Below are 115,343 nucleotides of genomic sequence, written 5' to 3' on the forward strand. Positions count from 1 at the left end.
TCCCGAGAGCAGCGCCGCCAGCGGCAGGTTGCCGTTCAGGTCAATGACGAGCGTCGAGTAACGCTCCATCCATCCGTAGAATACGGTGAATGCTCCGGCCGACAGCACGGTGCTTCCGACGAATCCTTTTCCCTTAAGCGCCATGGCAATCAACAATACCGGCAGGTCCAGAAGCAACGTGCTGAGGGACGGAGACAGCCCGAAGATATATTTGCCGAGCAGAGAAAGACCGACAAATCCGCCTTCCGTCAAATGATTCCTGTAGTTGATGTGAAAATACGTAAAGGCCAACAAAAATGTTCCGAACAAAATAACCGTTAACCGAAGCGGATGCCATCCGCTGTGTTGCTTTCTCATACATACTCCCCTTGTCGTGAATGCGGCTGAACGTCAGCAGCTTCTACGGCGCCGGGAAGAACGTCTAATTATGCGCCTTCGCATGTTGTTCCCTTCCTTTGCCGTGGCCGCTGACGTCTGTAGACGGTACGCACCTTCAGGCAAGGAAGCTAAGTATAAGAGAGATCATAACGTTTCCAAATCGTCCTTGGGGATTTTGTCCTTCGGGGACACATGGTATCCTGATCCTTTCCTGGTTGGGATTTGCTTCTCTTCTCATTATACCACGGCGAAGCCGGCGGCTAAACACCCGGGTCAGGCTTTCCAGCAAAATAATCACGGGCCCGCATCTACGTGACGCCGTGCCCCCGGAGCAGCCGGTTGACCGTCTCGCGCCGGACGCCGATCAGCTGGCCGATCTCTTCCTGCGTCAGCAGCTCGGTAATGGCTACGCCGTGCGAATAATCATTGAGCCACTTGCTCAAAAGCTCCAGCCGTTCGGCGGGAGAGCCAACGGTGAGATGATCCAGCCGGGTCTGCATGAACCGCACCTTCTCCTGCAGCAGCAGCGCAATCTCCATCGCCTTGCCCGGCTCTTCGTTGACTTCGCGGTACCAGTCGGCTGCCGCCACCGGCTCCACCTCGCTCCGCATCAGCGCCACGGCTGTACCATGCGCTTCCTTGGGCGTGATCAGCGAATGGTGGGGGACGGTCTCTCCCGGATAGAGAATGTTGAACAGCACGGCATTGCCGTTCTCATGAATACGGGTAACCTTGAACAGACCGCTCCGAATGTGGAACAACTGGCTGCATTCATCTCCCTGGCGGAACAGGATCTCGCCTTTATGCAGTATCACGGGCTTTTGCCCCCTTTGTTCAAAAATAAGTTCGTTCGCCTAATTCCTGCGGCCGGAACCGGCATAAATTGAATCATAGCCTTCTGGAAGTACGGCCCTATAGCCATATCCTGAAATGCAAAGCGGGTGGGAGAACGGTGCCTAAGAATAACGGGAACAACGGCAATCAGAAAGGACGGTCCTCAGAAGAACTGACCCCCGAGGAGTATGCCATCATCGCAGCCGCGCTTACCGCGCTTGCCGACTTCTTCGCCTTCCTCTCTCTGATCAAGGCAAGGGAGAATACCAGCAACGATAATGCCACTTCCTCAACGTCGCAGATCACCGGTTCAAGCGGCGGACGGAGGCGCTGACTGCCCCTTCCGGCCGCAAGGGACCTCCTCTAGACTGCATGGAGCGGTATAGCTTCATGCCGGTCCAGAATTTCACGCACGCCCTTCTCGTCCGATTCCGCTTCTTCGCCCTGCAGAAGGACGAGCACCAGAATGCGCTTCAGGTCTACATGCCGCTCGTACAACTCCGCGTCCTCTGCCGGTATGCCCATGCTCATCAGTGAGACGACCAGCCCGTCTTCGCCGGGATCGTCTCCGAACTCGGCCCCCGCCGCCTTTGCCGCCGCCCCGGACGCTACTGCCGTATCGGGCAGCAGATCAAGCCCGATGGCCAGGTTTCTGGCCGTGCCGAACAGCCCTTCGCTTCCGGGTCCCTCCTGCGGCTTGCGAAGGCCCGTATCCTGGCTGATGATGTCGGCCTCCTGCTTCTCCCTGGCAATCATCGAGATCCTGGCGGACTTGACTCCCTGTTCTCCCAGTTCTTCTATGGCAAGCGACGCGTCGCTCCGATGCCCGAATATGCCGATAATCAGTTTCGTCATCGCGCTTAGGCCCTCCTTCAAAGTGGTTTCCTCTCATTACCCTTTGCGGGAAATGATTGAACCCCGCGATACACCGGGTCGGCCGGGGCCTTTTGTGGTTATATAAGCTTGTACATAGCCCAGCTAATAACCGGAGGTGCCGTCATTGCTCCAACATAAATATTACCGCACATGCATTGCCATCATTCTGTTCCTGCTGATCGTCTACCTCGGCTCCAAGGTATCCTTCCTGCTGGCGCCCGTCGGCGCCATTATCAGCCTGCTGCTCGTTCCCATGATGTTGTCGGGCTTCATGTACTATCTGCTCCGCCCGCTCGTCAATTATCTGGAACGGCGGAAGATCAAACGGCCGCTGGCCATTCTGCTGATCTATCTGGTCTTCATCGGACTGTTCGCCATCTTCTGGGTCGCCGTCTGGCCGACGCTGCAGGACCAGGGCAACAATTTTATCAAGAACGCCCCGAATCTGGTCCAGGATCTGCAGAACCAGTTCAACCAGCTGCGCGAGAATCCGACCACGGCCCGCTTCTTCAAGGGAGAATCGGATCTGACTACCCGGCTGTATGAATACCTGAACAACGGCGTGACCTGGGTGACCGACTCCATGAGCAACCTGATCGGCATTGTCTCCAGCATTGTCGTAGTCATCGCTACGCTGCCGATCCTTCTGTATTACATGCTGAAGGACAGCCACAAGCTGCCGGGCATCCTGCTAAGCCTGCTGCCGCGCAAATACCGCAAGGAAGGCCAGGAGACGCTCAACGACATTGACTCCGCGCTCAGCAGCTTCATTGTAACGCGGGTCATTCTGAATGTGATTCTCGGCATCATGTTCTATGTCGGCTTTCTGTTCATCGGACTGCCTTACTCGCTGCTGCTCGCGATCGTGTCCATCCCGCTGAACTTCATTCCGTATGTCGGAGCCATTCTCTCCGCGGTTCCCGTCCTGATTGTCGGGTTCATCGACTCCCCGATGACCGCGGTCTGGTCGCTGGTCATCATCATAGTCGCCCAGCAGATTCAGGACAATCTGCTCACTCCGATTATCTACGGCAAATCGCTCGACATCCATCCGCTGACGACCGTTGTGCTGGTGCTGGTCGGCGGAGATTTCAACGGCATAATCGGCGTCCTGATCGCCCTCCCGCTGTACATGGTCGCCAAAATTGTCTTCCTGCGCGTCTATGGGATCATCCTTGCGGGACGCAGCGAGGACAGGCCCGCTTCGGAAGAGATCAAGTAGACGGACACATTGCCCGCAAGAGCAGAGCCAGGAAATGGAACCGGGCAGACGAACAAAGGGGACTTGCAGCTTAGCCGGATAACCGGCGGCGCAAATCCCTGTCTTGTGTAGCCCTCTTCCCGGCGCTTATCCCGGTTATCCGCGGAGCGACCGGACTACGAATTGATGGTTGCCCTTGATCAGCGTTCGCCCGTCTTCCAGCGTAACCGAGCCCTTCGTGTGGGAGGCCAGCGTCGTATTCAGGGCGATCAGGCGATCTCCCTTCCAGACGGTTACCGCCGACTTGAAATAGACGGCGTTGTCGAACTGCTGGCGCTCGCGCATGCAGTAGCCGACCGGGTTCAGAGCAGGCGGAAGCGCCCGCTCCTTGGGCGCCAGAGCCTTAATCATGACGATCTCCCGCAGGGGAACGCCCGTCTCCTGATGACCGACGACGATGCGGCCCGCCGCGGCGTCCCATTTACGCAGCACGCCCCGGAAGGTGACATACGGCGGTTCGCCGCAGTAGAGAATGACCGGCTTGCCGATCCATTGCCTCATGTCCGCTTCCTCCTTTCTTCCCATCCGTCAGTTGTGTCTCTGCGATTACTGCGGCTGTTGATCCGGTATGCTCCAGTCAATCGGCCTAAGGCCGTGTTCCTTCAGAAAAGCATTGGCCCGCGAGAAGGGCCGGCTCCCCAGAAAGCCCCGGTGCGCCGAGAACGGGCTCGGATGCGGGGACTGGATCACCAGATGGCGGCTCTTGTCGATGAACGAGCCCTTCTGCTGGGCATGACTGCCCCAGAGAATGAAGACCATCGGGTCAGGCCTGTCATTCAGCTTGTCCATTATGGCATCGGTGAACCGCTCCCAGCCCAGTCCTTTATGCGAGTTCGGCTGCCCCTCCCGAACGGTCAGGACGGCATTCAGCAGAAGCACGCCTTCCTTCGCCCAAGAGGCGAGCGAGCCGTGGTTCGGTACCGGAACACCCAGGTCATCGTGCAGCTCCGTATAGATATTGCGCAGCGACGGAGGGACCCGTACCCCAGGCTTCACCGAGAAGCTGAGCCCTTCCGCCTGCCCGGGTCCATGATAAGGGTCCTGCCCCAGAATGACGGCCCGCGTCTCTGCGTAAGGCGTCAGCCGCAGCGCCGTGAACAACAGCTCTTTGGGCGGATACACCTGATACTGCTTGTATTCCCGCGCCAGCGTATAGCGCAGTTCCTGAAAGTAAGGCTGCTGCGTCTCCTCGCGCAGCACCTCGTCCCAGTCGTTCCCGAACATGCTTCTTCCCCCTTCGGAGCGCTTACTTGCGCCCGTAATCCGCCTTGATCTCTCCCCATTCCCGGGTCTGCCATTTCAGTACCCGGTTCGGATAATCATGCGTGCGCAGCCAGTGCTCCGCGCGGTCGACCAGATTCCAGATTTCTTCGGTGGTTCGGTCCCGGGGCAGCGTGGTCGCCACCTTCTTCTGCTTGACCCATTTGATCGCGTTAAGGGAATCGCTGTAGACCGTCTTGGAGCTGCCCTCCCGGTGCAGCAGCGCCAGCGCATGGACGATGGCCAGGAACTCGCCAAGATTATTGGTTCCCTTCGAGATCGGCCCGCAGGCAAAAATCACGTCGCCCGTTCCGGTATCGACGCCCTTGTATTCCACCGGCCCCGGGTTCCCCCGGGTGCCGACATCGACCGAGATGCTGTCGTAGTCGATGCGCTCCGCCGGTTCTCCTCCGGCGGCTCCCGCCCGAGCCGTGCGCCCCGTCCGGGATTTGGCGGCCGCGCCCGAGCCGGACGAGCCCTGGCCCCAGCGGCCTTTCCACCCGCCCCGGTAAGCTTCCTCGGCTTCCTGGCGGGACTCATAGGATTTGTATTTTGCCCCTGTAAATTGATCCGTCTGCCGCCGGCATTCCGCCCACGAACCGTAGATACCCGGTTCCCGGCCCACCCAAACGACGTAGTATTTGGTCTTGGCCATCCTTGTCCACTCCTTGTTTCTGCGGCAAATCCTCATAAACTTCTGATTATGGTTCATACTAACCGACACAACCGCAACTTACAACCGTCAACCGCCGCTCCATACGGCTTCCACCAACCAAGGAGGGTTCCTGAATGATGAACAAATATGCCTTGACCGCCGGTCTGCTCGGCCTCGTCCTGCTGGCAGGCTGCGGCAACAACAACAATGACAATGGCAATGGCAATAATAGCGCCGGGTCGCCGGCTCCATCCGGTTCTCCTGCGGCGAGCGCATCGCCCAGTCCGAGCGCCGGCGCAGGCGCTTCCGCTTCTCCCGCCGCTTCGGCCGACGCAGTCACCTCCGCCTCTGTCGTAGACAATGAAGAAGCCTTCAAGCACGCTATCGGCAAGGAGGGCACCTGGATCGCCGCTACCCTGAAAGACCTGACCTTCACCGAGGATCTGGTGCTGGAAGGGAAGTTCGTCCATAAAGACGAGACGATCCGCAAAATCGCCCTCTACACCCAGGACGCGGATCACAACATTACGAATTCGTTCCGCCTGACCGCTCCGAAGCTGACCATCCGCAGCGAGAACGCCCGCATTCAGGGCGGCACTTTTGTCGGGGATGTCTATGTGGAAGCCAACGGCTTCAGCCTGGTCAATGCCACGGTTGAAGGCAATGTGCATTTTGCCAAAGAGGAGTATAAGAAGAGCTTCAGCACAGCCGACCAGGGCAAGGTTACCGGCCAGACCGAAGTCATGGCCCATTAGAATTGCTCGGCTTCCGGCGGGAGAACCCGGATTCGCCCTCACGCTCTTGGGATATAACTCGCATCTTCCCTCTGCCCTGTTTCAACACAACGGAGCAGAGGGTTATTTATAGATGCAGGACGTTATAGACCAAGAGGAGGAACCATCATGAGCCCAATGACCCCATCCGCCAAAGCGGACAAAATAGAACGTCTATCCCGTGATATTCAAGATATGCAGGAGGAAGCCCGGCGCATTTCCTACGAACTCTCCGCCGTCCGCAACCGTACCGAGAACGGCTGGGAGTGGGAAGTGACTTTCTATGGCAAGAAGGTCCACATCCGCACAGACGACTTTCTCCGGTTGGCGCAAGTCAAAGAGAACGCCAGCTCCAGAGAGCTGTTCAAAGAACTGGTCGCCTGGAAGATCCGTTCCCTGTCCATTTAATTCAACCCCCATTGCCCGCGAGAGGAGAATTCCCATGGAAGAACCGCGCAAGGATTTGCTCGACGAGAAACGAGGCAGCGGCGTTGATCCGATTCCGGAGCCCGACAGCCGGAAAGCCGATGCGGAAGGCTCCACCGCCGCTGTCGACGATGCTGTAAGCGGAATGATGGACAAGCTGGAGGAGAGTTTCTTCGGCAAGCCGGAAGAACGCAGCGATTCCGGCCGGAAAACGAAATAAACGGGGCTAATGACGCCCCGCGGATTGACGCTTCTCCTATACCCTCCTATAATACGAAGAAAACTAATGAAACTAACGATCCTTGGAGGAGCCGTCTATGCCGCAAACGTTGGAAAAGAATGTTGATTTTCTGGTAGCCGCTCTGTCCCAGACGTTCATCACTGCTCTGAAACTCGGAGAAGACGGGATGTATGAACGCGTCGGCTTCGGACGGGTAGAGAAATACTCCGGCGATCTGGTCCGTCTCCGCGGAATCGACGGTACTGTGAATCATTTCGAGCGCGGAGCCGTCCGGTTCCAGCGCCGGTAATTCCGCCAGAAATCGGCCGCGTCCTAGACGCGGCCGATTTCGATTGGAACGGTGAAGCGGAAGACGGAACCGCTCTGCTCGGCCGACGAGGCCGAAATCGTTCCGCCCATCAATTCCACTAACATTTTGCAGATTGACAGTCCGAGTCCGGTGCCGCCTGTGTGAGAACGGCTGCCCGCTCCAAGCTGAGTGAACGGCTGGAACAAGAGGCTCTGCTGTTCCTCGGAAATACCGATGCCGGTATCTTCCACGATGCAACGCAGGTCCATCCATTCCCCCCGCTGCGCCGCCTTCTCCATCCTGACAACGACCCCGCCCCGTTCGGTGAACTTGACGGCGTTGCCGATCAGATTTGCCAGAACCTGCCGCAGCCGGTTGGGATCCCCCAGCAGCAGCGCGGGAACGCCCGGATCGAACTCCAGATTCAATCCGATTCCTTTCTCCCTGGCCATCTCCCGGAACAGATCGGCCGTCTCGCCAACGGTCGCGTGCAGATCGAACAGCACACGGTCCAACTCCATTCTGCCGGCTTCCATCTTGGTGAAATCCAGAATGTCGTTGACGACCGACAGCAGCGCCTGTCCGCTTGTATGGATAATGTTCGCGAGGCGCTCCTCTTCTTCTCCCAGCTTGCCGGTTCGGAGCTGCTCGGACATCGCCAGAATTCCGTTCAGCGGGGTCCGGACTTCATGGCTCATCATAGCAAGAAAGCCGCTCTTGACGCGCAGCGCCGCTTCGGCCTTCTCTTTGAGCTGCTCCAGCACCCGGTTGGTCTCTTCCAGTTCCTCGGTCTTGAGCTGCAGCTCCTTGCGAACCTGATACAGCCGGACGAAGCCCTCGATCTTGCTCTTGAGAATGTCCGGCTGAAACGGCTTCGAGATATAATCAATCGCTCCCGCCGAATAGGCCAGCCGGTTATTCTCCAGCTCCGAAGTCAGCGAAGTCAGGAAGATGATCGGAACATCTTGCGATTTCCGGCGCATCTTAATTCGTCTGGCCGTCTCAAAACCATCCATTTCCGGCATCATGACATCCATAATAATCAAGGCGTACTCTTCTTCCAGCAGGTACCGCAGCGCCTCCATGCCGGAGGCCGCACCCACCAGCTCATACGGCGTATCCGTGAGCAGCGCCTCTATCGAGGTATATTCATCCGGGCGGTCATCCACCAATAAAATGCGAATAGGATACTCCATAAATCCCCCTCTATCGAATCAGCCAGGCTTTCAGCACGGTTACAAGCTGCGTGGTATTGATCGGCTTGGAAATATAGTCGGAGGCTCCGGCCTTCAGACACTTGAGCCGGTCTTCCTCCATAGCTCTCGCCGTCAGCGCAATCATGACGAGACCGTCGTATTCCGACATCTGCCGGATTCGCTGCATGGTCTCATAACCGTCCATCTCCGGCATCATAATATCCATGAACATCAGCTCTACCGGCCCCTCGCTCTCCAGCAGCGCCAGCGCTTCCTTCCCGTTCTGGGCGAAGCGAATGTCCATATTGTAGCCCTCCAGCACACTGGAGAGAGCAAAAATATTGCGCATATCGTCATCGACGAGCATAATCCGCTTCCCGGCAAACGCCGCTTCGGGATTATGCAGCTTCTCGATCAGCTGCTGCTTGTCCGGCGGCAGATCGCGCAGTCTGCGGTGCAGATAGAGCGCCGTCTCGTCATAGAGACGCTCAATCGACTTGACGTTCTTGATGACAATGTTCTCCGCATAGTGGCGGATCCGCTGCTCATCCGTCTTGGTCAGTTCCTTGCCGGTATAGATAATGACAGGCAGCGTCTGCAGCTTGCGGTTGGTCTTGATCTGTTCCAGCAGATCAAAGCCCGAGATATCGGCCAGTCCGAGATCCAGCACCATGCAGTCAAAATGCAGCGCTCCGAGCCGCTCCAGCGCTTCCCGGCCGGTACCGGCCGCAATCACGCGCACATCGGGACTCTCGATGAATTCGACCAGGCTTTTGCGCAGATCGGCATTGTCTTCAACAATTAGCAGATTCTTCACCCGCCGGCGGATATAGGTCTCAATCTGGAGGAAGGCGGCCTCCAGCTCGTTCTGATCCCCCGGTTTCTTCCAGAATCCGAGGGCGCCCATGGCCAGACTCTGCTGATTCTCATCCGTGGTCGAGATGACATGGACCGGAATATGCCGCAGATCCGGCCGGCTCTTCAGCCGGCTGATGATGGACCAGCCGTCAAGAACCGGCAGATGAAGGTCCAGCACAATCGAGTCCGGCTTATAGGCATGGGCCAGAGCCAGCCCCTGGTCGCCCTGGAACGCCACAATGGCCTTGAAGCCGCGTTGTCGGGCCAGCCGGAGCAGAATCCCGGCGAACTCCGAATCATCTTCGATAATCAGCAGCACATGATCCCCCGGCTCCAGGTCGTTCCGATCATCGTCCAGATCGGAGTATTGCAGTAGCTTCGGATTGGCGATGGAGATATCCGGCACGAACGACTCCCGGAAGCCGGGATTTGCGCGTTCGTCTGCCGGCCCGGCTTCGGGCAGCGGCGGCAGCTCCGAAGCTGCGGCCACCAGGGAGACGCCTTCCGGCGGCTCGGCCGCAGGCAGATGCAGCGAGAAGGTGCTTCCCTTGCCCTCTGCCGTCTCCACTTCGATGCGTCCGCCAAGCAGCGAAGCCAGCTCGCGGCAGATCGTCAGGCCAAGACCCGTTCCGCCGTATCGGCGGCTGGTCGTGCCGTCCGCCTGCTGGAACGCTTCAAAGATATGGCCCAGCTTGTCCGCCGGGATGCCGATGCCGGTATCGCTGACGGCGAAGATCACTTCTTCTCCGCTCAGACGAACGGAGAGCGTAACGGCCCCCTGCTCGGTGAACTTCAGCGCATTGGTCAGCAGATTGTTCAGAATCTGCTGAAGCCGGTGGCCGTCGGTCATGAGCCATTCGGGCAGACGGCTGTCGCTCTGCGCCTCGAAGCGCAGGCCCTTCTTCTTGGCCTGCTGTTCAAAGTGCCGGAGCATCTGCAGGCGCACATCGGACAGGCGGACCGGCTCCAGGACCGCTGCCATTTTGCCGACCTCCAGCTTGGCCAGGTCCAGAATCTCGTCGATCAGCTGCAGCAAGTCTTTGCCTGCCGAGAATATGGTATGCACATATTCCAACTGCTTGGTTCCCAGGTTCCCTTCGCGGTTCTCTGCCAGAATCTGCGAGAGAATCAGCAGACTGTTCAGCGGCGTCCGAAGTTCATGGGATACATTCGCCAGAAACTCGGATTTGTACTGGGCGGCCATCCGGATCTCTTCCGCCTGGGCCTGAATCTCCAGCTTCTGCGCCTCGGTATGCTCCTTCTCATGCTTCAGCTTCCGGTTCGATTCCAGCAGCTCCTCGGATTGGGCCCTAAGCTCCTCGGTCTGTGCGGCCAGTTCATCGGCCTGGGCGGCAATCTCGAACTTCTGCGCTTCCGTCTGTTCCTTCTCGCGCTTGAGCCCCTCATTGGATTCCAGCAGCTTCTCCGCCTGCAATTTCAATTCTTCCGCCTGAACCCGCAGTTCCTCCGCTTGCGTCTCGATCTCCCGCTTCTGCGCTTCCGTCCGCTCCTGCTCGCGCTTAAGCTCCAGATTCGATTCGAGCAATTCCTCCGTCTGTGCTCTCAGCTCTTCGGCCTGGGCTTCAATCTCTTCCTTCTGCGCTTCCAGCTCTTCCGTCTGCGCCCGAAGCTCTTGCGTCTGGGCCTGGAGTTCCTCCGTCTGGGCTTCAAGCTCCTCCTTCTGAAGAGACGTCTCCTTCAGCAGCGAATCGATCCGGGCGACATCGGACAGCGTATTGATCAACGTTCCCATATTGGCGCCCGCCCGTTCGGCGAACCGGCGCTCCCTCTCGCGCAGCGAGCCGGTCAGCGCCAGCTCGGCCACCGCCATGATCCGGTCCTCATGCCGAATCGGCATCAGAAGCAGCGCCTTCGGCAGCGTCTCTCCGAGGCCGGAACGAATTCTGAAATAGTCGGAGGGGAGCCCCTCCAGATAGACCGGCTGGCCATCCAGCGCGCATTGGCCGACCAGGCCGGATCCGAGTCTGAAAGCCTGGCCGGAGAGAGCCTCTTCATCATACGCGTAGCCCGCGCTGAACCGGGCCGCTCCGCCTTCCAGCACGTACAGCGCGCCGAAGCTTGCCCCGACCGCCGAAGCCAGACCGGCCACGAACAGCCGGGAGGCTTCCTGCAAATGCACCGTTCCCTGCATCCGGAGGGCCAGCTCCGATACCCGGTCGTTGATCCAGGCCTGCTCCTCCGCCTTCAGCCGAAGCAGCCTCTCTTCCTCGGTCTTATGGTATAAATCGGCGGCAATGGACTGAAAGGACCGCGCCAGGCCGGCGAATTCTCCCCGGCCTCCATTCAGGCCGTCCAGGCCGTCCGCCGGAGAGAGCGACCCTTCGGCCACATCCCGGGCGATTCCGCCGAGCCGTGTTATTCCCGCTTGAATCGACCCGGCCAGCTTCCCGAGCAGCAGGACTCCCGCCGCGGTCCCGCAGGCCCCGGCAATGACTGCGGCCACCCGCGGCCCCCCCGTTAGATAGAAGATCGAAACGGCAATCAGAACAGCGCCCAAAGCCATGAAAACGGCCGTCGCCAGCCGAATTTGAATTTTAAGATTCATTATGCCCATCCTTGTTGGTCGATTGTACAGAACACTTCCAATTATACTGTTCCCGCCTCGACAATGATAGCCAGCAGCCGGGAAGAAATTGAGGGGGCTCTTGCCTCTCCGGAATTCTGTCTGTGTCGCCTAAGCTTCTTGGCCGCATAAAAAAACCGGCGCTCGTTCAAGCGCCGGCCTGCCGGTCCTCCGCTGCTTCCGCTCTGCGTGCGGCCTTGCTTGCGGCCAGCAGCTTCTCCATGCAAAGACTGGATGGACAATCCACATATTCTCCGTAGCGGTCAATAGGCAAGTATCCATGCTTCCGGTAGAAGCCCACTGCCTCCGTCTGAGGCTCCCCGGTCTCGAGGCGCATCACGGAGCAGCCGCTCCCCAGCGCCGCCTGCTCCAGACGCTCCAGCAGCGCCCGGGCGATCCCCTGATTCCGGTGCCCCGGCTCCACATAGAAGCGTTTCAGTTCACCGCAGCCGTCGTCCAGACGCTTGAACGCGCCGCAGCCGACCGGTTCATTCCCCAGATAGGCGACCAGAAAGAACATCCGCTGCACGGACGGATTCTGAAAATCGACGGCAAATATCTCCTCCGGCGGATACAGACCGGACAAGTAGACATCCAGCCGGGCAATAAGCCGTGATAAATCCGGATGTTCCGGCGGCACCGGCTCCAGCCGCAGCGTTCGTTCCATGTTCCGGCTCCCCCTTGTCAGCAATTTCAGGTTATTGTACAACCGATGCAGCGGTTCGTCCAGAGGGAGCGGCACAGCTTCGGCTGCGCAGAGCCCCCTCACTCCGCCTTATTCGTTGCAAGCCCCGGCGCGCAGGGAGCGGACGTACTCCGTGGGCGTCATATGCTTGATCCGGCGGAATACCCGGCCAAAATAGGTCAGGCTGGAATAGCCCACCTGCAGGGCAACCTCCTGCACGGTCATCCGGCGAAGCCGCAGCAGCCGGCTGGCTTCATGAATCCGAAGCATATTGATATATTCCACCATGGTGCTGCCGGTGGCGCGTTTGAACAAATTGCACAGATAATTCGGCGTCACACAGCAGATGCGGGCCGCTTGAGCAATGCTGATCGGCTCGCGGTAATGCTCGCTGAGATAGACCAGCAGCGGCTGAACGGCCCCTTCCGGCCGCTCAGGCTGCCGGGGTCGTCTTCGGCCGGCCTGCTGGCTGGCCAGTCCGAGCGAAGAGAGCAGATTCCCTCTTACCAGCTTCTCGTAGCCGGCAGGCCGGCTCTGGCAGCTCTGGATGATCCGGTCCAGACATTCCCGGACCTGGCGCGTCGCTTCCTGCCCCTCCTCGTAGAAGACCGGCAGCTCCGCTTCACTGTCTGGCAGCAGACGCAGCCGAAGCTCCTGCGCTTCAACTGCGCCCGCCGCCGTCCCGCTTCCCAGCAATTCCTTGCCGAAGACTACCGCGTAGAGCTCGCTGTCCTCTTCTTCAGGCAGAGCGGCGTGCAGCTGGCCGGAGGGCACGAACGCCGCTTCCCCCGCCCCAAGCTCGCGGGAAGACGCGCCGATCTGCACGCGGAAACGCCCTTTGGCAACGGCGATCCATTCCATCTGCTCCTCCCTCTGGTGGGGCATCAGCACAGGTTCGGGAGGATGGACATGAATCAGCCGGATCGGGAAGACCCGCTCCGAAGTCCCGGCGCGTTCTGCCCCGCAGAGACAGCAGCCGCCATTCTTAGAGTGTTCCATGTGAATTCTCCTTCCAAATATCGTAAAATCGTTCGAGTTCATGGATAGCGAGAGGGCCGCCAGGCAGCCATAAGGCTGACCGCAGCGGCCCTGCTTATTAAGGTGCAGGTTCACGGACAAGGGAGACGTATTTATCGGGCAGCGAAGCAGCCGGCCGGCCCTGCCGGAGCCGGGCAGGGCCGGCTAATGCGCAGCTCAAGACCCCGCAGATACATTCCCGGACGGCACCCGGACGCGCCAGGCGCCGCCGCCGGGCAGCGGGCAGGCCCTCTCCTTCAGCCAGGCGACCACAGGAATGATGCAGCCGCAGGCCCGGCAGGTGACGCCGTTCTCCAGCTTGGGACAGGCCGAGCAGATCTGCAGCCGTTCCCGGTATTCCTCCTCTGCGACCCGCTTGTCGGGTGCGAACATGGAGGTCTTCAGCAGCCGCTCCATCTGGGCATCCGTTACCCGGTAATCTTCGCGGCAGGCCTTGCAGCTCGTATCCGCCATTTTCTATGCCCGTGCCAGCTCCAGCGCAGCGATGGACATGGCCGGCAGCGTTACGGTCAGCCCGCCGCCTTCAAGCCGGAACGACTCGAAGGTCTTCGGAACTACGCGGTCCGGCTGGTCGAACGTGTTATGCGCGTCAATCGCATCCCCGGCCAGCACCGTGCCGCGAACCGTCAAGCCTTCGGTCTTCAGTCCCCGCAGGTCAATGGCCACCTCCGCTTCCGAGCCGTGCTGCAGATTGCAGAGGCTCAGGTGAATCCGGCCTTCCCGGTCGCGGGAAGCGGTGCCGCTTACGGCCGGAATTTCGGTCTTGCCGTCCAGCGTGTAGACGCCCGCTTCCAGATCAAGCGGCAGCCGCTCGGCGTCCTGGTGAACTTTGTAGAGATCGAACGCATGGTAAGTCGGAGTCAACAGCAGCTTCTCGCCTTCGGTCAGAATGACGGCCTGGAGAACGTTCACCGTCTGGGCAATGTTCGCCATCCGGACCCGCTCGCTGTGTTTATGGAAGATGTTGAACGTAAGCCCCGCGACCAGCGCGTCGCGGATGCTGTTCTGCTGGTACAGGAATCCGGGGTTCGTGCCGGGTTCGACATTGTACCAGGTTCCCCATTCGTCCACGATAAGACCCACCCGGCGCTCCGGATCATACTTATCCATAATGGTGCTGTGCCGTGCGATCAATTCATCCATATGAAGCGCCCGCCGAAGCGTATGGAACCAGGCCTCTTCGCCGAAGCCCGTCGCATCTCCTTTATCGGCCCACTCGCCGGTCGGCAGCGTATAGTAATGAAGCGTGATGGAATCCATGAAGCGTCCGGCCTCGCGCATCAGCACTTCCATCCAGTTGTAATCGTCCGCATTGGGGCCGCATGCGATCCGGTGAATAACGTTGCCGTCATAGTTGCGGACATAGGTCTGATAGCGCCGGTAGAGGTCGGCGTAGTATTCGGGACGCATGTTGCCGCCGCAGCCCCAGTTCTCGTTGCCCACGCCGAAGTAGCTCACCTTCCACGCTTCATCCTGCCCGTTCCCGCGGCGCAGTTCCGCCATTGGCGAGACGCCTCCGAAGGTCAGGTATTCCACCCATTCGGACATCTCCTGGACGGTTCCGCTGCCGACATTGCCGTTGATGTACGGCTCGCATTCCAGCTGGCGGCACAGCTCCATGAATTCATGTGTCCCGAAATGATTGTTCTCTACCACTCCGCCCCAGTGGGTGTTGACCATCCGCTTGCGGGTCTCCCGCGGACCGATGCCGTCCTTCCAGTGATATTCATCGGCAAAACAGCCTCCCGGCCAGCGAAGCACCGGAACCCGGATTTGGCGAAGCGCTTTCACAACGTCGCTGCGGATGCCGTTCGTATGAGGAATCTCCGAATCCTCTCCGACCCAGATCCCTTCATAGATACAACGGCCAAGATGTTCGGAGAAATGTCCGTACAGGTTGCGGTTAAGGATTCCTCCGGGAAGATCCGCATTGAGTACGCCACGATAAGCCATGCGTTAATCACTCCTTAATTAATATATATATTAATTATTTCGCATTTGTATTAACAGTATAGTTCAATATGCGCGCCATCGTCAATTCATTCGCTCTTATTTCTTCTCATACAAGCCGAAAATGCCGCTTCGCGAGAAAACGGCTTGTCAAAGGGAGGGGATTTAGATAATATAAACATTAATCAAATGCAAAGAGGCGAACGATAATGAAGCTGGACCTGACGGAACACTCCCTTCCCGTATATGAAGCGCTGGCAAGCCCCGTTCGGCTGCGGGTACTGCGCCTGCTGGCCGAACGGCCGATGAATATCAAGGAGCTGGCGGGTGCGGTCGGCCTCTCCAGCGCCATTATGACCATGCACGTGCGCAAGCTTGCCGAGGCCGGATTGATCGCTACCCAGATGGCGCCCGGGAAGAGCGGGCTGCAGAAGATCTGCTCCCTTGCCGTCTCCCAGGCGGAGATTCGTCTCTCCGGCAGTTCCCCCGGCCGCAAGAGCCACCGGGTGGAGATCCCTGTCGGGCACTATTCCGACTTCCGGATTGAGCCGACCTGCGGGCTGGCTACGCCCGACAAGATTATCGGCAACTTCGACGATCCCCGCTACTTCTGGGAACCGGAGCGCATCAATGCCGGAGTGCTCTGGCTCGGCAAAGGCTTCATCGAATACAAAGCCCCGAATTACCTATTGTCCAGCCAGCAGCCGCGCGAACTGGTGCTGACCATGGAGATTGCTTCGGAGGCGCCGGCTACGAACAACAACTATCCGTCCGACATCACGTTTACCTTCAATGGGGTTGTGGTGGGCGTCTGGACCAGTCCCGGCGATTACGGCGACCGCAAAGGCAAATATACACCGGAGTGGTGGCCGGCCTATACGAACCAGTACGGTCTGCTGAAGCAGCTGCGGATTACGGACGAAGGCACCTTTATGGACGGCCAGAAGCTGTCGGATATCGCGCTGGGCGATGTGGATATCCGGCGCAAGCAGTGGACTTTCCGTCTGTCCGTTGAAGAAGAGGCGCGCCATCAGGGCGGTCTGACCCTGTTCGGCAAAGGCTTCGGCAATTACAACGAGCACCTCTCGGCCGAGCTGTTCTACGACGAGGCGCACTGACCGACGGTCAGACGCCCGGCTGCTCTTCCTTATCCGAAGAGCAGCCAGAAACGGCAGCAAGGCAGCTCCTTCGGGTCGGACGCCGATCCCCGGGGAGCTGCCTTGCTGCCTGCTTTTATCCAAGAGTGCGTGTTATGTTCCCTATATTCCCCTGACGGACCGCTACTCTTCCTTCATGCGGTGATATCCCCGCTCTCCGTAAGGCTGAAGCTTCTCCAGCCAGGCCTTCTCCATCTGCTTGACTTCCCATTTGATGTCCTGGACCCCTTCCGTATCCTTCTGCTCCAGCACTTCATAGGTAAAGCCCTCCGCCCCGGTCAGCTTCCAGTCCGCCTGGAGGCCGGCATTCGGATGCCGCCCGTCGTTCAGATGCATTTGCAGTGTATGCCAGCGATTCTTCAGATTGGGAAAACCGGTCAGGAATCTCTTGCCATTGGCCTTGTTGGTTAGGCATATGACTCCCATATACGTCTTGATCTCTTTGAATTCATCGACCAGATGCTTGCGGCGCTGCTTATCCATTCTTCTTCCTCCCCGCCGGATTTCGGTCCTTCGTTTAGTAATTTACTAAATTACTGAAAAAGCTACCATGCCTCCGTTCCGAAGTCAAGGACTCTGGATAAATCAGACCGCCGCACATCGCTTACCTAGGCGCTTATTACTTAGACTCTCCCCGCATTCGCTTCATCAGTTCGTCCACGTAGCGTCCGAACCGGACCCCGATCTGGGCCCGCGTCTCTTCTCGCGTAATGTCGAAGCTTCCTGTATAGCCTCTGCATTTATACATATATTTGATGACGATGTCATCCTGCTCCCCGCTTCCCACCCGAATGCTTCGCCTGCTTAGCTCACGCCGCAGTTCATACAGATCTTGGCTGATCCGCTGGGCGACATATTCTCCCGCTGCCGTGTAGAAGTCTCTCAGCACCCCTTTGTAGAATCTGAGATCATCCAGGTTCTTCTGGATGATCGTGAGCATATGCGGCAGGAGCGTATAATCCCGCATGAGAATCAGCTCCTCCACGGCAGGCTGTCCGGCGGCGGGCGGATCATTTCTTCTTCCGTACTCTTCAGCGTGCTCCTTCAGCACAAAACGCGTCGCCCAAGGGTCGCTCTTGGCCTGATGACTCATATCCAGTGCCCCCCAATCTGTCCGGCCCGCTCCCTCGCCACTCCGGCTTCCAGCAGCGAAGAGGCCCGGAGAATGGCGTCGCTGCCGAACCGGTCCTTGATCCCGTCCAGCGTCCGTTCCATGGAGTAGGCCCGGGGCCGATCCTCAAACAGCGTGAGCTGATACGTCTCATCCGAAGTCAACTGATCGAGCGAGATATGAAGCCGGGCCACCGGCAGCCCGCTCCAATGCTTGCGGAACAGCCGCCCGGCCGCCTCCGCCACCTCATGGGTAAGCGATGTCGGCTGAGACAGCGTGACCTGACGGCCGAAGCTTCTGGATTTCTCCCCGTCCGTCTCGGCTGCGCTCACACTGATCACCTGCCCCATGACTCCGTAGGAGCGGGCCCGCCGGCATACCTCAATGACCAGCTCCAGCAGCACGACCTCGATATCCTCCAGACTGCGGTACAGACTGGCGCGGAGCGTCTTGCCGTGGCTGATGGATTGCTGCGGCTTCATCCGGATGCCGGGCTTGATCGCGCTGGGGTCAATACCCCGCGCCACCTGCCAGTAGTATTCGGCCTTCAGGTCGCTCTGCTTGCCCATCTCCCGGCGCATCTTCTGTTTGAAGTCGCCCAGCTCCAGCCGGGCCACGTCCCCGATGGTCGGAAGCCCCATCCGCATAAAGTGATCGGTCATTCGGCCTGCGACCATATACATCTTGCTCACCGGCAACGGCCACAGCTCTTGCTCGATATTGCTGTAATTCAGCTTGAAAATGCCGTCGGGCCGCTGCTTCGCAAAGTTGTCGGTGGCCGTCTTCGCCAGAATCTTGCTTGGGCCCACTCCCACCCGGGTCCAGATTCCCGTGGAGAGCTGCACCCGGGTCTGAATATTCCGCGCCAGTTCTTCTACGGAACCGTAATGACGGAGGCTGCCGGTGACATCGAGAAATTGCTCGTCTATGGAGAAAGGCTCCACCTGATCCGTATACGACTCATAAATCTTCGTAATCAGCAGGGATATCCGAATGTACATCCGCATCCGCGGACGAATGACCACGAGATCCGGGCATTTGACCCGCGCTTCGTTGATCCGCTGCGCAGTGGTCACTCCATAGGCTTTGGCCAACGGGCAGGCGGCCAGAATAATGCCCGCAGGGCGCTCCGGATCTCCGATGGCCACCGGCCGGTTCTTGAGCTCCGGACGGGCCGCTTTTTCGACAGAGGCATAGAACGACTGGCAGTCGATTAAAAACAGGGTCCGTTCTTTCATTCTCCCACCTCTAAGCGAACGTATATTCTCATCGTTACTCTATTATATGCACGAACACCTGTTTGTATGCAAGGATCAAAAACTGGATTTCCGGCTAGGGAAATCCTAAAAAGGGCGCTCGCAGTCGTCTTTCGCCGTTAATATTGCCGAATATTACTTGCAACATGCAAGTTATTGAGGTATAACTGGTGGCAGGAGGTGAGAGGAATGGAAAATGCGCGCGAACTCTTTCAGATTCTGACCCGGCGCTTCGGCCTGCTGAACCGGAACTGCTGCACGATTGAAGGAAAGAGCATCACGCCGGTACAGAGCCACATTCTGTATGAAGTTGAACGCCGGCATCAGCCTTCCATGCAGCAAATCGCCGAGACGCTGGGAACCGACATTACTACGTTCAGCCGCCAGGTGCAGTCGCTGGTGCGCATGGAGTTGCTCCGCAAGACACCCGATCCCTCGGACCGCCGGATTTCCATTCTTGCGCTTACGGCAAAGGGGCAGGAAGCCGCAACGGCCATTGACCTGCAAATGAACAGCTACCTGGAGGAAGTCTTCTCTTATATGAGCGAGTCCGATCGGGAAATGGTCATCCGTTCCGTTCAATTGATGAACGAGGCTATGGCCAGGTCGAACCGCTGCTGCCGTCCGGTCCAAATCGATTAATCTATCAGCCTAAAACAGGAGTGAATCTTATGAACGAGACCCATCCGGATCAAATCCGCCGCACGGTTCGCAGCCGATACCAGCCAATTGCAGCGGCAGCTATTCAAGCGTCAGGGCCCGCCAAGAACGTCGGCTCCTGCTGCGGAGCCCCCACGGACTTCAACGAGATATCGGCCCGTCTCGGATACGCGAGCGATGAACTGCAGGCCGTGCCCGAAGGAGCGAATTTGGGACTCGGCTGCGGAAATCCACAGGCCATTGCCGGGCTGCAGCCAGGCGAATGCGTGCTGGATCTGGGAAGAGCAATCGGGCGCTTTTCTCAAAGACTGGGTACCGGCAAGAAACATTGAAGACTATATCGTCTCGGCCGTCATTCAGGCCGTCAAGCCTTAAGCCAGAGGAGCTGGAGAGCATGGAGGAACTTGCAGTCCGGCGGGCAGCAGCCGGGGATATCGAAGATCTGTTGCACATTTATAATCAGGGGATTGAAGACCGGATTGCCACGCTGGAAGAAGAGATCAAAGATCTGGCCTATATGAAGCGGTGGATGGAAGAACATCAGGGCAGACATGCGGTGCTGGTTGCGGAGAGGAACGGCCTCCCGGTCGGCTGGGCATCGCTGAACCCTTACTCCCACCGCTGCGCGTACCGCGGCGTAGCCGATCTGTCGGTCTACATCCGCAGGGAGTACCGCGGACAGGGCGTCGGATCCCTCCTGCTACAGGCGCTGGAAGAAGAGGCAAGGTTGAGCGGGTTCCGCAAAATCATCCTGTTCACTTTCCCCTTCAATAACCAGGGCCAGGGCCTGTACCGGAAAATGAAATACCGCGAGGTCGGCATCTTCGAGAACCAGGGCCTTCTGGACGGAGCGCCGATCGATGTAATGATTATGGAGAAACTGCTGTAGTCTCGGCGAACTGCCGGATACGAACGCCGATCTCATCCCGTACCCGCTGGAACACGGCCCATTTCTCCTCGTCGTTGCCTTCCGCTCTGGCCGGATCGTCAAATCCCCAATGCTCGCGTCTTACGCCCGGAGGAGTCACCGGGCACTTGTCCGCCGCGTCGGCGCAGAGCGTCACGACGAGCGTGGCCCGGTTCAGCAGATCCGGATCAATCAGATCCGAGGTGTGGCCGGAGATATCGATGCCGACTTCGTTCATCGCCTTCACCGCATTCGGATTGAGCCCATGCGTCTCGATGCCTGCGCTGTACACCTCCCATTCTTTCGGGAGCCACTTCTTGGCCCAGCCTTCGGCCATCTGGCTGCGGCAGGAGTTCCCGGTGCAGAGAAAATAAATCATAGGGTTGGACATTGAAATTCCTCCTTGGATACAAAAAACACCACATCCTCAAAATAAAAGATGCGGTGTTCTACAATAATGCCGAAGACCGGACTCGAACCGGTACGGGGTTGCCCCCGACAGATTTTAAGTCTGTTGTGTCTGCCATTCCACCACTCCGGCACAAAGAAAAGCAACAAAAATTATGATAGCACGCTTCCCCGGGAGGCGCAATATTTCTTTTGTAAAATAGAAGAGCCTCCCGCCCCCGCGCAAAGCGGAAGCAAGAGGCCCATCCGTGAGGCAGGCGGCGCCTAGCGGCGCTGCTCTCCGCTGTTGCGGCTGCGCATGCCGGCCAGGCCGAGAAGCCCGATCAGCCCCAGCCAACCCCAGTTGGAGTTGTTGTTGTCGTTGTTGCCTGTGCTTGCCGCGCGGTAACGGCCGCGTTCGTTGTTCGTGTTCAGCGGCGTAATGCTGTCGCGCGTTCCTGTTCCCATGCCCCGGTATGTGCCGGTGCCGGTTCCGGTCCCCATTCCGTTGCCGGTCCGGTCCGAACTCATCGGGGTAATCCGTCCGCCGGAGTTGTTCCCGCTGGTTCCGTGATAATTGCCGTTCAGGTCGGTGACACCCTGACCGCGCATATGCGTGTCCTTGTGCGGCATTTCACTCATCAAAGGCGCGATGCCTCTGTCGGCGGTCACCGTGGCATCGGAAGCGAATGCCGCGCCGGTAAGGCTCATCGACAACGCAACGCTGCCGACCACACTTGCCATCAGCTTGTTCAAAAGCCATTCCTCCTTGGCTGGATTTGAATTTCGCCGATAGCATCCCCGGAGGCGGGCAGGTCTATTCGGCGGCTCGCGCGGCCGGACTAAACCTGATTTTGCCGGAATGAATAAGGCCGCTCCGAAGCAACCTAGGAAGCAGACCAGCTATAAGGAGGACAAATTCCATGGATATTCACAGCGATTCCTACCAGGTAGCCGCTCTGGACCGCGGGGAAGCCGCCGTCCTGCTCATCCGGGAAGCGGAGCAGGAAGTATCCCGGCTTGCCGGCCGTCCCGTCACCTTGATTGCCTACGAGCCGGCGCCCGGAGAACCGGCGGCCCCCGAAGAGCTGAACCCTGCACCGCAGCGTTCTACTTCATAAGTCCGACGGCCTGGCGGGCCTCATTCAGCTTGGAAATGCCGTACAGCATCGTAATATCGGCGTTCTTGTTCAATTGGTCGAACTGTTCGGCCGTGACGTCGCTGGACGCGGCGCTTTTGGAAGCTTCCTCTTTCATGGAATAGGCTTCTTCAAAAGACGTCTTCGATTCTTTCAGCAGATTGGCGACAGCGTCCGGCAGGCCCTTGGGGACCCGGACCTTATGAACGTCTTCCGCAATGTCGGAAGCCTCGTCCTGAAAAGAATCCAGCGCCTTCTCCAGCTCCGGAGCCTCTGCCTTTCCCGCCGAATAATCGGCCAGCTTCTCGTTGAAGGCCGCCAGGGAATCCTTGGATTCCTGGTCGAGCTTGGCCAGTTTCTCATAGAAGTTCTGAACTTCCTGCCGGGTCTCCTGCTCCGACAAGGGCGCGCTCTTTCCGCCGCCGCAGCCGCCAAGCAGCAGCAGCGCCGCCGCCGAGACGGCCAGTATGATCGTTCTCATCCTCTCTCTCCCTCCCGCTAAACAGCATAGGAGAGTTCACTGAAATTGGCAACTGGTAATCTTGCAAAAGCCTGGATCAGCTGATGGAGATTCCCGAGAATGCCACCGGCCCGGTGATGCTGGCCAGGTTGAGGGCCACGTTCGTGCTGTTGTTGGAGACAATCAGGGTATAGGCATGGTAACCGGCCGGGACCGACAGATCCAGGAAAGAGATTGTGATCGGTTGAATGGCAAGCACGGACAGCCCGCTGGCGCCGACATTGAAGACCGGGTTGCCGTCCCGCAGAATCGTAAATATGACGTTCGGCACGCCGAGCGTCGTCTGAATTCCGATGGTCGCCCCCAGCTGAACGGCTCCGATTCCCGATACCGCCAGACCGAATTCGGCGAGTGTATTGGCGTTCGGAGCGCTGAGAATCGGAAGATTGAGCGTGCCCGTACTCGTAGAAGCCACACTTCTGCTCACATCTGCTATAATTGCCATTTGCGTCATTCCCCCTTAGCTTTTGATTCAGGGTTAGTCTATGTACAACCTTTCCGGCCCGTCTGGATTCCCCGAGAATCCCGCGAATGGCCTGAGAAGACATCCGGCAGCCTGAATACGCGCCGGAGCGGCAAGCGCAAAGAACCGCGGGCTCTGGACCCGCGGCGTTTACACTGGAGAATCGCTTCGTTAGATCAGGAACGAGCGGGTAATGATAACCAGCAGAATGAACAGCACCAGAATGGCGCCGGTCGACGTCCAACCGCCGTATCCGACAGATTCACCCATGCATAACCCCTCCTTTGTCAAGCGAATAACGGCTCACAGGGACTGAGGTCTGGTCTAGAACAGACAGGCTTTTGTGATAATAACAAGCAGAATGAAGAGCACGAGGATGGCGCCAGTCGAAGTCCAAGGACCCACTACTGTTCCACCGTTACCGTTGTTTCCTACATCGCCGCAACCGCAAGTCATGATCGCATTACCTCCTAGAGAAAATTGACTACACCATACCATATGTGTACGGGGTATAGGAGGCATGGGCTGTTCGGCAAAAAGCTCCTCGCGGCTTCGGGAAACTCTCCGCCCTCAGGGCAGAGGAACGATCCGGCCGGCGATCGGGTTACGGGGCTTCGGCTGCGGAATCTCGGCCGGATAGCCGATTCCGATGAGACCGACGACGTCGTAGCCGTCGGGAACGCCCAGAATTTCGCGGCTGCGCGGCTGCGCGCCGAGCGAGGACCAGAAGGTGCCTGCGCCGGCTTCATGGGCGGCCAGCAGCAGATTTTGCACCCAGCAGGAGACCGCCATCAGATTCTCATCGCGCTCAAACGGCGTAGCGGCCGGCTTGGAGAGGACAGCAAGCACCACCGGAGCACCGCCGAAATCCGTCTTGTGGCCCAGCTTCGCCCGCGTCTCGGGCCCCGCATGCCGCACTTCCCACGGCTCGGTCATGCGGTGGTTCGGCGCGGAGCAGGCAGCCTCCAGCCAGGAGAGCAGCAGCGCCTCGTCAATCGGGTCCGGCTTGAAAGATTTGATCGTTCGCCGGGTACGGATCGTCTTCAGGATGTCAGTCATTTGGTGTCTCCCCTTCCACAGCTTCGCGAAGCTCAAATGTATGAATAAATTCCTGGATAATGGCGTCCACTGCCTTCAGTTCTCCGCTGATGACCGGACGAATGGACTCCAGCTCGGGCTGGGCCAGCTGTCTCAGGAGCGTGGAGCGTTTGACATTCAGTTTCTCCAGAAAAGCAAGCGCCCGCCCCCGCCGGAACGTCTGGGCGCTGTGGAAGCGCTGCTCCGGCAGCTCCTTGTGCCGCCCTTCTTCTCCGCGATGGTCGCGGTGCCGTCTATGTTCAGTTCCGCCTTCCCGCATACCGGTTCTCCTCCTTGTCACACTGTCAATTTGAATACAAATGTATACAAATCTCCACCGGTTGTCAAGAAGGCTTCCGCGTATCGAAATCGGCCACAATCAGCATATCCATGTGTCGGCCGTTCCGCAGCAGATAATGGACAAGGCTCTCCTTCAGCCACCCGTTCCATCGGCGGCGCTTCGGTTGTCCGATAATGAGCTGTGTGGTATGCAGCTCGTTCATCCGCTCCAGCAGATGACGGTGCGCCTTGGCTCCGCCGGCCGCTTCGCTCACTTCCAGTCTGCCGCCGAGCCGACCAGTCAGCAGCCGGAGCGTCTCCAGCCGTTTCTCTTCCTCCGCTGTCCGGCAGGAGCCGCACTGTACATAATGCACTACCCACTGCGCTTTCAGCCGGTGAGCGAGGCGGAACCCCCGGCGGATCAGCCGTTCCGCCTGCGGGCCCAGATCGACACAGACGAAGATCGCCTCCTGCCGGCCCCAGGAGCCGCGCCGGGCGGCGTCCCGGTCCCAAGCCTCCAGCCGCTCGTCGACATCGTCGGCAATCTCCCGCAGAGCCAATTCCCGCAGGGCGATCAGATTGCCCAGCTTGAAGAAGGATCCCAGCGCCTGGTTCACTTTGTCGGGCGCGTAGATTTTGCCTTCCCGCATCCGTTCCTGCAGCATCTGGGGCGTCACATCGATCAGCTCCACTTCGTTCGCCCGCTTCAATAGGGCGTCGGGGACCGTCTCCCGCACCCGCACGCCGGTGAGCTGGGCGACCGCATCGTTCAGGCTCTCCAGGTGCTGGACATTGACGGTCGTAATGACCGAGATCCCGTTCTCCAGGAGCCGCATCACATCCTCATAGCGTTTGCGGTTGCGGCTGCCGGGCACATTCGTATGGGCCAGCTCGTCGACCAGCACGACCTCGGGATGCCGCTTGATAATGGCGTCGGTATCCATCTCCTCCAGTACAGTGGATTGATAGGGAATCCGGGCCCTGGGGATGATATCCAGAGCGCCGATCTGCTCCCGGGTCTCTCTGCGCCCGTGGGTCTCCAGCAGGCCGACTACCGCGTCGATGCCTTTGTGCAGCAGCAGGTTGCCCTCCTGGAGCATTTTGTATGTCTTGCCGACGCCCGGAGCGGCTCCGATGTAGACTTTCAGCGTGCCCTGGCGGATACGGTCGATCTTCCGCTGCAATTCCTGGCTGCTCGGCCGGTGGAACGGGTCCTCCGGCTGCTTGCCGCCCGCCGCCTTGATCGGCAGAATCCGCTCTCCTTCCCGCTCGGCCCGGTCCGCCATCAGGAACAGATCCATGCTCCGCGTCCGGCGCAGGACGCGGATGGCGCTCCCGCCCTGCCACCGTTCCTGGCGGCGGTTCTTCTTGGAGTGCCCCATGACGATGCGGGTCACGTTATGCTGTTCGGCATAGCGGACCAGCCCCGGCGCGAATTGGCGCGGGTGCGTCAGCTCCAGCTCTTCATAGTGCGCGCCGACACGCTGGACCAGCTTCGTAATCGACTGTTTGAACGTCTGCTGTTCCCGGGTCAGCGCCTTGCCGCGGACCAGAAAGGTCGCCACCATCAGCTCGCCGTTCAGCCGCTTGGCGATCTGCTGGCCTCTGCGGACATAGAGGGAGCCGTTCCAGTGATACTGCGCCGATACCAGAATCCGCTCCACCGCGCCCGACGGCCCCGACAGGCCGTTCTCTTCGCGGTGCTTCTCCAGCGAATCGTTGACGCCTTCGGCGACCAGCCGCAGCGCCGCTTCACGCAGCACCGCCAGATTGCCCCGCCGGGACAGCGCCGGATGCGTCTCGCCTCCGAGCAATCCTTCCTCGACCCGCTTGAGAATCGTCTCCGGCGAGACGTCGATCAGACGCACCTCGTCGGCCAGCTCCAGCGTATCCAGCGGCACGGTCTCTTCTGCACGGATGCCGGTCATCTGAAAGATGGGTTCCTGCATCCCTTCCAGCTCATAGACATTGACTGTCGTGATCACGCTGATTCCGTTGTCCATCAGATAGCGGATATCCTCCAGCCGGGTCGCATGGCGGGCTCCCTCGCGGTTGCGGTGCGCCAGACCGTCGACCAGCACGACTTCGGGATTGCGCTCGATCAGCGTCTCCAGCGGCAGATCCTTCTTCTCCCTGCCGCTTCTGTTCATCCAGTGGATGCTCGGAATCCGCTCCAGCTCTTCCATCTGCTGCACGGTCTCCGCCCGCTGCATCGTCGATACCGCACAGCAGACGACATCAATGCCCCGCTTGCGGAGGAGCTTGCCTTCCTCCAGCATGTGATAGGTCTTGCCCGAACCGCTGACGGAGCCGATGATGATCTTCAGCCGTCCCCGGTGCAGCCGGTAGATCGAATAGAGAATTTCTTCAGGCGTCTTGCGCTTATAAGGGGGCATTGCGGCTTCTCTCCTTCCTCGTTAACGCCAAAATCCCCGTCCGCTTTCAGAGCGGACAGGGAGGGTTAGATTTTACCGCTTCACCAGCTTAGACAGCGCCAGGTTCAGTTCCAGCACGTTAACGTGCTTCTCGCCGAACAGCCCCAGCTGGCGGCCGGCCGTATGCTCCTTGACCAGCGTTCGGAGCGCATCCTCTGCTACGCCGGATGCCTGGCTTACCCGGGGAATCTGCGCCTCTGCGGCTTCCGGCGATATGTCCGGGTCAAGACCCGAGCCGGAATTAGTAATCAGATCAACCGGCAGCCGGTCAACCGGGACCTCCGGATTCTCCTTCTTCCACTGCTTCACCGACTCGCTCACCCGTGCCAGATAATCGGGATTGGACGGTGCGTAGTTCGGCGTACCCGAAGAGGCGGCATTGTACTCAATGCTAGACACGCGGCCGTGAAAGTAACCCGGCGAGGCAAAGCCCTGGCCAATCAGCGCAGAGCCGACCGGCTGGCCGTTGTCTCCGTAGACGATGCTTCCGCTCGCCCTGTCCTTGAAAGCGATCTGGGCAATGCCCGTTACCGCCAGTTGATAAATTATGAAAAGAGCCATAAGCGCCAGGCTTGTTCGGATCGTTATCATTAGCGTCTTCATCTGCAACGCATCCTTCCTACACCATAAATTGGACAATCAGGTCAATCAGCTTGATGCCGATGAACGGCACGATTACACCGCCCACTCCGAAGATCAGCAGATTGCGTCCGAGCAGCCGCGAAGAGCTCATCGGCTTGTAGGCTACGCCGCGCATCGCCAGCGGAATCAGCAGCGGAATAATGACGGCATTGAAGATCAGCGCCGAGAGAATGGCGGAGAGCGGCGAATGCAGACGCATGATATTGAGCGCATCCATCTCGGGAATGGCAACCATGAACATGGCGGGAATGATGGCAAAATACTTGGCAATATCGTTCGCAATGCTGAAGGTCGTCAGCGCGCCGCGCGTCATCAGAAGCTGCTTGCCGATCGACACCACCTCGATAATCTTCGACGGGTCCGAATCCAGATCGACCATATTGGCCGCTTCCTTCGCGGCCACGGTTCCGCTGTTCATCGCGATGCCGACATCGGCCTGCGCCAGCGCCGGCGCGTCGTTCGTACCGTCGCCCGTCATCGCCACGAGCTTGCCTTCGGCCTGTTCCCGCCGGATGACCGCAATCTTATCTTCCGGCTTGCTCTCGGCAATGAAGGCGTCCACGCCCGCCTCCGCTGCAATCGTCGCCGCGGTCAGCGGATTGTCGCCGGTGCACATGATGGTCTTGATGCCCATCTTCCGCATCTGGTCAAACCGTTCCCTCATGCCCGGCTTCACGGTATCCTTGAGATAGATCAGGCCATAGATGGTCTGGTCGACCGCGACGGCCAGCGGCGTGCCGCCTGCCGAGGCAATCGCATCGCTTTTCTCCTGCAATCCCTCGGGAATAACGCCTCCCTGGGCGGCCACCCACTCCTTCACGGCATCAACCGCTCCCTTGCGCACCCGGCGTCCGTCCGGAAGATCGACGCCGCTCATCCGGGTCTCGGCCTTGAATTCAATAAATTCGGCCCCTGCGGCAATCTTGTCGGGCACCGACAGACCCAGCTTGCTTAGCAGCTCCAGCACCGACCGGCCTTCCGGCGTCTCATCCTGGATCGAAGCCGCCGCCGACCAGGACGCAACCTCCTGTACGCTGTACGTACCGACCGGAACGAACTCGCTCGCCATCCGGTTGCCGTAAGTAATCGTTCCGGTTTTATCCAGAATGATGGTGTTGATGTCCCCGGAAGCTTCCACCGCTTTGCCGGACATGGCCAGCACGTTGAACTGGGTCACCCGGTCCATTCCGGCAATCCCGATGGCTGAGAGCAAGCCGCCGATTGTCGTAGGAATGAGACAGACCAGAAGGGCGATCAGAATCGGAATATCGAGCGTAATGTCAAGATAATTAGCAAATACAGGAAGCGTAATCACGACAATCAGGAAGATCAGCGTCAGGCTGACCAGCACGGTGTTCAGCGCAATTTCGTTCGGCGTCTTCTGGCGCTTGGCGCCTTCGACCAGCGAGATCATGCGGTCCAGGAAGGACTCGCCGGGATCGCTCGTAATTCGCACCTTGATCCGGTCGCTGATAACCTTGGTCCCGCCGGTTACGGAACTGAAGTCCCCGCCCGCTTCCTTGATGACAGGCGCGGATTCCCCCGTAATAGCCGATTCATCGACCGATGCCAGGCCCTCGATGACTTCGCCGTCCCCCGGGATCATCTCTCCCTGGGAGACCACGACGACGTCGCCCTTGCGTAGCTCCGTAGAAGGAACCGTCTTGATCGTCTGCCCGCTCACTTTGTTCGCGGTAATTTCGCGTTTCGTCCGCTTGAGCGAGTCGGCCTGGGCCTTGCCCCGGCCTTCCGCCAGCGCTTCGGCGAAGTTGGCGAACAGAACCGTGAAGAGCAGGATCAGGGCAACAGACAGATTGAAGCCCCAGGAGACCGCCCCGCCAAAAGCATCCGGCTTAACCACCAGAACCAAGGTTACAATAAATCCAAGCTCCACCACGAACATGACCGGATTGCGGAGCATGATCCGCGGATCGAGCTTAATAAATGACTGTTTGATCGCCTCCAGGGCGATATCGCGCGAAATGGCGCTTTTTCGGTTGCTCATTCTCTATTCCTCCATCCGGTTGGCGGTTAAGGCTTCAGGGTCAGAAATTCGGCGATCGGTCCGAGCGCGACGGCCGGGAAGAAGGTCAGCGCGCCCACAATCAGCGCAGCGCCGATGAAGACTGCGCCGAACAAGGCTGTATCGGTGCGGAAAGTGCCGCTTGTCTCGGGAACGCTCTGCTTGGCAGACAGGGACCCGGCTACGGCCAGCAGCGTAATCATGGAGAAGAAACGCCCCAGATACATGACAATTGCCGTGGACACATTCCAGAACGGCGTTGCGTCGCCCAATCCTTCAAATCCCGAACCGTTGTTGGCCGCCGACGAGGTATACTCGTACAGCGCCTGGGACAGACCGTGGAAGCCGGGATTGGACAGTGTTCCCGGATGGGCGTACAGCGCCAGCGCCGTCGGCAGCAGAATCAGCAGCGGACTGACAATGAGCGTGACCGCAATCAGCTTCATCTCCTTGCCTTCCAGCTTCTTGCCCAGAAACTCCGGCGTCCGTCCGACCATCAGACCGGAGAGGAAGACCGCGATCATCGCGTACATCAGCACGTTCATCAGACCGACGCCCGATCCCCCGAACACGGTATTCAGCATCATGTTCGTCATCGGAACAAGACCGCCGAGCGGCGTCAGCGTATCATGCATCGTGTTGACCGCTCCCGTCTCCGAGGCGGTCGTCACCACGGAATAGAACGAAGACTGAACCGTGCCGAGGCGCACCTCTTTGCCTTCCATTGACCCCTGCGAATGATCAATGCCGAGTGCATTGACCACCGGATTGCCCGCCCGTTCGCTGGTCAACGATATGGACAGCATAACCAGGAACAGCACCAGCATGGAGACGAACAGCACCCGGCCCTGCTTCTTGTTCCCGACCATTTTGCCATAGGTGAACGGCAGCGACATCGGGACCAGCAGCATCAGCAGAATCTGCAGCGCGTTGCTGATTCCGCCCGGATTCTCGAACGGATGGGCAGAGTTGACCCCGAAGAAGCCGCCGCCGTTGTTGCCGAGCTGCTTGATCGACAGGAAGCTGGCTACCGGTCCGCGCATAATCTCCTGCGCCGCGCCTTCCAGCGTCTGTACCATGGCCGATCCCTGGAGCGTCTGCGGAACCTTCAAGATAACGAAGATCAGCGCGGCGATGAATGACAGCGGCAGCAGAATCCGGGTTACGGCCCGGATCAGATCGACGAAGAAATTGCCGAGCGGCTTGCCTGTAAGCGCCCGGATCAGAGCCATCGCCCCGGCAATCCCGGTAGCGGGAGAGACGAACAGCAGGAAGACGATGCCGAGCATCTGCGACAGGTACGACAGGCCGCTCTCTCCGCTGTAATGCTGCAGATCCGTATTGGCCATGAAGCTGACCGCCGTATTAAAGGCAAGCGTCGGCTCCATGGACGGCACGCCGGCCGGATTGAGCGGCAGCGAGCCTTGAATACGGAAGATCAGATAGACCATGGCAATCATTACGGTATTGCTTAGAAGCAGAGCCATGGCGTACTGCTTCCAGGTCTGCTGTTCCTTGCGGATTCCCCCGATGGCGTAAAGAGGCTTCTCCAGCGGGCCGAACCAGCGGTCCAGCCGGCTTGCCTCGTAATCAAAAACTCTGGCGATGTACAGCCCCGCGGGGCGCGCCAGCAGCAGAGCAACAATAATCGTTGCCGCTACGGCGATAAGCGAAATCATGGTCACGGGGAATCCCTCCTGAATAATTAAGAAGATCGGTTAAAATTTCTCCGGATTGATGAGCGCATACGTCAAATACAGAAAAAGCGCCGCCACCAGGACGGCCAGCACTACCATCATGTCCGCTCACTTCCTTCATCGACTGTCTTGGAAGCCCACTTCCACAGCCCGGCCATCAGGGCGCCAAGCAGCAGCAGCAGAGCAATCATGTACACATCCAGCATCGCGATTTCCTCCTCCGACTCTCTTAAGCTTCTCTTGTTATGGACACTCTAAAGCGTAGCATTTCCCCCGTTAATTCAGGATTAGAACCTGCCGGGAACAGATTAAGATCGCGTTAAGATCGGCTGCGGTATACCTCTTCCCCAAGCGTCCGGTTGACTGCCCGGATAAAAGCGCCATAGCCGCCGTCCGCGTCTGCCCGGCCGGGCAGCGCCCGCCGGAGCGTCTCTTCGATCCGCAGCCGGTCGAACTGATAGCTCCCGTTCAACAGCGCTGCCATTTCGGCGCGGGAAGCGCCCTCGGCGAACCGGGCGGCCGCCCGGTAGACCTGCATATCCTCATACATCGGTTCCCCTTCTGCGGTTCCCTTCAGTTCCCGGAGCCGAACCGCCCGGCCTGCGGCGGCTGCCGCCGCAAGAAAGGCTGCCCCCATTCCGGCCCATCCCCATGCTTCGTGCATCTTGACCCTCGACCTCTCTTTAGTAGAATCGATTCAAGCGTACCACCGGCGCCGTTAGCGTGAGATTAGAGTCCCGGACCGCGAATAAAGATGGCATTAAAAAAACGCCCCCATCCGCTGTATCGCGGATGGAGGGCGTCAGGAGACACGGTATGGCGGGGGTCAGGATTCTTCCCCGACCTGAAGCATCCGGTAGCCGATGCCGATATGAGTCTGAATCAGCTTGGGCTGGCCGGAGCCTTTCTCAATCTTCTTGCGGAGCGTCGCCATGAACACGCGAAGCGCCGGCACATCATAAGGGTGGTTGCCCCAGATGGCGCGCAGGATATAATTGTGCGTCAGCACCTTGCCGGAATTCTTCGCCAGCAGGCACAGCAGCTTGTATTCGCTCGGCGTCAGGTGGATCTCCTCCTCGTCCACCCACACGCAGCCCGCCGAATAGTCAATCCGCAGCGGTCCGTTGACGAACCGGGACGCATCCCGTTGAAGCTTGTCGCTGTCGTTGCGGATGCGCCGCAGACTGACCCGGAGCCTGGCCAGCAGCTCCTCGACGCTGAAGGGCTTGGTCAGATAATCGTCGGCGCCGGCATCCAGCGCCTCGATCTTGTCGCGGTCCTCGCTGCGGGCGCTGACGACGATAATCGGCAGATTGGACCAGGCCCGCACCTTGCGAATAATGTCCACTCCGTCCATATCCGGCAGCCCGAGGTCCAGGACCATCAGGTCCGGCTGCCGGGACACCGCTTCGATAATGGATGCCTCGCCCGTCTCCGCCGTCTGATAACGGTAGCCCTGGGTCTCCAGCGTCGTCGTGATGAGCTTGCGGATCGGCCGGTCATCCTCCACCACCAAAATAAAAGGCTTATTCATAACGGTTCACCTCCGCTGCCTGCAGGGTTAAATAAAACACCGTTCCTCGGGGCATCCGGTCCCGGACGCCGATAATGCCCCCATGAGCGTTCACAATCGACTTGCACAGGGACAGACCCAGGCCGAGCCCGCGCCGTCCGTCGCCCCGGACATTGTCCGCCGTGTAGAACATTTCGAACAGGCGCAGCTTCGCTTCGTCGGGGACGCCGGGGCCGTCGTCCGCCACCTCGATCTCGACCATCGCACCCTGCCGCCGGGCCGACAGGGTAATGTGCGAGCCTTCCTGCGTATACTTGATCGCATTGTCCAGCAGGTTGATCAGCACCTGGACAATCAGCCGCGAATCCATCCGGGCCAGCAGCAGATCGCCCTCGATCTCCGTGCGGATCACATGCTTATCCCGGTTCCGGCTGAGGTGAAGCAGGGCTTCGGCCGCCACTTCCTCCACCAACTCGGCCTGCAGGTTCAGATTAAGGCTGCCGTTCTCGATCCGGCTGATGGAGAGCAGGTTCTCCACGAGGCTGATAAGCCACATGGAATCGTCATAAATATCCGTGTAGAGACTCTGCTTCTGTTCTTCGGTCAGCACGCGGGAATTGCCGACCAGAATGCCGGCATTGCCCGAAATACTCGTAAGCGGAGTGCGCAGGTCATGCGAAATTCCGCGCAGCAGGTTCGCGCGAAGCTGCTCCTGGCGAATCTGCATGACAATCTCCCGCTGGCGTTCATTCAGCCGCTCCTTCTCGAGCGCAAGGGCGCTCTCCCCGAGCAGCGCGGTCATCAGGCTGCGCTCGAATACGCCCAGAGGCTCTTCTCCGTCCATCACCACCGCAGCTACGGCCATGACCTGGCCGCCGCCGCGCACGGCATGATACAGCCCGCGCGCTCCGAAGAAGGTGTCGGTCGTCGCTCCGGCGCGCTTGTCGTTCTTGTAGACCCAATCGGCGACGGCCCGCTCGTTCTCGTCCGTATAGCCCCCCGGCAGAGGGCCGCCGTCCGGCTTCGTGAAGATCATCGGCTCGGACAGCCCTTTCTCCCCGGCGGCATAGAGAATGACCGTTCGGTCCAGCAGCTTCACAAGCTGGCGGGCCGTCTCCTCCAGAATGCCGGGGATGTCCCCGGCCTGCTGAAGCTTGCGGCTCGTCTCCAGCAGCACTTCCGTCCGGTACGCCTTCTGCGCCGACTGGCGGGCCTGCTGCCGGACCCGCGTCGTCAGCGTGCTGGTCAGGAACGAGGAGACCAGCATGACCGCAAACGTGACCGGATAGCCCGAATCATACGCCCGGAGCGAGAAGTACGGCGCCGTGAAGAAATAATTGAATACCAGGACGCTGAGCACCGACGACGCTACGCTGTAGAGCCGGCCCTTGGTTACCATGGCATTCAGCAGAACGCCGAGAATATAGACCGTTATAATGTTGGCGTCCTTCATCTCCCAATGCTGAAACACGAAGCCGATTCCGGTGCAGACCGCCAGGATGGCGGCGGTCCGGGCCAGGTCGGCCGGGGACAGCTTCGGCCCGGTCCGCCGCCGGAGATTCCGGCGCGGCGCAGTGTTCGTATAGGGAATGACGTAGGTTTCGACCGCCGGTACAAGGGCGGTCAGCCGGTCTACGACGCTTCCCTTGGCCCATTTCCGTCTGCCGGGGGAACGGCCAAGCACGATTTTGGAAACCCCGCCCGCCTTGACATATTCGGCAATCTGTCCGGAAATGTCTTCTCCGTATACCGTGGCCACCTGCGCGCCGAGCTGCTCGGCCAGCCGCAGATTGCTGCGGAGCAGCTCCTTGTCCCGGGCCGAAGCCGCCACGGTGGCCGGCGTCTCCACATAGAGCGCGGTGAAGCGTCCGTGAAAAGCCTCCGCCATCCGCGCGGCTGTACGGATGACCTTCTGGTTCGAGGCTGCGGAAGACAGCCCGACCAGAATATGCTCCTTGGTGCCGTAATCGCTCTTGCGGGCCTGGTCGCTGATCTGGATGGCAATCCGGTTCAGCTGCCGGGCCGTACAGCGAAGCGCAATCTCCCGGAGGGCCGTCAGCCGCTCCCGGGTATACAGGCCCGATCCGTCCGCCGCTTCCGCTCGGGAGGAGCCAAGCTTCCCCTGCCGCAGCCGTTCAATCAGGTCGCCCGGGTCCAGATCGACCAGCTTGATCTGGTCCGCGCTCTCCAGCACATGGTCGGGAACCCGTTCCTGCGCGGCTGCTCCCGAGATGGAGGCGACGATATCAGTCAGGCTCTCGATCTGCCGGACATCAACGGTCGTATAGACGTCAATCCCGGCGCGGAGCAGCTCCTCCACATCCTGATACCGCTTCTTGTGGCGGACGCCGGGACGGTTCGCGTGGGCCAGGTCGTCCACCAGAATCAGCTCCGGCCTGCACTGCAGTGCCAGATCCAGATGCAGCTCGCCTGCCCCCTCCTTCGCTTCGCCCAGCCCCAACGCCGGAATACGCTTCAGCCCGGCCAGAAGCGCCTCCGTCTCGGGCCGGCCCCGTCCGTCGGCAACGCCGACGGCCACATCGGCTCCGCCTTTGCCCTCCTCCAGCCCGGCGCTGAGCATCGCATAGGTAGTGCCGACGCCCGGCGCGTAGCCAAGAAAGATCTTCAGTTTCCCGCGGGCGCGCGGCGCCGCGTCCCGTCTGCCGGATTCCATCAGTTCAAGCCCGCTTTCTTCTGTCAATTTACAGATACGCTTATATGCTCATTTCATTATCTGATAGTATAGCATGCGGCGGATCAGCGTCGTATTATGACTTCCGGCTGCGCATTAAGATTGCATTAAGATGAGCTGTTCTGCGCCTACCTTGATCCGCTACTATGACGCCGCTTGCGTTCCGGGAGCGCCACCGCCTCTAGGGGGGGCGCTAGGGAAGGTGAGCTTTCAGCTATTTTTCAACCTTAGTGTGTAGACTGGGCCTTATGCTGAAAGAAAGGAGATCTGCCATGCTGCACCGATCCGTTAACCGGACGCTCTATGGGCTGCTCGCCCTGTTCATGGGACTCTTCGTCGTCTCGTCGCTGTTCCTGCGGGCCAAATACAATTACGGGGTCTACGGCGATACCCCGATTCTGGAACGCCAGAAGCCCTTGATTCTGCTTGCGCTGTCGCTGCTCGTCCTTCTGGGCGCAGCCGGCCTGTACCGCTTATCCCGCTGGTTGGAGAAATATCCCCGGCGCGCCGTAATTCCGGGTGTTCTGCTGCTCTCCTTCGCCGTACAAGCGGCCATTGTTCTGCTGTTCCCGCGCGTGCCGACCGATGACTCCCAGACCGTGCTGTCGCTCGCCCTGGATATGCTCTACGATCATGACTACTCCTCCTTCCAGTCCGGCGGGTATCTGTATATGTTCCCGTTCAATTTCTCGGTCGTGCTGTACCTGCGGACCCTTCTTGCCCTGTTCCCGGACAACTATTTGACCATTAAGCTGTTCAGCATCCTGTTCACGCTGGCGACCGCCTGGCTCATCTATCGGATCGACCGGGAGCTGAACCCCAAGGAAGAGCGCCGGGGGTACGGCGTGCTGTTAGCGGCTGCGTTTTTTCTGCCGGCGCTGTTCATGAACAATCTGATCTATAACGACGTTATCGCCACCGCCCTTCTGACCGGCTCGGTGTACGCCTGCATCCGGTTCGTCCGGCGCGGCGGGCCGCTTGGCTGGATTGCACTGTCGGCTGCGCTGCTGGCGGCCGGGAATTATTTTCGCAGCATCGGCGCCCTCTTTCTGATTGCCGCCATTCTGTATATTCTGCTGTCTCTGCGGTCGGTGGGCGTCAAAAAGGCGCTGCTGGCTCTCGTTCTCCTCGCGGGCCTCTTCAACGTTCCGTCCTGGACGCAGAACGCCGTTCTTCAGGCGTCGGGCATTACGAACGAGCCGGTGACGAAGAACTCCGCCCCCGTCTACATGTGGCTGAACATGGGACTTAACACGGATACCTGGGGGTTCTGGGACGAGCGGGAGAGCTACAGCATTTACCAGAACGAGGCCGGGTACAACCAAGCCGCCAGCTCCGTGCTGTTCAAGCAGGAGATCAGGCGCAAGCTGTCCGAAGCTTCTCCCGGCGAACTCGTCGGCATGTATTACCGCAAATTGATCTGGACCTGGACGGAAGGAACGTACCAGCTTGACCGGTACGGCATAGGCAATCAAAGCGAGGGCGGGAGAGGAATGGGCAGAGGCAGCCTGATGGGCGGCTACAGCTACCAGACCGCCGCGACCCGCACGTTCACCAGCGATTCCGCCTTACGTTCAGGGCTGCTCTGGATTGCCTATACAGCCAACTTCCTGCTCTATGTCTGCACGCTGGCGGGACTGGTTCTGAGCATCCGGCGCCGCCGGTTCGACGAAGCGCTTCCGGTGTTGATTCTTCTCGGCTTCATTGCGTTCTACCTCGTCTGGGAGATCAAATCGCGCTATATTTATCCGACGTACCCGCTGCTGATTCTGCTGGCCTGCATGGGCTTCAGAGCGATTCGGGGCCTCCGTCCGGCCAGGGAGGGGGATTAACATGCGAAGAGCGATACGGCGGATGCTTCTCCTTCTGCTTGCGGCAAGCTGCCTGCTTCTGACCGCCTGCCATGTTATATCCGACCAGAGAATCACCCGGTCCGGCTCGTTCCCCGGAATGGGCGGCGGCATGCGGGGCGGAACCCCGCAGAGGGAATGGCCGCGGCCGGACGGCGGCGGCCGGACGGACCAGAATCAGGCCCCGGACGGCGGCGGGGGCCAAGCCCGGCGGGAGGCTCCGGGCGGCAGCACGGGACAAAATCCGTAGAAGCATCCGGTATCCGGGTCCGATTTCCCGCCCGGCTGTTACAAACGCCCACCTAGAGGGTAATAGATTCATGTAACCAAGCCTGGCATTTTTGGGATTGCATTCCGGGAATGCGGAAGGTATACTGAAGTTACGCTTAATTTTCAGCCTTGTGCTGAGAAGCGGGGGAACCAGTTAATTGGGGCGAATCATTCCGTGACAGGAATGTAGGGTACCATCTTACCCGAGTCCGTCAGCTAACCTCGTCAGCAGTGGATGGGTCTATTTATTTGCGAATACGCAGAGGCCCTGTTCCGGGGCCTCTTTTTTGTCCCCTTCGCTGGCGCAGGCTGTACAATTTCACGGGTTGCCTCCTTCATCCATTATGAGATCAAAGGAGTGTTGGATGTGAATACAGTCAACAATATGGGACAATTGCCGATGCTCTACGATGCCGGAGCGAAGCTGAAGGGAACAGCGGACCGCTTCAGCGATTATTGCCGCACCCTGATGGATTGGGAAGAACCGCTGGACCTTCTGCAAAAGCTTGTGAATCCCGATGACGGGGATTTGATGGACTGACTCGGCCGCGGGGCTCTGCAGCCGGCATGACGGCTTGCCCTTTTACTGAATGCACATCCTAAACGGCAGCCAAGAAGACTCCTTGAGCTGCCGTTTTGTTGTGCCAAACGCCATTCGTTAGGCCCGTGCTGAACGTTCTTCGGAGAGAGGCGGCTGCTTGTTTATCCCCTGCCCTTCTTTCTTTCTGTCCCGGTAGAGCAGAACCAGCATTAGCAGCGAATAGAGCAGACTTAAGGCGAGTATCAGAAGCCATAGCCGACCCAGGCTTATTTGTTTCAGAAGCACCCCTGTCAGAGGCGGGCACAGCGTGTAGCCGAGACATCCGACAAACAGCAGGATTCCATTCATTCGTCCTTGATGCGTGTCGGGGACGCGGGACGCCGTGAACAAATTAATATTGGTTTGAATTAAGATTTCTCCCAGGGTCCAAATCACGGTCGAAGCAGCTACCAAGCCGAGATAAGGATGGGCACTTAATAAGGACAATCCCCCAAAACCGGCTCCATACAATACCGCTCCTACCGCTATCGCAACCAGCGGATTCATCCATCGCGTAACATTCAATAGAACCGTCGTCGCCAGAATGACAGTGATTGCATTAACGGTCATTACGTATCCGAAGTAAGTCGCCCCTCTGTCCCCGAAGCTTGTGTTCATCTGCAGCGGAATGCTAAATGAAGCCTGCATGTATATGAAATAATTCAGGAAGGAAATCACGACAAACCAGGCCACCAGCGGTCTTAACCGGAGAACCCAGTACCATCCCGCCGCAGGTTCCGAAGCCTGGACGCCGGCTCCCGGGGCTTGGCGGTGCGCTGTTCCGGCATTCGACTTTGTGGAAATATTCACTTTGTATTGAATGATGGCCGTGGACACCAGAAAAATAACGCCGATTCCGCCAAAAACATAATCCATATGGTGTCGGATAAATAAGCCCGCAAGCAATGGTCCCAGCGCGATGCCCAGATTGACGCCAAGATACATCAGAGAGAAGATCGTCTTTCTTTCTTTCTCTTCGGAAGACAGCTGAATGACAAGCGCATTGTAAGCCGGACGCGTTATGCTGAGAAAGAACATAACCGCAATAAGAAGATAAGCCACCAGGTAAGAACCCGGCACCAACGCGCATCCTGCAACAATAAGGCCCGCTGCAAGCTGGCCCAGGACAATAACCATCTTCTTGCCGATCCGGTCACTAAGATAGCCGCCGAGCAGCACACCGGGACCGCTGGTCAGAGCTGCCATGGACACGAAGGTTCCGGCGGTCAAAGCGCTCAGTCCCAATTGAATGGTTAAGAAGAGCGTAATTAAGGAGAACACGAAATCGCCCATACTGTTGATGGTCCGCGCCAGACAAAGATAATAGACTTCTTTACTCAAGCCGTGGTACGTTTTGAGCCATTTCAATAGTCTTCGCTCCTTGATAGATAGTCATCAGACCGGTTCGGGGGCCATCACTTGGATTTCAAAACGATGGTACATATCTAACAGCGTTTCACGAAGAGTTTCAAAATCACGGCCTTCGACGATGGCATATCCTGAACGGGTCATCGTGTCTCTCACATCGCCCGCCTCCTGGCCGATCCGATAGGAAACATTGAAGTCAAGAAGCCCCTCTACATCGGCATAGTCCTCTTTTTGCGAAATTTTTTGAATGATGCCGGAACGGGACGGAAAGCAAACCATGCCGGTAAATTGATCAGAAGGCGTTCTTCGTTTTGGCTCATAAAGCCCTAGCTCCAGCTCGCTAATTGCATCGAACAGATCAATGCCGTGCGTATTTCGGATGCATGGCGGCATGACCTGGGCTCCGCCGATTCTGGCGCCAATCTCCCCAAAGACAACCTCACCCTCGGCTGTCAGAAACAGCTCGGCATGAGTTACGGAATTATTGATTCCAAGCGCAGAGATTGCACGGCGATTAATGTCCCGGATAAGATCCACGTGCTCCAGACCCGATCCGTCGGGAATCGTGATACTGGCAGGAGGCTTCCCTTGGGTGGCAATATCAAGGCAGTTAAAAAGATACTGGGAGACCGAGGAGAAAACCACTTCTCCCGCGGAAACGATGGAATCACAGTGAAACTCTCTGCCCGTAATGAATTCCTCCAATAGGTCCCTTTGTCCGTTACGGCGGAAATCGCGGATATAGTTCCGCAGTTCTTGCGCATCCGATATTTTGAACGTGTTAATCGTGCCGAACCCGCTGAGGGGCTTTACAATGACAGGAAATCCGTTCTTCTCTATAAAATCCTCATAGTCTCCGATATTCATGGCAACAACCGCCCGGGCGGTGCGAATTCCGCGCTGCTGCAGCATCTGCTTCATGATCCATTTGTTCCTTACGGCGAGCGCCTGATTCTTCTGAAGCCCGGGAATCCCATAAGCGGAACGGATCTCCCCGCCAATCTCAATCGCATTCTCTCCGGGCGTCAGAAGCGCCGCAATGCTGTGCGTCTGCCGGATTTCCTCAACATGATGGGCGATCTGATCCCTCGCTTCCAGTCGGTCTATAAACCGGATTTCATCGAAATAAGGCTCCAGAACCTCTTCCTGCTGCAAATTTTCGCGTTCAATGACAAGGATCTTCCGGTACTGCGGAAATCGTTTCAGTGGCCGGATGAAATTCAAAACAAACGGCAATCTGAAATCCGATATGTAGACCAATGCCTCCATCGCCGTTCTCTCCCCCTTTAAAAGAATTGTATAAATGGATAAAAATTGAATTTGAATAAAATATATATCAGTTTTTAAAGTAAATCAATTCCGGATTGCGGTTTATTAAAACATTAAAGCATAAATACGTCAATTCTTTGATGTATTAAATTGTTAATTGACAAAATCGATTAGCCCCCCCTTAGAATCATCCTTGATTTTAAATTTAAGGGAGGAAATGGAAGTGATTACTTCAACCAGTTCTTATTCCGTTCTTGGAACACTGGGAGATTCGGAAGGATTTCTTACGTGCAGCATGCATGTCGCTAAAGAATGGGATCACGCCGATCAAATCAGGGCTTATCCTTTATTCGAGACGGCCGCCGAGGATTTGCGTTCCGAGAAAATCGACTGTCTGTTGGTGCCCGCTGCCTATCCCCACTTGGGCCGCTTTATAATGGACCGGGATCTGAAAGCGGCCGAAAGCTTTATCCGCCAAATTCCGGCGCTTGTTCTCGGGGGAATGGAATCCGTGCCGTCCTTCAGCACTGAACAGGTCTACCATCATCCGGCAACAACTCACCTGCTGTCCGAAATTGATACGGAGTATCAGGAAACCGTCGGCGTTGCTTCCAACTCGGAAGCCTGCAGAAGGGTTCTGGAGAACCCTCAAAGCTCTGTATGTATTACCAACCAGCTCTGTGCGGATTACTACGGACTATCAACCTATAAGATTCTACGTGAAGGGATCCGAATGCCATGGATTTGTTTTACCAAAATGACGGACAGCCGATTACGCCCATGAACCGTATTGCCATTCTTGTGGACAAGAACCTGGAATCCGGCGCTGCCGCGAACGCAGCGGCTCTGTTGATGGGGCAAGCCGTCCGGATGACACCGGACCTCTATGCCGAAGCGCCAGTCCTTGACCGGAACGGAGTATGCCATGCCGGTATCCGGTACAGCACGATTATTCTGAAAGCCGGTATCAATCAGCTTCTGAATTTGATCCAAAGCTTAAATACCAGCGACACCTCCCTGCAATTCGCCGTCTTCTCGAGAACCGGACAAGCGATGAACAATGCCTTTGAACAGTATGCCCTCCGGATCGCTTCAATGCCCACGGAAGAGACCGGTCTCTCCGGCATGGTCCTGTGGGGAAGCGACGAGAAGGTCCGGGCGGCTACCAAGAAATTCAGCGTGTTCGGCTAGACAGCCAAAAACCCTTGCAGCAGCGCAAGGGTTTCGGGTAGTGGGCCCTACAGCGGCAGGCAAGATTCCCTTGCCTGCCGCTTTTACGTGAATGACCTGTCCGGATCTTCAATCATCTGAACTCGTGCTACTCCCTGCGCCGCTTCCTCCGCCCCTCCATAACCGGGTGCACCTTCCCTGTCAGCGGTTCCGCGAACTTCACGCCTTCAAAAGCCCGCCGCTCATCCTGCTTCCGCTTCAACCGCTCCGAGGAAGGCAGGCTCTTCAGCTTCTGCAGCGTCGAACCCGTTCCATCCGCAAGCTCTGCCGTCAGTTCACACTCTGTCCGTGTAATCGACAGCTTGGAACCCGCCGTTACGCCTACGCGCAGCACCTCAAAAGGCGCGATATCAATAACCGCCGTGATGCCGACTCCGTTAAAGGAGTAGGTATAAATCTGTGCTTCTTCCCCAGGCTCGTATACGAGGCCAATGCTTCCATCGCTTACTTTAACCCGTGTCTGCAAACCTTCGATCTCACGGGGAAGCCGGGGCGCCAGCGTCAGCACGCGGTTAATCATGTCCGGCCGGATTCCGAGGAAATACTGCACCCATACCCGCAGCTGCTCGGCATTTGACCAAGCCTGGAGGTACGCGCCCGTCAGCTTGGCCCAGCTCTGGCCCTCGCGCGGGTAAGCGTCCATATTCTCGCACAGTCCGCCGACCACGCCCAGGTTCAGCGCCTGATGGTTCATATTCTTGAACAGCTCGAATGCGGTTTCTTCCTGCCCGGCTTCGATCATCCGCTGCATCGCAATGCCGTTCAGCCAGAGCCAGACCGCGCCGTTGTGGTAGGCTTCATCCTTGTGATAGTCCTCGGTCAGATGGTACGGATGGAAATTCGGATGATGCCGGTCCAGGGAAGCCGTCCCCCACGGGTATACCAGCTCCTCCCAGGCCGTCCGGACGGAACGATCCACAAAATCGCGGTCCCCGATCATATCGAGCGCGAACAGCTGATTCGGACGAATCGAGAATTCCGGCTGATCGTTCCTGTCGAGGCGGTCGGCCAGATAATCATGCTCCGCATCCCGATAATCGTGTTCAAAATACCGCTTGAGCCTGTCGGCTATGCCGCTCCAACGGGCTGCGGACCCTGAATCGTTCATGTACTCCGCAAAGTAGACGCCTGCCAGCAATTGATGATACCATAGCGCCTGAATATCATTGGCCCGGGTATCGCGAGGCGAAAGGGACTTCAGTTCGGCGTCGCGGGCGTCCATCCAGGTCTCGTTGTCGTCATGAAGCAGATACCCCTTATCGTCCGTCCAGTTCCGGATTGCCCCCTCAATGCTGTTCATCACCGCGGGGTACAGCTCTGGAATGACGGCCGTGTCCCCTGAATATTTAACATACTCCTGAAGCTGGATAATAAAGCGCGGCGTCCCGTCGGTCGTATGGTAATCAATATTTTCCGGCGCGAGAATGTTGGGAACCCGGCCGAAGTAACGGGAGGTCTCGTCGGTGTTCTGGTATTTGGCAAAAGACAGCAAAATATTGCGGGCCGTCTCGAACTGCCCCGTTACAAGCACCGCTCCCGGAAGAGAGATGAACTGGTCCCGGCCCCAATACTCATTGAACCAGGGAAGCCCCGCATAGATTCCGTCCCCCTGCTGCCGGGTCACCAACTGATCCATGGTGATATGCAGCCAGTTCAAAGCCAGGGCAAAGGAATCCCCGCCGCCTTCCAAATAGGCATTTTCGCTCAAAAAAGTTTCCATGCGCTGCATCCGTTCTTTTCTCCTGGCATCGCCGGTTCTCCGAATATCCTGAATCCGTCCTGCCGCTTCCTCTGCGGTCTTGGCTGCCGCGATATAGAATCCGCCCGCCGCGCCGCCGGAGCTCACGATTCCCTGCTGAACCTTCACCGGCAGACCGCTTGCCGAACCGACAGCAAGGGTCCATTCCTCTGCCGCCGCCGTGAACACAGCAAGTCCGTCCGCTTCCTTCGTCAAACGGACCTGTTCGCCCTTCAGCCGGATTCCGATGCTCTCCTGTGCGCCTGCAAGGCGAATCTCCAGAACGTTGGCATAATCGAACATCCATAATTCCTCTGTCAGCGCTCCATGCTTGCGCTCCAGCTTGTAGGGATATACCCACACCTCGGCCTGCCGATTGTCCAGCTTCTGCCCATCCGCCCACAGCTCATAGCCGCCGAAGATTTGGCGCTTGTACAGATGGAGGCCCTCGAACTCCGCATGCTCCGCATGATCGTTCACATGAGATTGCGTGTAATAATAGGCCGCTTCCTTGTTGGTAAAGGAAACACCGCGATTGGCCTCCGCCGGTACAAACCGCTTCATTTCGTCCAAGATGTGCCGGTTCGCTGATTTAGGTTCCGTACTCATCATTTCCCTCCGTCTATATTCGGATTTTTGGCTAAGTCCTCCTTCAGACCAGGCAGCCCCCATTAAGGCAAACGCTTGCACAAAGCCATCTCCCATTGTAGCAAAAGAATCAAAAACTTGCAGGTACAAGAAACGGTTCCTTCTCTATAGGACCCACAGACAACAAAAACCCCTTGCTGCGCAAGGGGTCTGAAAAGTGGGCCCTACAGGACTCGAACCTGTGACCAATCGGTTATGAGCCGACCGCTCTAACCAACTGAGCTAAGGGCCCTAATGAATGACGTGAGTGCCAGTGTGCCTGAAGTCCGGAATTCATTAATTGCGGGGGCAGGATTTGAACCTGCGGCCTTCGGGTTATGAGCCCGACGAGCTACCGAGCTGCTCCACCCCGCGTCATTTGTAAGTCGGACAGCGACAATAACTAATATACATGATTGGCCTGCCGATAGTCAAGGCCGCCTCCTAAGTTTCTCCGGCGGCCTCTTATGTCAGATCCCCTTCTCGATCCACTCCTTATGCTTGGCGGCGAACTGCTCGGGCGTTATCGCCATCCCGAACAGCGCCTGAATCATATCCAGATGGGCCTGAGCTGCCCCCGGCTTCATCTGCACGTCGGCGAACAGCGTCAGGCTGCTCGCCCGGTTCAGCTCATTCAGCAGATCGACGTACAATTCAGGCAGGCCGGCGCTTCCGGTGTCCACTTTGGTGGCGGGAATGACGCCCGCCGTGGCGACGGCCTCTTCTCCCCACTTGGAGATGAAATATTGGACAAATGCCTTGGCCTCTTCCTTCACCGTCGACTCCTCGGCCACGAACAGTCCGACGCCGGGGCCTCCGACCCAGCTGTCTATGCTTCCTTTGCCGCCGCTGTAGGTCGGGAATTTGAAGAATCCGACTTTATCCCGGAAGGACTGCGGAATCTCCGGGTTGGTTGTAAAGTTCGGAAGTTCCCATGTTCCGGTCAGGTACATGGCCGCTTTTTCGCTGACGAATACGGATTTGCCCTCTTCGTTGGACAGCCCGTTGAATTCTTTGTAGAAGGCGTTCATCTTAACCAGGTTCTGCACTTCCTTCGCCGCCTTGACGAACGCAGGGTCCTGAAAAGAAGCCTTGCCGCTGATGGCCTGCTTCAGCGCCTCGCTTCCGGCAATCCGGTCCGCCAAATACATGTACCAGAGCGACCCGGTCCAGCGGTCCTTGTTGCCGAGGGCGATCGGCGCGACCCCGTTGTCCGTCAGCGTCCGGACGATGCTCTTGAGTTCATCGTAGGTGGTCGGAACCTTCAGTCCATACCTGGCGAACAACTCCTTGTTGTAGTAGACCGGGGAGATATTGAGCTCCAGCGGCAGCGCGTACGTACTGCCGTCAACCGCGAACGCCTCCGTAGTACCCGGCACGAACTGGTCGCCGAGCTCCGGTCCGATCAGCAGATCATCCAGCGGCGCGAACAAATTCGCCTTGACAAAAGGCTCCATTGAACCGGCCGCCCAGGTGATTCCGACATCCGGCAGCTCGTTGGAGGCCGACAGAATCTTCAGCTTGTTCTTGTACTGCTCGTTCTCCAGCACTTCCTGCTCAATCCGGATACCGGGATGCTCGGTCTCATACTCCCCAATAATCTGCGAGACCAGCTTATACTGCTGCGCCGAGCTCTCCGCCGGCCATAAATGCATCATGTGAATGGTCACTTTCGGCGTGGCGGTAGCGGCTGCCGGCTCCTTGGAACCGGAATCCGCGCCCGCGCCTCCCAGGCTGCAGCCTGCCATCGCTGCCGTACTTATCACCACGGCGGACAGAGCGCCGATGATTCTCGTTGTTCGGGACATGCTTTCAACCCCCACGGTCCGTGCCGTCTCTTTAAGTAAACGCTAACCTTGTACACTGGATTTCCGTCCGGATCGCTTCGTCTCACCCGAACGGTACGCTGAAACCCCCCTGCCGCAGCAGCGTCAGGCGATCTCGTCCGGCTGCCCGCTCATCTTCTTCCGGTAACGGCTGGGGCTGACTCCCTCCATGTCCTTGAACACTTTGATAAAATATTTGTCGGTCTTGTACCCGACCCGCTCGCCGATCTCGCAGATCGGAAGCTGGGTTCCGACGAGCATCTCCTTGGCCCGCTGAATCCGCAGGCGGGAGACATATTCGCTGAACGGCAGCCCGGTCCGCTCCTTGAACAGAACGCTGAAGTAGCTGACGTTCAGATGCAGCCGGGCTGCAATCTCGGCCATCGTCAGCGGATCGGCAAGCTGCTCTTCCACCAGCCGCATCGCCTCGCGCACCGGTTCGCCGACAGCGCTCCTGTCCGCTTCCAGCAGCTTCGGATCGACCAGATGGGTCAGCCGCTCCAGCCGCTCCTCCTCCGTCTCCCGTTCCAGCGCGGTCTGGACCACATCCAGCAGCTCGGCTTTATCCAGCGGCTTCAGCAGATAGTTCATCGCGCCAAGACGAAGCGCCTGCTGGGCGTATTCAAAATCGGCATAGCCGGAGACGACGACAATCATCGGACGCCGCTGAAGCTTCGAAGCAGCGGCCATGACATCCAGCCCGCTGACTTCCGGCATCCGCACATCGGTGATAAGCAGATGGACGGGCTCCTGCCGGAGACATTCCAGGGCTTCCACTCCGTTGTTGGCGGTCATAATCCGGTGCTGGCCGGCCGACCAGGCTTCCAGCGACAGCTTGATCCCCTGCCGCGTTCTAGGCTCGTCATCCACGATCAGTATGGTCTTGATCGGCTTGATGGTCTTGACGGTACTTTTTATCATAGGTAGGCTCCTCCGTCATTGGGAATTTCAAACCAAACCTTCGTGCCCTTTCCGGGCGCGCTCTCCACCTGCAGTCCCGATTCCATTCCTTCCCGGAAAGAGCGTCCATAATACAGCTTCAAGCGCTGCTGGACGTTGACCAGCCCAACTCCCGTTCCTTTGGCGGCGTGCGCCGGACCGCCGTTCAGGCTGTCCTGCAGAGCCCGCAGAGCCGGCTCATCCATACCGGAGCCGTTATCGGTCACCGTAATTCGCGTCCAGCCGCTGCATTCCGCCGCCTTGACCTCGATGGCAATTCTTCCGCGGCCGATGCGTCCCTCCACCCCGTGCAGGATCGCATTCTCCACAATGGGCTGAATCATCAGCTTCGGCACCGGGATCGAGCCCGTGTCCGTCTCCATGGCGATCTCCCACTCCAGGCGGTCGCCAAGCCGCATCTCCATAATCTGCATATACCGCTCGACATGCTCGCATTCCTCGCGCAGGGTCACCCACTCTTCCAGCCCGGCAGCCCCCGGCCGGCCGATGTTATACCGGAACAGCCGCGACATGGTAACCACGAATCCGGCAAGTTCTGTCTCCCCCCTGTCCTCCAGCGCCCAATTGAATGCCTCCAGCGTGTTGAACAGAAAATGGGGATTGATCTGCGCCTGAAGCGCCTTCAGTTCCGTACGGCTCTGAAGCAGTTCCTTCTCATAGACAACCCGGATCAGTTCGTCGATATGGGCCACCATGCTGTTGTAGGAATGGTTCAGCTCCCTCAGCTCCATCATCGACGTCTTGTCGGGATTGGGCGTCAGCTGTCCGAGCCGGGATTTGCGCATCGCGCGGATCAGCTTCATAATCGGGCGGGTAATCAGCGTGGATAAGAGAAAAGACATAATCAGGAACAACAGCGTTCCAATCGCGCCAGAGAGGAACATCGCCGTTCTCAGCGCGGTAATTCCCTCCGTCGCATAGCGGACCGGTGTCAGAACAATCAGGGTCCAGCGGGTCTTCTCGGAATACTGTCTGACAATGACCTGTTCCTCTCCCTCGTACTGGACCGTCTGCCCCGCGGCCAGAAGCTCCGAAAGATCGGCGCCCTGGCCCTTGCCGCCAAGCTGGACACCCTCGTCATTGGCCAGCAGAATCGTCTCTCTTCCCGCGGGCTGCGCCGGGTCGCTCAGCTGGAAGTAGCTGCGCTGCATCCGGGCCACGAGGTAGCCGCCGTTCGAGAACCAGCGGTCCAGCAGACTGATCCGCTTGACGGCAAGCAGGCTCTGATTGTCCTGGGGATCGACTCCGATCCAGACAACCCGGCCTTTGGCAAGGTTGGCTTGCCGGATGGCGCTCTGACTCATCCGCATCGTCAGGCTGCCGTCCCGGATCGGGAACATCAGCTGATAATCGGCGGTATAGAGCTCGAAGGAGCCGACGCCCGGAAGATAGGACTGGTAGGTCGAGAGAACCTGAAGCAGCGACTGGCGCTGATTAAAGGTTACCGGCTTGCCGTTCGCTTCATCCAGAAGGAGGTTCTGCACCGTGGACTGGTTGGAGGCCTGGGACATCAGGCTCTCAATTTGGCCGATCAGCGCATCCATTCGCCCGCTTGCCTGAACGGCGGTCTGCTGAATATGCCGCTCGGCGCTGTTCTTGAGCAGGGCGGACGCTTTCTCGTAGACCATGCTGCCCGCGACCGCGACCATAATAATCATGACGAAGACAAAGCCGATAAATATCTGGTTGCGCAGGGTATTATAGGGGCGAAGTCTTTGCAGCATAAGGGGTTTCCTTCTCTGTTCATGTATTCGTTTACACCTCTAATTTCGCCAATAATCGGGGGTATTGTCAAGGTTGAAAATCTTCCTGGACCGGACCGGAAAATATTCACCCCTTCCAAAATACGCCAAAAAGCCCTTTCCGAAAGCGCTCGAAAAGGGCTTGGCTCGCTTCTGCAGAGTCCGTTGACGTTGGCCGGACCGGCCTCCTTCAGGGAAGAAACCGGACTCCGTACCGTCCGCGGCGGGAACGATAAATTTCGACAAGCCGCGGGTCCTGATAGCCATAGATCCAGCCATCCTGCTCCAGCCGTTTCGCCAGGCAGCCGGCCTGGAATTTGGTTCGGAACAGCTTGGCAAAATAAATCCAGTTCATCGGGAACGCTCCTTTATGCCATGAGTACAAGGCTTATGCACTTATAGGGTTCCCGGCCCGGATTCCAAACTATGCGGCGGTCCGGCTGGAAGATCCCGCATATTCGGCTGGAACCGTCCATTATGCGCCGAAGCTCGAAGGGTCCTGTCTCCAGGAGCGGAGCAGCTCCACATCGCTCTGGGCAATCTTGCCATGCGACAGGGCAACCCCGATCAAGGTGCCATAATCCGACAGACTGTGCAAGGGCAGGTTCGCTTCGGCAAAAGCAGAGACGGCCCGGTCCAGCTGATAGCTGAAGATCGCGAGCACCGCAAGCGGCTCCGCTCCGGCCTCCCGGACCGCTTCTGCGGCCTTGATCGAGCTCCCGCCGGTAGAGATCAGGTCCTCGATGACCACGACCTTCTGCCCCGGAGCCACGCGCCCTTCAATCTGATTCTGCTTGCCGTGTCCTTTCGCCTTGTCGCGGATATAGGCCATCGGCAGGTTCAGCTTGTCCGCCACCCAGGCGGCATGGGGAATGCCGGCCGTCGCCGTCCCGGCGATCACTTCCGCTTCCGGATACTCGGAACGGACGTGTTCGGCGAATGTTTCTGCGATATAAGACCGAATCTCCGGATAGGAGAGTGTGAGGCGGTTGTCGCAGTAAATGGGCGATTTGATCCCGGACGTCCAGGTAAAAGGCTCCTGCGGCCGCAGCGCGACCGCTCCGATCTCCAGCAGGTAAGACGCGATCCGCTCGCGGCTTGTCAGCGATGTATTCATGCTTGCACCATCTCCTCTATAATATTCAGCGCGGCCTGCCGGGGATCGGCGGCGGCGGTTATCGGTCTTCCCACGACGATGTAGTGGCTTCCGGAGGCAATCGCCTGCCCGGGCGTCATCGTCCGGGACTGATCGCCAAGCTCGGCGCCCGCAGGCCGTATTCCGGGCGTGACGCTCACGAATCCGGGGCCGCAGGCCGCCGCGATCGCCTTCGATTCCTGCGGCGAGGCGACGACGCCGGAGAGCCCCGCTTCCTGCGCCAGCCTGGCGTAGCGCAGCACGGTATCCGCCACGCTGCCGTCGATTCCGATCTCGCCGTTCATAACGGCCTGATCGGTGCTGGTAAGCTGCGTGACGGCGATGATCAGCGGCTGGCGCAGGCTGCCGCTTGAGGCCAGGGCCGCCTCGGCGCCCTCGCGGGCGGCCTTCATCATCGCCGTTCCGCCGGCGGCGTGCACGTTGAACATATCGGCGCCGAGCGCCGTCAGGCTCGCCGCGCCGCCGCGGACCGTATTCGGTATGTCATGCATCTTCAGATCGACGAATACGGAGTAGCCGCGCGCCTTCAGCTCCCGGACAAACTCCGGTCCGGCGGCGTAGAACAGCTGCATGCCCACCTTCATATAGCAGGGGATGCCGTCCAGCTTGTCCAGCAGCGCCCGCGCCGATTCCGCATCCGGATAGTCAAGCGCAACCATCAGCCGGTTCGCCATTGCCGCCTGCCGCGTATTCAAGGACGACCTTGTTTGCTCCGCTTCACGGTTCATCTGTGTCATCACGATTCTCCTAATCTTAAGGATGGATTCCGGTATCATCTCCGGCCGAACCCCGGGACGGCCAGTCCTCGCGGTTCCCGGTCGCAGCGGAACGGTCTGCGGACCTGCCGCAAACCGTTCCTTTCATGCGCCCCTGCAAGCGGGCGGTATTCAATTGGCTGCGCTCCGGGCCGGCTCAGGCCTGGCCGGCGAAGGCCGGCATCGACTGGGACGAGAAGTTGATCGTCTCCAGCATGCGCAGCAGCGCGGCGACGGTGTCGAGCGAAGTCATGCAGACCACGCCGTTCTCGACCGCTTCGCGGCGGATGCGGAAGCCGTCGCGCTCCGGCGTCTTGCCCTTCGTCAGCGTATTGAAGACGAAGTTCGCCTGGCCGCCGCGGATCAGGTCCAGAATGTTCGGCTCGCCTTCGCCGAGCTTGTTGACGTTCATAACGTTCAGGCCCGCTTCCTCCAGCGCCGCCAGAGTGCCGCCGGTGGCGATGATTTTGTAGCCGAGCTTGTGGAAGCCCTTCATGAGGTCAACCGCTTCGGCCTTGTCTTTGTCGGCTACGGTGACAATGATGGCCCCGGTCGCCGGAATCTTCATCCCCGCGCCGATCAGTCCCTTGTACAGCGCCTTCGCGTACAGACGGTCGCGTCCCATCACCTCGCCGGTGGACTTCATCTCCGGCCCCAGCGTCGGCTCGACGCGGCGCAGCTTGGCGAAGGAGAACACCGGAACCTTGACGGAGACGTACTCGCTCTCCGGCCACATGCCTTCCTCATAGCCTTCGTCCTTCAGCTTCCCGCCCAGGATCACCTTGGTCGCCAGATGCGCCATCGGAATTCCCGTGACTTTGCTAAGGAACGGAACCGTACGCGAAGAGCGCGGATTGACCTCGATGACGTACACTTCATCCTTGTAAATGACGAACTGGATGTTCACGAGTCCGATCGTTTTCAGTTCTTTCGAGATTTTGATCGTAATGTCGCAGATCTTGCGCTTCAGTCCCTCATCGAGATGCTGCGGCGGATATACGGCAATGGAGTCGCCCGAATGGACGCCCGCACGCTCGACGTGCTCCATAATCCCCGGAATGACTACCGTGTCGCCGTCGCAGATGGCGTCCACTTCCACTTCCTTGCCGAGCATATAGCGGTCGATCAGAACGGGATGCTCCGGATTGATCTTCACCGCTTCCTTCATGTAGGCCAGCAGCTCCGTATCGTTGTAGACAATCTCCATTGCCCGGCCGCCGAGCACGTACGACGGGCGCACGAGCACCGGATAGCCGAGCGACTGGGCCGTGCCAACCGCTTCGTCCACGTTCGTCACCGTGCTGCCTTTCGGCTGCGCGATGTCGAGTCGGGAGAGCAGAGCTTCGAATTTCTTGCGGTTCTCGGCCTCGTCGATGCTGGCAAGGCTCGTTCCGAGAATGTTCACCCCGGCTGCGCTGAGCGGCGCCGCAAGGTTGATGGCTGTCTGGCCGCCGAACTGGACGATAACGCCGATCGGCTGCTCCTGTTCGATTACGTTCATGACATCCTCGAAGAAGAGCGGTTCAAAGTACAGGCGGTCCGAGGTGTTGAAGTCGGTCGAGACCGTCTCCGGGTTGTTGTTGATAATTACCGCTTCGTAACCGGCCTTCTGGATCGCCCAGACGGCATGGACCGTCGAGTAGTCGAACTCGATGCCCTGGCCGATCCGGATCGGGCCGGAACCGAGGACAACCACCTTCTTCTTGTCGGACGGCGTCACTTCATTCTCGGTCTCGTAGGTCGAGTAGTAATACGGTGTGGTCGCTTCAAATTCGGCGGCGCAGGTATCGACCATCTTGTAGACCGGCTTCAGTCCCTGGCGGAGACGCAGCTCCCGGATGTCGTTCTCCTTGGTCATGCCGCTCTGGCCGCCTTCGGCGCGCAGTTCGGCAATCGCACGGTCCGTGAAGCCCAGCCGCTTCGCCTGGTAGAGCGTCTCCTGCGTCAGCTCCGCTTCCTCGCGGATGCGGCTCTCGAAGCCGATGAGGCCTTCGATCTTGTCGAGGAACCACCAGTCGATGCTTGTAATGTCCTGCACCTCTTGCAGACCGTAACCCCGGCGGAAGGCTTCGGCAACCAGGAACAGCCGCTCGTCGTCCGCTTTGGCGAGACGCTCCTTCAGCACTTCGTCGCTCAAGCCGACGGCGTCCTTCAGATACAGGCGGTGCACGCCGATCTCAAGCGACCGGACCGCCTTGTGAATCGACTCTTCGAACGTGCGGCCGATGGCCATCACTTCGCCGGTCGCCTTCATCTGTGTGCCGAGCCTGCGGTTGGCCTGGGTGAACTTGTCGAACGGCCAGCGCGGGATTTTGCTGACGATATAGTCGAGCGTCGGCTCGAAGCAGGCGTACGTCTGCCCCGTAACCGGGTTCACAATCTCGTCGAGCGTATAGCCGAGCGCAATCTTGGCGGCCATCTTGGCGATCGGATAGCCCGTTGCCTTGGAGGCCAGCGCCGACGAGCGGCTGACGCGCGGGTTCACTTCGATGACGTAGTATTGATAGCTCTGCGGATCAAGCGCGAACTGCACGTTGCAGCCGCCCTCGATGTTGAGCGCGCGGATAATCTTCAGGGAGGCGGAGCGCAGCATCTGATACTCGCGGTCCGACAGTGTCTGGCTTGGCGCTACGACGATGCTGTCGCCGGTATGTACGCCGACCGGATCGAAGTTCTCCATGTTGCAGACCACGATGCAGTTATCGTTCGCATCGCGCATGACTTCGTACTCGACTTCCTTCATGCCGGCGATGCTCTTCTCGACGAGACACTGGCCGATCGGACTGTAGCGGATGCCCGCCTTGACCGTCTCCAGCAGTTCTTCTTCGGAGTGGCAGATGCCGCCGCCGGTGCCGCCGAGCGTGTAGGCCGGGCGAACAATGACCGGATAGCCGATCTCTCCGGCAAAAGAGAGCGCCTCATCCACCGTCGTGATGATCGTGCTGTCCGGCACCGGCTGCTCCAGCTCGCGCATGAGCTCGCGGAACAGGTCGCGGTCTTCGGCCTTCTCGATGGAATGCAGCTGGGTGCCGAGCAGCTTCACGTTCTCCTGCTCCAGCACGCCCGCGCGCGCCAGCTCGACGGCCATGTTGAGACCGGTCTGGCCGCCCAGGGTCGGGAGCAGTCCGTCCGGACGCTCCTGGCGGATAATCCCGGTCACGAAGTCGAGCGTGATCGGTTCAATATAGACTTTGTCGGCCATGTTCGTGTCGGTCATGATGGTCGCCGGGTTGCTGTTGATCAGCACGACCTCGACGCCTTCTTCCTTCAGCGCCTGGCAGGCCTGGGTTCCGGCATAGTCGAATTCGGCGGCCTGGCCGATGACGATCGGACCGGAGCCGATGACAAGGATTTTCTTGAGCTTCTCGTTCTTAGGCATTCTCTAGTATGCTCCTTTCACGGCTTCGAGCTGCTGCTTCGGTGCAGGCGCCGCAATGCGCGCATTGGCGGCAAGCTGGGCCTGGCGGGAGACCGCCGGGGTATTGCGCTTGTGTTCGGCAATCATATCCAGGAACCGGTCGAACAGATAACTGCTGTCATGCGGACCCGGAGCCGCTTCCGGATGGTACTGCACCGAGAAGGCGGGGTAGCGGCTATGCTTAAGACCTTCGATGGTCTTATCGTTGTTGTTGATATGGGTGACTTCCAGCTCAGTTCCCCGGACGGATTCCTCTGTCACGGTGTAGCCGTGGTTCTGGGAAGTGATGTAGCAGCGTCCGCTCTCCAGTTCCTTCACCGGATGGTTGCCGCCGCGGTGGCCGAATTTCAGCTTCTCCGTGTTGGCGCCGCACGCCAGCGCGAACAGCTGGTGGCCGAGGCAGATGCCGAAGATCGGATATTCGCCCAGCAGATCGGCGATGGTCTGCACCGCATACGGCACGTCCTTCGGGTCCCCGGGGCCGTTCGAGAGCTGAATGCCGTCCGGATTGATCCGGCGGATCTCTTCGGCGGTTACATTGTGGGGAACGACGATGACGTCGCAGCCGCGCTTGTTCAGCTCGCGCAGAATGCCCGTCTTGGCGCCGTAGTCGATCAGGACGATCTTCTCCTTCGTGCCAGGACTGCTGTATGCGCTCTGGGTTGACGTCCGGGCCACCTGGTTGCGCAGCTCTTCGATCGTAGTATCTTCCATCATCTCCATCAGCTCTTCCACACGCTTGTTGGAGGTGGTGAGGATGGCCTTCATCGTGCCGTAGTGGCGGATGATTCGGGTCAGCATCCGGGTGTCGATGTCGCTGATGCCCGGAATTCCGTATTCCTTCAGCAGATCGTCGACGCTGTACTCGGCCCGCCAGTTGCTGGGCACCGTCTCATGCCGGCGGACGACGAAGCCGTGCACGAACGGCCGCACGGATTCAAAATCATCGCGGGTAATGCCGTAGTTGCCGATCAGCGGATACGTCATCGTAACGATCTGTCCGCAGTACGAAGGGTCCGACAATACCTCCTGGTAGCCTGTAATTCCTGTATTGAATACGACTTCCCCCGTCTTCTCGCCCTCCGCGCCGAACGCGGTGCCGGTGAACAGCGTTCCATCCTGCAGCAGCAATCTCGCCTGCATTCTCCCCACTCCTTCTAAGTTAACGTTAGTCTGCTTATTGATTCATGCCCTCCGGAGTGCGCTCGGATCTGCGGCCGCTTTTAGTCGGCGGACAGCCCGGCTTCGTCCTTCTTGCTCTCCATATCGCCTGCGCTCCATACCTGTCTGCCGTCCACCCAGGTTGCAACCGGCCAGCCCTTGAGCTTCCAGCCGGCGAACGGAGTGTTTCTGCCCTTGGTGGCAAAATCGTCCGGATTCACTTCGCGCTCCGTATCCAGGTCGATCAGGGTCAGGTCGGCGGGCGCCCCCGCCTTCAGCACCCCGGCGTTCAGTCCGAACACCCGGGCCGGGTCCTCCGTCATCCGCTTGACGAGCAGCGGCAGCTCCCATTGGCCTGTGGCCACGAAGGCCGTATAGAGCAGCGGAAACGCCGTCTCGAAGCCGACGATGCCGAACGGCGAGAGCAGCATGCCCTTCGCCTTCTCTTCGGCGCTGTGCGGCGCGTGATCGGTGACGATCATGTCGATTGTCCCGTCGAGCAAAGCCTCGATGCAGGCTTCGACGTCGCGGCGGGAGCGGAGCGGCGGGTTCATTTTCCAGTTCGTATCGGGTCCCGGAATGTCCTCTTCGCTCAGCAGCAGATGGTGCGGGCAGACCTCGGCGGTCACCTTGACGCCAATCTGCTTGCCCAGCCGAATCAGCCGGATCGACTGCTCGGTGCTGACATGGCATACGTGATAGTGAACCCCGGTCGCCTCCGCGAGCAGAATGTCGCGGCCGACGTGGATCGCTTCCGATTCGTTCGGGATGCCCTTGAGGCCGTACTTCTCGGCAAAAGCTCCCTCGGCCACCGGCGCGCCTTCAACCAGCGTGTTGTCTTCGCAGTGCGCGATGACCGGCATATTCAGCGCCGCAGCCCGCTTCATCGCGTCTTTCATCATCTGCGCGCTCTGTACGCCGACGCCGTCGTCCGTGAATCCGATCGCTCCTGCTTCCTTGAGGGCGGCAAAATCGGTCAATTCCTCTCCGAGCTCGTTCTTCGTGATGGCGGCGTACGGCAGCACCTTCACCAGGCCGGCTTCCCGCGCCTTGCCAAGCACCAGGGAGACCACTTCGGGGCTGTCGGTAACCGGCTTCGTATTCGGCATGCAGGCGATGGTCGTAAATCCGCCCTTGGCCGCCGAGCGGCTTCCCGTCTCGATCGTCTCCTTGTGCTCAAAGCCCGGCTCCCGCAGATGCACATGCATGTCGATCAGTCCGGGGATCAGCAGCTTGCCTTCCGCCTCGATCACTTCCTGTCCGGCGGCCTTCAGGCTGCCGGCCTCTGCGATACCGGCGATGATCCCGTTCTTGATCTCCACATCCATCCGTTCGGGTTGCCCTTCGCTGTTCAGTACGCTCGCGTTAGTAATGATCACGGCCAGCTCTCCTTTGGTATTATATAATAAAAATTCACCTTTGTGTATAAATATTAATCATTTCTGTGCAGCTGCCGTTCCGCTGCGGCCGGTGCCATGCCGCTTACGCCTTACAGCAGCGCCCGTTCCAGCACCGCCATCCGTACCGGCACCCCGTTCTCCATCTGGGGGAAAATCAGCGATTTCGCGCTCTCGACCACCGCGTCGTCGATCTCGACGTTCCGGTTCACCGGTGCCGGATGCATAATCACGGTCCGGCTGCCGAGCCGGGCCGCCCGCTCTTCCGTCAGCCCGAACTGCCGCCGGTATTCCTCGGCGGATTTCAGCATGCCGCTGGCATGCCGCTCCAGCTGAACGCGCAGCATCATGACGACGTCCGCCTTCAGCGCTTCGTCTATGCCGACATACCGGGCTTCGCCGTCCAGCTCGGGCGCCCGCATGTTGTCCGGCGCGCAGAAGCGAACGGTCGCGCCCATCTTGGTCAGCCCCCACAGATTCGAGCGGGCCACCCGGCTGTGCATAATGTCGCCGATGATGGATACCTGCAAGCCCTTGATCTCGCCGAAGTTCTTCTGCATGGTGTACATGTCGAGCAGCGCCTGGGTCGGATGCTCATTGTTGCCGTCGCCCGCATTGATGAGCGGCACCCGCACCTTCTCGGCCAGCTGCTGCAGCACACCCGCAGGCTTCAGACGGACTACGCCGGCGTCGATGCCCATCGATTCCAGCGTCCGGACGGTGTCGTAGATCGACTCGCCTTTCTCTACGCTTGAGGCCGCCGCAGCAAAGTTCAGCACCTGTGCGCCGAGCCGCTTCTCCGCCATCTCGAAGGAGAAACGGGTGCGCGTGCTGTTCTCGAAGAACATGTTCGAGACAAAGCGGGATTGCAGCACCGGAATGAGCTTGTACTCCTGCTTGTCCCAGTAAGACGCCCGCTGCAGAATGCTCTCGATCTCGGTCCGGCTCAGATTCTTCAGACCGAGCAGGCTGCGTTCCTGTACCCGAATGGCCGTCGCCATGTTATTTCGCCTCCCAGTTGGAAAGGATATAAACTTCGTCTTTATCGTCCACTTCGCTCATGCCGACGGCGATCTGCTCATGCCGGGAAGTCGGCACGTTCTTGCCGACATAATCCGCCCGAATCGGCAGCTCGCGGTGTCCCCGGTCGGCCAGTACGGCGAGCTGGATCATCCTTGGCCGTCCGCAGTCCATCAAGGCGTCCATCGCGGCCCGGATCGTCCGCCCGGTATACAGCACATCGTCGCAGAGAATAACCGTCTTGTCTCCGATGCCACCGTCCGGAAGCGCCGCTCCCGGCGTGCCTTTCGCCTGCTCGCCGCCGCTCAGCGCGTTCCCCGTCTTGGCCCGGTCGTCCCGGTACGGCGTCACATCCAGTTCGCCGCAGGCGACGCTGACACCCTCGATCTCGCGGATGCGCTCCGCAATCCGCCGGGCCAGGTAGACGCCGCGGGTGCGAATGCCGACCAGCACACAGTTCTCGATGCCTCGGTTCTTCTCCAGAATTTCGTGGGCGATGCGCGAGAGCGCCCGGCGGATCGCCGTCTCGTCCATAATGATATTCTTCTCTGTAATCAATTGCTTGTCGCCTCCAGCCGGTTATATACGCCCTGTATCCAGTTGCCCGAACATCAAAAAACTCCTTGCCGTAATCGGCAAGGAGTGATGTTTATCACAGGATGGAGAGTGCGCGTGCGTAAAGAGACCCCGCATGGTCATGCGGATTCCTCCTCCTACATCGCGAACCTCGATTCACGTTACCTTGCCAGCCTCACGGGACTGAATTAAAGGTGCTATTCATTTATCACTAGAATTATGACAGAACGGGCGGGCCTTGTCAACTTAAAGCCGGGTTACGGATTACTCTTCGCTTTCTCCGCCCTGTAGACCCAACAGATAAAGAGAAAGACAAAAACCTGCACAGCACCCCCTATTCCCATGACAAGCTCTCGATAAACTAAATAATTCACTCCCGTCATGAAGACAGATATCGCAGTCATCCACATAGCAAATTTAAGTGTCTTGAGCGTTCTTTCCATGCTCCCGGTTACCTCCGTTACCTTGGGAATAGAATACCGCCGCCCCGTTGAAGGCCATATGCAGCGGAATCGTCAGCAGGACCGCTTCCGTTGCATAGGCAATCCTGCCGAAGAAGAGGCCCCCGCTGAAGGCAAACGCCATAAAGACTATACTCTGCCGGTTCAACCGGTAGTACTGCAAGTGCGATACGGCGAACAGGAAGGCAGTAAGCAGAATCGCACCGTTCAGTTCGCCGATGCCGGGGATGCGGACGGTCTTCGCCAGAAACGCCGCTTCCGCAAGCAGCGGAAGTATCAGGCCGCGAAAGGCGATCTCCTCGAAGACCGGATAGACAACCGCAAAATTGAACCTATTGAGCGCACCGACCAGGCGATAGCCCGAATAGCAGGCGATCAGCAGGTTAACGGCCAGCACCGCCGAGAACAAACCGATGACGGAGCCGGTATCCTCCGGCAGCCGGAATACATAATTGCCCCGAACGGCAAATGTCAGCAGCAGCAGACCGGCCGCCCAGACATAGATGGTTGCAGGGCTCCGTTTTCCCAGAAACGGCGCCAGTCCCCGGTCCAGGAGAACGTACAGAAATGCGATTGCCACGGCCCCGATCAGCTTCAGCGCCATTTCTTCAACCTCCTCCTGTCCCCGTCCATGATCTATGTATCGTATTCTCTCAACAGACTCGGGCCTTCCTCTATGAGAGCGGTCACAACCGCTTGCCGGATTGCAAAATAAAAAACGGGCCCAGTCGCTGAGCCCGCTTCTTCTTACCCGTTCTGTTCAATTATGACCTTAGAATTCAAATTCCACGTCGCTCAGGCGGCGCTTGATTTCGCCGATGACCCGCTTCTCTTCTTCGATGCCTTTGGCGGCAAATGTAACGGAGAAACGCACATAGGCGCCCGCGTCATCCCACGGCACGGAAGAGATCAGCTTCTCGCGGATCAGATACTGCGAGAAATCTTCGCCGGACTCGAATCGGCGTCCTCCCTTGACGCCCTTCGGCGCAGCCACATAGAGGAAGAACGAGCCTTTCGGCTTCTCGGCGGAGAAACCGAGGCCGTTCAGCATCTCAACCAGCATATCATGCCGGCGGGAGTATTTGGCCGCAATCGCTTCGGTAATCTCCGGATGGGCAAGGCCGTAGGCGGCCGCCTTCTGGATGGCGATGAACTGGCCCGAATCGTTGTTGTCCTTGACATCCCCAAACGCCTTCACGATCAGCGGATTGCCGGCGACGAAGCCGATTCTCCAGCCGGTCATATTGTAGGATTTCGACAGGGAATGCAGTTCCACCCCGACATCCTTCGCGCCCGGCACGGAGAGGAAGCTCAGCGGCTTCACGCCGTCATAGGTCAAGGCCGCATACGGGGCATCGTGAACGACGACGACGTTGTACTTCTTCGCCCATTCCACCACTTCGGCGAAGAACTCCGGCGTGGCGCTTGCTCCCGTCGGGTTGTTCGGATAGTTCAGATAGAGCAGCTTCGCCTTGCGGGCGATCTCTTCCGGGATGGACTTCAGATCCGGCAGGAAGGCGTTCTCCTTCTTCAGCTCAACCGGATACACCTCGCCGCCCAGGTATTTCGTATGCGTGCCCAGTACGGGATAGCCCGGAATGGTCATAATGGTAATGTCGCCCGGGTTGATAAAAGCGGACGGCAGCATCGCCAGTGCCGGCTTGGAGCCGATGGAATGCAGCACTTCCGTGTCCGGATCGATACCGTCCACGCCAAATACGTCCTTCAGATACTGTGCGGCAGCCGCCTTGAACTCGGCGATGCCGTTGTCGGCATATCCGCGGTTCTCCTCCTTGGCCGCTTCTTCGGCCAGCTTGGCGACGATACCGGCATCGGCCATCTCGTCCGGCTCGCCGACGCCGAGGTCGATCAGCTCGATGTCCGGGAAGTCCTTCTTCGCGGACGCCTTGGCGCGTTTGATTTTCTCGAACTTGTAGATGTTCGTGTCTTTGCCATAGTTGGACCCGCCGATCCGGTCGGCGAAATTATTCTGGATATACGTGTTCTGATAGTGTTCGATGCTCACTGCTCGGTCACTCCTGACATATGGAATTCTGTTCTAACTATGCCTGAAGCGGCTTCTGTCTTCCATGGACAAATCCGCTCTTCATTTGCACTTGTGCGTCTTCCCCCGTGTCTTCCCCTTAACGGGTCCGCAGCCGGTGCAGCAGGTCTTCCATATCTTCCGGGAGCGGCGCGGTGAATTCCAGATACTCTCCGCTCGATGGGTGGATGAAGCCCAGTACGGCCGCATGCAGCGCCTGCCCGCCCTCCATGAATACGCCCTTGCTCCGGCCATAGACCGGGTCTCCGACCAGCGGGTGGCCGATGAACTTCATATGGACCCGAATCTGGTGAGTCCGGCCTGTCTCCAGCTTCAGCTCCAGCAGCGTCGAATCCCCGAAGCGCTCCACAACTTGGAAGTGGGTGACGGCTGTCTTGCTGTTCCGTTCAGTGACCGTATACAGCTTGCGGTCATGGGGATCGCGGCCGATCGGCGCGTCTACGGTGCCCTCGTCGTGAGCCATGTTGCCGTGAACGACGGCGAAATAGCGCCGCGTCACGCTGTGTTCCTTGAGCTGCCCGGCCAGGGAAGCATGGCTGGCATCGTTCTTCGCCGCCATCAGAAGTCCAGAGGTGTCCTTGTCGATCCGGTGGACAATTCCCGGGCGGATCTCGCCGTTGATGCCCGAGAGGTCCTTGCAGTGATACATCAAGGCGTTCACAAGCGTTCCCGAAGGGTGCCCCGCAGCCGGATGCACGACCATTCCTCTCGGTTTGTTGACGACGATCACGTCGGAATCCTCATAGACCACATCCAGGGGAATATCCTCCGGCGTCAATTCGGCGGCTTCCGGTTCCGGTACCCGGACGGCGATCTCGTCGCCTGCGGACAGCTTGTAATTGGCCTTGATCTGTCTGCCGTTCACCGTGATATGGCCGCCTTCGATCCAGAGCTGCACCTGGGAGCGCGAAATGTCCGCTTCCCAGGCTTCCGTGATGTATTTATCGATCCGTACCTTGGCATCTTCGGCCTGAACCGTCCAAGTGATCGCTGCTTTATCCGGTGAATCCAAGTTATTCATTCTCCTCCTTGAGTTCCTTGATCTCCTTCACTTCGTCTCCGCCTCCAAGGTCAAGCAGGGCATCGAGAATAATCAGCGCCACCCCGACTACAATGCAGGAATCGGCAAAATTAAAGATCGGGAACGTATAGCTGCCGAAATTGAATTGCAAAAAATCGACGACTTCGCCGGTCATCGCCCGGTCGAGAAAGTTGCCGATCGCTCCGCCCAGCACGAGCGCCAGCGCGGTCGGAAGCAGCTTCCGCGTCTTCCGGGTCTTGTTGAGGTACCAGACGATGCCGATTGCCACTACAACGGTCACGGCGATGAGGAACCAGCGCTGGTTCTGCAGGATGCTGAAGGCCGCTCCCGTGTTCCGGTGCGATGTGATCAGGAAGAAATTCCCGAGAACCGGAATCTGTTCATTGAGCTCCAGCCGGTGCGCAATCAAATATTTGCTCCCTTGATCCAGCAAAAAGACGATTAGGGCAATCACATAATAGACCACTACAATTGTCACTCCGTTCTGATGTCGGCTCTGCCGTTCTTTCGCGCATTCCCGTCTATTGTAGCATAGGGCTAAAGAGCCCGTCCATGAGAAGCGAAGCTTGGCGACAGATGGCGGCGGCTGGCAGCCATCCGATATTTTGGCTGAATTCCGCCTGTCTAGCGCTTCCGTCCCCCGGGCAACCTAACGCTTAGGAAATGCCAAGCCGCGATTGTCTCGAAAGGAGCAACTAGCCATGAATCATCTTACGGCCGCCCAGCTTGCCGGCCTTCGGCAGCAGCTGGAGCAACGGCAGTCCGATATCCGCCGGCGCCTTCAGGAGAACGATCATTACGGCCTCGCAGAGTCGATGCGCGACAATACCGGAGAACTGTCCGAAATCGACAACCATCCGGCCGATGCGGCGACCGATCTGTTCCAGCGGGAGATGGACATCTCGCTGCTTGAACGGGAAGAGCTTGAGCTGGCGGATGTCGATGCCGCACTTGAAGCGATGAACGACGGCACCTACGGCATCTGCCAGGCAACCGGCGAACCGATCGCGTACGAGCGTCTCCGCGCCATCCCCTGGACCCGCTACAGCAAGGATAGCAGCCCTAAGCAGGAGAAGCCGCATACCCGCCCCGTCGAGGAAGATTTCCTGATGCCGCCCTTCGGCCGCAGCAGTCTGGATGAGCATGAGTATTCGGGCTTTGACGGCGAAGACGCCTGGCAGATTGTCGAGAGCTACGGCTCCTCAACCACGCCGGCCATGGCGGAGGGCAACAATATCGACTCCTATAATGAAGTCGAAATCGAAGCCGACGAGAACGAAGGCTGGGTGGAGGCCTGGGAGAATTTTGTCGCCACCGATATTACGGGCACCGAGGTGTTCGTTGTGGAAGGCGATCCTTACCGCCGTTATCTGGACAGCGGAGAAGGGGATTATTTGCTGGACCCGAACGGTCCGCGTCCTTAGGCGCACATCCAAAGCCGGGGCTGTCCTGCGGAATATGCAGACAGCCCCGGCCGGCGTTAATACGTTTTGAGTTCAAGCTGATGCTGGACAATCCGGACAATGTCGGCAATGTAATCGCCGATGATCGGCAGATTGAGCGCTCCCAGCAGCTGAAGCAGATAGATAATCGTCGCCGCAAAGAACGTAAATCCAAGCGCGATTCCGACGCCTCGGGATACTCCGGCGAGCAGATTCCGCCAGATGAGCGACCAGGGCGACTGCAGCAGATCGGTGTACTCGGAGAGACGGGACTTCTCCATCCGCCGGCCCCAATCCGCCGCCATCCGGTAGACGGTGTTCAGCTTCTCCTCATTAGATAATTCCGGGGATAATTCCGGGGGTTCCCGCGTGCTGTCTTTCGGCACCTGTCTTCCTCCTCCTCCGATCGCCGGGCTGCAACGCGAGAGAAGGCGAACCCGCACAGTCTGGCTGGCGCGGGTTCGCCTTCTCTTTCGTCTTCCGCCGCTGTACTCCCTCGCTAGTATATGCGCGGGGCGGACGGGCCATGCAGGAAGCGGCCATTTCGCCGCCGCTCCCTCTCCTAACTGCCTGCTAGCCGATCTTGATGCCGACGTTCTTGCCGCCGAGATCGACGGATTCGAAGCCTTCGCCGGAGCCGAAGTCCACACGGGTCACCAGCACGTTATCGCGGAGCACATGCTCGAATGCGGTGACGGCGGCTTTCAGCTCTTCATCCAGATCCAGGGTCAGCTCCACCCGTTTGTCGATCGGCAGGTCCAGCCGTTTGCGGTAATCCTGAACGGCGCGGACCATTTCACGCACCCAGCCTTCCTGGACCAGTTCCGGCGTGATCTCGGTGTTCAGCGCCACGGTCAGTCCATAGCCCGAAGCCGATGCGAAGCCCGGCTTCGCCTGCTTCTCGATCAGCAGCTCGTCGGCGGTGATCTGAAGCTCCTCGCCCTCCGGAGACGTGACGTGGACGGCTCCGTTCTGCACGGCGGCGCGGGTCGCGCCGCTGTCCATTCCCTTCAGGAAGCCCTGAATGAAGCCGACATTTTTGCCGTACTTTTTGCCGGCGACCTTCAGATTCAGCTTCAGGGTAAAGTCTACGAATCCGCTGTCGCTGTCTTCCAGAATGATCGACTTGACGTTGATCTCGTCCTTGATGATCTCCTCATAGTCGGAGACGTTGAACTCCCGGTTCATGGAGACAATCAGCTCCGGCAGCGGCTGCCGGGTCTTGATGCCGGTCTCGTTGCGGACGTTGCGCGCCAGCTCGACGATGTTCCGTGCGCTCTCCATATCGCGCTCCAGTTCCAGATCGATCAGCCCTTCGTCGGCCTTCGGGTAATCGGCCAGATGCACGCTCTCGCCTCCGCCCAGATTTACGAAGATATCCTCCGCCAGCATCGGCATGAACGGAGCTACAATCTTGGATGTGGTCAGCAGCACATGCGTCAGCGTCCGGTAGGCGTCCAGCTTCTCTTCGCCCAGTCCGCTGCCCCAGAAGCGGTCGCGCGAGCGGCGGATGTACCAGTTGCTCAGCTCGTCGATGAACCCTTCGATCGCCTTCGAGGTGTTGACAAAGTCATTCACCGCAAGCCCTTTATCCACCACGAGGATGAGGCTGTTCAGCCGCGACAGAATCCAGCGGTCCAGCTTGTGGGCCGACAGACGGAACGAATGCTCAGCCGGATCGTAGCCGTCGATGCCGGCGTACAGCGTCAGGAAGGCGTGCGTATTGACCAGCGTGTCTACAACCTTCGACTTGCTCTCTCCGACCAGGCCGCGGGAGAAGCGCTTGTTGTTCCACGGCGCGCTGTCGGACAGAATTGCCCAGCGGAACGCGTCCGTCCCGTATTCGTTCATGATATCCCAGGGGTTGATGACATTGCCCTTGGATTTCGACATCTTCTGACCGTTCTCGTCCAGGATATGTCCGGTGGCGATGACGGCCTTGTACGGCGCTCTGCCTTTGAACAGCGTCGATACCGCCAGCAGGCTGTAGAACCAGCCCCGCGTCTGGTCGATCCCTTCGCAGATCATATCTGCCGGGAACTGGTCATCCAGCTTATCGGCATTCTCGAACGGATAGTGGCTCTGGGCAAAAGGCATCGAACCGCTGTCGAACCAGACGTCGATGACCTCGGACGTGCGGACCATTTCCGCTCCCTCCCGGAACGGACTCTTCAGCCGGATCGCATCCACATACGGTTTGTGCAGCTCGATGTCCTCCGGGACCTCCGTCGTCGCCATGGCCCGCAGCTCGGCGATGCTGTGGGGAGCGAATTCCTTCCCGGTCGCTTCGCAGACCCAGACGTTCAGCGGCGTTCCCCAGTAGCGGTTGCGGCTGATGTTCCAGTCTACCAGCTCATCGAGGAATTTGCCGAAGCGTCCTTCCCGGACATGCGGCGGGTACCAATCCACCGTATTGTTGTTGGCGATCAGCTGATCCTTGATGGCCGTGGTATTGATGAACCAGCTGTCTGTGGCGTAATAGAGCAGCGGAGTATCGCAGCGCCAGCAGAACGGATAGCTGTGCTCGTACTTCTCTTTGCCGTACAGCAGGCCTTTCTCGGACAGTGCCTTGACAATGTCGAGGTCGCACTCCTTGACGAACCGGCCGGCAAAATCGCGCACGGTCTCGGTATACTTGCCCGAAGCGTCCACCACATTCACGAAGCTGATGCCGTTCTCGCGGCAGGCCTTGTAGTCGTCTTCGCCGTGGGCCGGAGCCATATGAACGATACCGGTACCGCTGGCGTCGGTGACGAAGGATGCGCCGACAATGACGTTGCTGCGCTCCGCCTGAATGAAGCTGAACGGCGGCTGATAGGTTCTGCCGACAAGCTCGGCTCCCTTCAGCTCGCCCAGAAGTTCATAGTCGCCCTTGACAACCTCGTCCACCAGGTTCTTGGCGAGGATATAGACGCCGTCCTCCTGCTTCACGCACACGTAGTCCATCTCGGGATTGACGGCGAGCGCCATATGGGCCGGGAGCGTCCACGGCGTCGTGGTCCAGGCCAGCACATATTCGCCGCTGCCGTCCAGTCTGAACTTGGCCGTGGCGCTGAGATCCTTCACCGTCTTGTAACCCTGGGCGACTTCATGGGAGCTCAGCGTGGTCTGACAGCTCGGGCAGTACGGGCTGACGCGGTGGCCGCGGTAGAGCAGCCCTTTCTCATGAACGGTCGCCAGGATGTTCCATACACTCTCGATATAGCTGTTGTTCAGCGTAACATACGGATTGTCGAGATCGGTCCAATAGCCGATCGCCTCGGTGAATTCGCGCCACTGCTTCTCGTAGCCGAACACGCTGTCCTTGCACTTCTTGATGAACGCCTCGACACCGTAATTCTCAATCTCCTGCTTGCCGGAGATGCCGAGCTGCTTCTCGACGCCCAGCTCGACCGGCAGTCCGTGGGTATCCCAGCCCGCCTTGCGGACTACGCGGTAGCCCTTCATGGTCTGGTAGCGGCCGATAAAATCCTTGATGACCCGGCCCAGCACATGGCCGATATGCGGCGCGCCGTTGGCGGTCGGCGGACCTTCGTAGAAGACGTAGTTCGGCTTGCCTTCCCGGTTCTCAATTGATTGGCGGAACGTGTTCTCCTCGTTCCATTTCTTCAGGATGCGAACATCCCGGTCGCGCGCTTTCTCGCGGACGTCAACTTTGTGCATGATTCGAAATGCCTCCTTCTGCTCTGTTGGAACAACAAAAAACGCCCGCCCCTGTTAAGGGGCGAGCGCAGCTCGCGATACCACCCTAATTCTCCGCCATGCTTCCGCGCTCTTCTAGGAAGAGCCGGCTGACAGGCGAAATCTCAAGTCCGGTCCGGATCGGAACACGGGGCCGGGGTAACGACCGGCAAGGACGGCCTCTCCTACTCACGTTCCGTTGAGGAATACGCTTCGGTTCGGCTTCTCGGGGAAGATCTTCCGTCATGATCCGCACATCGGCTTGCAGCGAACGCCGACTCTCTGGGGAACGTCAACCATGCCGTACTGGTCCCGTCATCGAATGTCTTGTTAAATCATGTATCCTTTAATTATAGCCGCTTGCGCAGCAAATATCAACCGGGCATGCCTTCTCTCTAGACGACTTCCTCGCGGGCTTCGCGCGACTCCAGTGCATCCCAGTCATCCTGGGACAGCAGTTCCAGTTGGGCTTCCACCAGGGTGCGGAACCGGGTCCGGTAGATCGAAGCCTGCTTGCGGAGCTCTTCCGTCTCGATCGCGATCTTGCGCGATTTGGACAGCGCCTCGTTAATGATCCGGTCGGCGTTCTTCTCCGACTCCTTGATAATCAGCTGCGCTTCCTTCTTGGCGTTGTTCTTGACTTCATCCGCCGCTTCCTGCGCAACGATTATCGTCTTGGACAGCGTATCTTCGATATTGGTGAAGTGGTCCAGTCGTTCCTGAACGGTCAGGAGCTGGCCCTGCAGTTCCTTATTCTCGCGGATAACGGCTTCGTAATCCTTGATTACCTGATCCAGAAATTCATTGACCTCGTCCTCGTCATAACCCCGGAGCCTTCTCGCGAACTCCTTGTTATGTATATCGAGCGGCGTTAATGGCATGCTGCGCACCTCCTGGAAAATTTCGGACAACCGGCTTCAACCCGCCGGGTCCGCATCTCACTAACATGTATCGGCTGTTGGCCTTCGACATGTTACGGCCCTATAGGAATATTCCATTTCGACAATCGTCCGCCGATTCCTGCCGGGCCCTTCACACAAATTTGCCGATGCCGACCCGGTAGCGGCCTTTCTTGGTCAGATCGCCGACCTCCAGCACGCGAAAACGCCCGAATCCCTGCACCGATACGGTATCTCCTGCTTTCAGGAGGGCAGCGGGGTTCTCCTCCGCCTTCCAGTTGACCCGGACTCTTCCGGCTTTGATCGGAGCCAGGATCTTGCTGCGGCTTACCCGGCAGACATCGGAAGCGATACCATCCAGCCGGAGGGAAGCGACCGAAATCTCGAACGTCTCCATCCGGGCTTGGGCCTGACGAAGCATGCCGATCGGCAGCACAGAAGTTGTGGCAGCGGATCGGCCGACGCCGGTCAGATGAATCGACAGAAAATCCGCCATCTCCCGCGTTACCACCGCATGACAGCGGTCCTCCAGCACATGAATGTCGCCGATGGTTCCCCGCTTGACGCCAAGTCCGAGCAGCGCGCCCATATAGTCTCCATGATCCAGCCCGCCCGAATCCACGGGAACGGCTTCCAGTACGCGAAGCTCCATCTCCTCGCTGTCCAGGTCCCGGTAGTCCGGTCCGATCAGCGCCCGCCGCCGTTCCGCATCCGGGTAACCGCCGTCCAGACGAAGCGCCACATCCGGATTCCGGTTGGCCAGCGATTCTACAATAAAAGCCTGGCGGGGGTCCAAGAATTCCGTCCGCTTCAGTTCATGGTACACGGCGGCGTTCTCTACCCATTCCCAGGCCTTATCCACAAAAGGGCGCTCATCGGGATGAAAATGTCCGTAAATCTCATTCTTCATCTTCCCGGCCTCAACCAAACAGGTAGATGATGATGGCCTGAAGGCCCATCACGGCATAGCGAAGCACGAAGAAAGCGATGATCGGCGAGAAATCCATAGTGCCGAACAGCGGGGGGATCACACGGCGGAAAGGCGCCAGATACGGCTCCACCAGCTTAGCCAGCAGTTCGCCGACAAAGGAGTTGCTGATCGCCGGGAACCAGGACATCAGCACATAGAAAATAATCATCCACATGTATATCCCGTAAAGGATATTAATAATATCTAGAACTTGGGACAAAGCCCCTTCACCTCATTCTGTTGTAATCTTGTTCGTCGTTCAGGATTTCGGTAATGGATCCCTGGATTTCGACGGTATCCGGCGTACAGAGGAAGATATTGCCGCCGATCTTGGAAATCTCTCCTCCCAGCGCATAGACGGTTCCGCCGAGAAAGTCGACGATCCGCTTCGCCTGATCATGCCGCACCCGCTGCAGATTCACCACAACGGTCCGGTGCGAGCGCAGATGATCCGCGATCTGCTGGGCCTCCTCGTAGGAACGCGGCTCATACAGCACAACCTTCACGTTCTTCTGAGAGTGAATGCTGACGACATTGCCTGCGCGCTGGGGCCGGCGGGGCTCCGCCGGAACCGGCTCGAATTCTTCCTCCGTCCGGTCCTCCAGACGCTCGCGTTCCACGACTTCTTCCTGTTCCTGCAATCCCAAAAAGCTCATAAACCGGTTCATCACACCCATTGATCTCCCTCCTCATGGCCTACTAACACCGTACCCAGGCGGACCCAGGTGGCTCCTTCCTGTATCGCCACTTCGTAATCATTGGACATGCCCATCGACAGCTCGGTCATTGGCTTCGGGGTCAGGGACATGGCATTGAGCTTGTCCAGCAGCTCGCGCAGGCCCCGGAACACCGGGCGCGTCTCCTCCGGATCGCCCTCATAGGGGGCCATGGTCATGAGCCCGACGACCTCGATCCGGTTCATCCCGGCAATCTCCCGAAGAAATCCGGGAACCGCCTCCGGGCTGAGGCCATACTTGGATTCTTCGCCCGAAATGTTCACCTGAACGAACGCTTTCACCTGAAGATCGGCCGCTTCCGCCTTGCGCTGAAGCTCCCGGGCCAGCGACAGCCGGTCCAGGGAATGAATATATGCGAATTTGCCGATTACGTCCTTCACCTTATTGGTCTGCAGATGCCCGATGAAATGCCAGGTGCCCCTGCTTCCGAGGGATTCCCATTTCTCCTGTGCGCTCTGCCACCGGCTCTCCCCGATATCGGTCAGACCGGCGTCCAGTACGGCGGCGGTCTTCTCCGGCGAGATATACTTGGTTACGGCAATCACCTTGACGTCACGGGGGTCGCGTCCGGCCGCCGCGCAGGCTTCGCTTACGGCGTTCCGAACCTTGTCTATTCTGCCTTGCAAAGTCAAGGGTCAACTCTCCTTTAGGCCGATAAAGCTCGTCATTCTGCCGGTTGTTCCGTTCTCCTTCCGGTAGGAGAAGAACAGATCGGGCCGACAGCTTGTACACCAACTGGTACATTCGATACGAGTCGGCAAAATTCCTGCTTTTATCATAATCCGCCGGTTGCATTCTTTCAAGTTCAGCATCGTTCGGCCCGGCCGGTCTGCAGACGGAATGAACATCGGGTCAGCCGTTTCCGTCTGCGCCTCAAGCTCCGCCAGCACCGGCCGCGCACGGTCCATCACCGCTTCGTCCACCTCATAGCAGCAGGCCCCGATGCTGGGGCCGATCGCCGCCCGCAGATCGCCGGGACGGCTGCCGTATTCCTCCTGCATCCGCTTCACCATAACGGCGGCAATGCCGGCGACCGTTCCCTTCCAGCCGGCGTGCGCCAATCCGACCGCCCGGCGCTCCGGGTCCCAGAAGAAGAGCGGGACGCAATCGGCGTAGAAAGAGGTCAGCAGAACGCCCGGCACATCCGTCAGCAGACCGTCGGTATCCTGGAACGCCGAAGTCCGGTCCCGGCTTCCTCTCCCCCGGTCCGGCGCGGAGACTACAGCTACGGCTGCGCCATGAACCTGTTCTCCGCAGGTCCAGTCCTCCGGCTCAAAGCCCAGGCTCCGGGCCAGAATCTCACGGTTGCGCAGCACCGTCTGCGGATCATCGCCTACATGCAGTGCGGCATTCAGACTGTCATACGGCGCCTCGCCCGCCCCGCCGCTGCGTCCGGTAAATCCCGCGGCAAGGCCCGCCTCTGCGTCCATCCACTTCTTCAAAAGCAGCAGCGACGGGCTGCCGCCGGTATGTACAAATGGTTCCATCTCCCTTTCACCTCCCTGCTAGTGTAACATAGCGGATTGTCCTTTCCCAAACCGGAGGACGCAGGCCCTCTCAATAACTCCGCCGCTCGCTGCGTTCCGGGCGCTCCACCCGGTCGCCCCGCTCCAGGTAGACGGGTTCCCGTTCCTCCGCCTCCTGCGGGCGGGGTTCATCCATCTTGACGAGCACCACATCCGAGCCGATCTTGACGATATTCCGCCAGGGAATGACGAGGTCGGCTCCTCCGCCGAACAGCCCGAGAAACCGGCTGTAGCCGGGAATGATAATGGCGTCGATCACTCCCCGGCGCAGGTCCAGTTCCAGATCGCCGATCTGGCCCAGTCTTTTGCCGTCAATAATATTAATGACATCCTTCGTCTGAAAATCGGAGATCTTCATCCGCTTGCCGGCTGCGGCTGTGTCCGGATTCATGATGGCCGCCCTCCTTCGGTTGAACCTCTGCTCTCTTCGTCCAGTATATGAGCCGGAGGCCTGGCCTCATGACTTCCGATTCACCGGTCTGCGCTTCCCGCTTTCTAAAGACATGCCAAAAACCCCACCTGATACGTGGGGTTGTCCATGACGCGGCCGCACAGCGGTCACGATTTCACATGCTTTTGCATTTGCTGAATGGCCGATTTCTCCAGCCGGGAGACCTGGGCCTGGGAAATGCCGATCTCGTCGGCGACTTCCATCTGGGTCTTGCCTTCAAAAAAACGCATCGATAGAATCCGCTTCTCGCGCTGGCCGAGCCGCTGCATCGCTTCCCGAAGCGCAATCTCCTCGATCCAGGACACATCCTTGTTCCGGTCGTCGCTGATCTGGTCCATCACGTAGATCGGATCGCCGCCGTCATGGTAAATCGGCTCGAACAGCGAAACCGGGTCCTGGATGGCGTCCAGGGCGAATACCACATCCTCCTTCGGAACGCCGAGCGCCTCGGAAATCTCGAAGATCGTGGGCTCGCGCGAGTTCTGATTGGTCAGGCTGTCGCGGACCTGAAGCGCTTTGTAGGCGATGTCCCGCAGAGAACGGGATACCCGGATCGGGTTGTTGTCCCTGAGATACCGGCGAATCTCTCCGATAATCATCGGAACGGCGTAGGTGGAGAATTTGACATTCTGGGATAAATCAAAGTTGTCAATGGCTTTCATCAGCCCGATGCAGCCGACCTGGAACAGATCGTCCACGAATTCGCCGCGGTTGTTGAAACGCTGAATGACGCTGAGCACCAGCCTCAGATTGCCGTTGACCAATTTCTCTCTGGCGGATAGCTCCCCCTGCTGCTGAAGCGAAGTGAAGAGTTCGCGCATCTCCGCGTTCGTCAGAACGGGAAGCTTGCTGGTGTCCACGCCGCAAATCTCGACTTTGTTACGGGTCATGATGATTAACCTCCCAAGGAGAAACATTAATGTACATTATCTCCCCGGCAGTCCATTTTATTCCTGACTGAATTTGCGCCTTTTATTCATACCATCTTGTTAAATTCTTTGCGAAGCCGCTTGATGATCCGCTTCTCCAGCCGTGAAATATAGGATTGGGAAATCCCGAGCAGATCCGCTACATCCTTCTGCGTCTTCTCCTCTCCGCCCCTAAGCCCGAAGCGCAGCTCCATAATCATCCGCTCGCGCTCGCTCAGCTTCTCCAGCGCCTTCTCCAGCAGCTTTCGGTCCACCTGCTCTTCGATTCCCCGGTAGATGGTATCATTCTCGGTTCCCAGAACATCGGAGAGCAGCAGCTCGTTGCCGTCCCAATCAATGTTAAGCGGCTCGTCGAACGAGACCTCGCTGCGGGTCTTGCTGTTGCGCCGCAGATACATCAAAATTTCGTTCTCGATGCAGCGCGAGGCGTAGGTCGCGAGCTTGATCTTCTTCTCGGGATCAAACGTATTGACCGCCTTGATCAATCCGATCGCGCCGATGGACACCAGGTCTTCGATATTGATTCCGGTGTTCTCGAATTTGCGGGCGATGTACACGACTAGGCGCAGGTTGCGCTCAATCAGCATCGCCCGGACAGCGGCGTCCCCGCTGGGCAGACGCTGAAGCAGATAATCCTCCTCTTCGCGCGTCAGCGGCGGCGGCAGCGCCTCGCTTCCGCCGATATAATAGATTTCCTGACTCTTGAGTCCCAGCAGAAACAGCACCCGGTAATACTGGAGCTGCAGCGTCATTTTCCAATGGATCATCGTGGTACCTCCTTCAAGAAGTTCGGGCCCGTACCCGCAGGCGCCCCCGCTTCCGGCTGAGCCAGATCAGGGTGGATCACGGCCCGGTAAGCCCCTTCCGCAGACAACGTGCCGCCGTCCAGTCCAATCAGCGCTCGGGCGGTCACCCGTTCTTGACCGTCCATCGTAACGGTGACTTGGTCCGGCTTCAGCGCAAGCATGAACGAGGCGGCCCGGTTCACGCCCCGGTACGGCACCAGCCGCAGCCGGTCCCGCCAGACATAAGACTGCCCGTCCGATTCCAGCAGCAGCTGATCCGCGCCGTCCCGCGACAGACGCCCTTTCCACGAAGCGGGCAGATGCTCTTCCCACAGCGCGGCTTCCATCACCAGCACCGGCGTCCGTGTCAGCGGGTCGCACAGCCGGTTGCCGGTATCAAGCAGGCCCGGGCAGCTGATCCGCACCTCGCCGATCTCAACCGTAACCGTGCCGATATAGGATTCCAGGCGCTGTCTGTCTGTTCGGGCGGTGTGCAGACGTTTGAAGAGACCCAACACCAGCAGCAGGGTTCCCGCAGTGAACCAGAACCCGATGCGCAGCCGGAAGGAGAATCCGCCCGACGCCGTATACAGGATCCCGTTCCAGAGGTCTCCGCTGCTCTGTAGCAGATAATGAATTCCGATAATGCCCCCGGCCGCCGCAAAGTTCACGAGATAGAAGTATCCGAGCTGTCGAAGAAACCCCTGCAGGCTGCCGAAGCCAAACGCAATGCCGATCATGAACAGCGATAATGCCGCTTTGACAACAAAGGTATACATAAAGCCCAGCTCCGGCACGAACATCATCACTACATACATGGCTCCGGTGCCCGACGACAGCGCCATTCTCCACCAAGGCATCCTTCGCTTGCCGAGCCAGGCCGTCAGCCAGAGCAGGATTCCGTCGATCAGGACGTTCACCAGAAAGACCAGATCGATATAGACCGCCATGTTCCCCACCCATCCGCCGCTCTCGCCGGTTCCTGATTGCGGCTTGCATTCTCCCGTCCGGCTTGTTGGACGATATGAATAGTATAGAAAGACATCCCTTCAAAGTCTGTCTAAACCTGCGGGCGCTATCGGGCTTTTTTTGTCGAGGGTTCTTTGGCTTTCCCTTCTTCGCAATAAAAAACCCGCTTCCTCGGCTAAAGCCGAAGAGCGGGTATGCGCCATCCAGATCCGATTCGCTATTCGCTTGTCAGGGTTCCTACTCGTGGTTGCCGCCGCGCGAGCGATTGCGCAGGAAGGTCGGGATATCTAGCTGGTCCGCGCTCGGCGTGTTGCCGAACGGACGCAGGGCCGTCTTGTCTGGTTGAGCCGGTTCAGGCTGCGACGCCGCAGGACGGCGCCCCGGCATGATCGAAGCACCCTTGTGCTCAAATCCGGTGGCAATGACGGTAACCTTGATCTCGTCCTTCATGCTCTCTTCAATGATTGCACCGAAGATCATGTTGACTTCCGGATCGGAAGCCGAAGTCACAATCTCGGCGGCTTCATTGACTTCATACAGCGACAGGTTGGAGCCGCCGGTAATGTTCATGATGACGCCGCGGGCGCCTTCGATGGAAGTCTCAAGCAGGGGACTCATAATGGCCTTGCGAGCCGCTTCGGAAGCCCGGTTCTCGCCGGTCGCGATGCCGATGCCCATCAGGGCGGAACCGCGTTCGGTCATGATGGTCTTCACGTCGGCAAAGTCGAGGTTGATAAGGCCGGGGACGGCGATCAGGTCGGAAATGCCCTGAACCGCCTGACGGAGCACATTGTCCGCTTCGCGGAATGCTTCCAGCATCGGCGTCTTCTTATCTACAATCTCAAGGAGACGGTCATTCGGAATGACGATGAGAGTGTCAACCTTCTCCTTCAGCGCCTCGATGCCCAGTTCCGCCTGGGTCGACCGCTTCCGTCCTTCAAACGTGAACGGACGGGTTACGACTCCGACCGTCAATGCGCCGCATTCGCGGGCAATTTCGGCGATTACCGGAGCTGCTCCGGTACCGGTGCCGCCGCCCATGCCGGCGGTAACGAACACCATGTCCGCACCCTTCAGCGTATTGGAAATCAAATCGCGGGATTCTTCGGCGGCTTTCTTGCCCACCTCGGGGTTCGCCCCCGCGCCGAGACCGCGGGTCAGCTTGTCCCCGATCTGCAGCTTATGCTCCGATTTGGCCATATGCAGCGCCTGGGCGTCTGTGTTCACCGTAATGAACTCCACACCCTGCACGCCGTTCTCAATCATCCGGTTGACGGCGTTGCTCCCGCCGCCGCCGACGCCGATGACTTTAATCTGCGCCAAGCTCTCCATTTCAAAATCAAATTCCAACATATTGTTCCCTCTCCCCCTCGAATAGTGCTTGGATGGCCGGTCCAAGTATATCTGGACGTTTGTCTAGGCGGTTTTTGCAAGATTCTTCCCAGCCGCTCTTACGGGGCATCAGATCGACATTTGCAAAAAAGCCTTATATGAAATCGCTAAAAATGTTCTTGAGACGTTCCACAATTCCCGGTTTCTGCGGCGCGGGTTCGCCGGCCGGCGCCGGATTCGGCTTGGCTCTGCCGGCCGTCGTCTTCTTGTTCGCGCTCGTTCCGCTGTTTCTGCCCCGGAAGCTGCGCACCACATGGTGCAGAATTCCGACGCCGCTTGTAAATCCGGGGTCCCGTACTCCGATATAATCGGGTACCGCAATTCGGACGGATGCGGACAGTTCGGATTGGGCGGCTTTCAGCACGCCGGGCATGGATACCGTTCCACCCGTTAGTATATAACCTCCGGGAAGCTCGCTGTAACCAAGCCGCTTGGTCTCCTGGCGGATCAAATGGAAGATCTCCTGGACGCGGGGTTCGATGATCGCCGCCAGGTCCTCCTGGTTGAACTCCTTCTCGACGTTGCTGCCGATCCGCAGCACCTTGAATACGACATCGGAGGCCGCATCGTCCATCCAGGCGCAGCCGTATTTCAGCTTGACCTTCTCCGCCTGGTCGGTCAGCGTCCGAAGCCCGTAGGCGATGTCGTTCGTTACGAACTCGCCGCCGATCGGAATCGTCGAAGTGGCGACCAGTGCGCCTTCCTCGTACACGGCGATGGTCGTTGCGCCTGCACCGATATCCACCAGCACCGCCCCCATGGATTTCTCATCCTTGGAGAGCGCCAATCCGCCGGCGCCCAGAGACATCAGCACCAGATCCTTCACCCGCAGTCCTGATTTCTCTACGCAGCGCAGCAGATTATGTATAGGCGTCTTCGCTCCCGTAACAATCGTTGCTTCTACTTCCAGACGCACGCCGATCATGCCGCGCGGGTCCTGGATGCCCTCAAGTCCGTCAACAATGTACTGCTTGGCCACCACATCAATGACCTCGCGTTCCGGAGGAAGCGCGATCACCTCGGCCGCCTTGAGCACGCGGGCGATATCCTCGTCGCCAATCTCGCGGTCCTCGTTCTGGACGGCGACGACGCCATGGCTCGACTGCAGACCGATGTGGTTGCCGGAAATCCCGACGTATACTTCGGATATTTGAATACCGACCATCTGCTCGGCATGTTCAACAGCGCTCTTGATGGAATGGACGGTCTGGTCGATATCGACAATCGCGCCCTTGCGAATGCCTTCCGAATCGGCCGAACCGACACCGATAATATTCAAGGTTCCGTTCGTGATTTCTCCGATTATTGCCCGAACTTTGGATGTACCGATGTCCAAACTAACAATGATGTCATTGTTGCTCAACCCCTATGGCACCTCCCGTGTTATCGATATTCTTCGTTATGGTTTCCCGCCCTGGGGAAAGGTCCTTTTACATATTCCACATGCCCATTCCTTTCCCTCTTTTTTCTACAAATTTTTTGGAGACTCCAAATACGGGTCTGGATTCTAAAAATCCGAAGAAAAAAGAGGGAGTGCTCGTGCGTGTCAATAAGAATGATTGTAGCATTTTTTATACCGAGATAGTAGTGCCAGTTAAGGCGCCTGTTCTTCTGCGGAAGCGTCATCGCCTTCGGTGTAGAACGGAACGTAGGAGTCCGCCTCCAGCATCCGAATCAAACCGGGCTCTTCCGTCTCGATGACCTGATTGAGGTAGGCCACTTTCTCCTTCAGCAGCGAAACGGCCGTGATCACTTCGAAGTGCGACCTTGTGTACAGCTTGATCCGGTCCGGAAAAGAAAGCGTCGGCGACGGAACGATCTCCGATATATCGCTGGTCAGCTCATTGGGAATGCCTGCAAGGGTCTGGCAGAGCTTCGCCTTGTAGGGATCATTCGCCTTCCAGTTCGTCAGAATCGGCTTCTCCACGGCGATGCCAGCGTGGTCCACGGATACAGCCGCTCCGCTGGAGAGGATGGCCTTCAGGCTGCCCTGCCCGTCCAGTTCATAGGCCACGGCCGGGAATTCGGTGATCCGGATAACGACACGGCCCGGGAAGGACTTGTCCACTTCCGCCTTCTGAATGGTCGGGAGTTCCAGCAGCGCCTTCTCCACCTTCGAGCCGGAGACGGCGAAGAACTGGCCGTTCTGCTTCAGGCCGCTGTGCTTGAGCAGCTCCTGCCGGCTCGAATACCGGCTGCCCGTGAACTCGATATCGGTAATGCGGCTGACGGGCGACCGGAAGAAGATGACGGCCAGCAGCGCGAAAAAGAGCAGCAGCAGAATCAGGGTGACTTTTCGGCTCATTTTTTTCTTGGGCTTGTCCTCCGGGAGAACAGGCAGACGCATATTGGACATAGTTATTCTCCGTTATATCGGCCCGTCCCCCCGCCGGAAGGCTCCGGCGGAGGAACGGCAGACGATTAGTTGGCCAGATCGACGGCGCCCGGAACCTTGCGGGTAATGCGCCCGCCAAGCTTGCGGAACAGAAACTCAATGCCGTCGTATCCGCGGTCGATGTGGTGGGCCTGCTCGACTACCGTCGTGCCCTGGGCGGCCAGCCCTGCGATGACCAGCGCAGCTCCCGCCCGCAGATCGGTCGCTTCCACGGTGGCTCCGTACAAGCGGCGCACGCCGCGGATGAACGCCCGGTTCAGGTCGATGGATATATCGGCCCCCATCCGGTTCATCTCTTCCACATGCTTGAAGCGCCCCTCGAACACCGTCTCCTTGATGACGCTGAATCCGTCGGCCAGCGCCAGCAGCACCATAATCTGCGATTGCAGATCGGTCGGAAAGGACGGATACGGAGAAGTCACGATGCGGTCCACCGCTTTGGGGCGGCCCATACAGCCGATTTCAATTATATCATTGCAGACTGCGATTTGAACACCGGCGCGCCGCAGAACGTGGATCAGCGAGCTCAGATGACCCGCGTTCGTCCCGCTCAGAACTACATTTCCCCTGGTAGCCGCAGCCGCAATCATCACGGTTCCGGCCACGATCCGGTCGGGAATGACCTCATACTCGCACGGCGTCAGCCGATCGACGCCCTGGATCGTAATCGTGTCTGTCCCCGCTCCGATAATTCGTGCGCCCATTCGGTTGAGGTAGTTCTGGAGATCCTGAATTTCCGGCTCGCGGGCAGCGCCCGTGATCACCGTCGTGCCCTCTGCCGTTGCGGCGGCCATCATCAGATTCTCCGTTGCGCCGACGCTCGGATAATCCAGGTGAATGTCGCAGCCGACCAGCCGGCCTGCCCGGCAAGAGATCTGCTCCCCCGTCTCCGTAATCTCTGCGCCTAGCGCCTTCAGACCTTCCAGATGAAGGTCAATCTTGCGTTCTCCGATCGCGCAGCCTCCCGGCTGGTAGATCGTAACCTCGCCAAAGCGGGAGAGCAGCGGTCCCATCAGAAAGATGGAGGACCGCATCTGCCTCATCAGCTCCGCGGGTACATGCGAGGTCGCAACAGAGGAGGTGTCCACGGTTACGGTATCGCCGGCATGCCCGGTGGCGCAGCCGAGACGGTCCAGAATGGCCAGCATCGTCTCGATGTCCAGCAGCTTCGGCACATTGCGGAGCACATGCACACCCTCGGCCAGCAGGCTTGCCGCCAGAATGGGAAGCGCCGCGTTCTTCGCTCCATGGATACGAATGGTGCCGGACAGGGGAATTCCGCCCTCAATCACCAATTTGTCCAATGTATCACCTCCGGGATTACCGTTCATCCCCGAAGACGCTTCGGCCGGAAGGCCGGAAGGTCTGGGTGATTGTCACGATTTATACGATATCGTATGTACGATGATCCGGGAGTGTGACTGGCGAAGAGGCGGAGGCGCAGCCGCCTTCGCAGCCGCCCTCGCTACTTGCGGCCTTTGGCGGCCAGCCGGCGCAGCTCTGCCGTGACGACGGCCGCGGAGTCGCGTTTGCCCAGCCGCTTCGACGCCTCCGACATGGAGCGGCGGCGCTCCTCGCTGCCCACGATGCCGGCGACGGCCTCGTGCAGGACGGAGCCGGTCAGGTCTTTTTCGAGAATGACAACCGATGCGCCCTCCTTCTCCAGCTGTCTTGCATTCGCCTCCTGGTGATTGTTCGTCACGTTGGGCGATGGGATCAGCACGGAAGGGATGCCAAGCGCGGTAATCTCAGCCAGGAAGGAAGCTCCCGCCCGGTTGACGATCAGCGTCGTGCAGGCCAGCACCTCCGGCATGTTGTGAATATACGGAAGCACATGCAGATGATTCGGCAGACTGCCGAGCTTCGCCCGCAGCGTCTTGCGCGTCTCCTCATAGTAGCCTTCCCCGGTGACGTAGATGTAATGGACGCCTTCGGACTTCATGACCAGCGGCGCCATATCGATCATCGCTTCGTTGATCGCCTTCGCTCCCCGGCTGCCGCCGATCACCAGCACGACGGTGCTGTTCTCGGGAATGCCGAGCGTAGCGTAGCCCCGGCGGGCATTGGCCGCCGCAACGGTTGTCGCCCGCGGATTGCCGGTGTAGATGACTCTCTTCGCCCCGGAGAAGGACGATTCCGTTCCCTCGAAGCTTACGGCGACGGTATCGGCATACCGGCTGAGGAATTTGTTGGTCAGACCCGGGATGGCGTTCTGCTCATGGATCAGGGTCGGAATGCCGAGTCTGGAAGCCGCATAGACTACCGGTCCGCACACATAACCGCCTGTGCCGACGACGACGTCTGGCTTGAATTCTCTCAGCATCGCTTTGGACTCCTTGACGCCCTTCAGGAAGCGCATCACGGTCTTGACATTGTCCATCGACAGCTTGCGCCGGAATCCGGTGATATCAATGGACTTGAACGGCAGGTTCTCCTGGGGAACCAGCTTGCTCTCCAGGCCCCTCGTTCCTCCTATATACAAAAAGGCGGGATTCTCTTCCTCCGCCTCCATCTGCCTCGCTACGGCGACGGCCGGGTAAATATGTCCGCCCGTTCCGCCGCCGCTCAGTACGACGCGCATAGCGTTCACCTCGCATAACGGGATAAGTTGAGTAGTATTCCAAGCGCTGTCAGCATAAGGGTCAGCGACGACCCGCCATAGCTGATCAGCGGCAGGGTAATGCCGGTAACCGGCATGAGCCCGATGACAACGCCGATGTTGATGACGACCTGCACGGCGACCATGCAGACAATGCCGACGGCCAGGTAGCTGCCGAACCGGTCCGGCAGGCTCATGGCCACTTTCATGCCCCGCCAGATCAGGACCAGGAACAGGCCCAGCACGGCGATGCCGCCGATGAAGCCGAGCTCCTCGGCCAGAATGGAGAAGATAAAGTCCGTCTGGGGCTCGGGCACATAGCTGAATTTCTGACGGCTCATGCCGAGACCCAGTCCGCCAAGCCCGCCGGGTCCGATCGCATAGAGCGACTGGATAATCTGGTAGCCGGAGCCGAGCGGATCGGACCAGGGGTCCAGGAACGCGGTAATCCGCTTCAGCCGGTACGGCGCGGCGGCGACCAGTCCGGCGAAGCCGGCAAGCCCTGCGGCCCCGAGGCCCAGCAGATGCTTCATCCGGGCGCCGGCGGTAAAGATCATCATCAGCGAAGCGCCCATCATGACCGTGCCCGTCCCAAGGTCGGGCTGAAGCATAATCAGAGCGAAGGCGCTGCCGATAAGAGCCAGCGGCGGCAGCAGCCCCCGGGTAAAGGTCGAAATGTCATAATCGTCCCGTCCGAGCCAGTTCGCCAGGAAGAGAATCATCCCCATCTTCATGAACTCCGAGGGCTGGATGCCGAAGGAGCTGATCCCCAGCCAGCTCCGCGCGCCGCCGCGGACGACGCCGATGCCGGGAATCAGCACGACGACCAGCAGGCCGAAGCAGACCAGCAGCGCCGGCTTTGCGTAGCGCCGCCATACCCGGTAATCAATGCTGGCCGTGAAGTACATCGCGGTCAGCCCCAGCGCTGCGAACAGCGCCTGACGCTTCACAAAGTAGAAGGAATCGCCGTAGTTGCGGAAGCCCAGGACGGAGCCCGCGCTGTAGACCATAATCATCCCGATGGCGAGCAGGACCAGGATCGGAATCAGCAGCCAGATGTCCGGCGCGTGACGCGTCTTGTTCATGAGGAGCACACCTCTTGCCAAGTAGTGGAGGCTTATCCACCGCCCCCCTACTTACAGATTATGCACCGCCTCTTTAAAAATACGCCCGCGTTCCTCGTAGGACTTGAACATGTCCCAGCTTGCACAGGCCGGAGAGAGCAGGACGACATCGCCCTCCCGGGCGATCCCGGCCGCTTCCCGGACCGCGCGGACCAGCGTGCCGGCGGCGCTGTCCTCATTGTCGACGGAAATCACTGTCTCCAAACCGGCCAGTCCGGCGACGCGCGCCAGCTTCTCCCGGGTCTCTCCGAGCAAGACCACGGCTCTGACCCGTTCCTGAAGAACCGGAAGCAGCTCCATATAGTCGGAGCCGCGGTCCAGTCCCCCGGCGATCAGCACGACGGGTCTGCGGAACGAGGTGAGCGCCATGGTGGTTGCCTTGGAGTTGGTTGCTTTGGAATTGTTGTAATAGGCGGCGCCCTTCTTGTCGGCGACATACTCCAGACGGTGCTCCACTCCCCGGAATTCGGCCAGCGGAGCCGCAAGGCCCGCAGGGTCTGCGCCCGCCGCAATGGCGATGGCGCAGGCCGCCAGCGCGTTCTCGACATTGAACCGCCCCGGCAGTCCGATGGAATCGACAGCGGCAATCTCGGTCTCCTGTCCCCCGGCTGACCGGTAGACTATCGTCCGGGACAGCTCGTCCTCGGTGTCCGGAACGAACGAGGGGCGCACGAAGACGCCTTCCATCAGCTGTTCGGTCATGGAGAAGGGCAGAATTGCCGCCTTCAGGTAGGGAACCAGGTCCCGGCAGACGGGGTCATCCCAGTTCAGCACCGCGGTATCCTCCGGTCCCTGGTTGGCGAACAGCTTCGCCTTGGACGCCACATAGTCCTCCATATCGCCGTGGTAATCCAGATGCGTCTCGGCAATATTGAGCAGCGCGGCGACACGGGGACGGAAAGTCTGGGTCCCCTTCAGCTGGAAGCTGCTGAGTTCAACGACCATCCAGTTGCCGGGGTCGGCTTCCTGGGCCGCCTGGCAGAGCGGCGTGCCGATGTTCCCCGCTACGATCGGTCTCATGCCGGCGGCTTCCAGCATCACGCCTGTCCAGGTCGTGGTGGTCGTCTTGCCGTTGGAGCCGGTAATGCCGATTATCGGCGCCGCGCACAGCCGGTAGGCGATTTCCACCTCGGTCACAATCTCGATGCCGAGTTCTTCGGCCTGGCGCACCGGCGGGGCGCTGTACGGGATGCCGGGATTTTTGACGAGCAGCTTAACGCCTTCGTGGATCAGTCCTTCCGGATGACCCCCGCATACAACAGAAATGCCCAAAGCCTCCAATTCGGATGCTTCGGGACTCTCTTCCCTGCTCTTCTTGTCATTGACGGTCACAAGGGCGCCGCGTTCATGCAGCACCTTCGCCACCTGAACGCCGCTCTTGGCGAGGCCCAGCACCACGACCTCTTCACCGCGGTAAGAATCCGGATGATTCATTTGTCTACAACCCCTTGCTGATATAGAGTCCAAGAGCCGCCAGCACCGCGCTGACCGCCCAGAAGGTCATGACGACCCGCCATTCCGACCAGCCGCCCAGCTCGAAATGATGATGAATCGGGCTCATGCGGAAGATCCGCTTGCCCCGCAGCTTGAATGATGCCACCTGCAGCACGACCGACAGCATTTCGATTACGAACACGCCCCCGATGACCACAAACAGCAGTTCGCTCTTCGTTACGATAGCGACGCCTCCGATGGCTCCGCCAATCGCCAGCGAGCCCGTATCGCCCATGAATACTTTGGCGGGATGGGCGTTGAAGACGAGGAAGCCGAGAACGGCGCCGATCATGGCGGCCGCGCAGACGCCTGCCGCGATCGAAGTCGCCTGCATCGCCACCACGGCATACGCCGCCAGCGCGATGGCGCCGACACCCGACAGCAGGCCGTCCACGCCGTCCGTGAAGTTGACGGCGTTCGTGATCGCCATCATCATGACGATGATGAACGGATAATAGAACCAGCCGGTCCAGTCGAAGCTGACCGAGGTTCCCGGTACCGCGATAGCGGTGCTGTGGCCCGCTTGGATCAGCAGCACGCTCATGACGGCTCCGACGACGAGCTGTCCCAGCAGCTTCTGTCTCGGCGTCAGGCCGAGGGAGCGGCGGAACACGATTTTGATATAGTCGTCCAGAAATCCGATAAGCCCGTAACCCAGCGCCGCCACCAGCAGCACGTAGAAATCGGTGTTCACGACCGAGAACTTCAGATAGCTGAGCGTGAACGCCAGAATGATAATGATTCCGCCCATCGTGGGCGTACCGGCCTTCTTGAGATGAGACTGCGGACCGTCGTCGCGCACCTGCTGCCCGAATTTCATTCTGCGCAGCAGCGGAATCAGCAGAGGAGCGGCAATGACCGCAAGGATAAAGGATACGGCGATCGTCAGAAGCAGCAGTTGATAATCCATGGGTACACCTCCTCCATAATCAGTTGTGCGCGGTTTCCGGGCCGTCCTGCAGACGGCGCAGCACTTCTTCCAGTCTCATGCCCCGCGATGCCTTGAACAGCACAACGTCGCCGGGACGCACCAAACGAACCAGCAGATCCCCAAGCTCTTCCTTGTCTTCAAAAGCATGCACTTCGCGAATGCCGCGCTCCCGCGCAGCTTCTGCCAAATGCCGCGACAGCGGCCCGCAGGTCAGAATCGCGTCGATCCGCTCTGGATCGGCGCCGGCGCCGATCTCGCGGTGAAATTCAATCTCCCGCTCGCCGAGCTCCAGCATGTCCCCGAGAACCGCGATCCGGGAACCGCCGGCCTTCATGCCCTGCAGAACCTCAAGCGCCGCGCGCATCGAGGTCGGGCTGGCATTGTAGGCATCGTTCAGCAGCGTTACTCCAGCTGCGGTCTTCGTCACTTCGATGCGCATTCCCGTCAGCTTCAGCGCCCCGAAGCCCTCCGTGATGGCCGCTCCGTCCAGGCCGAAATGCCGGGCGACGGCGATAGCCGCCAGAGCGTTGATGACATTGTGCATGCCCGGCAGCGGAAGCGTCAGCGTCCGGTCGCCGAGCGTGCGGCAGGTGAACATCGAAGTCGCGCCGTCCGTCTGCAAAAGCCCGGTCGGGTAGTCGTCGTTGGCTTCGTCCATTCCGAAGCGCACCGTCTGCATCTCCTTCGGGCCGGCGAAGCCCGGCTCGCTCATCACCTGCGCCAGCAGCGGCTCGTCGCCGTTGAGGATCAGCAGGCCGCCCGGCTTCAGCCCTTCGGCGATTTCCAGCTTCGCCCGGGCAATCTCCAGCCGGGAGCCGAGCTGAAGCAGATGCGACTCGCCGATATTCGTGATGACGGCCACATCCGGAGGCGCAATCTGCGTCAGCAGCGCGATCTCGCCCCGGGCGCTCATGCCCATTTCCAGAACCGCAATCTCCGTGTCCTCCGGCATCGACAGAATCGTCAGCGGAAGACCGATGTGATTGTTGAAGTTGCCCTGCGTCTTGTGAACCCGGTAACGGGTTGCCAGCAGCGCCGTGACCATATCCTTCGTCGTCGTCTTGCCGTTGCTGCCGGTGATGCCCACCACCCGGGGAGCCGTCTCCTTCAGGTATGCGGACGCCAGTCTCTGCAGCGCGGCCAGTGTGTCTTCGACCAGCACGGCATTGCCTTCCGGAGCGGGACCCTTGTCCCGCTGCCACAGCAAGCCGCCGGCTCCTTCGGCCAGCGCCGCCGCGCCGTAGTCATGGCCGTCGAACCGTTCGCCCGCGAGCGGCACGAACAGGCAGCCCGGCGACAGCTTCCGGGAGTCGGTGACCACGCCCGAGACGGCAGCGTCAAGCTGCGCGCCGGGCGAAGGTACGCCTCCGCACATGGCCGCGATCTGTTCTATCGTCTTCGTAATCAATGGTTTCTGCCCCTTATCGCTTCTTTGGCAACGACCCGGTCGTCAAAATCATGCTTGACCTTGCCGACAATCTGGTACGTCTCATGGCCTTTGCCCGCAATCAATACTACATCGCCGGAGCTTGCCATTTCAATAGCCCTGCCGATGGCTTCCCGGCGGTCGGCGATCAGCTCGTAGGCTTCGGCGGCTACGCCGTCTTCCGCCAGTCCCGCTTCAATATCCTTCAGAATCTGTTCCGGGTCTTCCGTTCTCGGGTTATCGGAGGTGACGAAGACATGATCGCTGTACCGGGCCGCAATCTTGCCCATCTTCGGCCGCTTCGTCTTGTCGCGGTCGCCGCCGCAGCCGAACACGGTCAGCACCCGGCCCTCCGCGAATTCATTCACGGTGCGCAGCACATTCTCCAGACCGTCGGGGGTATGCGCGTAATCGACGATCACGGCGTAGTCCTGACCTTCATTTACCGCCTCCACGCGTCCGTCCACGCCCGGCACCGCTTCAATGCTCGCCTTGATGGCTTCCAGCGGAATCTCCTCAAGCAGCGCGGCGGTAATCGCCGCCAGCGCATTGTAGACGTTGAACTTGCCGACCATGCGCAGTGAAATATCGGCGCTGCCCCGGAAGGTATCCACGTGGAACGAGGTGCCGCGCGCCGTAATCGAGATGCCGGAGGCTCTGACATTGGCCGGGTTCTCGATGCCGTATGTAATGACTTCGGCTGCCGTCTGGGCCCGGAAGTAGGCGCTGGCCGGATCATCGCCGTTCAGCACCGCGTACTTGCGCTCCTCTTTCCAAGGGGAGGTCACATTGCCCAGCCGCGAGAAGAACAGCCCTTTGGCCGCACGGTACTCTTCCATCGTATGATGATAATCAAGATGATCCTGGGTCAGATTGGTAAAAATCGCCATCCGGAAGTCCGTCCCCTTCACTCTTCCCTGTTCCAGCGCATGGGACGACACCTCCATCACGCAGGCTTGTACGCCGCGCGCCGCCATGTCATGCAGGCTGCGCTGCAGCTCCAGCGATTCGGGCGTCGTTCCCGACATCGGATAGCTGGCGCCGTCGTACCGCATCTGAATCGTGCCGATCAGCCCCGTCTTGATGCCGTAATCCTCCAGAATCCGTTCGATCAGGTAGGTAGTCGTCGTCTTGCCGTTGGTCCCGGTGACGCCGATCAGATTCATCCGGCTGCTCGGCGAGCCGAAGAAGGCTCCGGCCATCGCCGCCATGGCGAACCGGCAGTCGTCCACGACGATCTGCGGCAGGTCTACCGCAAGCTTCCGCTCTACAACGAGAGCGGCCGCGCCCTGCGCCGCTGCCTGCGGCGCGTAGTCATGTCCGTCTACCGTGAATCCCGGCAGGCAGATGAACAGATCTCCCGGCTTCACCTTGCGCGAATCCGCCTGCAGATCGCCAATCTCCACATCGCCGTTTCCGTACAGCCGGGCCGCCGCCAGGCAGCCCGCCAGTTCTCCAAGTTTCATACTCGTTCTCCCCCGCTTCTCATATTCGTGGACTTTCCCGGTCCTTATCATTATGGACGGGAGGCTCCCATGTAAATCCGGATCGTCGAGCCCCGCTCGACCCGCGCCCCTGCTTTGGGCGCCTGGCTGACCACCGTGTCTCCGGTACCCGAGCGGACCAGATTGAAGTTCATGTTCATCTCTTCGTAAATATCCTGCACGCTGGCTCCCGTCAGATCGGGCACCGTAACGATCGGCGTCTCGCCGTACTTGTATTCCTTCGCCAGCTGATCGGTCCGCGGCGGCACCTTGAGCACATTCAGCGCATCCCGTAAAATGCTCTGCACAATCGGCGCCGCAACCACGCCGCCGAACTGAATCCCCTTCGGGTTGTCGACCGCCGTATACACGACGATCTGCGGATCGTCGGCCGGCGCGAAGCCGATGAACGAGACGATATGTTCCGTCGCCGAATACCGGCCGTTGACGACCTTCTGGGCGGTCCCCGTCTTGCCGCCGACCCGGTAGCCGTCAATGAAGGCCGGGCGGCCGGTTCCCTTGGCCACCACGCTCTCCAGCGCAGCCCGGACCTTGGCCGAGGTCTCCGCGGAGATGACCCGCCGGACCAGCTCCGGCTTCACCTCGGATACCGTCGCGCCGGTGTCCGGATTGATCCACGCCTTGGCGACATGCGGCTTAAAAAGGTTGCCGCCGTTGATGGCGGCCGATACCGCCGCCACCTGCTGGATCGGGGTGACCGAGACCCCCTGCCCGAAGGCCGTGGTCGCCAGTTCGACCGGTCCGACCCGCGAAGGCTTGAACAGAATGCCGTTCTCCTCGCCGTTCAGGTCGATTCCCGTCTTCGTTCCGAACCCGAAATTGCGGATGTACTGGAACAGCGTGTCTTTACCAAGCCGCATGCCGAGTGTGACAAAGCCGGGGTTGCAGGAATTCTCGACAACCTGCAGGAAGGTCTCGCTGCCGTGCCCGCCTTTCTTCCAGCACCGCAGCCGGGCTCCTCCGACCTCAATGTAGCCGGGATCGTAGAAGCGTTCGTTCGCCAGATCCACCTTCTTCTCCTCCAGCGCGGCGGCAAGCGTAATAATCTTGAAGGTGGAGCCGGGCTCGTAGGTCATCCAGATCGGAAGATTCCGGTTGTATACAGCCGAATCGTATTCCTGATAGTGCGCCGGTTCATAGGACGGCCGGCTGGCCATCGCCAGAATCTCCCCGGTCTTCGGATTCATGGCGATCGCCCAGCTGGCGTTCGCCTGATATTTCACCATGGCCTGATCCAGCTCCCGCTCCATAATCGACTGAATATCCTTGTCGATGGTCAGCTCCAGGCTCAATCCGTCCTGCGGCTTGTCGTAGATCTCCGAGGAGCCCGGCATCAGCCGTCCGGCGGCATCGGACAAATAGGAGATATCCCCTCCGATTCCCTCCAGCTTCTTGTCGTACTTGCTCTCGATCCCCGTAATTCCCTGATTGTCGATGCCGGTGAATCCGAGGATATGCGCAGCCAGGTCCCCGTAGGGATAATACCGCTTGCTGTCTTCGGCGACCACGATGCCGGGCAGCTGCAAGTCGCGGATGGTCCGGGCCAGCTCGACCGTGATTTTGCGGCCGCCGGGCTGCAGCCGCACCGTCGCCTTGAACTGCGACAGCATGTCCTTCAGCTTCTCCTGGGTCATGCCGAGCAGCGGTGCCAGCCGGGCAGCCGTCGCTTCTTTATCCTTAACCTGGACCGGAACGGCATAGACCGTCGGCGTGCTGATATTGTAGGCCAGCGGCACGCCCTGGCGGTCCAGAATTTCACCCCGTTTGGCCGTAAAGGGAATGTTGCGCCGCCAGGATTCCTCCGCCTTGGCCGACAATTCGCTTCCTTCGGACAGTTGGACGTAAGCCAGCCGGACGACCAGCGCGCCGAACAGCAGGACCAGCCCCAGCAGCGTCCACAGCATGCGCCGCCGGGTGACGACTCTGGATACTCTCAACTCTCATCCCCGCTTTCCCGTATAGTGACATGCCTTCTTTCCTACATGCCTATTCGGGACAGGTACGGGTTAGAACAAGCCTCGGGGTCAGCCGCCTTCTCCCCCGTCTTCCCCGGGAGGCTCGCTCGGCACGGGAATCTGCTCGCCGTATTTGTTGACCGGCGCAAGCTCCAGACTGACCTCGGTCCGGCCGTTCACTACCGTCTGCGTCTGCTTCGAGACATAGCCTTCGCCGCTGACGTGAATGCCGACCTTCAAGAGACTCAGCACCTCCAGCGCATCGCGCAGCGACTGCCCGGACAGATCCGGGATAACCGGCTTGTCGGTGGCCTCGCCGATGAGATAGATCTTCTGGCCGGTGGCAAGCGCCGTGCCCGCCGGCGGATACTGGCTGACGACTGAACTGCCAGTGCCTACGGAATCGAAATCATAGCCCTGATTCAGCAGCTCATTGCGGGCTGTCTGGAGCGGCTTGCCCACCATATTCGGAGCAGTGCGGACGGCTGCGGCCTTCTTGCCGCTTGCCGTCTCCTTGGCGGCGCCGCTCTCGTCCTTGCTGGAGAACTCCTTGGGCACACCCATGTACTCCAGCGACTGGGAGACGATCTTCTTGAACACCGGGGCTGCCAGGGCGCCCCCGCCGTCATTCGTATTCGCTTCGTCGATAATGACGATGACCGCAATCTTCGGATCATTGACCGGCGCGTAGCCGATAAAGGATACGATATTTTTTGTATAATCGTACTTGCCGTTGACAGGCTTCACCGCGGTGCCGGTCTTACCGGCCACACGATAGCCGTCAATATAAGCTTTGCGGCCGGTGCCGATCTTCTGGTCGGCGACAACCTGCTCGAGATAGAGCCCCGTCTTCTTGGCCGTCTCTTCCGAGATGACCTGACGCACAACCTCCGGCTTGGTGACAGTCTTCTCGCCGTTGTTCGGATTGTCGATCTCCTTGACGACATACGGCTTCATCAGCTTGCCGCCGTTGGCGACCGCCGACACCGCGGCGAGCTGCTGGATAGGCGTGACCTGCACCTTCCCGTGGCCGAAGGTCATCGTCGCGTATTCGACCTCCCACTTCGGCGTAATCCGGCCGGCGACTTCGCCGGGCAGATCGATACCGGTCTTCTGGTCAAAACCGAAATCTTCAATATATTTAACCAGCCGCTCCTTGCCCAGCATCTCGTAGCCCAGATTGATGAAGGCCACGTTGCTGGAACGCTTCACGCCTTCCAGATAGGTGATTGTGCCCCAGCCGGCCCGCTTGCTGTCATGCAGCTGCGTTCCCTTGATCCGGATGGAACCCGACATATAGGTGGCATTGGGATCAAAAATGTTCTCCTCGATCGCGCTGGCCAGAGTGACGATCTTGAAGGTGGAACCCGGTTCATAGATCGACTTGATCGCATGGTTATAAAAATCTTTCTGGTCTTTCGTCGCCCCGTAATTATTCGGATTAAAGGTCGGCAGGTTGGCCAGCCCGAGAATCTCCATCGTATTGGGATCGGCGGCGATCACGGTCATGCTCTTCGGATGATACTCGTTGAACGTCTCTTTCATGGCATCCTGGATATAATACTGAATCGTGCTGTCGATCGTTAATTTCAGGCTGCTTCCGTTGACGGCCGGCTCGTAGGCCTCTTTGCCGTCGGGAAGCTTGTAGCCCTTGCCGTCGCTCTGATAATCCAAGAAACCGTCTTTTCCTTTAAGCTGATTATTGTAGAAGTATTCCAGCCCGGCCACCGGTTTCCCGTCGCGGTCGGTATAGCCCAGCACATGGGCGGCCAGATCTTCCTTCGGGTAATAGCGCTTCTGGTCCCGGACCCAGCCGATGCCGGTCTCCTGGATCTTATGCTCCTTGGCCAGCTTCTCGGAGAATTCCGTGATCTTGTCGGCCACTTCCTGCCCGACCTTCCAGCCCTCGCTCCGAACCTCGCGGTTCTTCAGCAGCTTGCCGTCCTCGCCTTTGGCGTCGATAAGCTGTTCCAATTCATTCACCGGCTTGCCCAGAATCTCATGCAGCCCCTCGACCACCTCGTCGCGGATGCCCTGTTCATGGATAACCTGCGGCTCCACCACCACGGTGTAGGCCGGAACATCGCTCGCCAGCACAATGCCGTTGCGGTCGGTGATCTGTCCCCTCTGGGCTTTCAGGACCGAGGTGTGGCTCCATTGCTTCAGGGCATAATCCTTCCAGGAATCGGCGGCCCAGACCTGAATCCAGAAGACCCGGCCGACCAGAACAAGAAAAAAGAGGGTGATGCACCCTCCGATAAACAGTGTGCGCAGCTTAATCCGCTTGACCATACGCAAACCTCACAACCTTTTATTTTGAGAATCCAAATTCAAGCCGAGAAAACAGATGCCTTCCCTCTGCAGGGAAGGCCATGTCGTACCCTCATGAAGTTCTAGTTGCCGCCTTTGGTGCTGACAGGCTTGGGCTCCACCGAAATGTAAGTCTCGCTATCCGGCATCCGGTAGCCCTGAGCCTTGGCTTTGTCCACAACCTGCTGTTCCAGTTCCTGCTTCTGCATCTGATACACGGCAATTTGCCGTTTGGTCTGGGCGATCTCGCCGTCGAGTGTCTGCGCCTGCTTGTTCAGGTCGTAGATATGTACGTAGCGCCACACCAGGACGCCGGCTACGAGAACGAACAACGCCAGAGTCAGCAGATACCGGAGCTTCTCCTGCAAAGGGAGCGGCGTCCGCCGGGTAACCACTTTGGTCTTCTCGCGGTAGCGCGGGTTCGATTCCGGTTTCCTCTGCGGTTGAACGGCCAGATTGCCGCGGGTATACGCCATCTGTTGACTCTCCTTTGTCCCCATTTGGTTTCAGCTTACAATTTCTCGGCGATCCGGAGCTTGGACGAACGGGCGCGCGGATTGTGCTCCAGTTCGGCCTCTCCGGGTACGATGGCTTTGCGGTTCACCAGCTTCAAAGTTCCCTTACTGTTGCAGACACACATGGGAAAATCCGGAGGACAGGTACACTTGCCCACATAACTTCCCAGAATTTGCTTGCAGATCCGGTCTTCCAGCGAATGAAACGTAATGACCGATACCCGTCCCCCCGGCGCCAGACAGCGAACCGCGGCATGCAGCGCTTCTTCCAGAGCGCCCAGTTCATCGTTGACTGCGATGCGCAGGCCCTGGAAGCTGCGTTTGGCCGGATGGCCGCCGCTGCGGCGGGTCGCCGCGGGTATAGCCTCCTTGACTATATCGGCTAATTCTCCTGTACTATTAATAGGCCGGACCGCACGGCGTTCGATAATCTTGCCGGCGATTCTTCGGGAGAATTTCTCTTCTCCGTATTGAAAAAGCACCCGGGCGATCTCCTGCTCCGGCCATTCGTTCACAATCTCCCAGGCGGTCAATTCCGCCTGCTGATCCATTCGCATATCCAGCGGGGCGTCATGGTTATAGCTGAATCCCCGCTCCCCCTCGTCGAACTGCGGCGAGGATACGCCCAGATCGAACAGAATTCCGTCCACCTGAGGGACTCCGTTCGCCTGCGGAACCCATTCAAGCGATCTCAGCGCATCTTCCAATTCGCGGAAGTTGGTGCGGACCAGCGTTACCTTGTCCCCATAGGGAGCCAGTCTTTCCCGGGCATTGTCCAATGCCCAGTCGTCCTGATCCAGTGCAATCAGATGGCCTCCTTCACCCAGTCTGGAACAGATCCGTTCGCTGTGCCCGGCCCCGCCGAGCGTGCAGTCTACGTAAATGCAGTCTGGTCGGATATTCAGTCCTTCCGTCGCTTCTTCTTTCAGAACCGTGATGTGATGAAACAAGCTGCAGCCCTCCAAAACGCCTGATCGCAATTCTCTTCCTACAAATCAAAATTGAAATCCACCAGTTTCTCGGCAATTTCATTGAACGACCCTTCCGACTCTTCGCAGTACCGTTCCCAGAGTTCCTTGTTCCAGATCTCCACCCGGTTCGATACGCCCAGCACGGCGCAGTCCTTGTCGAGCTTGGCATACTGTCTCAAGACCGCCGGCACGTTCACCCGGCCCTGCTTGTCCCACTGGCATTCCGTCGCCCCCGAGAAGAAGAAGCGGCTGAATGCGCGGGCCTCCGATTTCATCAGAGAGAGGCTCTTCAGCTTGTGTTCCATCATGCCCCATTCACTCATGGGATAAACAAACAGACAGGAGTCAAGTCCGCGGGTAATCACAAAGGAGGACCCGAGCAGTTCACGGAACCGGGCCGGAATGATGATGCGGCCTTTCTCGTCTATGCTGTGCTGGTATTCCCCCATGAACATCGGCTTGCCCACCCCTTGGCTGCGATTCCCCACTTCACTCCACTTTTCACCACTTAAGCATAATAGATTCGCCGCCAAAAATCAAAACCCTTCTTCCGGTAAAAGGGAATTGTTACCGGCAGACTGCCAGCGGTTCCGGTACAGCCCGCCGGTGCGTTGTCGAATCGCCGCTCTTTTGTCCGGCTCCGATTTCGCGGTTCCATTCTTTTTCTTCCATTATATAGGTGAATATTGGACAGGTCTCTCCGCAACAGCCGACAGCGTCTGCGGGGGCTTTCAACAGCAAACGGCAGCCCGGGAAATGTCTCTTCCCGGGCTGCCGCCAATCAGTCAAGCGGTATAAAGGATCAGTCGTTCAGGTTCCAGCTGTCCAGATAAGCCATCTGCTCTTGCGTCAGCGTGTCGATGCCGATGTTCATACTCTGAAGCTTGTACCGGGCGACCTGTTCGTCCAGCTCATACGGCACGTTCTGGACGGTAGCTCCCAGTCTCTCATAGTTGTCGTTGACATACTTCAGCGACAAGGCCTGGAGCGCGAATGTCATATCCATGATCTCGGCCGGATGGCCGTCGGCAGCGCCAAGGTTGACGAGCCGTCCCTCCGCAAGCAGGTACAGCTTGCGGCCGTCCTTCAGCTCGTATTCTTCGATATTACGGCGCACTGTCCGCTTGGCTGCAGAACGCTTGTCCAGATCCGGCTTGCACACTTCCACATCGAAGTGGCCGGCGTTGCACATAATAGCGCCGTCCTTCATGACGTCGAACTGCTCGCCGCGGATTACATAGCGGTTGCCGGTCACCGTCACGAAGAAGTCGCCGAGCTTCGCCGCTTCCGTGATCGGCATGACCTGGAAGCCGTCCATATGGGCTTCCACTGCCTTGATGGCATCCACTTCAGTCACGATAACGTTGGCGCCAAGGCCCTTGGCGCGCATGGCCACCCCTTTGCCGCACCAGCCGTAGCCGACGACGACCACATTTTTGCCGGCCACCATCAGATTCGTCGTCCGGACAATGCCATCCCACGCGGATTGGCCTGTTCCGTAGCGGTTGTCGAACAGATGCTTGCAGTAGGCGTCATTGACGGCCACCATCGGGAACTTGAGCAGTCCCTGCTTCTTCAGGGCCTTCAGCCGAATGATGCCCGTGGTCGTCTCTTCCGCGCCGCCGCGCAGATTCTCCATCAGATCAGGACGTTCCGAATGCAGGAGGGTGGCAAAATCGCCGCCATCGTCAATGATGAGATCCGGCTTGCTCTCCAGCGCCTTGATGTTAAGCGCTTTGAACTCCTCGGGACCCGGATTGTACTTGGCAAAGACCGTAATGCCGTCTTCGACCAGCGCCGCGCATACATCGTCCTGTGTCGATAGCGGATTCGATCCGGTAATCGTGACTTCTGCGCCCCCGGCCTGAACCACCTTGGCCAGATAAGCGGTCTTGGCTTCCAGATGCAGGGTGATCGAGACCTTCAGGCCCTTGAACGGCTGCTCTTTGGCGAACTGCTCGGCAATCCGGTTCAGCACCGGCATATGCCGGCGGACCCAGTCGATCTTGAGATGGCCTTCCGCCGCCAGCGACATGTCGGCGACGATGCTTTTGCCCATAGAATTGGAATTGGAACTCATTGATATCCCTCCCGATAGATATAGGGCCTCCGCCCGCTTCTTACATATACACAACCCGGTGAATCCCCGAATAATCCGGCGGCAGCTCCAGAAGCCCGTCCACCCAGGACAGCCCATACCGGTTCAAGTAATGCGTTACATTATAGACCCGTTCCTGCGGACGGCCCAGCGGCATCAGCGAGCGTTCGATCCGTTCCCACTGGCGCAGTCCGGCATCGCTCTGCTTGGCGAGGGCATCCATGACTTTATTCTGCAGGAAGGCGATCTGGTCGGCGATCTTCTCCTTGTTGCTTGTTCCCAGCTTGACCAGCCCGGCCTGCACCCGGCCAATCTCTTCAATCAGCGGGTCATACATGGCGGCAAAAGCGGCCTTGGTTTCTTCAAATCGCCGGGCGAGCCCGCGCTCATCCTGTTCTTCCAGCCAGCTTGCCCGCTTCTCCTCCAGCCCCTGTACGACGTCCTGGAACGAAAGGCCGAATTTCTCCATATGCTTCTGTGTAGTCCCTTCGACCATCGTATACGACATGCGGGGAAGAATCGGCGGTATGCGCCGGCCCACCGTCTCGAACGCCCGGCGCGTAATCGCCCAGTAGGCGATTTCGCCCTGGCCGAGCACGGTTGCCAGCACCGGAAGCACATAATCCTGCATCAGCGGCCGGGTCAGCACATTGTTGCTGAAGCGCTCCGGGTGCAGCTTCAGCGTCTCCAGCAGCTGCTCTTCCGTGAACGACACCGTCTCCTTGCGGTCCGTGAAGCGTCCATTCTTCTTGACCAGCAGCAGACGCGCTCCTTCATGGATGTAAAATAAATTGGCGCCGCCCGTCTCGACGTTCGCCTGAAGCTCATAGCCCCCGCTCCGGATTTCCCCGGCGGCCGCATGGTAAGACGCCTCCAGCTCGTCGTTCTCCCGGATCAGGCGGCGGAACAGCGGCTGCTCCAGCTTGCGCAGCTCGGGGTCGGCCGAATCCAGCAGTACCAGCCCGTGCTTGCCGAACAGACGGCCCATTAGCATGGCAAAAGCATCGCTCAGATTATCCGCCGCAGTTCCGCTGCGGACCAGCTCCATGACCTCGGATTTGAAGTCGCTCTCCATCAGCAGCTTCTCCAGCTCGTCCGCCGCCCGGCTCCACTCTTCTTCCTGCAGCCGGACCAGACTGACCGGCGATTTGCCGCCGGCCGCATGCTCCATCCGGATTCGGGCCACTTCTCCCGAAGGGCTCAGCACATAGGTATGATTGACCTCATCCCAGTCATGGTCTTCGCCGGCGATCCAGAACACCGGGACCACCGGCCGTTTCAGCGTCTCGGACGCCTCTCTCGCCGCAGCGATCAGCGTAACCGCCTTGTACACGACGAGCAGCGGACCCGTGAACAATCCGCTCTGCTGGCCGCCGGCAACCACCAGGGTCTCCTGCCGCTTCAGCAATTCCAGGGAAGCCGCCACGGCTTCATGCCCGTTCAGCCGCCCGTTGTAGGCGGACAGAACGGCGAACAGCTCCTCGCGGCCGGCTCGGTCCGCTTCCGTCTGATCCAGCCAATGAGCCCGATTCTGTATATCTTCGATGCTGCGAAATTCGCCCCCATAGAGGGACAAGGCGCTCTCCCGGCGTTCCAGGAACTCCCGGGCCAGCGCATTCCCTCCGGGCAGCGGCTCCGGCACTACATTCATGTCGCGACTGCCTCCTGTTCTCTCTAGCTCCTATGATTGTATCCAATGCGGCAAGTTCCGTCAAAACGGAAAGGCCGGAACGACCAACAAAAAGACGGCGTTCACTCTGGAACGCCGTCCTTGTCTTATGCGAATTCTTTGGATACCCAATGTCCCTTGGATACTTCAACCAGCTGTGTCTTCGATTCGTCGGTCTTCTCTTCCGCCGAGTAAATCGGGCTGCCCAGCTCGTCGTGCAGAATGATCCGCTTCTTGTTGACCTCGATCTCCGGGTCCGGAATCGGAATGGCCGACAGCAGCGATTTGGTGTACGGATGAACCGGATTGGCATAGAGCTCTTCGCTCTCGGCCAGTTCGACCATCTTGCCCAGATACATAACGGCGACGCGGTCGCTGATATGCTTGACCATCGACAGGTCATGCGCAATGAAGAGATACGTCAGGCCGAGACGGCTCTGCAGTTCCTTCAGCAGGTTGACCACCTGAGCCTGAATGGACACGTCCAGGGCTGAGATCGGCTCATCGCAGACGATGAATTTCGGATTGACCGCGAGCGCGCGGGCAATGCCGATACGCTGGCGCTGTCCGCCCGAGAATTCGTGCGGATAGCGGGTAGCGTGGTCATGGTTCAGACCTACCATGTCCAGGAGCTCCTCAATCCGTTTCTTGCGTTCGAGGCGGCTGCCTGCCAGACCGTGAATGTCCAGCGCTTCGCCGATGATGTCCGATACCGTGAAGCGCGGATTCAGCGACGCATACGGGTCCTGGAAGATCATCTGCATGTCGCGGCGCATGGCTTTCATTTTGCCGGGCGACAGTTTGTAGATATCCGTTCCGTTGAACTTGACGCTGCCCGCCGTCGGTTCATAAAGCCGGAGGACGGTACGGCCGGCCGTCGTCTTGCCGCAGCCGGATTCCCCTACCATGCCGAGCGTTTCGCCTTCACGGATCGAGAAGCTGATGTTATCGACCGCTTTGAGCACCTTGCCTTTGCCGACGTTGAAATATTTCTTGAGGCCTTCGACCTCGATCAGTTGCTTGCTCAAGAGTGCTGTACCTCCTTGGCCATCGGATGAAGATTCCAGCAGCGCGCCATATGCGTCTCGCTGAAGACCGTGGCATCCGGATCGATATGCTCGCACACATGCATGGCTTCACTGCAGCGCGCTGTGAACGGACATCCGATCGGCGGTTTGATGAGATCGGGCGGTGTGCCGACGATCGGAACCAGCGGATCGCCTTTCTTCTGGTCCAGACGCGGCATCGAGCGCAGCAGTCCCTTGGTGTACGGATGCTGCGGGTTCTTGAAGATTTCCCAACGGGTTCCGGTCTCGACGACTTCTCCCGCATACATTACGATGACGCGGTCACACATGCCGGCAACCACACCGAGGTCATGTGTAATGAGAATGATCGAGGTTCCCAGCTTCTGCTGCATATCCTTCATGACTTCCATGATCTGAGCCTGAATGGTTACGTCCAGAGCTGTTGTCGGTTCGTCCGCAATCAGCAGCGCCGGCCGGCAAGCAAGCGCAATCGCGATCATGACGCGCTGCCGCATCCCGCCGGAGAATTCGTGAGGATATTGGTTAAAGCGGGCCTCCGCATTCTTGATGCCTACAAGCTTCAACATTTCAATGCCCTGTTCTTTGGCTTTGGCCGCCGACATTTTCTGATGTTTGGTTAGCACTTCCGTGATCTGCTTGCCTACCTTGATGGTAGGGTTAAGGGATGTCATCGGGTCCTGAAAAATCATTCCAATGTCTTTGCCGCGAATGCTCTCCATTTGTTTCATGCTCTTCTTGAGAATATCTTCACCCTGGAAGATAATTTCGCCCTTCTTCACCAAGGAAGGAGGAGAAGGGATCAACCGCATGATCGATTGGGCGGTAACGCTCTTGCCGCTGCCGGATTCGCCGACAATGGCTACCGTCTCGCCTTTGCCAATCTCGAAGTTCATGCCCCGAACGGCCTGTACCTCGCCGCCCTTCACAAAGAACGACACATGCAGGTCCTTGACCTGTAGAATGGGTTCCATCTGATTCACCTCCTACTTCTTCAATTTGGGATCAAGCGCATCGCGAAGCCCGTCGCCGAAGATGTTGAACGCCAGCATCATCAAACTGATGAGAATGGCCGGGAACAGCATCTGCCACGGATACGCGAGCCATACACCCAAAGCATCGTTAATCATCGAACCGAGAGAAGCTCTCGGAGCCTGTACGCCAAGGCCGAGGAAGCTCAGGAACGCTTCGGCGAAGATGGCGCTCGGTACGTCCAGCGTAACCGTAACGATGATCGGTCCCACTGCATTCGGCAGCAGGTGCTTGAAGAGCAGGCGGTTGGAGCTGGCGCCCATCGAACGGGAAGCCAGAATGAATTCGCGGTTCTTGAGCTGAATCATTTCACCGCGGACAATCCAGGCCATGCTGATCCAGCCGGTAATGGACAGAGCCAGGATAATGGTCCACAAGCTCGGTTCCATAACAACCAGCAGCATGATAACAACCAGCAGGTAAGGAATAGAGTAGAGAATTTCGGAAATCTTATTCATAATGCTGTCCGTGCGGCCGCCCAGGAAGCCCATGATGCCGCCGTAGATAACCCCGATAATCAGGTCGATGGCCGCTGCGGCCAGACCGACGATCAGCGAGATCCGCGCGCCGTACCAGGTACGAACGAACACGTCGCGTCCGAGCGTATCGGTACCGAACCAGTGGTCCGCATTCGGACCTACGTTCGTATTCAGCAAATCATTGGATTGATAGTCATACTTGGAAAACCAAGGGCCAACAATGGCCGCCAGTGCGATCACAACGAGCACACCGAGAGCCGTCAAAGCTACCTTGTTCTGGCGAAGCCGCTGCCACGCATCCTGCCAAGCCGAAAGGCTCTCACGCTGGATGACTTCCGCTTCCTTCTGGTCAACGCCAATTTTCTGAAAGTCTTCCGGTTTCAGATTTACGTTTGAAGTTGTCAATTGTTCAGAAGCCATCATTTAGCCCTCCTTTCCACTTGTCAGTTTGATGCGCGGATCGACGAACACGTAAGCGATATCCGTAATGAAACGGGCAACCATCAGCAGAACGCCGTAGAAGATGGTAATCCCCATGATGATCGGGTAATCGCGCGTGCTGATGGATTCGACAAATTGCTTGCCGATGCCGCCAATCCCGAAAATCTGCTCGATTACGACAGAGCCGGTGACAATGTTCGCCGTCATGGGACCCATGTACGTCACAACCGGCAGAATGCCGTTGCGGAGCACGTGCTTGAAGAGAATCGAGAACCAGTTAAGGCCCTTGGCCTTCGCTGTCTTGATATAGTCCGCACTAAGCACTTCGAGCATGCTCGAACGGGTCAGACGGGCGATGAAGGCAATCGGCGACGCGGATAGGGCCATGACCGGCAGGACATAATCCTTGGCCGAGCGGAAGCCCATGACATTAAAGATATGGAACTTGGATGCGAACAAATACTGCAGCATGGTGGCGAGCACGAAGCTCGGCACCGCAATGCCAAGTACGGCGATTACCATGAGAACGCTGTCGATCAGTTTGCGGTGGTACAGTGCAGCCAGCATCCCCAGAAGGACACCGATTACAACGGACACAATAATGGCGACAACGCCGAGCTTCAATGAAGCGGTGAACGTCTGGCTGATAATGTGCGTAACGTCCTGGTTCAACCGCTTCATGGAAACACCGAAGTCCCCCTTAACCACATTGCCCAAATATTTGAAATACTGCTCGTAGACGGGCTTGTCCAGCCCGTACTGCTCGTACAACCGCTGCCGGATTTCATCCGGTACTTTCTTTTCCGATGTGAATGGATCGCCCGGAATGGCTTTCATCAGAAAAAAAGTGGCGGAAATCAGCACAAGCAGTGAAACAAGCATATAGAAAAACTTATTCGCAACATAGCGTATCATGCCCGTCAACACCTCCTTTGACTTAGTTTCTGCCCACTTCATCGGCAATTTTGCCTTTGAAGCCTTTTTCGCACATAATTCGATTTTATGAAAAAAAAGCCCCGTTGTCTATTTGCTTATTTTGTAAATGTGATAAACGTTTGACAAAGAGGCGGACATACAAAAAAAAGGGATATATATGGAGACCCACATATATATCCCGAAGTTACAGTGTTCCTTCAGTGATCTTCTATTCAGTTCCGTTCGATCTTAGTGCTCGAGCAGGTAAGCGCGAGTCAGGTCAAGGGCACCGCTGAAGTCAAGCGTTGCGCCCTTCACATAAGGCTTCGTGAGGGAGTTGTTGGTGTAGTAGTACAGCGGAATCAGAATCATATCGTCCTGGATAATCATCTTCTCGGCTTCGGCGAACTTCTCCTGGCGAACAGCCAGATCGGAAGTCGATTTAGCTTCCTGGATCAGCTTGTCGTAAGCAGGGTTAGCATAACCGGTGTCGTTGTTACCGCCGCCAGTTACCCACATATCCAGGAACGTCATCGGATCATTATAGTCAGCCGTCCAGCCTGCACGGGCAACCTGATACTGCAGATGCTGACGGTTCTCGATGAATACCGCCCACTCCTGGTTCTCCAGCTTCACTTCAACGCCCAGGTTCTTCTTCCACATGTCGCCGATGGCCAGGGCAATCTTCTTGTGGCCTTCGCTTGTGTTATAGGAGAGCGTGAAGGCTGGCAGGGAAGTCAGACCTTCTTCTTTCAGACCTTCGGCAAGCAGAGCCTTCGCCTGTTCAACGTCTTCTTTGAAGAAGTCGTCTTTCACAGCCGTACGGTATTCGCCGTCAGCGCCGGCGATACCCGGAGGTACATAACCGTAAGCCGGAAGCTGTCCGCCCAGCGTTACCTTGTCGATCAGTGTCTGACGATCGATCGCCATAGCAAGCGCCTTACGGATCTTGGCATTGTTGAATGGCTTCTCTTTGACATTGAATTCGTAGTAGTAGACGCTGGCAATCCCTTTACGGTTGAATTCTTCCGGATACTTCTTCTCTACGATCGGAAGCTGTTCGGTCGGAATTTCGCCGTTCGGGCCGCCTGCGCGGTCAAGCTGCCCGCTCTCGTAAGCCTGCAGCTCGGTAGCTGCGCTGTTCACGAGGGAGAATTCGATCTTGTTAAGTTTAATGGAATCTTTATCCCAGTAGTTGTCGTTCTTGGTTACAGCCAGAGACTGGCCGGTTACCCAGTTGCTCAGCGTAAACGGACCATTGACAATCATCGTATCCTTGTTCGTTGCCCATTTCTCGTTGCCTTCAACGGACTTATGAACCGGATAGTACGTATAGAAGCTCAGAAGTCCCAGGAAGTAAGGCGTAGGCGCCTTCAGGGTTACTTCCAGCGTCTTGTCGTCAACTGCCTTGACGCCAACCTGGTTGAAGTCGGTGACTTTCTTCTCGTAGTACTCTTGAGCATTCTTCAGGTAGTACAGCTGATAAGCATAAGGGGCCGGGTCGGCAGCGGCAGGGTTCAGAACCCGTTTCCAGGCGCGGACGAAATCGCCGGCTACGACTGGATCGCCGTTGCTCCATTTCGCGTCGCGAAGGTGGAACGTATATACCAGACCGTCGGACGAAACATCCCATTTCTCTGCGATGCCCTGCTCAGCCTGGCCCGTCTCGTCGTTCATGCGGGTCAAGCCTTCATACATCGTCTTCAGAACGGTGTTGGCCGTGCTGTCTTGAGCAAGAGCAGGATCGAAAGTTGGCGGCTCCGAACTTAGGTTAATCTTGAGTGTCTGGTCGGAAGCCAGTTTCTCATCCGATGCAGCTCCGCTGTCCGTGGCAGAAGCCGAAGCGGATGGAGCCTTAGAGGCAGCAGCGCCTTCGTTCGTGGCAGATTTGTTGCCATTGTTGTTGCTGCCGCATCCCGCGAGCACCGTTCCGATGACAAGAACGAGCGCGAACAGGAGCAAAAGACTTTTACTCTTCTTCATCTAGCAGTTCCCCCTAATTAGAATGTGGTATATGGTTTATGATTATACAACCAGTGGTCAAAAAAATCTATAGCTATGTTTTCAGAAAGAAATTTTTTTTATAAAAACCCCGCTTAAACTTGACGTCATTGCTTTAGTGCGCCATATAAACCTTACATGGTCTGTGATATGTATTTGATCATGCCAACTACCATGAAGAGCACATACCCTGCTCCCATCAGCATAAAGCTGAGCCGCCATACCGCTCGGAACAGTCTTTTGCCGTCAATCTGCCCTTTCAGCCGGTTCTGGGCGCCGCCGATCAGCCCCGCCCCGATCAGCACGATCAGAAGAATCAGGAAGAACCCGAAGCGCGAGTCGAAGATATTGTTGAACAGCGCCGATACGGACAGCAGCAGGAACACGGTTGTCACATCCATGGCCAGGAACAGACAGCGCCTCTTGTCCAGCTTCATGAACCTGCCGATTCCGTAGACCAGAACGAACGGCAGTATGGGCAGAACACTGAGGACACCAAGAGAATTGCGGACAAACTCCACGCCGGTTCACCTCTCCTTTGCAATCATCCCTTCCACCAGCCGGGTCGCCATCCGGTTAAGCGGCGCTTCCGTTCCCGACGATTCTGCCAGTGCGGCCAGATGGCCGTTGATCCACCGGACCTCGGTCTCCCTTCCGGCCAGCACATCGGCCAGCATGGAAGAGGTATTGTCCGAAGTAGAGCGGCACACGGCTACAATTCGTTCCCAGGCGTCGTTGCCGGCGTCGATTCCGCAAGAAGCCAGAATCCGCACGGATTCATCGCAAAGGAGACGCATGGCGTCCAGCCGGGCCTCCGAATCCAGCAGTTCTCCGTTCCGCACCCGCCAAATGGCGGTAAGCGGGTTGATTACGGCATTCACCAGCATTTTCCGGTAGATCAGGGTATCCACTTCATTCGACAGCCCTGTGGTAAATCCTGCTGCTTCCAGCACCTTTTGCAGCGGAATAGCATCCTCGGAATGGTCGGCCCCGCTCCCCCCGTCATATTCGCCGATCCACGTTTCTCCTTTCCCGGCATGGGTTACTTCCCGAAGGCTCCGGCCCGTTGCTCCCTCCGTCGTGACCGCGGCATACAGGCGGGCATCGGGAAGGCGTTCCCGCAGCATCGCTAAATGCCCCCCTCCGTTCTGGAGGCAGACAACCCGGACGCCGTTCCCGCGAAGCTGCGAGAGCGGTTCTGCCAAATCCCGGTGCAGCACATTCTGCTTGACGGCAAGCAGAATCCAATCCGGACTCCCGCCGGATAACCGGGCCGCAAACTCTTCCATCGGGTAAGCCCGCAAGCGGCCGCCATCCAGCCGAATCGGTTCCGAACGCCCCGGCTCGTACAGCAGAAGTCCATCCCGGTTCAGCGTGTCGCTCTGCTCCCGGGTCCGGCACCAGAGCCGGACTTCGGTTCCCGATGCCGCCAGTCTGGCGGCAAAGAGCTTACCGAGCGATCCCGCGCCAACAATATCGATTCTCATCCTCTCACCCGCCTTTTCTCCAGTATATTCGCGGCCGAAGACAAAGCAAATCCCGCCTTCTTGCGAATTAAACCGCAGGCGGGATTTCTATAGGGAACAGCGGAGACCGAACAATGCTTCAATCGATCCGCTCCAGGTTGCCGTTCGCATCCATTTTGAAACGCGTCTTTAATTCTTCGTCCTCCTCGCTTAGAAAAGCGAGCCTTCGCGCCCGGTCCATAATCTGAATCAGCGCTTTGTAATCGTCGTTCACCACCCGGTAGTCGCTCTGCGCGGAATGGACTTCCTTGGAGAGCCGTTCGTTCTCCCTCTTCAGGTCGGCCAGTTCTTCTTCCTTGTCCCGCAAATCCCGTTCCAGCATCTTGAGCTGCCTTCCCGTCTCATTGTAGGTGCCCTTCCATTGTCTCAAAAAGCGGATGACCGCGTCGATCGACAGCGAGCTTTCGCCGAATCCCGTTCCCCGTCCATACTCTTCGCTCTCTTCTCCGTACTCGAACCCCGCCACCTGCGCGCCCCGGACCGGCGTCTGTTTCTTGAGCTGGCTCTTCTTCTGGCGCTGGCTCTTCGCCAGCCCGATCGCTTCCTCATAGTTTTTGCGGACACAGCTGTTCCAGCGGAATCCGCAGGCAGCGGAGGTTCTGCCGATCTTCTCCCCCACTTCTTCAAAAGCGGCAAGCTGGGTGCTCCCTTCCCGGATATGGCGCAGGGTAATCTCGGCCAGGGTCAAATCGTCTTCCGTGCTCCATGCATCTTGTCTAACGGCTGTCATAAAGCCTAACCCTCCTAACGACATCTTTAAAATCACCGTCTTCCCGGCCGGCGGGACCGGCAGGCGAATAAGGATAAAAGCGGCATACTCATTCCTATGCCTCTCAACGAGTTCATAGAATCTATTTGATACTTATTTGTATTTCCACTTTAACCGGACCTCATACGCTATAATAAATTCATTGCGTCTCGAGGCTCCGCCCTGCGGAGTCTTCTTTGGTATGGCACACGGCGCGATAACGGGTATCCTAATAACAGACAGGCCGTCATAAACTGGTATCGAAGGATTGAAGACTTACGGAGCATAAGCGTGGAGGCGATCGGGTGACTTACTCAAAAGGATATAAGGTTCGAATCTTAGCCATAGCACTGCTGGCATCGCTGCTCACCGCGCAGCCCGGACCGGCGCTCTCTGCCGAACCTTCGGCGGGCGCGGAAGCGCCGCGCCCGCAGGCGGATTCATCCTCGTTCCAATCCTCCGACAAAGCTACGAAAGATCTGCTGCAGCAGACCCTCTCGGCGGCGGAGCTGGACAAAGAAATCGCGCGAATCGATGCAGAACGGAAGAAGCTCGAGTCCAGAACCCGGGAGCTTCATCAGCAAGCCGACAAGAAAGAACAGTCGATTGCCGTGCAGCGGGAACAGGCGGGCGCCGTTCTGCGCGCCTACTATACCGGAGACCGGGACGGACTGCTGATGGCTTTTCTCAGCGCCAAGAGTCTTGGCCGCTGGCTGGCTCTTATGGATTATTATGAATGGATTGCCGGAAGGGATCAGGAGATTCTAGCCCGATATGAGCAGGAGTACGAAGATTTGAGCCGCACCCTTCGGGCGGCGGAGAAGGCGGAGCGGGAGCTTGCGGAAGCGCGGGAACAGCTGTCCGCCCAGCGGGAGCGGATTGCGGCGCTGAATCGGGAGATCGACGCCGGTGTCGCCGGAAGCGCCGATCCGGCTCAGATGAATAAACTGCTGAAGGAATTTGAAATGTATTGGAACAATGTCGGCGTGCGCGAGATTCGGACCTATTTCAAGGCGCTGTCTTCGGCGATGAAGAAGCTGCCCGATTTTCTGCAATCCCGGGACGGGGCGCTGGTTCGCCGCGGACTTGTCTATGACCTCAATCTGACGGAGGACGACCTCAATGAATTCCTGCATGAGCAGAATCCAATGTTCCAGGGGTTGAACTTTGCCTTCCGCGACGGGAAGCTGATTGCCAGCGGCACAGACGGTAATTTGGAGCTTACGCTGGAAGGCCATTACACCCTCCAGGATGAACCCGAGAACGCGCTGATCTTCCATGTGGACCGGATTGTCTTCAACGGTCTGGAATTGCCGGAGAGCACAAGGCGGGATTTGGAGAATGACTTCGACCTTGGGTTCTATCCTTCCAAAATCGTCTCTTTCCTTCGCGCCACCAAGCTTGAGATGGACGAGGGCGTCATGCACGTGAAGCTCAGCATCCATCTATAGGGCCGGGGATACCGGAGCGGAAGTCTCTGCCGACAGGGCTTCCCGGTAAGCTTCGGCTCCGAAGCGTCCGGTCAACAGCCCTTGTGCCGCATCCGCAGCCGCCGCCCAGTTCATATCGCCGCTCCGACCGCCCGGTACGGCCGCTTCTGTCAGCATCCACCGGGGCTTGACGATGCGGTCCATGCCGTAATTCCGGTACCATTCATCCGCTGCGGGCATTCTTCCCGTATCGGCCAGCCACCGGTTCTGGGATACCGCAGAGGTCACATATGCCATCCATTGGGCAGCGGTCTCAGGCTCTCTCGACTGGGCGGAGAGCAGGAAGACTCTCACCTTCAGGATGTCGAGCGGAACGGTGCCGGAAGACGTCAGCGGAACTTGCAGTTCCAGCCCGCTTCCGCGGGATTCTGACAGCGGCACTGCTGCCGCGCCCACTTCCCCCCGCCGCAGCTTCTGCCACAGCGCTTCATCCGTCTGCGAGGTCAGATAGAAACTGCCTCGCGACTTGGCAATCCATTCAAGTGCCTGTCCGTTCCCCTGATAATGGGCAAGAAAGGAAGCCAGCCCATACGGTTCGGCGGAACTCAGCGCCAGCACATAACGCCCGGCCTGTCCTTTCATTCCGCCGGACAGCCGGCTCCATTCTTCCAGCGAGTCCGGAAGCCCGCTCAGTCCGTATTCGCTCAGCGCTTCCCGCGAGTAAGCAAGAACATACGGATCCACATCCAGCGGGACGCCCCAGTTATAGCCGTTCCATTGCAGAAGCGGAAGAAGCAGATTAAGCGGAGCCCCCCCTTGGGTATGCTGGTATAAATCGACCGGCAGCAAATATCCGCTCTCCGCCAGACCGCGAATATCGCGGGCGTCGGCCATCAGGATGTCAGGGTTGTCACCGATGGTCAATTCCCGCAGCAATTCCCCGCGGTCTTCCTCTTCTCCGTTCCGGTTGCCCAGCTCAACGGCGACGCCGGTATCCTGCGTGTACTGCCGGCAGAGCTCCTTCATGAGAGCGAACTCGTTCTCGTTCAAGGACAGCGAGATCCGCAGCAGTCCTCCGCCTTCCGGCCGGTCGGCCTCGCGGCCGGGGTTCTCTTCCCGCGGCCGGTCCGGTTCCGGGCCTCCCTCCTCGCTCGGAAGCTCCATGCCGGGCGACAGACTGGTCAGCGACAGCAGCAGCACGGCGAACAGCAGCCAATAATTTTTGCGTCTCAGCATGGATGGAACCCTTCCTCTCTCAAGCTCTCACACAAACACAGCATTGTTCTATTTTACCAGACCGGCTCTCGCTTTGTCTGCCTTTAGATGACAGCGCTTCCCGAATCCTTGCCGGCAAGTTCGGGCCAGTACCCTCGCCGCCTTCCTCCGCGCAGTCCGAATTCAAGCAAGAAGAACGGCTCCGCGAGGGAGCCGCTCTTCTGAACGAGAAGAGGTCTGGTGGAACCAACGGCTACAGCAAATCGGCGGCCAGCTGCGCCAGCTTGGAGCGTTCGCCCTTCTCCAGTGTAATATGTCCGCTGATGCCCTGCTGCTTGAACTTCTCGACAATGTAGCTCAGTCCGTTGCTCGCCGCATCCAGATACGGATGGTCAATCTGCTCCGGGTCTCCCATCAGGATAACCTTGGAACCTTCTCCGGCCCGGGAGACAATGGTCTTGACTTCATGCCGCGAGAGATTCTGCGCTTCGTCGATGATGATGAACTGCCCCGGGATGGAACGGCCCCGGATATACGTCAGCGCCTCTACCTGAATGCTGCCGAGGCCCATCAGGATTTTGTCGATGTCGCCGGCTTTCTTCGTGTCGAACAGAAATTCGAGGTTATCGTAGATCGGCTGCATCCACGGGCGCAGCTTCTCATCCTTCTCACCCGGCAGATAGCCGATATCCTTGCCCATCGGGACCACCGGCCGGGCAATCAGCAGCTTCTTGTATTTATGCTCATCCTCCACTTTGAACAATCCGGCCGCCAGCGCCAGCAGCGTCTTGCCCGTTCCCGCCTTGCCCGTTATGGTCACGAGGGGAATCTCGTCGTTCAGCAAGAGCTCCAGCGCCATCCGCTGCTGGGCGTTGCGCGCGCTGATCCCCCAGACGGAATCATTGCCGAGATACAGCGGCTCCACCAGCGTGGCATTGTGGTTCACCTTCAGCAGCGCGGACTTGCCGCTGCCGATCTCGTCTTTCAGAATAATGAACTCGTGCGGATAGAGATCAAAGCTCAGCGGAAGTCTCTTGACCGGAAGCTGGCGGTTGCTGTAATACTCATCAATCAGCGACGGATGAACGGGAACCGATTGATAGCCGGCATACAGCTCGTTCAGGTCGCCCGTCCGGTCCGACAAATAATCTTCCGGAGTGACGCCCAGCACATCGGCCTTGATGCGCACCAGCACATCCTTGCTGACCAGAACGACCGGCCGGGGCTCCGGCTTCTCGTTCTCTTCCTGCAAATAATTGAGCGCCACCGCCAGAATGCGGTTATCGTTGGATACCTCGCCGAACATCTCCTGAACCCGGACGAAGCTGCGGTGGTTAAGCTCCACCTTGAGCGTTCCTCCGTGTTCCAGCTTCACGCCGCTGTGCAGATGCCCCAGTTCGCGGAGACCGTCGAGCAGACGCGAGACGGTCCGGGCGTTGCGGCCGATTTCATCGGCGTTGCGTTTCTTGGAGTCAATCTCTTCCAATACGACAGCGGGAATAATCACTTCGTTCTCTTTGAATGCAAAGATCGAATTCGGATCATGCAGCAGCACATTCGTATCCAGTACAAAGATTTTGCTCATATTATCCCCTCCACAGCGCCTGGTTTGGTCCCGGAAGATACATAACTCCCGCCGCCGGCGGCCAGACTAACGGAACAGCCACCATTCCTAGCGACAAAGGAGCATGCATCTTATGAGAAAGTCAATCGGTCTGTTGCTGGCCTTAATGCTGCTGACAAGCTGCGGTCATATGGCTCGGAAAGACTCATCACCCTCTCCTCAGGATAATCCCTCCGCTCTGTCGGAGCGGGATGCCCGGGTGAACCCGCTGTCCCAAGAGGGCGGGGCGGCTCCGGGCTCTGCCGGCGGCTCGCTTCCGCCGGAATCCAACGGGGCGGATAACCGCTCGGAAGAAAGTCAAATGTCCACTGGAGACGAACTCGAACTCAAGGATCACCTCGAGCGTCTCGCCCGCCGGGTACCCGGCGTCGAGGATGCTCACTGCGTCGTAATGGGGGATACCGCGATCGTCGGCCTGGATGTCGACGGCTCACTCAGCCGGTCCCGGGTCGGAACTGTAAAGTACGCGGTCGCCGAAGCCCTGCGCCAGGATGCCCGCGGCGCGAACGCTCTCGTCACCGCCGATATGGATCTCTCGCACCGGATCGCCGAGCTCGGCCGCCATTTCCGGGCAGGCCGTCCGATTGAAGGCTTCGCCACCGAGATGGCGGATATCATTGGCCGGATCATTCCGCAGGCGCCCGAGGATACCCATCCGGCTGAACCGCCGGCTTCAGCGGGGCCTTCGGCGAACCCCGCCGCTCCCGGAAGCGGCGCAGGCAGGTAGCAAAAAAGCCTGGTGAGCAGCGTCTCACTAGGCTTTTTTCATCGCATCAAACACTTGTCCGTCCAGCTTCTCGGAAGCCCGGCGGTCGTAGGTCTTCACATAAGTCGGCGCAGCATCCAGCTTCGCACCGTAGAAGAGCGCATTGCGCACCGCTTCCACCTGCACATCGAAGCAGCACATGCTGAACGGAACGCCTTCCAGCGGCTCCTGCCGCACGGCGGCACGTCCGCTGACCGCATGGACGGCTTCTTCGGCAAAGATCGTAAGATTCACCAGAGGATTAACCTTCATGTTGCGAACCAGTCTGGAACGGTGGTCGATCGCCAGCCGAAGCGTACCGGCATCCACAGCGTAGACCCAGGATACCGCCGTGCAGGTCGGTCCGCCGCTCTCGGCATCCACCGTGTTCAGCAGGCAGTAGGTTTCGTTCCGGAGCCGTTCAACCAGCGGTTCGGCGAGACAAGGAAGAGCTTCGTTCATACGGCTGGCCCCCTCTTGCGGTTAGGTGCTTATAGTTGATTGTATTATAGCATAGGACAAAACTTTCGTTCAATTTATCCTTCGTTCACCGCATTGTTCACCGCATCAATTTGTCCGCCTGACGCGGACATTCGTCAGGACCCGGAGGACCCGGCAAGCCGGGCCTGGAGCGCTCTGCTCGCCTCCTGAAGTTCTTCTTCATTAATATATACATACGGGCTGCGCCAGGTTCCCGTTACCGGTTTGAACTCGACCTTCTCCTTGTTGATTCGCCAGTAGGCCGAGACCATATTCTTGATCTGCTCTTTCTCCAGATCCGTCTTCATATTGCCCCCGACCGCATCGATCACGCCGCCGATCTTCACGATTCCTCCAAGCGATTGCATCCGGTCGATCAACCCGTGCAGCACTTCATTCTGGCGGCGGTTCCGGTCAAAATCATCCGAGCCCTCCGTCTTCGGCTTGCAATTGGATTTGCGGTAGCGCACGTAATCGAGCGCATCGTCGCCGTTCAGCTTGGCGGGCCCCTTCTTCAGGTTGATGTCCGTTCCGTCCACACTGTCGGTATAGCACATATTGGCGCTGATGTTCACATGAACGCCGCCCAATTCGTCGACTACGTCGCGGAATCCCTGAAAATCGAGTACGGTCACGTAATCGACCGGCACCCCGAGGTATTTCCCCATCATCGTCTTCATCTCGTCTTCAGCCGTCAGGCCGCTCTCTTCTTCCTTGCCCTTGAACCGGGCATAGAATTCATTAATCTTGGTCCGCTTGTAGCCCTTCAGCTCCACCACTGTGTCGCGGGGCAGGGAGACAATCGTCGCCGCCTGCTGATCGGGGTTGAACGCCGCCAGCATAATGACGTCCGTCAGGTTCGACGGATGCTTCGGCCGGTTGTCGGTCCCGAGAATCAGCATCGTGAGCGGCTTGTCCTTGGCCGATTGTCCGGCCGCTACCGGACGGTCCACCCCGGCGTCGAATACGCCGTTGTCCAATTTGTAATAGAGGTACGCCAGATAGCCGCCACCGATCAGAACCGCAACCAGCACCAGGGACAACAGTACCCGGGCCGTTCGGGCCAGCGGACTGCGCCGCTTGCGCGCCGGCGCGGATTTCGACCTGGCCGGAGATTTCGGCCGTGCCGGAGATACCGGCGATCTCCCCGGCGCTCCGGCTGGATCGGCTTTAGTATGGCTCATGTTCCGGCTGCTTCCCGTTCCTTTGGAACGCGGAGGCAGGCCGCCTTTAAATTCATTCATAACAGCAGGTTCCCATCCTTGTTCATTTGTTATTGTATTTAGGTCTCTATCTATTAGACGCCTCTTCCTGGAAGAAGTTGCATCATTCGAAGGGGGCTGCTGCTCCGTTCACCCTGCACCCCTGGCAGCCTTATCGGCAAAGACAGCCTTCCGGATACTCCGGAAGGCTGTCTGATCAGGGCTCAAGCCTTCGCTCTGCCTCGAATTACATATTCGATTCGGCCATCTTGCGGTGCTTATCCGCACGTTCGCGCTCGCTCTTGTTCAGAATCTTCTTGCGCAGACGAACGGATTTCGGCGTAATCTCGCAATATTCATCATCATTGAGATATTCCAGCGCCTGCTCCAGCGAGAACATCAGAGGGGTCTTCAGCTTGACGGTCTCGTCCTTCGTCGCCGAGCGGACGTTCGTGAGCGCCTTCTCCTTACAGATGTTGACCACGATGTCGTTGTCGCGGGTATGCTCGCCGACGATCATGCCTTCATAAACCTCGGTGCCCGGTTCCAGGAACAGGATACCGCGGTCTTCAACGCCCATCATGCCGTAGAACGTGGTTACGCCCGTCTCCGTGGAGACCAGCACGCCCTGATGGCGGCCGCCGACTTGTCCGCCGATCAGCGGCGCGTAGCTGTCGAATGCATGGTTCATGACGCCATAGCCGCGCGTCAGCGTCAGGAAGTGGGTGTTGTAGCCGATCAGGCCGCGGGCCGGGATCAGGAATTCCAGGCGGACTTGTCCGTTGCCGTTGTTGATCATGTTGACCATTTCAGCCTTCCGGCTGCCCAGGCTCTCCATGACCGCACCCATGCTGTCTTCCGGAACATCAATCATGAGACGTTCCACCGGCTCCATCTTCTGGCCGTCAATCTCCTTGACAATGACTTCCGGCTTCGACACTTGAAGCTCATAGCCTTCGCGGCGCATATTCTCGATCAGAATGCCGAGATGCAGCTCGCCGCGTCCGGACACGATGAAGGCGTCCGGGCTGTCCGTCTCGTCGACGCGCAGGGAGACGTCGGTCTCCAGCTCTTTCATCAGGCGCTCGCGCAGCTTGCGGGAAGTCACCCATTTGCCTTCCTTGCCAGCGAACGGCGAATTGTTGACCAGGAAGGTCATCTGCATGGTCGGCTCGTCGATCTTCAGAACCGGCAGCGCTTCAGGGTTGGCCGGATCGGCAATCGTCTCGCCGATGTTGATGTCCTTGATCCCGGCAATGGCGACGATATCGCCGGCGCCGGCTTCTTCGGTCTCGATCCGCTTCAGGCCCTGGAAGCCGAACAGCTTCTCGATGCGCGCCGTCTTATGCTTGCCGTCGCGCTGAATAACGGTTACGCTCTGGCCCTGACGGATCACGCCGCGGTTGACGCGGCCGATCGCAATGCGGCCCAAATATTCATTGTAGTCCATCAGAGTCACGAGGAACTGCATCGGCTCCTCGACGTTCTCCGTCGGGTTCGGAATGTGGTCGACGATGGTCTCATAGAGGGCGAGCATATTATCGTCCTGCTTCTCGGGGTCCAGGCTCGAAGTGCCGTTCAGCGCCGAAGCGTAGACAACCGGGAATTCGAGCTGTTCGTCGCTTGCTTCCAGCTCGATGAACAGATCGAGCACTTCGTCAATGACTTCCGCCGGGCGAGCAGCCGGACGGTCGATTTTGTTGACCACGACAATCGGGGTCAGCTTCTGTTCGAGCGCCTTGCGCAGAACGAACTTCGTCTGCGGCATGCAGCCTTCGTAAGCGTCGACGACGAGCAGAACGCCGTCGACCATCTTCATGATGCGTTCCACTTCTCCGCCAAAGTCAGCGTGTCCGGGAGTATCCACAATATTAATAAGGAAGTCTTTATAAGTAATGGCCGTGTTCTTCGCCAGAATCGTAATGCCGCGTTCCCGTTCCAGATCGTTCGAGTCCATAGCGCGTTCCTGCACGGTCTCGTGTTCGCGGAAAGTACCGGATTGCTGAAGCAGCTGATCGACGAGTGTCGTCTTGCCGTGGTCAACGTGCGCGATGATCGCAATGTTGCGGATTTTGTCTCTTGAATGCATAACTTGTATCCAAATCCTTTCATTTATCAAATATAACCGATTCAAATTTAAATCGTCTCTGGGCAGTCTCACAAAAGAAGCGCCGGGCAAGAGCCGACGCTTCGCAATATGGTCTATTGTAGCTTGAAAGCCGTATGAAAAGCAAGTCTTTTCATGAAATAATCAGAAGAAGAACCGTTTCCGGCGCCGCCCCGCGATGAGCCAGATTCCCCCGACGATCAGAACAACGCCAATCAGGTACAGAACGGCCGCTCCGAGCATGCCGATGAACAGCAGCAGAATGCTGATTCCGCCGGCAACGGCGGCTCCTGCGGCCAGCCCGCGCGGACGCGGAATCTGAAGCGCATACTCGTACAGTCCAAGAGCCACGCCCAGAAGCAGCAGCGGCCACAGGTGAGGCATCAGATCCCAGCCCCAGACGGCGCAGATCTCGAACAGCACCCCATAGACTGTCAGAATGCCGGCAGGCACCAGAACAAGCGGTGATCCCCCTCGGCCAAAGTACCAGATATGCAGCAAAATACCGGGCACAAGCAGCAGCAGAGGCCAGAAATGGCGGCCCAGAAAGCCGAACACGCCCCACTTGCCCAGCAGAATGACTAAACCGGCGGCTACAATGAACACACCCAGTTTGAAATCTCGATTGGAGGACATTTTATCACGCATCCCTTCGGCACAGGCGTACCTCCCGCGCCAAGCGTCGAACAGTGTCCGAATTCGGCCGGGATTTACAATTATTGTAGCCGAAAAGTCCCGCCAACGCCAGCCGTCCGGGTCCCGGCCGTCAGGCCATCCGGGAGCGGATGCGCCGCCAGCCGCCCAGCGCCACCACCGCTCCGCCCAGCGCCGCCGGGATCAGGCTGTGAAGATCGGGGAGCATCAGAACGAGCAGCGGACCCAGCTTCCGGTCCTGCAGCAGCATGTCTCCGGAAGTATGCGCCAATATGAACGAACCGATATAGATCAGCAGCGGCATCCGGTTCAGCCAATCGGCAATCAGGCCGCTGCCCCAGACCACAATCGGGATGCTCAGAGCAATGCCGATGACGATCAAGGCAAGATCGCCGCCCGCGATGCCTGCAATAGCCAGTACATTGTCCAGGCTCATTACAAAGTCGGCGGCCAGAATGGTTCGTACAGCCCGCCAGATGGAGAACCCGCCGTTGACGCGAAGTTCGTCCTCATGCTCGGTCAGCAGCTTCAGCGCGATCCACAGCAGCATCAGTCCGCCGCCAGCCTGAAGATACGGAATCTTCAGCAGCAGCACGGCGACGAAAGTCAGCAGGCAGCGCAGAATGACGGCGCCCGCCGCTCCCCACCAGACGGCGGTTTTGCGGTGCGCCGCCGGCAGGTTTTTGCTCGCCATTGCGATTACCATGGCATTGTCCCCGCTCAGCACCAGATTAATCATCAAAATCTCGCCCAGCAGTACGATCGAATCCATTGTCATTCCTCCCGCGCTCGCATGTATTAACATGTATGCGGGACGATGACAAGCTATGCCAAATCTAGAACCAGGCCTCGTCGATGGCGGATTCCCCGGCCTCATCGGCCGGTCTCTCCTTGCCGAACGGCGTAATGCGCAGCGTCTCGGTCCGGCCGACGGCGGCGGCCAGCCGTTCTTCGTATCCCGGAAGGGTCGCTTCGATCCGCTCGACGATCCGAAGGTTCGGGTTGGTCGTCGGGGATTTCGGCACAAACAGGGTGCAGCAGTCCTCGAACGGAAGAATGGATGTCTCGTAGGTTCCGATCTCCTGCGCCAGCGCAATGATCTCGTTCTTGTCCATCGTCACGAGAGGCCGCAGCAGCGGCAGATCCGTTGCT

112 protein-coding genes, 3 tRNA genes and 1 riboswitch (2 of these 116 cut by a window edge) are annotated in these 115,343 nt (G+C 58.6%); of the genes, 19 read left to right on the plus strand and 96 right to left on the minus strand.

The features are described 5' to 3' along the window. On the minus strand, positions 1–357 hold the 5' portion of the coding sequence (locus RBI05_RS04105) for a YitT family protein (protein WP_150456819.1). It extends 330 nt beyond the left edge of the window; 357 of the gene's 687 nt are visible here — the first part of the coding sequence; it begins with the start codon at positions 355–357; its stop codon lies beyond the left edge, outside the window. 329 nt (positions 358–686) lie between these two features. Further along, the gene (locus RBI05_RS04110; protein WP_310550208.1) at positions 687–1,193 is read right to left on the minus strand and encodes a Crp/Fnr family transcriptional regulator; all 507 of its coding nucleotides are present in this window, start codon (positions 1,191–1,193) and stop codon (positions 687–689) included. 137 nt (positions 1,194–1,330) lie between these two features. Between RBI05_RS04110 and RBI05_RS04115 the strand changes: the two genes are divergently transcribed. Then, complete coding sequence (locus RBI05_RS04115) at positions 1,331–1,546, plus strand: hypothetical protein (RefSeq protein WP_150456821.1); 216 nt, start codon at positions 1,331–1,333, stop codon at positions 1,544–1,546. 29 nt (positions 1,547–1,575) lie between these two features. Here the strand turns inward: RBI05_RS04115 and RBI05_RS04120 are convergent, their stop codons facing one another. After that, complete coding sequence (locus RBI05_RS04120) at positions 1,576–2,067, minus strand: hypothetical protein (RefSeq protein WP_310550209.1); 492 nt, start codon at positions 2,065–2,067, stop codon at positions 1,576–1,578. 145 nt (positions 2,068–2,212) lie between these two features. Here RBI05_RS04120 and RBI05_RS04125 point away from each other — a divergent pair, with 145 nt between their 5' ends. Next, positions 2,213–3,310 (plus strand): AI-2E family transporter, encoded by a 1,098-nt coding sequence (locus tag RBI05_RS04125; protein ID WP_150456823.1) that lies wholly within the window; start codon positions 2,213–2,215, stop codon positions 3,308–3,310. 135 nt (positions 3,311–3,445) lie between these two features. On the opposite strand, the gene RBI05_RS04130 is transcribed toward RBI05_RS04125, so the two are convergent. Genes RBI05_RS04130 through rnhA form a run of 3 tightly spaced genes read right to left on the minus strand, consistent with a single transcriptional unit; the run spans position 3,446 to position 5,264 of the window. After that, complete coding sequence (locus tag RBI05_RS04130; protein ID WP_150456824.1) at positions 3,446–3,850, minus strand: hypothetical protein; 405 nt, start codon at positions 3,848–3,850, stop codon at positions 3,446–3,448. A gap of 45 nt (positions 3,851–3,895) precedes the next feature. Continuing rightward, entirely contained in the window at positions 3,896–4,573 is a 678-nt protein-coding gene (locus RBI05_RS04135; protein ID WP_310550210.1) for a uracil-DNA glycosylase, read from the minus strand. A 22-nt stretch (positions 4,574–4,595) separates the two neighbouring features. After that, positions 4,596–5,264, minus strand: a complete 669-nt coding sequence (gene rnhA / locus RBI05_RS04140; RefSeq protein WP_150456826.1) for a ribonuclease H — start codon at positions 5,262–5,264, stop codon at positions 4,596–4,598. 134 nt (positions 5,265–5,398) lie between these two features. Between rnhA and RBI05_RS04145 the strand changes: the two genes are divergently transcribed. From RBI05_RS04145 to RBI05_RS04160, 4 genes are all read left to right on the plus strand, one after another. Then, a complete protein-coding gene (locus tag RBI05_RS04145; RefSeq protein ID WP_310550211.1) occupies positions 5,399–6,019 on the plus strand; it encodes a hypothetical protein in 621 nt (206 codons plus the stop codon). Between the two features lie 147 nt (positions 6,020–6,166). After that, a complete protein-coding gene (locus tag RBI05_RS04150) occupies positions 6,167–6,445 on the plus strand; it encodes a hypothetical protein (RefSeq protein WP_310550212.1) in 279 nt (92 codons plus the stop codon). Between the two features lie 34 nt (positions 6,446–6,479). After that, positions 6,480–6,683 carry a hypothetical protein gene (locus tag RBI05_RS04155; protein ID WP_150456829.1) on the plus strand — a complete coding sequence of 68 codons (204 nt, stop codon included), beginning with the start codon at positions 6,480–6,482 and terminating at the stop codon, positions 6,681–6,683. Positions 6,684–6,780: 97 nt separating this feature from the next. After that, positions 6,781–6,993 carry a hypothetical protein gene (locus RBI05_RS04160; protein ID WP_150456830.1) on the plus strand — a complete coding sequence of 71 codons (213 nt, stop codon included), beginning with the start codon at positions 6,781–6,783 and terminating at the stop codon, positions 6,991–6,993. Positions 6,994–7,016: 23 nt separating this feature from the next. Here RBI05_RS04160 and RBI05_RS04165 read toward each other — a convergent pair whose 3' ends face one another. From RBI05_RS04165 to RBI05_RS04190, 6 genes are all read right to left on the minus strand, one after another. Beyond that, positions 7,017–8,189, minus strand: a complete 1,173-nt coding sequence (locus RBI05_RS04165) for an ATP-binding protein (RefSeq protein ID WP_150456831.1) — start codon at positions 8,187–8,189, stop codon at positions 7,017–7,019. Positions 8,190–8,199: 10 nt separating this feature from the next. After that, entirely contained in the window at positions 8,200–11,613 is a 3,414-nt protein-coding gene (locus tag RBI05_RS04170) for a response regulator (RefSeq protein ID WP_310550213.1), read from the minus strand. 166 nt (positions 11,614–11,779) lie between these two features. Further along, the gene (locus tag RBI05_RS04175) at positions 11,780–12,298 is read right to left on the minus strand and encodes a GNAT family N-acetyltransferase (RefSeq protein ID WP_310550214.1); all 519 of its coding nucleotides are present in this window, start codon (positions 12,296–12,298) and stop codon (positions 11,780–11,782) included. A 108-nt stretch (positions 12,299–12,406) separates the two neighbouring features. Continuing rightward, positions 12,407–13,315: an AraC family transcriptional regulator gene (locus RBI05_RS04180; protein ID WP_191089458.1), complete on the minus strand. Its 909-nt coding sequence runs from the start codon at positions 13,313–13,315 to the stop codon at positions 12,407–12,409. A 195-nt stretch (positions 13,316–13,510) separates the two neighbouring features. Beyond that, a complete protein-coding gene (locus tag RBI05_RS04185) occupies positions 13,511–13,807 on the minus strand; it encodes a DUF6171 family protein (RefSeq protein WP_150456835.1) in 297 nt (98 codons plus the stop codon). A 3-nt stretch (positions 13,808–13,810) separates the two neighbouring features. Beyond that, complete coding sequence (locus RBI05_RS04190; protein ID WP_310550215.1) at positions 13,811–15,307, minus strand: alpha-N-arabinofuranosidase; 1,497 nt, start codon at positions 15,305–15,307, stop codon at positions 13,811–13,813. A gap of 206 nt (positions 15,308–15,513) precedes the next feature. On the opposite strand from RBI05_RS04190, the gene RBI05_RS04195 reads away from it, so the two are divergent. Continuing rightward, a complete protein-coding gene (locus RBI05_RS04195) occupies positions 15,514–16,422 on the plus strand; it encodes an ArsR/SmtB family transcription factor (RefSeq protein WP_310550217.1) in 909 nt (302 codons plus the stop codon). Between the two features lie 162 nt (positions 16,423–16,584). On the opposite strand, the gene RBI05_RS04200 is transcribed toward RBI05_RS04195, so the two are convergent. The 3 genes from RBI05_RS04200 to RBI05_RS04210 all read right to left on the minus strand — a co-directional run bounded on the left by RBI05_RS04200 (position 16,585) and on the right by RBI05_RS04210 (position 18,810). After that, entirely contained in the window at positions 16,585–16,944 is a 360-nt protein-coding gene (locus RBI05_RS04200; protein ID WP_310550218.1) for a GIY-YIG nuclease family protein, read from the minus strand. A gap of 136 nt (positions 16,945–17,080) precedes the next feature. Then, on the minus strand, positions 17,081–17,554 hold the full coding sequence (locus tag RBI05_RS04205; protein WP_150456839.1) for a hypothetical protein: 474 nt from the start codon (positions 17,552–17,554) through the stop codon (positions 17,081–17,083). Continuing rightward, a complete protein-coding gene (locus RBI05_RS04210) occupies positions 17,551–18,810 on the minus strand; it encodes a DNA polymerase IV (protein ID WP_310550219.1) in 1,260 nt (419 codons plus the stop codon). Before RBI05_RS04210 ends, RBI05_RS04205 begins: the two co-directional genes overlap by 4 nt. Positions 18,811–19,017: 207 nt before the next feature. Here RBI05_RS04210 and RBI05_RS04215 point away from each other — a divergent pair, with 207 nt between their 5' ends. From RBI05_RS04215 to RBI05_RS04225, 3 genes are all read left to right on the plus strand, one after another. Further along, complete coding sequence (locus RBI05_RS04215; RefSeq protein WP_310550220.1) at positions 19,018–19,470, plus strand: MarR family winged helix-turn-helix transcriptional regulator; 453 nt, start codon at positions 19,018–19,020, stop codon at positions 19,468–19,470. Between the two features lie 29 nt (positions 19,471–19,499). Continuing rightward, positions 19,500–19,820: a class I SAM-dependent methyltransferase gene (locus tag RBI05_RS04220; protein ID WP_150456842.1), complete on the plus strand. Its 321-nt coding sequence runs from the start codon at positions 19,500–19,502 to the stop codon at positions 19,818–19,820. A 62-nt stretch (positions 19,821–19,882) separates the two neighbouring features. After that, on the plus strand, positions 19,883–20,377 hold the full coding sequence (locus RBI05_RS04225; RefSeq protein WP_150456843.1) for an arsinothricin resistance N-acetyltransferase ArsN1 family A: 495 nt from the start codon (positions 19,883–19,885) through the stop codon (positions 20,375–20,377). Here RBI05_RS04225 and arsC read toward each other — a convergent pair. The 3 genes from arsC to RBI05_RS04240 form a co-directional block, all read right to left on the minus strand. After that, positions 20,358–20,786, minus strand: a complete 429-nt coding sequence (gene arsC, locus RBI05_RS04230) for an arsenate reductase (thioredoxin) (protein ID WP_310550221.1) — start codon at positions 20,784–20,786, stop codon at positions 20,358–20,360. The two genes, RBI05_RS04225 and arsC, sit on opposite strands and share 20 nt — an antisense overlap. A 67-nt stretch (positions 20,787–20,853) precedes the next feature. Beyond that, a tRNA-Leu gene (locus tag RBI05_RS04235) sits at positions 20,854–20,936 on the minus strand. A 131-nt stretch (positions 20,937–21,067) separates the two neighbouring features. Next, on the minus strand, positions 21,068–21,538 hold the full coding sequence (locus tag RBI05_RS04240; protein ID WP_150456845.1) for an acid shock protein: 471 nt from the start codon (positions 21,536–21,538) through the stop codon (positions 21,068–21,070). Between the two features lie 167 nt (positions 21,539–21,705). Here RBI05_RS04240 and RBI05_RS04245 point away from each other — a divergent pair, with 167 nt between their 5' ends. Beyond that, positions 21,706–21,903, plus strand: a complete 198-nt coding sequence (locus tag RBI05_RS04245) for a hypothetical protein (RefSeq protein ID WP_310550222.1) — start codon at positions 21,706–21,708, stop codon at positions 21,901–21,903. On the opposite strand, the gene RBI05_RS04250 is transcribed toward RBI05_RS04245, so the two are convergent. From RBI05_RS04250 to RBI05_RS04310, 13 genes are all read right to left on the minus strand, one after another. Then, positions 21,893–22,402, minus strand: coding sequence for a hypothetical protein (locus RBI05_RS04250; RefSeq protein WP_150456846.1), 510 nt, complete (start codon positions 22,400–22,402; stop codon positions 21,893–21,895). The two genes, RBI05_RS04245 and RBI05_RS04250, sit on opposite strands and share 11 nt — an antisense overlap. Before the next feature lie 76 nt (positions 22,403–22,478). Then, a complete protein-coding gene (locus RBI05_RS04255) occupies positions 22,479–22,886 on the minus strand; it encodes a hypothetical protein (protein WP_150456847.1) in 408 nt (135 codons plus the stop codon). Positions 22,887–23,075: 189 nt separating this feature from the next. Then, on the minus strand, positions 23,076–23,174 hold the full coding sequence (locus RBI05_RS04260; protein WP_223879758.1) for a YjcZ family sporulation protein: 99 nt from the start codon (positions 23,172–23,174) through the stop codon (positions 23,076–23,078). Positions 23,175–23,474: 300 nt separating this feature from the next. Next, on the minus strand, positions 23,475–23,963 hold the full coding sequence (locus RBI05_RS04270) for a nitroreductase family protein (protein ID WP_150456848.1): 489 nt from the start codon (positions 23,961–23,963) through the stop codon (positions 23,475–23,477). Further along, a complete protein-coding gene (locus tag RBI05_RS04275) occupies positions 23,956–24,261 on the minus strand; it encodes a hypothetical protein (RefSeq protein WP_310550223.1) in 306 nt (101 codons plus the stop codon). Before RBI05_RS04275 ends, RBI05_RS04270 begins: the two co-directional genes overlap by 8 nt. A gap of 64 nt (positions 24,262–24,325) precedes the next feature. Next, on the minus strand, positions 24,326–26,656 hold the full coding sequence (locus RBI05_RS04280) for a histidine kinase (protein ID WP_310550224.1): 2,331 nt from the start codon (positions 26,654–26,656) through the stop codon (positions 24,326–24,328). 72 nt (positions 26,657–26,728) lie between these two features. Further along, positions 26,729–27,298 carry a potassium-transporting ATPase subunit KdpC gene (gene kdpC, locus RBI05_RS04285; RefSeq protein ID WP_310550225.1) on the minus strand — a complete coding sequence of 190 codons (570 nt, stop codon included), beginning with the start codon at positions 27,296–27,298 and terminating at the stop codon, positions 26,729–26,731. Between the two features lie 16 nt (positions 27,299–27,314). Beyond that, complete coding sequence (gene kdpB / locus RBI05_RS04290; RefSeq protein ID WP_150456852.1) at positions 27,315–29,342, minus strand: potassium-transporting ATPase subunit KdpB; 2,028 nt, start codon at positions 29,340–29,342, stop codon at positions 27,315–27,317. 26 nt (positions 29,343–29,368) lie between these two features. After that, positions 29,369–31,036 carry a potassium-transporting ATPase subunit KdpA gene (gene kdpA / locus RBI05_RS04295; RefSeq protein ID WP_310550301.1) on the minus strand — a complete coding sequence of 556 codons (1,668 nt, stop codon included), beginning with the start codon at positions 31,034–31,036 and terminating at the stop codon, positions 29,369–29,371. A 42-nt stretch (positions 31,037–31,078) separates the two neighbouring features. Further along, entirely contained in the window at positions 31,079–31,159 is an 81-nt protein-coding gene (gene kdpF / locus RBI05_RS19285; RefSeq protein ID WP_150457041.1) for a K(+)-transporting ATPase subunit F, read from the minus strand. 217 nt (positions 31,160–31,376) lie between these two features. Further along, a complete protein-coding gene (locus RBI05_RS04300) occupies positions 31,377–31,721 on the minus strand; it encodes a hypothetical protein (RefSeq protein ID WP_150456853.1) in 345 nt (114 codons plus the stop codon). A gap of 162 nt (positions 31,722–31,883) precedes the next feature. Further along, positions 31,884–32,591, minus strand: coding sequence for a response regulator (locus RBI05_RS04305; RefSeq protein WP_150456854.1), 708 nt, complete (start codon positions 32,589–32,591; stop codon positions 31,884–31,886). Further along, positions 32,584–35,244: a sensor histidine kinase KdpD gene (locus RBI05_RS04310; RefSeq protein WP_310550226.1), complete on the minus strand. Its 2,661-nt coding sequence runs from the start codon at positions 35,242–35,244 to the stop codon at positions 32,584–32,586. The genes RBI05_RS04305 and RBI05_RS04310 overlap by 8 nt, the downstream gene beginning before the upstream one ends. A 290-nt stretch (positions 35,245–35,534) precedes the next feature. On the opposite strand from RBI05_RS04310, the gene RBI05_RS04315 reads away from it, so the two are divergent. The 3 genes from RBI05_RS04315 (at position 35,535) to RBI05_RS04325 (ending at position 37,923) form a co-directional block, all read left to right on the plus strand. Beyond that, on the plus strand, positions 35,535–37,094 hold the full coding sequence (locus RBI05_RS04315) for a glycosyltransferase family 39 protein (RefSeq protein ID WP_310550227.1): 1,560 nt from the start codon (positions 35,535–35,537) through the stop codon (positions 37,092–37,094). Between the two features lies 1 nt (position 37,095). Further along, complete coding sequence (locus RBI05_RS04320; RefSeq protein WP_310550228.1) at positions 37,096–37,362, plus strand: hypothetical protein; 267 nt, start codon at positions 37,096–37,098, stop codon at positions 37,360–37,362. 123 nt (positions 37,363–37,485) lie between these two features. After that, positions 37,486–37,629, plus strand: a riboswitch (cyclic di-AMP (ydaO/yuaA leader). A gap of 120 nt (positions 37,630–37,749) precedes the next feature. Next, positions 37,750–37,923 (plus strand): hypothetical protein, encoded by a 174-nt coding sequence (locus RBI05_RS04325; protein WP_191089460.1) that lies wholly within the window; start codon positions 37,750–37,752, stop codon positions 37,921–37,923. 117 nt (positions 37,924–38,040) lie between these two features. On the opposite strand, the gene RBI05_RS04330 is transcribed toward RBI05_RS04325, so the two are convergent. Both RBI05_RS04330 and RBI05_RS04335 read right to left on the minus strand, forming a co-directional pair. Beyond that, the gene (locus RBI05_RS04330; protein WP_310550229.1) at positions 38,041–39,330 is read right to left on the minus strand and encodes an MFS transporter; all 1,290 of its coding nucleotides are present in this window, start codon (positions 39,328–39,330) and stop codon (positions 38,041–38,043) included. A 27-nt stretch (positions 39,331–39,357) separates the two neighbouring features. Then, positions 39,358–40,599, minus strand: a complete 1,242-nt coding sequence (locus tag RBI05_RS04335) for an ATP-grasp domain-containing protein (RefSeq protein ID WP_310550230.1) — start codon at positions 40,597–40,599, stop codon at positions 39,358–39,360. A gap of 217 nt (positions 40,600–40,816) precedes the next feature. Between RBI05_RS04335 and RBI05_RS04340 the strand changes: the two genes are divergently transcribed. Continuing rightward, positions 40,817–41,383, plus strand: a complete 567-nt coding sequence (locus tag RBI05_RS04340; protein WP_310550231.1) for a hypothetical protein — start codon at positions 40,817–40,819, stop codon at positions 41,381–41,383. Further along, positions 41,380–41,790 (plus strand): DUF2000 family protein, encoded by a 411-nt coding sequence (locus tag RBI05_RS04345; RefSeq protein WP_310550232.1) that lies wholly within the window; start codon positions 41,380–41,382, stop codon positions 41,788–41,790. Before RBI05_RS04340 ends, RBI05_RS04345 begins: the two co-directional genes overlap by 4 nt. Before the next feature lie 127 nt (positions 41,791–41,917). Here RBI05_RS04345 and RBI05_RS04350 read toward each other — a convergent pair whose 3' ends face one another. The 18 genes from RBI05_RS04350 to lspA form a co-directional block, all read right to left on the minus strand. Continuing rightward, entirely contained in the window at positions 41,918–44,176 is a 2,259-nt protein-coding gene (locus RBI05_RS04350; protein ID WP_310550233.1) for an amylo-alpha-1,6-glucosidase, read from the minus strand. A 197-nt stretch (positions 44,177–44,373) separates the two neighbouring features. Then, positions 44,374–44,447, minus strand: a tRNA-Ile gene (locus tag RBI05_RS04355). Between the two features lie 48 nt (positions 44,448–44,495). Continuing rightward, positions 44,496–44,569, minus strand: a tRNA-Met gene (locus RBI05_RS04360). Between the two features lie 95 nt (positions 44,570–44,664). Next, on the minus strand, positions 44,665–46,002 hold the full coding sequence (locus tag RBI05_RS04365; protein ID WP_310550234.1) for an extracellular solute-binding protein: 1,338 nt from the start codon (positions 46,000–46,002) through the stop codon (positions 44,665–44,667). A 123-nt stretch (positions 46,003–46,125) separates the two neighbouring features. Further along, complete coding sequence (locus RBI05_RS04370; protein WP_150456863.1) at positions 46,126–46,941, minus strand: response regulator transcription factor; 816 nt, start codon at positions 46,939–46,941, stop codon at positions 46,126–46,128. Beyond that, the gene (locus RBI05_RS04375) at positions 46,938–48,704 is read right to left on the minus strand and encodes a cache domain-containing sensor histidine kinase (protein ID WP_310550235.1); all 1,767 of its coding nucleotides are present in this window, start codon (positions 48,702–48,704) and stop codon (positions 46,938–46,940) included. Before RBI05_RS04375 ends, RBI05_RS04370 begins: the two co-directional genes overlap by 4 nt. Positions 48,705–48,912: 208 nt before the next feature. After that, on the minus strand, positions 48,913–49,077 hold the full coding sequence (locus RBI05_RS04380; RefSeq protein ID WP_191089462.1) for a hypothetical protein: 165 nt from the start codon (positions 49,075–49,077) through the stop codon (positions 48,913–48,915). A 120-nt stretch (positions 49,078–49,197) separates the two neighbouring features. Continuing rightward, a complete protein-coding gene (gene pyrE, locus RBI05_RS04385; protein ID WP_310550236.1) occupies positions 49,198–49,839 on the minus strand; it encodes an orotate phosphoribosyltransferase in 642 nt (213 codons plus the stop codon). Continuing rightward, entirely contained in the window at positions 49,836–50,606 is a 771-nt protein-coding gene (pyrF, locus tag RBI05_RS04390) for an orotidine-5'-phosphate decarboxylase (RefSeq protein WP_223879777.1), read from the minus strand. Before pyrF ends, pyrE begins: the two co-directional genes overlap by 4 nt. Before the next feature lie 184 nt (positions 50,607–50,790). Then, positions 50,791–54,012 (minus strand): carbamoyl-phosphate synthase large subunit, encoded by a 3,222-nt coding sequence (gene carB, locus RBI05_RS04395; RefSeq protein ID WP_310550237.1) that lies wholly within the window; start codon positions 54,010–54,012, stop codon positions 50,791–50,793. A gap of 3 nt (positions 54,013–54,015) precedes the next feature. Beyond that, positions 54,016–55,194, minus strand: a complete 1,179-nt coding sequence (carA, locus tag RBI05_RS04400) for a glutamine-hydrolyzing carbamoyl-phosphate synthase small subunit (RefSeq protein WP_150456867.1) — start codon at positions 55,192–55,194, stop codon at positions 54,016–54,018. An 80-nt stretch (positions 55,195–55,274) separates the two neighbouring features. After that, positions 55,275–56,597, minus strand: a complete 1,323-nt coding sequence (locus tag RBI05_RS04405; RefSeq protein WP_150456868.1) for a dihydroorotase — start codon at positions 56,595–56,597, stop codon at positions 55,275–55,277. 104 nt (positions 56,598–56,701) lie between these two features. Continuing rightward, positions 56,702–57,610, minus strand: a complete 909-nt coding sequence (locus RBI05_RS04410; RefSeq protein WP_310550238.1) for an aspartate carbamoyltransferase catalytic subunit — start codon at positions 57,608–57,610, stop codon at positions 56,702–56,704. Between the two features lies 1 nt (position 57,611). Further along, positions 57,612–58,187 carry a bifunctional pyr operon transcriptional regulator/uracil phosphoribosyltransferase PyrR gene (gene pyrR, locus RBI05_RS04415; RefSeq protein WP_310550239.1) on the minus strand — a complete coding sequence of 192 codons (576 nt, stop codon included), beginning with the start codon at positions 58,185–58,187 and terminating at the stop codon, positions 57,612–57,614. Positions 58,188–58,622: 435 nt separating this feature from the next. Beyond that, a complete protein-coding gene (locus tag RBI05_RS04420; RefSeq protein ID WP_310550240.1) occupies positions 58,623–59,270 on the minus strand; it encodes a CPBP family intramembrane glutamic endopeptidase in 648 nt (215 codons plus the stop codon). 168 nt (positions 59,271–59,438) lie between these two features. After that, on the minus strand, positions 59,439–60,692 hold the full coding sequence (locus RBI05_RS04425; protein WP_310550241.1) for an LL-diaminopimelate aminotransferase: 1,254 nt from the start codon (positions 60,690–60,692) through the stop codon (positions 59,439–59,441). 118 nt (positions 60,693–60,810) lie between these two features. Then, on the minus strand, positions 60,811–61,743 hold the full coding sequence (locus tag RBI05_RS04430) for an RluA family pseudouridine synthase (protein ID WP_310550242.1): 933 nt from the start codon (positions 61,741–61,743) through the stop codon (positions 60,811–60,813). Between the two features lies 1 nt (position 61,744). After that, positions 61,745–62,239, minus strand: a complete 495-nt coding sequence (gene lspA / locus RBI05_RS04435; protein ID WP_150456874.1) for a signal peptidase II — start codon at positions 62,237–62,239, stop codon at positions 61,745–61,747. A gap of 235 nt (positions 62,240–62,474) precedes the next feature. Here lspA and RBI05_RS04440 point away from each other — a divergent pair, with 235 nt between their 5' ends. Further along, the gene (locus RBI05_RS04440; RefSeq protein WP_310550243.1) at positions 62,475–63,197 is read left to right on the plus strand and encodes a TraR/DksA C4-type zinc finger protein; all 723 of its coding nucleotides are present in this window, start codon (positions 62,475–62,477) and stop codon (positions 63,195–63,197) included. A gap of 56 nt (positions 63,198–63,253) precedes the next feature. On the opposite strand, the gene RBI05_RS04445 is transcribed toward RBI05_RS04440, so the two are convergent. The 37 genes from RBI05_RS04445 to RBI05_RS04625 form a co-directional block, all read right to left on the minus strand. Then, a complete protein-coding gene (locus RBI05_RS04445; protein ID WP_150456876.1) occupies positions 63,254–63,601 on the minus strand; it encodes a DUF5665 domain-containing protein in 348 nt (115 codons plus the stop codon). A gap of 187 nt (positions 63,602–63,788) precedes the next feature. Continuing rightward, entirely contained in the window at positions 63,789–66,878 is a 3,090-nt protein-coding gene (gene ileS, locus RBI05_RS04450; RefSeq protein ID WP_310550244.1) for an isoleucine--tRNA ligase, read from the minus strand. Between the two features lie 413 nt (positions 66,879–67,291). Then, positions 67,292–67,777: a DivIVA domain-containing protein gene (locus RBI05_RS04455; RefSeq protein WP_150456878.1), complete on the minus strand. Its 486-nt coding sequence runs from the start codon at positions 67,775–67,777 to the stop codon at positions 67,292–67,294. A gap of 151 nt (positions 67,778–67,928) precedes the next feature. Then, the gene (locus tag RBI05_RS04460) at positions 67,929–68,705 is read right to left on the minus strand and encodes a YlmH family RNA-binding protein (RefSeq protein WP_310550245.1); all 777 of its coding nucleotides are present in this window, start codon (positions 68,703–68,705) and stop codon (positions 67,929–67,931) included. A 10-nt stretch (positions 68,706–68,715) separates the two neighbouring features. Next, complete coding sequence (locus RBI05_RS04465) at positions 68,716–68,985, minus strand: YggT family protein (protein ID WP_150456880.1); 270 nt, start codon at positions 68,983–68,985, stop codon at positions 68,716–68,718. Positions 68,986–68,992: 7 nt separating this feature from the next. Then, positions 68,993–69,442 (minus strand): cell division protein SepF, encoded by a 450-nt coding sequence (locus RBI05_RS04470; protein ID WP_150456881.1) that lies wholly within the window; start codon positions 69,440–69,442, stop codon positions 68,993–68,995. Beyond that, positions 69,433–70,134, minus strand: a complete 702-nt coding sequence (locus RBI05_RS04475; RefSeq protein WP_310550246.1) for a YggS family pyridoxal phosphate-dependent enzyme — start codon at positions 70,132–70,134, stop codon at positions 69,433–69,435. The genes RBI05_RS04470 and RBI05_RS04475 overlap by 10 nt, the downstream gene beginning before the upstream one ends. Before the next feature lie 3 nt (positions 70,135–70,137). Continuing rightward, the gene (gene pgeF, locus RBI05_RS04480) at positions 70,138–70,989 is read right to left on the minus strand and encodes a peptidoglycan editing factor PgeF (protein ID WP_310550247.1); all 852 of its coding nucleotides are present in this window, start codon (positions 70,987–70,989) and stop codon (positions 70,138–70,140) included. A 70-nt stretch (positions 70,990–71,059) separates the two neighbouring features. Then, positions 71,060–71,419, minus strand: coding sequence for a YlmC/YmxH family sporulation protein (locus RBI05_RS04485; RefSeq protein WP_223879760.1), 360 nt, complete (start codon positions 71,417–71,419; stop codon positions 71,060–71,062). 167 nt (positions 71,420–71,586) lie between these two features. Beyond that, entirely contained in the window at positions 71,587–72,369 is a 783-nt protein-coding gene (gene sigG, locus RBI05_RS04490) for an RNA polymerase sporulation sigma factor SigG (RefSeq protein ID WP_150456882.1), read from the minus strand. 86 nt (positions 72,370–72,455) lie between these two features. Further along, on the minus strand, positions 72,456–73,175 hold the full coding sequence (sigE, locus tag RBI05_RS04495) for an RNA polymerase sporulation sigma factor SigE (RefSeq protein ID WP_150456883.1): 720 nt from the start codon (positions 73,173–73,175) through the stop codon (positions 72,456–72,458). Continuing rightward, positions 73,172–74,143 (minus strand): sigma-E processing peptidase SpoIIGA, encoded by a 972-nt coding sequence (gene spoIIGA / locus RBI05_RS04500; RefSeq protein WP_310550248.1) that lies wholly within the window; start codon positions 74,141–74,143, stop codon positions 73,172–73,174. Before spoIIGA ends, sigE begins: the two co-directional genes overlap by 4 nt. 256 nt (positions 74,144–74,399) lie before the next feature. Next, positions 74,400–75,515, minus strand: coding sequence for a cell division protein FtsZ (gene ftsZ, locus RBI05_RS04505; RefSeq protein ID WP_150456885.1), 1,116 nt, complete (start codon positions 75,513–75,515; stop codon positions 74,400–74,402). A gap of 133 nt (positions 75,516–75,648) precedes the next feature. Continuing rightward, positions 75,649–76,917 carry a cell division protein FtsA gene (gene ftsA, locus RBI05_RS04510; RefSeq protein WP_150456886.1) on the minus strand — a complete coding sequence of 423 codons (1,269 nt, stop codon included), beginning with the start codon at positions 76,915–76,917 and terminating at the stop codon, positions 75,649–75,651. Positions 76,918–77,148: 231 nt separating this feature from the next. Beyond that, positions 77,149–77,910 (minus strand): cell division protein FtsQ/DivIB, encoded by a 762-nt coding sequence (locus RBI05_RS04515; protein WP_310550249.1) that lies wholly within the window; start codon positions 77,908–77,910, stop codon positions 77,149–77,151. 65 nt (positions 77,911–77,975) lie between these two features. Continuing rightward, entirely contained in the window at positions 77,976–79,280 is a 1,305-nt protein-coding gene (gene murA, locus RBI05_RS04520) for a UDP-N-acetylglucosamine 1-carboxyvinyltransferase (RefSeq protein ID WP_191089466.1), read from the minus strand. A 134-nt stretch (positions 79,281–79,414) separates the two neighbouring features. Continuing rightward, positions 79,415–80,530 carry an undecaprenyldiphospho-muramoylpentapeptide beta-N-acetylglucosaminyltransferase gene (gene murG, locus RBI05_RS04525; protein ID WP_150456889.1) on the minus strand — a complete coding sequence of 372 codons (1,116 nt, stop codon included), beginning with the start codon at positions 80,528–80,530 and terminating at the stop codon, positions 79,415–79,417. A 5-nt stretch (positions 80,531–80,535) separates the two neighbouring features. Continuing rightward, entirely contained in the window at positions 80,536–81,633 is a 1,098-nt protein-coding gene (gene spoVE / locus RBI05_RS04530) for a stage V sporulation protein E (protein WP_150456890.1), read from the minus strand. Between the two features lie 51 nt (positions 81,634–81,684). Further along, on the minus strand, positions 81,685–83,106 hold the full coding sequence (gene murD / locus RBI05_RS04535) for a UDP-N-acetylmuramoyl-L-alanine--D-glutamate ligase (protein WP_150456891.1): 1,422 nt from the start codon (positions 83,104–83,106) through the stop codon (positions 81,685–81,687). A gap of 4 nt (positions 83,107–83,110) precedes the next feature. Beyond that, positions 83,111–84,076, minus strand: coding sequence for a phospho-N-acetylmuramoyl-pentapeptide-transferase (gene mraY, locus RBI05_RS04540; protein WP_150456892.1), 966 nt, complete (start codon positions 84,074–84,076; stop codon positions 83,111–83,113). Positions 84,077–84,095: 19 nt separating this feature from the next. Beyond that, positions 84,096–85,502, minus strand: coding sequence for a UDP-N-acetylmuramoyl-tripeptide--D-alanyl-D-alanine ligase (locus RBI05_RS04545; RefSeq protein ID WP_150457045.1), 1,407 nt, complete (start codon positions 85,500–85,502; stop codon positions 84,096–84,098). Then, positions 85,502–86,989 carry a UDP-N-acetylmuramoyl-L-alanyl-D-glutamate--2,6-diaminopimelate ligase gene (locus tag RBI05_RS04550; RefSeq protein ID WP_310550250.1) on the minus strand — a complete coding sequence of 496 codons (1,488 nt, stop codon included), beginning with the start codon at positions 86,987–86,989 and terminating at the stop codon, positions 85,502–85,504. Before RBI05_RS04550 ends, RBI05_RS04545 begins: the two co-directional genes overlap by 1 nt. 50 nt (positions 86,990–87,039) lie before the next feature. Further along, entirely contained in the window at positions 87,040–88,932 is a 1,893-nt protein-coding gene (locus tag RBI05_RS04555; protein WP_408638304.1) for a stage V sporulation protein D, read from the minus strand. 120 nt (positions 88,933–89,052) lie between these two features. Next, positions 89,053–91,275 carry a penicillin-binding transpeptidase domain-containing protein gene (locus RBI05_RS04560; RefSeq protein ID WP_150456895.1) on the minus strand — a complete coding sequence of 741 codons (2,223 nt, stop codon included), beginning with the start codon at positions 91,273–91,275 and terminating at the stop codon, positions 89,053–89,055. 101 nt (positions 91,276–91,376) lie between these two features. Then, entirely contained in the window at positions 91,377–91,769 is a 393-nt protein-coding gene (locus RBI05_RS04565; protein ID WP_223879761.1) for a hypothetical protein, read from the minus strand. A gap of 35 nt (positions 91,770–91,804) precedes the next feature. Further along, positions 91,805–92,758 carry a 16S rRNA (cytosine(1402)-N(4))-methyltransferase RsmH gene (gene rsmH, locus RBI05_RS04570; protein WP_310550252.1) on the minus strand — a complete coding sequence of 318 codons (954 nt, stop codon included), beginning with the start codon at positions 92,756–92,758 and terminating at the stop codon, positions 91,805–91,807. Between the two features lie 38 nt (positions 92,759–92,796). After that, on the minus strand, positions 92,797–93,234 hold the full coding sequence (mraZ, locus tag RBI05_RS04575) for a division/cell wall cluster transcriptional repressor MraZ (RefSeq protein ID WP_150456897.1): 438 nt from the start codon (positions 93,232–93,234) through the stop codon (positions 92,797–92,799). A gap of 347 nt (positions 93,235–93,581) precedes the next feature. Continuing rightward, a complete protein-coding gene (locus RBI05_RS04580) occupies positions 93,582–94,859 on the minus strand; it encodes an adenosylhomocysteinase (protein ID WP_310550253.1) in 1,278 nt (425 codons plus the stop codon). A gap of 40 nt (positions 94,860–94,899) precedes the next feature. Next, positions 94,900–96,528, minus strand: a complete 1,629-nt coding sequence (gene bshC / locus RBI05_RS04585; protein ID WP_310550254.1) for a bacillithiol biosynthesis cysteine-adding enzyme BshC — start codon at positions 96,526–96,528, stop codon at positions 94,900–94,902. A gap of 125 nt (positions 96,529–96,653) precedes the next feature. Further along, positions 96,654–97,574, minus strand: coding sequence for an ABC transporter ATP-binding protein (locus RBI05_RS04590; RefSeq protein WP_310550255.1), 921 nt, complete (start codon positions 97,572–97,574; stop codon positions 96,654–96,656). Continuing rightward, positions 97,571–98,566 carry an ABC transporter ATP-binding protein gene (locus RBI05_RS04595; protein ID WP_150456901.1) on the minus strand — a complete coding sequence of 332 codons (996 nt, stop codon included), beginning with the start codon at positions 98,564–98,566 and terminating at the stop codon, positions 97,571–97,573. The genes RBI05_RS04590 and RBI05_RS04595 overlap by 4 nt, the downstream gene beginning before the upstream one ends. Positions 98,567–98,578: 12 nt before the next feature. Next, entirely contained in the window at positions 98,579–99,526 is a 948-nt protein-coding gene (locus tag RBI05_RS04600) for an ABC transporter permease (RefSeq protein ID WP_150456902.1), read from the minus strand. Then, the gene (locus RBI05_RS04605) at positions 99,527–100,459 is read right to left on the minus strand and encodes an ABC transporter permease (protein WP_150456903.1); all 933 of its coding nucleotides are present in this window, start codon (positions 100,457–100,459) and stop codon (positions 99,527–99,529) included. 249 nt (positions 100,460–100,708) lie between these two features. Next, on the minus strand, positions 100,709–102,442 hold the full coding sequence (locus RBI05_RS04610; RefSeq protein WP_310550256.1) for a peptide ABC transporter substrate-binding protein: 1,734 nt from the start codon (positions 102,440–102,442) through the stop codon (positions 100,709–100,711). 152 nt (positions 102,443–102,594) lie between these two features. Next, a complete protein-coding gene (locus tag RBI05_RS04615) occupies positions 102,595–102,981 on the minus strand; it encodes a DUF3397 domain-containing protein (protein ID WP_310550257.1) in 387 nt (128 codons plus the stop codon). Between the two features lie 6 nt (positions 102,982–102,987). After that, the gene (locus RBI05_RS04620) at positions 102,988–103,947 is read right to left on the minus strand and encodes a ketopantoate reductase family protein (RefSeq protein ID WP_310550258.1); all 960 of its coding nucleotides are present in this window, start codon (positions 103,945–103,947) and stop codon (positions 102,988–102,990) included. Positions 103,948–104,065: 118 nt separating this feature from the next. Further along, positions 104,066–104,716 (minus strand): RsfA family transcriptional regulator, encoded by a 651-nt coding sequence (locus tag RBI05_RS04625; protein ID WP_150456907.1) that lies wholly within the window; start codon positions 104,714–104,716, stop codon positions 104,066–104,068. A 323-nt stretch (positions 104,717–105,039) separates the two neighbouring features. On the opposite strand from RBI05_RS04625, the gene RBI05_RS04630 reads away from it, so the two are divergent. Further along, positions 105,040–106,185 carry a coiled-coil domain-containing protein gene (locus tag RBI05_RS04630; protein ID WP_150456908.1) on the plus strand — a complete coding sequence of 382 codons (1,146 nt, stop codon included), beginning with the start codon at positions 105,040–105,042 and terminating at the stop codon, positions 106,183–106,185. Here RBI05_RS04630 and RBI05_RS04635 read toward each other — a convergent pair. Then, a complete protein-coding gene (locus tag RBI05_RS04635; RefSeq protein WP_150456909.1) occupies positions 106,180–107,400 on the minus strand; it encodes an extracellular solute-binding protein in 1,221 nt (406 codons plus the stop codon). The two genes, RBI05_RS04630 and RBI05_RS04635, sit on opposite strands and share 6 nt — an antisense overlap. Before the next feature lie 232 nt (positions 107,401–107,632). Next, positions 107,633–108,964, minus strand: a complete 1,332-nt coding sequence (locus tag RBI05_RS04640; protein WP_310550259.1) for a PhoH family protein — start codon at positions 108,962–108,964, stop codon at positions 107,633–107,635. A 112-nt stretch (positions 108,965–109,076) separates the two neighbouring features. Here RBI05_RS04640 and RBI05_RS04645 point away from each other — a divergent pair, with 112 nt between their 5' ends. Next, the gene (locus tag RBI05_RS04645; protein ID WP_310550260.1) at positions 109,077–109,730 is read left to right on the plus strand and encodes a YhcN/YlaJ family sporulation lipoprotein; all 654 of its coding nucleotides are present in this window, start codon (positions 109,077–109,079) and stop codon (positions 109,728–109,730) included. A 27-nt stretch (positions 109,731–109,757) separates the two neighbouring features. On the opposite strand, the gene RBI05_RS04650 is transcribed toward RBI05_RS04645, so the two are convergent. The 6 genes from RBI05_RS04650 to thiI all read right to left on the minus strand — a co-directional run. Then, on the minus strand, positions 109,758–110,210 hold the full coding sequence (locus RBI05_RS04650; RefSeq protein ID WP_150456912.1) for a pyridoxamine 5'-phosphate oxidase family protein: 453 nt from the start codon (positions 110,208–110,210) through the stop codon (positions 109,758–109,760). A gap of 134 nt (positions 110,211–110,344) precedes the next feature. Further along, positions 110,345–111,412, minus strand: coding sequence for an LCP family protein (locus RBI05_RS04655; protein WP_408638305.1), 1,068 nt, complete (start codon positions 111,410–111,412; stop codon positions 110,345–110,347). A 265-nt stretch (positions 111,413–111,677) separates the two neighbouring features. Next, a complete protein-coding gene (typA, locus tag RBI05_RS04660) occupies positions 111,678–113,519 on the minus strand; it encodes a translational GTPase TypA (RefSeq protein ID WP_310550261.1) in 1,842 nt (613 codons plus the stop codon). Positions 113,520–113,681: 162 nt separating this feature from the next. Next, positions 113,682–114,173: a hypothetical protein gene (locus tag RBI05_RS04665; RefSeq protein WP_310550262.1), complete on the minus strand. Its 492-nt coding sequence runs from the start codon at positions 114,171–114,173 to the stop codon at positions 113,682–113,684. Positions 114,174–114,303: 130 nt separating this feature from the next. Next, on the minus strand, positions 114,304–114,963 hold the full coding sequence (locus RBI05_RS04670) for a TerC family protein (protein WP_310550263.1): 660 nt from the start codon (positions 114,961–114,963) through the stop codon (positions 114,304–114,306). Between the two features lie 64 nt (positions 114,964–115,027). Then, positions 115,028–115,343, minus strand: partial view of a tRNA uracil 4-sulfurtransferase ThiI gene (gene thiI, locus RBI05_RS04675; protein ID WP_310550264.1) — the end only. 962 nt of this gene lie beyond the right edge of the window; only the last 316 of its 1,278 coding nucleotides appear in the window; the start codon falls outside the window, past its right edge — the gene reads right to left on this strand; the stop codon is at positions 115,028–115,030.

The organism is Paenibacillus glufosinatiresistens (assembly GCF_031470375.1).
Classification (GTDB): domain Bacteria; phylum Bacillota; class Bacilli; order Paenibacillales; family Paenibacillaceae; genus Paenibacillus_AQ; species Paenibacillus_AQ glufosinatiresistens.

Coding starts and splice junctions, on each gene's coding strand:
- RBI05_RS04120 (WP_310550209.1), bottom strand. CDS start 2,067: ATGACGAAACTGATTATCGGCATATTCGGGCATCGGAGCGACGCGTCG.
- RBI05_RS04130 (WP_150456824.1), bottom strand. CDS start 3,850: ATGAGGCAATGGATCGGCAAGCCGGTCATTCTCTACTGCGGCGAACCG.
- RBI05_RS04135 (WP_310550210.1), bottom strand. CDS start 4,573: ATGTTCGGGAACGACTGGGACGAGGTGCTGCGCGAGGAGACGCAGCAG.
- rnhA (WP_150456826.1), bottom strand. CDS start 5,264: ATGGCCAAGACCAAATACTACGTCGTTTGGGTGGGCCGGGAACCGGGT.
- RBI05_RS04145 (WP_310550211.1), top strand. CDS start 5,399: ATGATGAACAAATATGCCTTGACCGCCGGTCTGCTCGGCCTCGTCCTG.
- RBI05_RS04150 (WP_310550212.1), top strand. CDS start 6,167: ATGAGCCCAATGACCCCATCCGCCAAAGCGGACAAAATAGAACGTCTA.
- RBI05_RS04155 (WP_150456829.1), top strand. CDS start 6,480: ATGGAAGAACCGCGCAAGGATTTGCTCGACGAGAAACGAGGCAGCGGC.
- RBI05_RS04160 (WP_150456830.1), top strand. CDS start 6,781: ATGCCGCAAACGTTGGAAAAGAATGTTGATTTTCTGGTAGCCGCTCTG.
- RBI05_RS04165 (WP_150456831.1), bottom strand. CDS start 8,189: ATGGAGTATCCTATTCGCATTTTATTGGTGGATGACCGCCCGGATGAA.
- RBI05_RS04170 (WP_310550213.1), bottom strand. CDS start 11,613: ATGAATCTTAAAATTCAAATTCGGCTGGCGACGGCCGTTTTCATGGCT.
- RBI05_RS04175 (WP_310550214.1), bottom strand. CDS start 12,298: ATGGAACGAACGCTGCGGCTGGAGCCGGTGCCGCCGGAACATCCGGAT.
- RBI05_RS04180 (WP_191089458.1), bottom strand. CDS start 13,315: ATGGAACACTCTAAGAATGGCGGCTGCTGTCTCTGCGGGGCAGAACGC.
- RBI05_RS04185 (WP_150456835.1), bottom strand. CDS start 13,807: ATGGCGGATACGAGCTGCAAGGCCTGCCGCGAAGATTACCGGGTAACG.
- RBI05_RS04190 (WP_310550215.1), bottom strand. CDS start 15,307: ATGGCTTATCGTGGCGTACTCAATGCGGATCTTCCCGGAGGAATCCTT.
- RBI05_RS04195 (WP_310550217.1), top strand. CDS start 15,514: ATGAAGCTGGACCTGACGGAACACTCCCTTCCCGTATATGAAGCGCTG.
- RBI05_RS04200 (WP_310550218.1), bottom strand. CDS start 16,944: ATGGATAAGCAGCGCCGCAAGCATCTGGTCGATGAATTCAAAGAGATC.
- RBI05_RS04205 (WP_150456839.1), bottom strand. CDS start 17,554: ATGAGTCATCAGGCCAAGAGCGACCCTTGGGCGACGCGTTTTGTGCTG.
- RBI05_RS04210 (WP_310550219.1), bottom strand. CDS start 18,810: ATGAAAGAACGGACCCTGTTTTTAATCGACTGCCAGTCGTTCTATGCC.
- RBI05_RS04215 (WP_310550220.1), top strand. CDS start 19,018: ATGGAAAATGCGCGCGAACTCTTTCAGATTCTGACCCGGCGCTTCGGC.
- RBI05_RS04220 (WP_150456842.1), top strand. CDS start 19,500: ATGAACGAGACCCATCCGGATCAAATCCGCCGCACGGTTCGCAGCCGA.
- RBI05_RS04225 (WP_150456843.1), top strand. CDS start 19,883: ATGGAGGAACTTGCAGTCCGGCGGGCAGCAGCCGGGGATATCGAAGAT.
- arsC (WP_310550221.1), bottom strand. CDS start 20,786: ATGTCCAACCCTATGATTTATTTTCTCTGCACCGGGAACTCCTGCCGC.
- RBI05_RS04245 (WP_310550222.1), top strand. CDS start 21,706: ATGGATATTCACAGCGATTCCTACCAGGTAGCCGCTCTGGACCGCGGG.
- RBI05_RS04250 (WP_150456846.1), bottom strand. CDS start 22,402: ATGAGAACGATCATACTGGCCGTCTCGGCGGCGGCGCTGCTGCTGCTT.
- RBI05_RS04255 (WP_150456847.1), bottom strand. CDS start 22,886: ATGGCAATTATAGCAGATGTGAGCAGAAGTGTGGCTTCTACGAGTACG.
- RBI05_RS04260 (WP_223879758.1), bottom strand. CDS start 23,174: ATGGGTGAATCTGTCGGATACGGCGGTTGGACGTCGACCGGCGCCATT.
- RBI05_RS04270 (WP_150456848.1), bottom strand. CDS start 23,963: ATGACTGACATCCTGAAGACGATCCGTACCCGGCGAACGATCAAATCT.
- RBI05_RS04275 (WP_310550223.1), bottom strand. CDS start 24,261: ATGCGGGAAGGCGGAACTGAACATAGACGGCACCGCGACCATCGCGGA.
- RBI05_RS04280 (WP_310550224.1), bottom strand. CDS start 26,656: ATGCCCCCTTATAAGCGCAAGACGCCTGAAGAAATTCTCTATTCGATC.
- kdpC (WP_310550225.1), bottom strand. CDS start 27,298: ATGAAGACGCTAATGATAACGATCCGAACAAGCCTGGCGCTTATGGCT.
- kdpB (WP_150456852.1), bottom strand. CDS start 29,342: ATGAGCAACCGAAAAAGCGCCATTTCGCGCGATATCGCCCTGGAGGCG.
- kdpF (WP_150457041.1), bottom strand. CDS start 31,159: ATGATGGTAGTGCTGGCCGTCCTGGTGGCGGCGCTTTTTCTGTATTTG.
- RBI05_RS04300 (WP_150456853.1), bottom strand. CDS start 31,721: ATGCACGAAGCATGGGGATGGGCCGGAATGGGGGCAGCCTTTCTTGCG.
- RBI05_RS04305 (WP_150456854.1), bottom strand. CDS start 32,591: ATGAATAAGCCTTTTATTTTGGTGGTGGAGGATGACCGGCCGATCCGC.
- RBI05_RS04310 (WP_310550226.1), bottom strand. CDS start 35,244: ATGGAATCCGGCAGACGGGACGCGGCGCCGCGCGCCCGCGGGAAACTG.
- RBI05_RS04315 (WP_310550227.1), top strand. CDS start 35,535: ATGCTGCACCGATCCGTTAACCGGACGCTCTATGGGCTGCTCGCCCTG.
- RBI05_RS04320 (WP_310550228.1), top strand. CDS start 37,096: ATGCGAAGAGCGATACGGCGGATGCTTCTCCTTCTGCTTGCGGCAAGC.
- RBI05_RS04335 (WP_310550230.1), bottom strand. CDS start 40,599: ATGGAGGCATTGGTCTACATATCGGATTTCAGATTGCCGTTTGTTTTG.
- RBI05_RS04340 (WP_310550231.1), top strand. CDS start 40,817: ATGGAAGTGATTACTTCAACCAGTTCTTATTCCGTTCTTGGAACACTG.
- RBI05_RS04345 (WP_310550232.1), top strand. CDS start 41,380: ATGAACCGTATTGCCATTCTTGTGGACAAGAACCTGGAATCCGGCGCT.
- RBI05_RS04350 (WP_310550233.1), bottom strand. CDS start 44,176: ATGAGTACGGAACCTAAATCAGCGAACCGGCACATCTTGGACGAAATG.
- RBI05_RS04365 (WP_310550234.1), bottom strand. CDS start 46,002: ATGTCCCGAACAACGAGAATCATCGGCGCTCTGTCCGCCGTGGTGATA.
- RBI05_RS04370 (WP_150456863.1), bottom strand. CDS start 46,941: ATGATAAAAAGTACCGTCAAGACCATCAAGCCGATCAAGACCATACTG.
- RBI05_RS04375 (WP_310550235.1), bottom strand. CDS start 48,704: ATGCTGCAAAGACTTCGCCCCTATAATACCCTGCGCAACCAGATATTT.
- RBI05_RS04380 (WP_191089462.1), bottom strand. CDS start 49,077: ATGAACTGGATTTATTTTGCCAAGCTGTTCCGAACCAAATTCCAGGCC.
- pyrE (WP_310550236.1), bottom strand. CDS start 49,839: ATGAATACATCGCTGACAAGCCGCGAGCGGATCGCGTCTTACCTGCTG.
- pyrF (WP_223879777.1), bottom strand. CDS start 50,606: ATGAACCGTGAAGCGGAGCAAACAAGGTCGTCCTTGAATACGCGGCAG.
- carB (WP_310550237.1), bottom strand. CDS start 54,012: ATGCCTAAGAACGAGAAGCTCAAGAAAATCCTTGTCATCGGCTCCGGT.
- carA (WP_150456867.1), bottom strand. CDS start 55,194: ATGCAGGCGAGATTGCTGCTGCAGGATGGAACGCTGTTCACCGGCACC.
- RBI05_RS04410 (WP_310550238.1), bottom strand. CDS start 57,610: ATGGCGACGGCCATTCGGGTACAGGAACGCAGCCTGCTCGGTCTGAAG.
- RBI05_RS04420 (WP_310550240.1), bottom strand. CDS start 59,270: ATGGCGCTGAAGCTGATCGGGGCCGTGGCAATCGCATTTCTGTACGTT.
- RBI05_RS04440 (WP_310550243.1), top strand. CDS start 62,475: ATGAATCATCTTACGGCCGCCCAGCTTGCCGGCCTTCGGCAGCAGCTG.
- ileS (WP_310550244.1), bottom strand. CDS start 66,878: ATGCACAAAGTTGACGTCCGCGAGAAAGCGCGCGACCGGGATGTTCGC.
- RBI05_RS04455 (WP_150456878.1), bottom strand. CDS start 67,777: ATGCCATTAACGCCGCTCGATATACATAACAAGGAGTTCGCGAGAAGG.
- RBI05_RS04460 (WP_310550245.1), bottom strand. CDS start 68,705: ATGAAGAATGAGATTTACGGACATTTTCATCCCGATGAGCGCCCTTTT.
- RBI05_RS04470 (WP_150456881.1), bottom strand. CDS start 69,442: ATGGGTGTGATGAACCGGTTTATGAGCTTTTTGGGATTGCAGGAACAG.
- pgeF (WP_310550247.1), bottom strand. CDS start 70,989: ATGGAACCATTTGTACATACCGGCGGCAGCCCGTCGCTGCTGCTTTTG.
- RBI05_RS04485 (WP_223879760.1), bottom strand. CDS start 71,419: ATGAATCCGGACACAGCCGCAGCCGGCAAGCGGATGAAGATCTCCGAT.
- sigG (WP_150456882.1), bottom strand. CDS start 72,369: ATGACCCGTAACAAAGTCGAGATTTGCGGCGTGGACACCAGCAAGCTT.
- sigE (WP_150456883.1), bottom strand. CDS start 73,175: ATGATCCATTGGAAAATGACGCTGCAGCTCCAGTATTACCGGGTGCTG.
- spoIIGA (WP_310550248.1), bottom strand. CDS start 74,143: ATGGCGGTCTATATCGATCTGGTCTTTCTGGTGAACGTCCTGATCGAC.
- ftsZ (WP_150456885.1), bottom strand. CDS start 75,515: ATGTTGGAATTTGATTTTGAAATGGAGAGCTTGGCGCAGATTAAAGTC.
- RBI05_RS04515 (WP_310550249.1), bottom strand. CDS start 77,910: ATGTCCAATATGCGTCTGCCTGTTCTCCCGGAGGACAAGCCCAAGAAA.
- murA (WP_191089466.1), bottom strand. CDS start 79,280: ATGAACGGTAATCCCGGAGGTGATACATTGGACAAATTGGTGATTGAG.
- murG (WP_150456889.1), bottom strand. CDS start 80,530: ATGCGCGTCGTACTGAGCGGCGGCGGAACGGGCGGACATATTTACCCG.
- spoVE (WP_150456890.1), bottom strand. CDS start 81,633: ATGAACAAGACGCGTCACGCGCCGGACATCTGGCTGCTGATTCCGATC.
- murD (WP_150456891.1), bottom strand. CDS start 83,106: ATGAATCATCCGGATTCTTACCGCGGTGAAGAGGTCGTGGTGCTGGGC.
- mraY (WP_150456892.1), bottom strand. CDS start 84,076: ATGGATTATCAACTGCTGCTTCTGACGATCGCCGTATCCTTTATCCTT.
- RBI05_RS04550 (WP_310550250.1), bottom strand. CDS start 86,989: ATGAAACTTGGAGAACTGGCGGGCTGCCTGGCGGCGGCCCGGCTGTAC.
- RBI05_RS04555 (WP_408638304.1), bottom strand. CDS start 88,932: ATGCTGTGGACGCTGCTGGGGCTGGTCCTGCTGTTCGGCGCGCTGGTC.
- RBI05_RS04560 (WP_150456895.1), bottom strand. CDS start 91,275: ATGGTCAAGCGGATTAAGCTGCGCACACTGTTTATCGGAGGGTGCATC.
- RBI05_RS04565 (WP_223879761.1), bottom strand. CDS start 91,769: ATGGCGTATACCCGCGGCAATCTGGCCGTTCAACCGCAGAGGAAACCG.
- mraZ (WP_150456897.1), bottom strand. CDS start 93,234: ATGTTCATGGGGGAATACCAGCACAGCATAGACGAGAAAGGCCGCATC.
- RBI05_RS04580 (WP_310550253.1), bottom strand. CDS start 94,859: ATGAGTTCCAATTCCAATTCTATGGGCAAAAGCATCGTCGCCGACATG.
- bshC (WP_310550254.1), bottom strand. CDS start 96,528: ATGAATGTAGTGCCGGAGCCGCTGCCCGGAGGGAATGCGCTGGCCCGG.
- RBI05_RS04595 (WP_150456901.1), bottom strand. CDS start 98,566: ATGGAACCCATTCTACAGGTCAAGGACCTGCATGTGTCGTTCTTTGTG.
- RBI05_RS04600 (WP_150456902.1), bottom strand. CDS start 99,526: ATGATGGCTTCTGAACAATTGACAACTTCAAACGTAAATCTGAAACCG.
- RBI05_RS04605 (WP_150456903.1), bottom strand. CDS start 100,459: ATGATACGCTATGTTGCGAATAAGTTTTTCTATATGCTTGTTTCACTG.
- RBI05_RS04610 (WP_310550256.1), bottom strand. CDS start 102,442: ATGAAGAAGAGTAAAAGTCTTTTGCTCCTGTTCGCGCTCGTTCTTGTC.
- RBI05_RS04620 (WP_310550258.1), bottom strand. CDS start 103,947: ATGAGAATCGATATTGTTGGCGCGGGATCGCTCGGTAAGCTCTTTGCC.
- RBI05_RS04625 (WP_150456907.1), bottom strand. CDS start 104,716: ATGACAGCCGTTAGACAAGATGCATGGAGCACGGAAGACGATTTGACC.
- RBI05_RS04635 (WP_150456909.1), bottom strand. CDS start 107,400: ATGCTGAGACGCAAAAATTATTGGCTGCTGTTCGCCGTGCTGCTGCTG.
- RBI05_RS04640 (WP_310550259.1), bottom strand. CDS start 108,964: ATGAGCAAAATCTTTGTACTGGATACGAATGTGCTGCTGCATGATCCG.
- RBI05_RS04645 (WP_310550260.1), top strand. CDS start 109,077: ATGAGAAAGTCAATCGGTCTGTTGCTGGCCTTAATGCTGCTGACAAGC.
- RBI05_RS04650 (WP_150456912.1), bottom strand. CDS start 110,210: ATGAACGAAGCTCTTCCTTGTCTCGCCGAACCGCTGGTTGAACGGCTC.
- RBI05_RS04655 (WP_408638305.1), bottom strand. CDS start 111,412: ATGAGCCATACTAAAGCCGATCCAGCCGGAGCGCCGGGGAGATCGCCG.
- typA (WP_310550261.1), bottom strand. CDS start 113,519: ATGCATTCAAGAGACAAAATCCGCAACATTGCGATCATCGCGCACGTT.
- RBI05_RS04665 (WP_310550262.1), bottom strand. CDS start 114,173: ATGTCCTCCAATCGAGATTTCAAACTGGGTGTGTTCATTGTAGCCGCC.
- RBI05_RS04670 (WP_310550263.1), bottom strand. CDS start 114,963: ATGGATTCGATCGTACTGCTGGGCGAGATTTTGATGATTAATCTGGTG.